This window comes from Pseudomonas sp. TE3910 (genome assembly GCF_056279025.1).
Genome location: NZ_JBWBQN010000001.1, coordinates 4,106,380 through 4,219,404, shown reverse-complemented (window position 1 = coordinate 4,219,404; position 113,025 = coordinate 4,106,380). Strand labels below are relative to the sequence as shown.

General features: G+C 60.3%; 100 protein-coding genes, 2 tRNA genes, 4 pseudogenes and 1 riboswitch (2 of these 107 cut by a window edge). Of the genes and pseudogenes, 48 read left to right on the top strand and 58 right to left on the bottom strand.

Annotation, left to right across the window (positions count from 1 at the left end; all coding sequences use genetic code 11):
- On the top strand, positions 1-2,884 hold the 3' portion of the coding sequence (locus ACZ9H3_RS19235) for a M10 family metallopeptidase C-terminal domain-containing protein (RefSeq protein WP_476222013.1). The gene continues 488 nt to the left of window position 1, outside the view; the window shows 2,884 of its 3,372 coding nt (coding positions 489-3,372); its start codon lies off the left edge, out of view; its stop codon occupies positions 2,882-2,884.
- A gap of 261 nt (positions 2,885-3,145) precedes the next feature.
- Here ACZ9H3_RS19235 and ACZ9H3_RS19230 read toward each other — a convergent pair whose 3' ends face one another.
- From ACZ9H3_RS19230 to peaA, 7 genes are all read right to left on the bottom strand, one after another.
- Positions 3,146-3,838, bottom strand: a complete 693-nt coding sequence (locus tag ACZ9H3_RS19230) for a sensor histidine kinase (protein ID WP_476222012.1) — start codon at positions 3,836-3,838, stop codon at positions 3,146-3,148.
- Complete coding sequence (locus ACZ9H3_RS19225) at positions 3,835-5,442, bottom strand: tetratricopeptide repeat-containing response regulator (protein ID WP_065759128.1); 1,608 nt, start codon at positions 5,440-5,442, stop codon at positions 3,835-3,837. Before ACZ9H3_RS19225 ends, ACZ9H3_RS19230 begins: the two co-directional genes overlap by 4 nt.
- Before the next feature lie 136 nt (positions 5,443-5,578).
- Complete coding sequence (locus ACZ9H3_RS19220) at positions 5,579-6,655, bottom strand: sensor domain-containing diguanylate cyclase (RefSeq protein WP_454242164.1); 1,077 nt, start codon at positions 6,653-6,655, stop codon at positions 5,579-5,581.
- A 162-nt stretch (positions 6,656-6,817) separates the two neighbouring features.
- The gene (peaD, locus tag ACZ9H3_RS19215) at positions 6,818-7,936 is read right to left on the bottom strand and encodes a quinohemoprotein amine dehydrogenase subunit beta (protein WP_476222010.1); all 1,119 of its coding nucleotides are present in this window, start codon (positions 7,934-7,936) and stop codon (positions 6,818-6,820) included.
- A 29-nt stretch (positions 7,937-7,965) separates the two neighbouring features.
- A complete protein-coding gene (gene qhpC, locus ACZ9H3_RS19210; RefSeq protein ID WP_065759130.1) occupies positions 7,966-8,289 on the bottom strand; it encodes a quinohemoprotein amine dehydrogenase subunit gamma in 324 nt (107 codons plus the stop codon).
- 1 nt (position 8,290) lies between these two features.
- Complete coding sequence (peaB, locus tag ACZ9H3_RS19205) at positions 8,291-9,721, bottom strand: quinohemoprotein amine dehydrogenase maturation protein (RefSeq protein ID WP_476222008.1); 1,431 nt, start codon at positions 9,719-9,721, stop codon at positions 8,291-8,293.
- A 78-nt stretch (positions 9,722-9,799) separates the two neighbouring features.
- A complete protein-coding gene (gene peaA / locus ACZ9H3_RS19200) occupies positions 9,800-11,377 on the bottom strand; it encodes a quinohemoprotein amine dehydrogenase subunit alpha (RefSeq protein WP_476222006.1) in 1,578 nt (525 codons plus the stop codon).
- Between the two features lie 482 nt (positions 11,378-11,859).
- On the opposite strand from peaA, the gene ACZ9H3_RS19195 reads away from it, so the two are divergent.
- Positions 11,860-13,485 (top strand): methyl-accepting chemotaxis protein, encoded by a 1,626-nt coding sequence (locus ACZ9H3_RS19195; protein WP_476222004.1) that lies wholly within the window; start codon positions 11,860-11,862, stop codon positions 13,483-13,485.
- A gap of 736 nt (positions 13,486-14,221) precedes the next feature.
- Here the strand turns inward: ACZ9H3_RS19195 and ACZ9H3_RS19190 are convergent.
- Positions 14,222-14,758: pseudogene (locus tag ACZ9H3_RS19190) on the bottom strand (S-type pyocin domain-containing protein); the annotation flags it as partial.
- Positions 14,759-14,980: 222 nt separating this feature from the next.
- On the opposite strand from ACZ9H3_RS19190, the gene ACZ9H3_RS19185 reads away from it, so the two are divergent.
- Entirely contained in the window at positions 14,981-16,474 is a 1,494-nt protein-coding gene (locus ACZ9H3_RS19185) for an aldehyde dehydrogenase family protein (protein ID WP_099773556.1), read from the top strand.
- Positions 16,475-16,477: 3 nt separating this feature from the next.
- Here ACZ9H3_RS19185 and qhpG read toward each other — a convergent pair whose 3' ends face one another.
- The 9 genes from qhpG to ACZ9H3_RS19140 form a co-directional block, all read right to left on the bottom strand.
- Positions 16,478-17,788 (bottom strand): flavin-dependent monooxygenase QhpG, encoded by a 1,311-nt coding sequence (gene qhpG / locus ACZ9H3_RS19180; RefSeq protein ID WP_476222002.1) that lies wholly within the window; start codon positions 17,786-17,788, stop codon positions 16,478-16,480.
- Positions 17,785-18,459 carry a subtilisin-like serine protease QhpE gene (qhpE, locus tag ACZ9H3_RS19175; protein WP_476222000.1) on the bottom strand — a complete coding sequence of 225 codons (675 nt, stop codon included), beginning with the start codon at positions 18,457-18,459 and terminating at the stop codon, positions 17,785-17,787. Before qhpE ends, qhpG begins: the two co-directional genes overlap by 4 nt.
- Positions 18,449-20,170 (bottom strand): ABC transporter ATP-binding protein, encoded by a 1,722-nt coding sequence (locus ACZ9H3_RS19170; RefSeq protein ID WP_065759137.1) that lies wholly within the window; start codon positions 20,168-20,170, stop codon positions 18,449-18,451. Before ACZ9H3_RS19170 ends, qhpE begins: the two co-directional genes overlap by 11 nt.
- Positions 20,167-22,074, bottom strand: coding sequence for a sigma-54-dependent Fis family transcriptional regulator (locus ACZ9H3_RS19165; protein ID WP_476221998.1), 1,908 nt, complete (start codon positions 22,072-22,074; stop codon positions 20,167-20,169). Before ACZ9H3_RS19165 ends, ACZ9H3_RS19170 begins: the two co-directional genes overlap by 4 nt.
- A gap of 123 nt (positions 22,075-22,197) precedes the next feature.
- Positions 22,198-24,918, bottom strand: coding sequence for a winged helix-turn-helix domain-containing protein (locus ACZ9H3_RS19160; RefSeq protein ID WP_476221996.1), 2,721 nt, complete (start codon positions 24,916-24,918; stop codon positions 22,198-22,200).
- A 236-nt stretch (positions 24,919-25,154) separates the two neighbouring features.
- Positions 25,155-26,519: a DUF1329 domain-containing protein gene (locus ACZ9H3_RS19155; RefSeq protein ID WP_476221994.1), complete on the bottom strand. Its 1,365-nt coding sequence runs from the start codon at positions 26,517-26,519 to the stop codon at positions 25,155-25,157.
- 27 nt (positions 26,520-26,546) lie between these two features.
- Entirely contained in the window at positions 26,547-28,439 is a 1,893-nt protein-coding gene (locus tag ACZ9H3_RS19150; RefSeq protein WP_476221992.1) for a DUF1302 domain-containing protein, read from the bottom strand.
- Between the two features lie 301 nt (positions 28,440-28,740).
- Entirely contained in the window at positions 28,741-30,423 is a 1,683-nt protein-coding gene (locus ACZ9H3_RS19145; protein ID WP_476221990.1) for a fatty acid--CoA ligase, read from the bottom strand.
- A gap of 136 nt (positions 30,424-30,559) precedes the next feature.
- Positions 30,560-31,189 carry a LysE family translocator gene (locus tag ACZ9H3_RS19140; RefSeq protein WP_065759143.1) on the bottom strand — a complete coding sequence of 210 codons (630 nt, stop codon included), beginning with the start codon at positions 31,187-31,189 and terminating at the stop codon, positions 30,560-30,562.
- A gap of 152 nt (positions 31,190-31,341) precedes the next feature.
- Here ACZ9H3_RS19140 and ACZ9H3_RS19135 point away from each other — a divergent pair, with 152 nt between their 5' ends.
- The 5 genes from ACZ9H3_RS19135 (at position 31,342) to ACZ9H3_RS19115 (ending at position 35,340) form a co-directional block, all read left to right on the top strand.
- Positions 31,342-31,917 (top strand): NAD(P)H-dependent oxidoreductase, encoded by a 576-nt coding sequence (locus ACZ9H3_RS19135; protein ID WP_102051851.1) that lies wholly within the window; start codon positions 31,342-31,344, stop codon positions 31,915-31,917.
- A gap of 68 nt (positions 31,918-31,985) precedes the next feature.
- Positions 31,986-32,387, top strand: coding sequence for a MerR family transcriptional regulator (locus tag ACZ9H3_RS19130; RefSeq protein WP_476221988.1), 402 nt, complete (start codon positions 31,986-31,988; stop codon positions 32,385-32,387).
- Between the two features lie 107 nt (positions 32,388-32,494).
- Entirely contained in the window at positions 32,495-33,460 is a 966-nt protein-coding gene (locus ACZ9H3_RS19125; protein ID WP_476221986.1) for a 2-hydroxyacid dehydrogenase, read from the top strand.
- 48 nt (positions 33,461-33,508) lie between these two features.
- The gene (locus tag ACZ9H3_RS19120) at positions 33,509-34,507 is read left to right on the top strand and encodes a methyltransferase (protein WP_476221984.1); all 999 of its coding nucleotides are present in this window, start codon (positions 33,509-33,511) and stop codon (positions 34,505-34,507) included.
- 37 nt (positions 34,508-34,544) lie between these two features.
- A riboswitch (yybP-ykoY riboswitch) is annotated at positions 34,545-34,665 on the top strand.
- 87 nt (positions 34,666-34,752) lie between these two features.
- A complete protein-coding gene (locus tag ACZ9H3_RS19115) occupies positions 34,753-35,340 on the top strand; it encodes a TMEM165/GDT1 family protein (protein WP_476221983.1) in 588 nt (195 codons plus the stop codon).
- A 78-nt stretch (positions 35,341-35,418) separates the two neighbouring features.
- Here ACZ9H3_RS19115 and ACZ9H3_RS19110 read toward each other — a convergent pair whose 3' ends face one another.
- On the bottom strand, positions 35,419-36,237 hold the full coding sequence (locus ACZ9H3_RS19110; protein ID WP_476221981.1) for a M48 family metallopeptidase: 819 nt from the start codon (positions 36,235-36,237) through the stop codon (positions 35,419-35,421).
- A gap of 154 nt (positions 36,238-36,391) precedes the next feature.
- On the opposite strand from ACZ9H3_RS19110, the pseudogene ACZ9H3_RS19105 reads away from it, so the two are divergent.
- Positions 36,392-37,678 (top strand): annotated as a pseudogene (locus ACZ9H3_RS19105) (methyl-accepting chemotaxis protein); the annotation flags it as partial.
- A gap of 12 nt (positions 37,679-37,690) precedes the next feature.
- Positions 37,691-38,533 (top strand): methyl-accepting chemotaxis protein, encoded by an 843-nt coding sequence (locus ACZ9H3_RS19100; RefSeq protein ID WP_371917185.1) that lies wholly within the window; start codon positions 37,691-37,693, stop codon positions 38,531-38,533.
- A gap of 54 nt (positions 38,534-38,587) precedes the next feature.
- Here ACZ9H3_RS19100 and ACZ9H3_RS19095 read toward each other — a convergent pair whose 3' ends face one another.
- The 3 genes from ACZ9H3_RS19095 to ACZ9H3_RS19085 are packed head-to-tail and all read right to left on the bottom strand — an operon-like array spanning position 38,588 to position 39,663.
- Entirely contained in the window at positions 38,588-39,208 is a 621-nt protein-coding gene (locus tag ACZ9H3_RS19095) for an SOS response-associated peptidase (protein WP_065759151.1), read from the bottom strand.
- A 12-nt stretch (positions 39,209-39,220) separates the two neighbouring features.
- Complete coding sequence (locus tag ACZ9H3_RS19090) at positions 39,221-39,481, bottom strand: putative signal transducing protein (protein ID WP_102051847.1); 261 nt, start codon at positions 39,479-39,481, stop codon at positions 39,221-39,223.
- Positions 39,481-39,663, bottom strand: coding sequence for a CPXCG motif-containing cysteine-rich protein (locus tag ACZ9H3_RS19085; RefSeq protein ID WP_065759153.1), 183 nt, complete (start codon positions 39,661-39,663; stop codon positions 39,481-39,483). The genes ACZ9H3_RS19090 and ACZ9H3_RS19085 overlap by 1 nt, the downstream gene beginning before the upstream one ends.
- A 122-nt stretch (positions 39,664-39,785) precedes the next feature.
- On the opposite strand from ACZ9H3_RS19085, the gene ACZ9H3_RS19080 reads away from it, so the two are divergent.
- Positions 39,786-40,952, top strand: coding sequence for a 1-acyl-sn-glycerol-3-phosphate acyltransferase (locus tag ACZ9H3_RS19080; protein ID WP_099773545.1), 1,167 nt, complete (start codon positions 39,786-39,788; stop codon positions 40,950-40,952).
- Between the two features lie 99 nt (positions 40,953-41,051).
- Here the strand turns inward: ACZ9H3_RS19080 and ACZ9H3_RS19075 are convergent, their stop codons facing one another.
- Positions 41,052-41,312: a hypothetical protein gene (locus ACZ9H3_RS19075; protein ID WP_065761027.1), complete on the bottom strand. Its 261-nt coding sequence runs from the start codon at positions 41,310-41,312 to the stop codon at positions 41,052-41,054.
- 161 nt (positions 41,313-41,473) lie between these two features.
- On the opposite strand from ACZ9H3_RS19075, the gene ACZ9H3_RS19070 reads away from it, so the two are divergent.
- Complete coding sequence (locus ACZ9H3_RS19070) at positions 41,474-41,680, top strand: hypothetical protein (RefSeq protein WP_065761026.1); 207 nt, start codon at positions 41,474-41,476, stop codon at positions 41,678-41,680.
- Positions 41,681-41,749: 69 nt separating this feature from the next.
- On the opposite strand, the gene ACZ9H3_RS19065 is transcribed toward ACZ9H3_RS19070, so the two are convergent.
- Complete coding sequence (locus tag ACZ9H3_RS19065) at positions 41,750-42,334, bottom strand: YajG family lipoprotein (protein ID WP_065761025.1); 585 nt, start codon at positions 42,332-42,334, stop codon at positions 41,750-41,752.
- A 172-nt stretch (positions 42,335-42,506) separates the two neighbouring features.
- Here ACZ9H3_RS19065 and ACZ9H3_RS19060 point away from each other — a divergent pair, with 172 nt between their 5' ends.
- Entirely contained in the window at positions 42,507-42,740 is a 234-nt protein-coding gene (locus ACZ9H3_RS19060; protein ID WP_099773544.1) for a hypothetical protein, read from the top strand.
- A 605-nt stretch (positions 42,741-43,345) separates the two neighbouring features.
- Positions 43,346-44,851: a malate dehydrogenase (quinone) gene (gene mqo, locus ACZ9H3_RS19055; protein ID WP_065761023.1), complete on the top strand. Its 1,506-nt coding sequence runs from the start codon at positions 43,346-43,348 to the stop codon at positions 44,849-44,851.
- A gap of 54 nt (positions 44,852-44,905) precedes the next feature.
- On the opposite strand, the gene ACZ9H3_RS19050 is transcribed toward mqo, so the two are convergent.
- The 3 genes from ACZ9H3_RS19050 to ACZ9H3_RS19040 all read right to left on the bottom strand — a co-directional run bounded on the left by ACZ9H3_RS19050 (position 44,906) and on the right by ACZ9H3_RS19040 (position 46,411).
- Positions 44,906-45,193 carry a PA4642 family protein gene (locus tag ACZ9H3_RS19050; RefSeq protein ID WP_102051843.1) on the bottom strand — a complete coding sequence of 96 codons (288 nt, stop codon included), beginning with the start codon at positions 45,191-45,193 and terminating at the stop codon, positions 44,906-44,908.
- Between the two features lie 69 nt (positions 45,194-45,262).
- Complete coding sequence (locus tag ACZ9H3_RS19045; protein ID WP_065761022.1) at positions 45,263-45,730, bottom strand: hypothetical protein; 468 nt, start codon at positions 45,728-45,730, stop codon at positions 45,263-45,265.
- A 123-nt stretch (positions 45,731-45,853) separates the two neighbouring features.
- Positions 45,854-46,411: a hypoxanthine-guanine phosphoribosyltransferase gene (locus ACZ9H3_RS19040; RefSeq protein ID WP_065761021.1), complete on the bottom strand. Its 558-nt coding sequence runs from the start codon at positions 46,409-46,411 to the stop codon at positions 45,854-45,856.
- A gap of 162 nt (positions 46,412-46,573) precedes the next feature.
- Between ACZ9H3_RS19040 and upp the strand changes: the two genes are divergently transcribed.
- Together upp and ACZ9H3_RS19030 are read left to right on the top strand one after the other, a co-directional pair.
- Entirely contained in the window at positions 46,574-47,212 is a 639-nt protein-coding gene (gene upp / locus ACZ9H3_RS19035; RefSeq protein ID WP_065761020.1) for a uracil phosphoribosyltransferase, read from the top strand.
- Between the two features lie 2 nt (positions 47,213-47,214).
- The gene (locus tag ACZ9H3_RS19030) at positions 47,215-48,489 is read left to right on the top strand and encodes a uracil-xanthine permease family protein (RefSeq protein WP_476221978.1); all 1,275 of its coding nucleotides are present in this window, start codon (positions 47,215-47,217) and stop codon (positions 48,487-48,489) included.
- 64 nt (positions 48,490-48,553) lie between these two features.
- On the opposite strand, the gene hemH is transcribed toward ACZ9H3_RS19030, so the two are convergent.
- Together hemH and ACZ9H3_RS19020 are read right to left on the bottom strand one after the other, a co-directional pair.
- Positions 48,554-49,567 (bottom strand): ferrochelatase, encoded by a 1,014-nt coding sequence (gene hemH, locus ACZ9H3_RS19025; RefSeq protein WP_409276750.1) that lies wholly within the window; start codon positions 49,565-49,567, stop codon positions 48,554-48,556.
- A gap of 13 nt (positions 49,568-49,580) precedes the next feature.
- On the bottom strand, positions 49,581-50,483 hold the full coding sequence (locus ACZ9H3_RS19020; RefSeq protein WP_454240704.1) for a TIGR01777 family oxidoreductase: 903 nt from the start codon (positions 50,481-50,483) through the stop codon (positions 49,581-49,583).
- Between the two features lie 187 nt (positions 50,484-50,670).
- Between ACZ9H3_RS19020 and ACZ9H3_RS19015 the strand changes: the two genes are divergently transcribed.
- The 4 genes from ACZ9H3_RS19015 (at position 50,671) to phrB (ending at position 55,062) form a co-directional block, all read left to right on the top strand.
- Entirely contained in the window at positions 50,671-51,657 is a 987-nt protein-coding gene (locus tag ACZ9H3_RS19015) for an NAD(P)/FAD-dependent oxidoreductase (protein WP_102051840.1), read from the top strand.
- Positions 51,658-51,759: 102 nt separating this feature from the next.
- On the top strand, positions 51,760-52,728 hold the full coding sequence (locus ACZ9H3_RS19010; RefSeq protein ID WP_099773540.1) for a YbgA family protein: 969 nt from the start codon (positions 51,760-51,762) through the stop codon (positions 52,726-52,728).
- Complete coding sequence (locus ACZ9H3_RS19005) at positions 52,718-53,605, top strand: MerR family transcriptional regulator (protein ID WP_099773539.1); 888 nt, start codon at positions 52,718-52,720, stop codon at positions 53,603-53,605. The genes ACZ9H3_RS19010 and ACZ9H3_RS19005 overlap by 11 nt, the downstream gene beginning before the upstream one ends.
- Before the next feature lie 29 nt (positions 53,606-53,634).
- On the top strand, positions 53,635-55,062 hold the full coding sequence (gene phrB, locus ACZ9H3_RS19000; RefSeq protein ID WP_476221975.1) for a deoxyribodipyrimidine photo-lyase: 1,428 nt from the start codon (positions 53,635-53,637) through the stop codon (positions 55,060-55,062).
- Positions 55,063-55,112: 50 nt separating this feature from the next.
- Here the strand turns inward: phrB and ACZ9H3_RS18995 are convergent, their stop codons facing one another.
- The 6 genes from ACZ9H3_RS18995 to hemA form a co-directional block, all read right to left on the bottom strand.
- Positions 55,113-55,631, bottom strand: a complete 519-nt coding sequence (locus ACZ9H3_RS18995) for an acyloxyacyl hydrolase (RefSeq protein ID WP_065761012.1) — start codon at positions 55,629-55,631, stop codon at positions 55,113-55,115.
- 115 nt (positions 55,632-55,746) lie between these two features.
- A complete protein-coding gene (murI, locus tag ACZ9H3_RS18990) occupies positions 55,747-56,544 on the bottom strand; it encodes a glutamate racemase (protein ID WP_476221973.1) in 798 nt (265 codons plus the stop codon).
- Positions 56,537-57,292, bottom strand: a complete 756-nt coding sequence (locus ACZ9H3_RS18985) for a molybdopterin-synthase adenylyltransferase MoeB (RefSeq protein WP_102051837.1) — start codon at positions 57,290-57,292, stop codon at positions 56,537-56,539. The genes murI and ACZ9H3_RS18985 overlap by 8 nt, the downstream gene beginning before the upstream one ends.
- A complete protein-coding gene (gene prmC / locus ACZ9H3_RS18980; RefSeq protein ID WP_476221971.1) occupies positions 57,286-58,116 on the bottom strand; it encodes a peptide chain release factor N(5)-glutamine methyltransferase in 831 nt (276 codons plus the stop codon). The genes ACZ9H3_RS18985 and prmC overlap by 7 nt, the downstream gene beginning before the upstream one ends.
- Positions 58,117-59,199 carry a peptide chain release factor 1 gene (gene prfA, locus ACZ9H3_RS18975; RefSeq protein ID WP_065761008.1) on the bottom strand — a complete coding sequence of 361 codons (1,083 nt, stop codon included), beginning with the start codon at positions 59,197-59,199 and terminating at the stop codon, positions 58,117-58,119.
- Complete coding sequence (gene hemA / locus ACZ9H3_RS18970; protein WP_065761007.1) at positions 59,196-60,473, bottom strand: glutamyl-tRNA reductase; 1,278 nt, start codon at positions 60,471-60,473, stop codon at positions 59,196-59,198. The genes prfA and hemA overlap by 4 nt, the downstream gene beginning before the upstream one ends.
- Before the next feature lie 189 nt (positions 60,474-60,662).
- On the opposite strand from hemA, the gene ACZ9H3_RS18965 reads away from it, so the two are divergent.
- The 8 genes and pseudogenes from ACZ9H3_RS18965 to ychF all read left to right on the top strand — a co-directional run bounded on the left by ACZ9H3_RS18965 (position 60,663) and on the right by ychF (position 67,485).
- On the top strand, positions 60,663-62,390 hold the full coding sequence (locus ACZ9H3_RS18965; RefSeq protein ID WP_454240696.1) for a tetratricopeptide repeat protein: 1,728 nt from the start codon (positions 60,663-60,665) through the stop codon (positions 62,388-62,390).
- 4 nt (positions 62,391-62,394) lie between these two features.
- Positions 62,395-63,012, top strand: coding sequence for a lipoprotein insertase outer membrane protein LolB (gene lolB, locus ACZ9H3_RS18960; protein ID WP_476221968.1), 618 nt, complete (start codon positions 62,395-62,397; stop codon positions 63,010-63,012).
- Position 63,013: 1 nt separating this feature from the next.
- Positions 63,014-63,865, top strand: a complete 852-nt coding sequence (gene ispE / locus ACZ9H3_RS18955; protein WP_330521926.1) for a 4-(cytidine 5'-diphospho)-2-C-methyl-D-erythritol kinase — start codon at positions 63,014-63,016, stop codon at positions 63,863-63,865.
- 34 nt (positions 63,866-63,899) lie between these two features.
- Positions 63,900-63,974: transfer RNA gene (locus ACZ9H3_RS18950), tRNA-Gln, on the top strand.
- Between the two features lie 47 nt (positions 63,975-64,021).
- On the top strand, positions 64,022-64,963 hold the full coding sequence (locus ACZ9H3_RS18945; RefSeq protein ID WP_099773531.1) for a ribose-phosphate pyrophosphokinase: 942 nt from the start codon (positions 64,022-64,024) through the stop codon (positions 64,961-64,963).
- A 139-nt stretch (positions 64,964-65,102) separates the two neighbouring features.
- Positions 65,103-65,699, top strand: coding sequence for a 50S ribosomal protein L25/general stress protein Ctc (locus ACZ9H3_RS18940; protein ID WP_330521925.1), 597 nt, complete (start codon positions 65,103-65,105; stop codon positions 65,697-65,699).
- A 78-nt stretch (positions 65,700-65,777) separates the two neighbouring features.
- Positions 65,778-66,362, top strand: coding sequence for an aminoacyl-tRNA hydrolase (gene pth / locus ACZ9H3_RS18935; protein ID WP_065761926.1), 585 nt, complete (start codon positions 65,778-65,780; stop codon positions 66,360-66,362).
- Positions 66,363-66,383: 21 nt separating this feature from the next.
- Positions 66,384-67,485, top strand: a pseudogene (ychF, locus tag ACZ9H3_RS18930) (redox-regulated ATPase YchF).
- A 156-nt stretch (positions 67,486-67,641) separates the two neighbouring features.
- Here the strand turns inward: ychF and ACZ9H3_RS18925 are convergent.
- Both ACZ9H3_RS18925 and ACZ9H3_RS18920 read right to left on the bottom strand, forming a co-directional pair.
- Entirely contained in the window at positions 67,642-68,796 is a 1,155-nt protein-coding gene (locus ACZ9H3_RS18925; protein ID WP_065760604.1) for an MFS transporter, read from the bottom strand.
- A gap of 122 nt (positions 68,797-68,918) precedes the next feature.
- Complete coding sequence (locus ACZ9H3_RS18920) at positions 68,919-69,062, bottom strand: hypothetical protein (RefSeq protein WP_189395562.1); 144 nt, start codon at positions 69,060-69,062, stop codon at positions 68,919-68,921.
- Between ACZ9H3_RS18920 and ACZ9H3_RS18915 the strand changes: the two genes are divergently transcribed.
- The gene (locus ACZ9H3_RS18915; protein WP_476221962.1) at positions 69,061-69,195 is read left to right on the top strand and encodes a hypothetical protein; all 135 of its coding nucleotides are present in this window, start codon (positions 69,061-69,063) and stop codon (positions 69,193-69,195) included. The two genes, ACZ9H3_RS18920 and ACZ9H3_RS18915, sit on opposite strands and share 2 nt — an antisense overlap.
- Here the strand turns inward: ACZ9H3_RS18915 and ACZ9H3_RS18910 are convergent.
- Complete coding sequence (locus tag ACZ9H3_RS18910) at positions 69,181-70,398, bottom strand: MFS transporter (protein ID WP_476221960.1); 1,218 nt, start codon at positions 70,396-70,398, stop codon at positions 69,181-69,183. The two genes, ACZ9H3_RS18915 and ACZ9H3_RS18910, sit on opposite strands and share 15 nt — an antisense overlap.
- Before the next feature lie 183 nt (positions 70,399-70,581).
- On the opposite strand from ACZ9H3_RS18910, the gene ACZ9H3_RS18905 reads away from it, so the two are divergent.
- Positions 70,582-70,658, top strand: a tRNA-Met gene (locus tag ACZ9H3_RS18905).
- Positions 70,659-70,810: 152 nt separating this feature from the next.
- Here the strand turns inward: ACZ9H3_RS18905 and ACZ9H3_RS18900 are convergent.
- A complete protein-coding gene (locus ACZ9H3_RS18900; protein ID WP_476221958.1) occupies positions 70,811-71,428 on the bottom strand; it encodes a LysE family translocator in 618 nt (205 codons plus the stop codon).
- 1,162 nt (positions 71,429-72,590) lie between these two features.
- Between ACZ9H3_RS18900 and ACZ9H3_RS18895 the strand changes: the two genes are divergently transcribed.
- Positions 72,591-73,469, top strand: coding sequence for a LysR substrate-binding domain-containing protein (locus tag ACZ9H3_RS18895; RefSeq protein ID WP_102051833.1), 879 nt, complete (start codon positions 72,591-72,593; stop codon positions 73,467-73,469).
- Here ACZ9H3_RS18895 and ACZ9H3_RS18890 read toward each other — a convergent pair.
- Positions 73,423-73,989 (bottom strand): D-Ala-D-Ala carboxypeptidase family metallohydrolase, encoded by a 567-nt coding sequence (locus ACZ9H3_RS18890; protein WP_476222798.1) that lies wholly within the window; start codon positions 73,987-73,989, stop codon positions 73,423-73,425. The genes ACZ9H3_RS18895 and ACZ9H3_RS18890 overlap by 47 nt on opposite strands.
- A 122-nt stretch (positions 73,990-74,111) precedes the next feature.
- Here ACZ9H3_RS18890 and ACZ9H3_RS18885 point away from each other — a divergent pair, with 122 nt between their 5' ends.
- Positions 74,112-75,269: a hypothetical protein gene (locus ACZ9H3_RS18885; protein WP_476221955.1), complete on the top strand. Its 1,158-nt coding sequence runs from the start codon at positions 74,112-74,114 to the stop codon at positions 75,267-75,269.
- Between the two features lie 48 nt (positions 75,270-75,317).
- Here ACZ9H3_RS18885 and can read toward each other — a convergent pair whose 3' ends face one another.
- From can to ACZ9H3_RS18870, 3 genes are all read right to left on the bottom strand, one after another.
- Complete coding sequence (can, locus tag ACZ9H3_RS18880; RefSeq protein WP_065760608.1) at positions 75,318-75,956, bottom strand: carbonate dehydratase; 639 nt, start codon at positions 75,954-75,956, stop codon at positions 75,318-75,320.
- A 76-nt stretch (positions 75,957-76,032) separates the two neighbouring features.
- The gene (gene rimI / locus ACZ9H3_RS18875; protein ID WP_099773507.1) at positions 76,033-76,485 is read right to left on the bottom strand and encodes a ribosomal protein S18-alanine N-acetyltransferase; all 453 of its coding nucleotides are present in this window, start codon (positions 76,483-76,485) and stop codon (positions 76,033-76,035) included.
- A complete protein-coding gene (locus tag ACZ9H3_RS18870) occupies positions 76,478-77,263 on the bottom strand; it encodes an energy transducer TonB (RefSeq protein ID WP_099773506.1) in 786 nt (261 codons plus the stop codon). Before ACZ9H3_RS18870 ends, rimI begins: the two co-directional genes overlap by 8 nt.
- A 176-nt stretch (positions 77,264-77,439) precedes the next feature.
- On the opposite strand from ACZ9H3_RS18870, the gene mksB reads away from it, so the two are divergent.
- The 3 genes from mksB to mksF are packed head-to-tail and all read left to right on the top strand — an operon-like array spanning position 77,440 to position 82,242.
- Positions 77,440-78,717, top strand: a complete 1,278-nt coding sequence (gene mksB / locus ACZ9H3_RS18865; protein ID WP_065760611.1) for an Mks condensin complex protein MksB — start codon at positions 77,440-77,442, stop codon at positions 78,715-78,717.
- Entirely contained in the window at positions 78,707-79,417 is a 711-nt protein-coding gene (mksE, locus tag ACZ9H3_RS18860) for an Mks condensin complex protein MksE (protein WP_065760612.1), read from the top strand. Before mksB ends, mksE begins: the two co-directional genes overlap by 11 nt.
- A complete protein-coding gene (gene mksF, locus ACZ9H3_RS18855; RefSeq protein ID WP_099773505.1) occupies positions 79,414-82,242 on the top strand; it encodes an Mks condensin complex protein MksF in 2,829 nt (942 codons plus the stop codon). The genes mksE and mksF overlap by 4 nt, the downstream gene beginning before the upstream one ends.
- Before the next feature lie 59 nt (positions 82,243-82,301).
- On the opposite strand, the gene ACZ9H3_RS18850 is transcribed toward mksF, so the two are convergent.
- The 5 genes from ACZ9H3_RS18850 to rplU form a co-directional block, all read right to left on the bottom strand.
- A complete protein-coding gene (locus ACZ9H3_RS18850) occupies positions 82,302-82,760 on the bottom strand; it encodes a CreA family protein (RefSeq protein WP_099773504.1) in 459 nt (152 codons plus the stop codon).
- A gap of 11 nt (positions 82,761-82,771) precedes the next feature.
- The gene (proB, locus tag ACZ9H3_RS18845; protein WP_330521913.1) at positions 82,772-83,890 is read right to left on the bottom strand and encodes a glutamate 5-kinase; all 1,119 of its coding nucleotides are present in this window, start codon (positions 83,888-83,890) and stop codon (positions 82,772-82,774) included.
- 182 nt (positions 83,891-84,072) lie between these two features.
- Positions 84,073-85,296: an Obg family GTPase CgtA gene (gene cgtA, locus ACZ9H3_RS18840; RefSeq protein ID WP_065760616.1), complete on the bottom strand. Its 1,224-nt coding sequence runs from the start codon at positions 85,294-85,296 to the stop codon at positions 84,073-84,075.
- Between the two features lie 193 nt (positions 85,297-85,489).
- Positions 85,490-85,747, bottom strand: a complete 258-nt coding sequence (gene rpmA / locus ACZ9H3_RS18835; RefSeq protein ID WP_065760617.1) for a 50S ribosomal protein L27 — start codon at positions 85,745-85,747, stop codon at positions 85,490-85,492.
- 34 nt (positions 85,748-85,781) lie between these two features.
- Positions 85,782-86,093, bottom strand: a complete 312-nt coding sequence (rplU, locus tag ACZ9H3_RS18830; RefSeq protein WP_065760618.1) for a 50S ribosomal protein L21 — start codon at positions 86,091-86,093, stop codon at positions 85,782-85,784.
- Between the two features lie 252 nt (positions 86,094-86,345).
- On the opposite strand from rplU, the gene ACZ9H3_RS18825 reads away from it, so the two are divergent.
- The 3 genes from ACZ9H3_RS18825 (at position 86,346) to ACZ9H3_RS18815 (ending at position 88,106) form a co-directional block, all read left to right on the top strand.
- On the top strand, positions 86,346-87,314 hold the full coding sequence (locus ACZ9H3_RS18825; RefSeq protein ID WP_065760619.1) for a polyprenyl synthetase family protein: 969 nt from the start codon (positions 86,346-86,348) through the stop codon (positions 87,312-87,314).
- Between the two features lie 97 nt (positions 87,315-87,411).
- Entirely contained in the window at positions 87,412-87,753 is a 342-nt protein-coding gene (locus ACZ9H3_RS18820) for a zinc ribbon domain-containing protein YjdM (protein WP_065760620.1), read from the top strand.
- A 122-nt stretch (positions 87,754-87,875) separates the two neighbouring features.
- On the top strand, positions 87,876-88,106 hold the full coding sequence (locus ACZ9H3_RS18815; RefSeq protein WP_476221947.1) for a PA4570 family protein: 231 nt from the start codon (positions 87,876-87,878) through the stop codon (positions 88,104-88,106).
- Between the two features lie 86 nt (positions 88,107-88,192).
- Here the strand turns inward: ACZ9H3_RS18815 and ACZ9H3_RS18810 are convergent, their stop codons facing one another.
- The 5 genes from ACZ9H3_RS18810 to ACZ9H3_RS18790 all read right to left on the bottom strand — a co-directional run bounded on the left by ACZ9H3_RS18810 (position 88,193) and on the right by ACZ9H3_RS18790 (position 92,878).
- Positions 88,193-88,810 (bottom strand): FKBP-type peptidyl-prolyl cis-trans isomerase, encoded by a 618-nt coding sequence (locus tag ACZ9H3_RS18810; RefSeq protein ID WP_065760622.1) that lies wholly within the window; start codon positions 88,808-88,810, stop codon positions 88,193-88,195.
- An 86-nt stretch (positions 88,811-88,896) separates the two neighbouring features.
- Positions 88,897-89,202, bottom strand: a complete 306-nt coding sequence (locus tag ACZ9H3_RS18805; RefSeq protein ID WP_065760623.1) for a DUF6482 family protein — start codon at positions 89,200-89,202, stop codon at positions 88,897-88,899.
- A gap of 137 nt (positions 89,203-89,339) precedes the next feature.
- Positions 89,340-89,828 carry a TIGR00645 family protein gene (locus tag ACZ9H3_RS18800; RefSeq protein ID WP_065760624.1) on the bottom strand — a complete coding sequence of 163 codons (489 nt, stop codon included), beginning with the start codon at positions 89,826-89,828 and terminating at the stop codon, positions 89,340-89,342.
- Between the two features lie 101 nt (positions 89,829-89,929).
- Positions 89,930-90,271, bottom strand: a complete 342-nt coding sequence (locus ACZ9H3_RS18795) for a PA4575 family protein (RefSeq protein WP_065760625.1) — start codon at positions 90,269-90,271, stop codon at positions 89,930-89,932.
- 168 nt (positions 90,272-90,439) lie between these two features.
- Positions 90,440-92,878 (bottom strand): Lon protease family protein, encoded by a 2,439-nt coding sequence (locus ACZ9H3_RS18790; protein ID WP_065760626.1) that lies wholly within the window; start codon positions 92,876-92,878, stop codon positions 90,440-90,442.
- A 274-nt stretch (positions 92,879-93,152) separates the two neighbouring features.
- On the opposite strand from ACZ9H3_RS18790, the gene ACZ9H3_RS18785 reads away from it, so the two are divergent.
- The 4 genes and pseudogenes from ACZ9H3_RS18785 to ACZ9H3_RS18770 all read left to right on the top strand — a co-directional run bounded on the left by ACZ9H3_RS18785 (position 93,153) and on the right by ACZ9H3_RS18770 (position 96,438).
- The gene (locus ACZ9H3_RS18785) at positions 93,153-93,641 is read left to right on the top strand and encodes a DUF3015 domain-containing protein (RefSeq protein ID WP_099773498.1); all 489 of its coding nucleotides are present in this window, start codon (positions 93,153-93,155) and stop codon (positions 93,639-93,641) included.
- Positions 93,642-93,716: 75 nt separating this feature from the next.
- Complete coding sequence (locus ACZ9H3_RS18780; protein ID WP_099773497.1) at positions 93,717-95,570, top strand: Lnb N-terminal periplasmic domain-containing protein; 1,854 nt, start codon at positions 93,717-93,719, stop codon at positions 95,568-95,570.
- An 83-nt stretch (positions 95,571-95,653) separates the two neighbouring features.
- Positions 95,654-95,866, top strand: a pseudogene (locus ACZ9H3_RS18775) (hypothetical protein); the annotation flags it as partial.
- A 74-nt stretch (positions 95,867-95,940) separates the two neighbouring features.
- Complete coding sequence (locus ACZ9H3_RS18770; protein WP_099773496.1) at positions 95,941-96,438, top strand: GreA/GreB family elongation factor; 498 nt, start codon at positions 95,941-95,943, stop codon at positions 96,436-96,438.
- Here the strand turns inward: ACZ9H3_RS18770 and gdhA are convergent.
- Both gdhA and ettA read right to left on the bottom strand, forming a co-directional pair.
- On the bottom strand, positions 96,435-97,772 hold the full coding sequence (gdhA, locus tag ACZ9H3_RS18765) for an NADP-specific glutamate dehydrogenase (RefSeq protein WP_330521912.1): 1,338 nt from the start codon (positions 97,770-97,772) through the stop codon (positions 96,435-96,437). The two genes, ACZ9H3_RS18770 and gdhA, sit on opposite strands and share 4 nt — an antisense overlap.
- A gap of 281 nt (positions 97,773-98,053) precedes the next feature.
- Complete coding sequence (gene ettA / locus ACZ9H3_RS18760) at positions 98,054-99,718, bottom strand: energy-dependent translational throttle protein EttA (RefSeq protein ID WP_065759270.1); 1,665 nt, start codon at positions 99,716-99,718, stop codon at positions 98,054-98,056.
- Between the two features lie 313 nt (positions 99,719-100,031).
- Here ettA and ACZ9H3_RS18755 point away from each other — a divergent pair, with 313 nt between their 5' ends.
- The 4 genes from ACZ9H3_RS18755 (at position 100,032) to ACZ9H3_RS18740 (ending at position 106,767) form a co-directional block, all read left to right on the top strand.
- Complete coding sequence (locus tag ACZ9H3_RS18755; RefSeq protein ID WP_099773494.1) at positions 100,032-103,871, top strand: sensor domain-containing protein; 3,840 nt, start codon at positions 100,032-100,034, stop codon at positions 103,869-103,871.
- 163 nt (positions 103,872-104,034) lie between these two features.
- Positions 104,035-105,288, top strand: a complete 1,254-nt coding sequence (gene glyA, locus ACZ9H3_RS18750) for a serine hydroxymethyltransferase (RefSeq protein ID WP_065759272.1) — start codon at positions 104,035-104,037, stop codon at positions 105,286-105,288.
- Positions 105,289-105,441: 153 nt separating this feature from the next.
- The gene (locus ACZ9H3_RS18745) at positions 105,442-106,014 is read left to right on the top strand and encodes a hypothetical protein (RefSeq protein WP_157767110.1); all 573 of its coding nucleotides are present in this window, start codon (positions 105,442-105,444) and stop codon (positions 106,012-106,014) included.
- Positions 106,015-106,173: 159 nt separating this feature from the next.
- The gene (locus ACZ9H3_RS18740) at positions 106,174-106,767 is read left to right on the top strand and encodes a hypothetical protein (RefSeq protein ID WP_476221940.1); all 594 of its coding nucleotides are present in this window, start codon (positions 106,174-106,176) and stop codon (positions 106,765-106,767) included.
- Positions 106,768-106,775: 8 nt separating this feature from the next.
- Here ACZ9H3_RS18740 and yjiA read toward each other — a convergent pair whose 3' ends face one another.
- From yjiA to ACZ9H3_RS18725, 3 genes are all read right to left on the bottom strand, one after another.
- On the bottom strand, positions 106,776-107,738 hold the full coding sequence (gene yjiA / locus ACZ9H3_RS18735) for a GTPase (RefSeq protein WP_099773491.1): 963 nt from the start codon (positions 107,736-107,738) through the stop codon (positions 106,776-106,778).
- Between the two features lie 86 nt (positions 107,739-107,824).
- The gene (locus tag ACZ9H3_RS18730) at positions 107,825-108,022 is read right to left on the bottom strand and encodes a YbdD/YjiX family protein (RefSeq protein WP_065759275.1); all 198 of its coding nucleotides are present in this window, start codon (positions 108,020-108,022) and stop codon (positions 107,825-107,827) included.
- An 18-nt stretch (positions 108,023-108,040) separates the two neighbouring features.
- Entirely contained in the window at positions 108,041-110,107 is a 2,067-nt protein-coding gene (locus tag ACZ9H3_RS18725; RefSeq protein ID WP_065759276.1) for a carbon starvation CstA family protein, read from the bottom strand.
- 185 nt (positions 110,108-110,292) lie between these two features.
- Here ACZ9H3_RS18725 and ACZ9H3_RS18720 point away from each other — a divergent pair, with 185 nt between their 5' ends.
- Together ACZ9H3_RS18720 and ACZ9H3_RS18715 are read left to right on the top strand one after the other, a co-directional pair.
- Positions 110,293-110,658 (top strand): PilZ domain-containing protein, encoded by a 366-nt coding sequence (locus tag ACZ9H3_RS18720; protein ID WP_102051825.1) that lies wholly within the window; start codon positions 110,293-110,295, stop codon positions 110,656-110,658.
- A 232-nt stretch (positions 110,659-110,890) separates the two neighbouring features.
- Entirely contained in the window at positions 110,891-112,417 is a 1,527-nt protein-coding gene (locus tag ACZ9H3_RS18715; protein ID WP_099773489.1) for a nucleobase:cation symporter-2 family protein, read from the top strand.
- Positions 112,418-112,505: 88 nt separating this feature from the next.
- Here the strand turns inward: ACZ9H3_RS18715 and radA are convergent, their stop codons facing one another.
- A protein-coding gene (gene radA / locus ACZ9H3_RS18710) for a DNA repair protein RadA (RefSeq protein WP_065759279.1) crosses the window boundary here: on the bottom strand, positions 112,506-113,025 show its final stretch. The gene runs 848 nt beyond the window's last position; the window shows 520 of its 1,368 coding nt (coding positions 849-1,368); the start codon falls outside the window, past its right edge; the stop codon is at positions 112,506-112,508.

Here is a 113,025-nt window from a genome sequence, read left to right as displayed (position 1 = left end):
ACACCCCTTCAGCACCAGTGCCTACAACTACACCGTACTGGCGCCAGAGCTCGATGATGTCCACTACACCCTGATGAGCTACAACAACGCCTATTCCTTTGAGCCCACCTCGCCCATGTTGCTGGACATCCTGGCGATCCAGAAGCTCTATGGCGCAAATACCCAATGGCAAACCGGTAACAACACCTACCAGTGGGGCGCCGACCAATCAGTCTTCGAAACCCTCTGGGATGCCGGCGGCATCGATACCCTTGACGCGAGCAACCAGAAAGCCTCGGTACGCCTCAATTTGAATGAAGGCCAATTCAGCAACATCGGCAAAGCCTTCTATGACCAGACGGACATGACAGCCATCAACAACGGGCTGGGTATCGCCTATGGCGCAAAAATCGAAAATGCCACGGGGTCGGCCTTTGGCGACACCCTGATTGGCAACGCCCTGAACAACGTGCTGGATGGTCGTGGCGGCAGCGACACAATGATCGGCGGTTCGGGAAACGACACCTATATTGTCGACAACGTCGGTGATATCGTCAGTGAAACCAGCACCCTGAGCAGTGAGATCGACACCGTTCTCTCCTCAGTCAGTTACGCTCTGAGCGCCAACATTGAAGTGCTGACGCTCACCGGTAAAGCCAACACCAACGGCACTGGCAACGCACTCAATAACCGCATCACCGGTAACGCCGGAGCGAACGTGCTGGACGGCGGTGCCGGGGTCGACACCCTGATCGGTGGCACCGGCAACGACACCTACGTGGTCGACAACAGCGCCGACATCATCATTGAAACCAGCACCTTGGCCAGCGAGATCGACACCGTTCGTGCCTCAGTGAGCTGGACCCTGGGCGCCAACCTGGAAAACCTTACCCTGACGGGCAGCGGTAACCTCAACGGCACCGGCAACACCCGCAACAACGTGCTGACCGGCAACAGTGCCAACAACACCCTGAACGGTGGCGCAGGCAATGACCAACTCAATGGCGGGGCGGGCAATGACCTACTCGAGGGTGGCCTGGGTGCCGATACCCTCAGTGGCGGCCTTGGCAATGACATCTATGTGATCGACAACATCGCCGACAAGGTCATCGAGGCCAGCAACGAAGGCCGCGACCTGGTCCGCAGCAGCATCAGCTACACCCTGGCCGCCAACGTCGAAGACGGCCTGCTGGTGGGCAGCGGCGCGCTCAAGCTGGTGGGCAACGCGCTGAACAACACCCTGACCGGCAACGGTGGCGCCAACGTGCTGGACGGCGCTGGCGGTGCCGATGTCCTCGACGGAGGCGCTGGCAACGACACCTACTACGTCGATAACCTCGCGGACACCATCATCGAACGAGGCGCCTCGCCAACCGAGATCGACAATGTCTTTTCAACAGTGAGCTGGACCTTGGGCGCCAACCTGGAGAACCTGACCCTCACCGGCCTGGCTGCGATCAACGGCACCGGCAACGCACTCAACAACCGCATCACCGGCAATGCCGGAGCAAACATCCTGGACGGCGGTGCCGGGATCGACACCCTGACCGGTGGCACCGGCAACGATACCTACGTGGTCGACAACCTGCGCGATGTCATCATCGAAAAAAGCACCTCTGCCAGTGAAATCGACACAGTTCGCACTTCAGTGAACTGGACCCTGGGCGCCAACCTGGAAAACCTCGTGCTCACCGGCAGCAGTAACCTCAGCGGTACCGGCAACACGCGCAACAACGTGCTGACCGGCAACGCAGGCGACAACCTGCTAAACGGCGGTGCAGGTGCCGATACCCTCAGCGGCGGCCTCGGCAATGACATCTATGTGGTCGACAACATCGCCGACACGGTCATTGAGGCCAGCGGCCAAGGCCGCGACCTGGTGCGCAGCAGCGTCAGCTACACCCTTGCCGCCAACGTTGAAGACGGCGCGCTGCTGGGTAGTGGCGCACTCAAGCTGACCGGCAACACACTGAACAACACCCTGACGGGCAACAGCGGCGCCAACCTGCTCAACGGCGCTGGCGGTACCGATACCCTCGACGGCGGTGCAGGTAACGACACCTATTACGTCGACAGCACCGACGACCTCATCATTGAACGAGGAACATCGCTCAAGGAAATCGACAGCGTCTTCTCTTCGGTCAATTGGACCTTGGGCGCCAACCTGGAAAACCTGACGCTCACCGGCAGTGCCAACCTGAACGGCGCCGGCAACACCCTCAACAACCGCATCACCGGCAACGCAGGTGACAACCTGCTGGACGGTGGCGCAGGTATCGACACCCTGATCGGTGGTACCGGCAACGACACTTATGTGGTCGACAACCTGCGCGACACCCTCGTTGAAACCAGCACCCTGCCCCGCGAGATCGATACCGTGCGCGCTTCGGTCAACTGGACCCTGGGTGCCAACCTGGAAAACCTGACCCTTACCGGCAGTGCCAACCTGAACGGCACCGGCAACGGACTCAACAACATGTTGATCGGCAACAGCGCCAACAACACCCTGAACGGTGGCGCAGGCAATGACCAACTCAATGGCGGGGCGGGCAACGACCTGCTGATCGGCAGCCTCGGCACCGACACACTCACTGGCGGCAGCGGCGCCGACCGGTTCGTCTTCAACCTGCTGAACGAGTTGGGCAAAGGCAACGCACGCGACGTCATCACCGACTTCAACAGCACCGAAGGCGACAAGATCGACCTGTCGAAGCTCGACGCCAACGTCCTCGCCAAAGGCATCAACACCTTCAGCTTCATTGGTGCCGATGCGTTCAGCGCCGCCGGGCAAGTGCGCTTTGTCGATCACATCCTCTACGGCAACGTCAACGCCACCCCGGACGCTGACTTCGAGATTCACCTGGTGGGCGTCAACAGCTTCAGTGCGCAGGATATGATTGGCTGATGACGGTAACTCGCAGGCAGTAAAAAACCTGGGCAATCTCAACGCCAAGCCGACTTGTTTCTTGAGGCAGGAATAAAATTGGAAGTGAGCATGGTGGCGCACCTACTGTGGGAGCACACCTTGGTGGCGATGGAACCCGCAGGGTTCCCTGCGTATGCAGTTCGTTCCAAAGCCGGTACAGAAGACCCAAAGTGCCAATATTCCAGCATTAAGCCATGCTACATGCTGGAGTATTAGCACAATGGCAACGATACAGCGCACTTACGGCAGGTAGAGCCTGAACACGCCGCCACCCAACGGCCCGCCGTTGCCGATTTCAATGCGCCCCTGCAGCCCATCGCGTTCATGCAGCGCAGCAATGCGGGCCGCGAAGTAGAGGCCCAGGCCGGTGCTGCCGCTGCTGGGGTTGATGCCCTGCACGTAGTCGCTCTGGCGTTCGAGCATCTGCAGGGGATAACCCGGGCCGTCATCGTTGACGCTCAGTAGCAGTTGGTCGTCTTCTTCGCTGACGGTTATAAGCAAGGCGTGGCCGGCGTAACGGATGGCGTTGTTGAGGATGTTGGACACCACCGATCCAATCAGCTCACGATCAAAGAAGCCCAGCGGGTTGACGGTGTCGATCCGGTAGCTGGCCAGCAGGTCGCGATGGCTCAGTACGTCCTGGTGAGCCGCCAGTTGCGCTTCGATGAAGTCGTCCAGCTCATGGTAGCCAGGGCACATCGGCAACTGGTTGACGCCCAGTTTGTACAGGCCCAGCAGTTGCACCAGCATGCCGTTGAGGTGGGCGAATTCGTGTTCCATGACGCCCAGGTCACTGCCGCCACGTTGCGTATCAGGCAAACGGGCCAGCCATTGGCTGTGGGTCTGCATGAGCATCGCCAGGGAGTTTTTCATGTCGTGTACGGTGGAGGCGATCACCGTGGAGAAGTCGAGCCCCTGCTTGTTTTCGCTCATCCACCAAATGCCCGTATGTGCAGTTTGCGATAGCGCTCGTAGCGCGCGTCACTTTCAGGAATACCGGCCACCCGGCTGAGGCAGGCGCGGCACTCTTCCAGTACGGCTGCGGTTGGCGTATCACCGGCCAGGCGCAGCAGTGCCTGGGTAGTGTTCAGGGCGATACTGATGTTCTTCGGCTGCAACACCAGTGCCCGACGGAACAGGTCCAGAGCGCCACCCAGGTTGCCGGCCTGGTAGCTGCGCACGCCTTGGCGGTTAAGGTCGACGGCTTCGTTGCCACCGCCCAGAATCGCCGGGTCATCGGTCAGGGTTGCGATGTTTTTCATCACCGCCGGGTCGTCGCCATACACCTCAACGCAGTTCTTCAAGATGCCGTTACTGGCCGCTTCCTGCCCTAGTTGTTGCAGTTGGGTCGCCACCAGCAAGGCGGCTTCGGCAGAGAAGAACTGGTCCATGCCCTCGATGCGAGCCATGGCCTGCTCGGTGAGCTTGGCGGCGGTCTCGGGGTCGCCCGCCTTGATCAGGCTGGTGGCTTTCATCAGGCGGGCGCGCACCTGCAGGCCCTGATCGTCGGTGTACTCCTTGGCCACTTCGCTCAAGGCCGAGTTGATCTCTACGCGCGTACGCGCATCCATGCCGCCGCCACCGTTCTTGCTGATCAAGGCCTGGGCCAGGCCCAGGTTGCTTTCAGGGTCTTTGAAACGCGAGTGCTGGCCCTGGCTGACCGCCTGACGGTAGGCGCGTGAAGCGCTGTCGAAGTCTTCGTTGCCCAGCGCCAGCTTGCCCAACAGCATCTGCCGACGCACTGCCAGTGGCGAAAGGCGCACCGCCTCTTCAAGCACGCTTTGAGCGCGCTTGGTTTCGCCGGTGGCCGTCAGTACGTCGGCCAGGCCGTCGTACAGGCCAGGCATCAGCGGGAAGGCCTTCAAGGCTTGCTCATAGATGCCCTGGGCCTGGCCGATCTGGCCACGTTTGAACAGTAATGCGCCAAGGGCGGCATAAGCCCAAGGCGTGGCACGGCTGCTGAGAATCGCCTTGAGGAATCGCTCAAGGTCTTCATAGCGGTTCAGGTCACGCAGGGCGTTGGCCCGGTAGCGCAGGCACAACGGCGCAAAACGCTGGTCCTGGCGGCAGAGGTTCTCGCACGCGGCCAGGACCTCGGCGGGTTTGCCACGGTCGAGCGCCTGCAGAATCGGCTTGAGCAAGGTTTTGCGCTGTACCAGCTTTTCCAGCCGCTGGGCCAGGCCGATCCGGTTGAACGGTTTGGTCAGGTAGGCATCAGGCTCATGTTCCAGAGCACTGAGCACCACTGCCTGGCTGCTCTCAGCCGTGACCATGATGAACACGCACTCATGGCTAATGAGCTTGTCGACCATCAGGTCTTCAAGGGTTTGCTGGCCGTTTTTCTTGCCATCGCCCAAGTGAAAGTCATGCAGGATAAAGTCATAGCGTTTCTGCGCACACATGCGCAGCGCCTGCTCGCCGCAGTCAGCAGTGTCGACGTCTCGCACGCCCAGTTCGCGCAACATGGAGCGCACGGAGCTGCGGAAGTCGGAGAAGTCATCGACGATAAGAAAACTTTTTTGGCTGTAAACCAACATCCAAGGAACCTGTCATGGGTAGTAAGGAGACACACGCACGCAACGATTACAACGACAGGCTCAGCCTTTCAGCCCACTACGGCGCGTAGCTGACAACCAACGACAGTGGGCTATCACGCAATACAACACCGCCCTGTCACACACCCAATTGGCTCCCCAGACGATATTGATTGTTCCCCGAGCGCTTGGCGTCATACATCGCCAGGTCTGCGGTGTGGATCAGGTTATCCATACTCGTGGCGTGGTCGGGAAATACCGCCACACCCAGGCTGGTGCCGATCACACACGTTTCACTGGCAATCTCCATCGGCATTGAAAGTGCCCGGATAATCATTTCGCAAAGCACATGGATTTCTTGTTGTATGTTCAGGTCGGACGACAAACCTTCGAGCACCAGCACGAACTCATCGCCCCCGATACGTGCCACTGTATCGGCCGTACGCACTAGATTCTTGAGGCGCTTGGCCGTGCTAATCAGGACCTGATCACCCGCCGCATGACCGTAGCTGTCGTTGATCGCCTTGAAGCCATTGAGGTCGAGAAAAATCAGCGCCACTCGGGTGCGCTGGATGCGTGCCTGCTCAAGTGCCGCCGACAGCCGCTGCTCAAGGACCAGGCGGTTGGCCAGGCCAGTCAGCGCATCCTGATGGGCCATGCTGTGCAGTTGGTTGGCCCAGGCTTTTTCTTCGGTGATGTCGCGTACCACGCCCATCATCTTGATGGCCTTGCCGTGGGCGTCCTTGATCACATTGCCGGTCTCGCGCAGCCAACGCACCGTACCATCGGGCCAGATCACCCGGTACTCCTCGTCATGGTTTTCGCCGGTTTCAATGCAGCGCAACTCGCCCGCCCTGACCTGCTGACGGTCGTCCGGGTGGACACTGTTGCAGAAGTGTTCATAACTGGGGGTGATCTCGCCCACCTGATAGCCGAACATGCCGTAGATGGCTTCAGACCAGTACAACTGCTCGGTGTCGACATCCCAGTCCCATGTGCCGATACGGGCAAAGTACTGGCTGCGTTTGAAACGCTCGATGTCATCAGGGAGGATGTCGCGCGCTTGGGCACATTGGCTGCAAACGCCCGGCGGCGAGCCCGCCAGTTGCGCCTGAAGCTCAGCCAGGCGAGCACTCAGGTCGCGCTCGCGGTGCAGCGCACGGCGCCACACTATCAGCAGCACCACGATGCCAAGGCACATCCAGAGAAGTAGCACGTTCAGGACTGCCGTCATGACAGCGGGGCACTCGATAATAAATGGCTAATCGCCATCTTAATCGAAGCAAGTTGTACACAAAAGCCTGCTAACCCGATGGTCCGTTTCGGTGAGGCGGGAACTGGCGAGCCTGATCGACTCGCCAGATCCACGCCGGTTCTACTAGCGGGTAAAGACCTGCGCCGTGGTGATTGCCATGTCACCCCCCGGCAACTTGATCTTGCCCAGTGGCTTCAGACTGTCGGCATCGAAAATCGCCACATCGTTGAAGGTACCAGCCAGGTAGATCTTGCTGCCAGCCTTGTTGAACGAGATGCAGTAGTAGGAGTGATCCAGGGTGGCTGCCTGGAGCATTTTCTTCTGCTTGATGTCGTACTTGGCCAAGCGGTTGAGCACGCCAAAGACCAGGTTAGGGTCCTTGGGCGACACCATGCCGCTGAAGTAGATCTCGGTCAGCGGGCCAAAGTCGACAGTCTTGGTCTTGCCGGTGGCCAGGTCGATGTTGAAGAAGCCGTAAACATAGTCAGCGGTTGCCGGGTCTTCCTTCTTGTCCTTGAACTTGGCGGCCGTGTAGAGCAGCGAGAAATCATGCCGGTAGGTCTGCTGGTTCCACACGTAGAGCACATCCGGGGCGCTGTACAGCGGGCGCTTCCAGTGCCGGCTCGGCACCAGCACGTCGAACTTGCCGGTCTGCACGTTGACCTTGTAGATGTCCGGCCCGGCGATGTACAGGCTGCCGTCGTCACCGGTCTGCATGATGGTCAGCTGGCGTGGCGCCGGGAAGCTGCGCACGGGCTTGGCACTCATGCCGGCATTGGTGGCGTAGACATCCAGGCGCGGCTGCTGCACTTCATAGCGATCGTTGAGCATCCGTGTCGGGTTGGCGACGGTGTACAACTCCTTGCCATCATGGCTGACAGTGAAGGAAAAAATTGAACGAGCCTTTTCCCCCGGCTGCTGGGTAATGCTGGCATGGAACACCTGTTTGCAGGTGTCCAGCTCGACCCCGTAGATGTCGGCGTAATGGTTGTTCAACACATAGGCAATTGTGCGGTCTGGCGACAGTTGCACGGTGCCCGGCCCAAAGGCGTCCGGCATCTGGCAGGTCTTGTAGAGGCTGTCGGTGGCCAGGTCGAGAATGTGCAGGTTGTTCGGGTAGTTGGTGGTGACCATGTACTCGTGGCCACGGTTGAGCGCCTTGCCCTCGTCGGCCAACAGTGGCCCGGAGCAGGCGCCAAGCACCAGAATGGCGGCCAGGCCGCGCGTTGCAGTCTGAAGCATGCGGGTATCCCTCTTGTTCGGCTGGGGGCTCATTTGTCTTCCGGGAACACGGTCCCCAGGTTGCGCCAATTGTCGTTGGAGGCCTGGGCGTCTTTGTTCCAGTCCGGGTAGGTGCTCATCATGTCCGGCACCTGGGCCGGCCACCAGCAAGGGTCAGAGCAACCATACAGGTCTGATTCCATCGGTTGGCACAGCGACGAAACGCCACCGAAGGCATCGATTTCCCAGCCCGGGTCCGTGGTCGAGGCACATCCGGCCACCGAGTTCATGGCCACAACCTCTTCAATGCGGTTCTCGTCGGCAGCCTGTTCGAGCTTGAGCGCTTTGTTATTGATCGGCTTGAGATGCTTCATGTCAGTGGACCTTGCGCGGAGTGATGTAGCGGCTGATGAAGGCCGGGTTCTCGGCCATGATCCGGCTGTAGACTTCGATGCCGAAGTCCACCCAGTCACGCATCAGTTCGCAGTAGTGATAGGTCGGGTGAGCGGGGTCGCCGTAACGGGCGTAGCTCTCGTGGTAGCAGCCGCCTGAGCACAGGTTGCGAATGCGGCAGCTGTCGCACCCGGTGTTGGTGCGGTCCAGGCGCTGCGAGAGAAAGTCGTTGAGCTCGACCTGCTTGACCCCGCTGTGGACGTTACCGAACGTTGGCAACGACGAGCCGGTGAAGCGATGACAGAGGTTCAACTCCCCCTTGTGATCGACCGCCAGCATCTTCAGCCCGGCCCCGCAAGGCAGCGCCTTCTTGTGCCCTTCATGAATGTCGGTGATCAACTGGTGCAGGTTGGAGAAACCGATGCTTCGGTGCTCCAGCGCTGCCTCCAGGTAACGCCGCCCGAGGGCTTTCATGTTGGCGAACACCTGTACCATCTCTTCGCTACTCAGGTTGTAATCGCTGATATCGCCAGAGGTCACCGGCGCAAAGCCGACCTCCGCAAAGCCCAGTTCGTTGAACAGGTGGTTCCAGATGGTTTCGACATCGGTGACGCCCCGGGTCAGGGTGACACGGGCGCCGACCGGGCGGCTGTCATAGCGCGACAGCAACATGTCGACCTTGCGCCGAACCACATCGTAGGTGCCCTGCCCACCGACCGTGATGCGATTACGATCGTGCACGGTCTTCGGCCCGTCGATACTCACCGACAAACCGAATCGGTGGGCATTGAGGTAGTCGACGATGTCTTCGGTGAGCAAGGTGGCATTAGTGGTCATGACGAACTCGACCCGCTTGCCCGCCTCACTGAAACGCCGCTCGCAGTAGTCGACCATGTACTCGATCAGCTTGCGGTTGCTCAGCGGCTCGCCGCCGAAGAACACCACGGTGTAGACCGACTCGTCCGGCGACTCCTTGAGCAGCATTTCCACCGAGGCCACGGCGGTCTCGACATCCATCCGCTTGCCTTGCGAAGGCTTGTCCAGGTCCTCTTTGTAGCAGTAGGTGCAGCTCAGGTTACAGCCGGTGTTGACGTTCAACACCACCGTGTTGATCGCCGTGCGCTCGACCCGCCTGGTCGCCACTTCGGGGGTCAACGGCGAACCGTCGCTGACCAGTTCCAGGGCGATCAGCTCGCGCAGGGTTTCATTGATTTGCTCGCCGCCAAAACGCGGGGCCAGGCGCTGCTGCAGCGTTTCGCTGGAACAGCCCTCACCACGCAGGACGTCGATGATTTCCCCGGTCAGCGCATCGCTGGCGAACAGCGAGCTGCTGGGGATATGGAACAACATGCGTGCGTCATCAACCTGCACTTCGTGCAGGTTGCGCTCCACCAGGTTCAAGGTAACGCCCATCGCAACCTCCTCAAGCGGGGCCGGGCATTGCCGGCCCCCTTTTCATTCCGCTGATATGGCTGGGGTAACAGGCCCGTATCAAGGAATCGGTGGATTGTTCCAGCGCTGAACAGTGACGATCAGATGCCCCTCACCCGTGTGGGCTTTGCCTGCATCGTCCACCGCCGCAATGACCTTGAGGTTGCCGGCGTTGTTGGTCGACATCTTGCGCGCCGGGTTTGGCCCGGCACCGCCTGGGGTGAACACACCCGCATCGGCCTGCATGCTGCCGGCAAACTTGACGTCTTCATCCTCGCGGGCACGGTCATCAAACGGCTCGACCTTCCATTGCGCCGGGAACACACCAATGCGGTAGGCCTTGCCGTCCGCGCTGCGGCCCCAGGCTTCGGCGTCGAAGCGGCCTTGAACCTTCGGTGTCGAACCACCGTTGTCACCGATACGGGCCACCGAGAACGCCGGCACTACCTTGACCTCGGCAATGTCGCGGTACACCGCCAATTGCTGGCCCTTGAGTGCACCGACAGTCACCTCGCGCAACCCGGCCGGAGCATCGGCCGCGGCCTTGAGCAGCACGCGCACACGTTGCGGGCTCTGCTCCAGCACCTTGACCACTTCGACCCCCTTGCCGAACGATGGCGTACCGTTCAGGCCGCTGCCGATCAGGCTGACTTCGGTTTCGCTGCCGGCCTTCAGGTAACCCGGCTGAACCGCCAGCAGTTGTGGGTGATCGTGCCGCGCGGCGATAAAGTCCAGGCCACGCTCATCGTGCGCGGTCTCAAACATCCGGCCCTTGAGCTGCGCGCCATTGGCAGCAAAAACCTGGCGCATTTTCACCCCGTCGATATCGACGTTACCGCGCCACTCATAACCACTGTAGAGAATGGCCGTACCCTGGCCCTTGAACGGGCTGCCATCGGCGTACTGGCCATCAACACTGAGGGTGAAATGATCGCCCTCGGCAGCGGTAACCTTCATCACCCCGTTAAGCTCGCCCTTGCCTGGCAGGTGGCCGCTGAACGTCCAGTCACCAGCCAGAGCCTGAGCCTTGGGCATCGATTTTTGCCAGTCGGCCCAGGCCTTGCTGTCGAGCGGGTAACGCTTGGCCAGCAATGGCACCATTTCCTTGCGGGCCAGGTCGAACCAGTCGCGGTCGCGAGACAGTGCCTGATACTCCAGCGACGGCCACTGGCCGAGGTGGAAGTTCACCAGGTGCTCCCACTCCTGCGCCGGGCGACGCTGCAAGGCCACCCGTGCCCCCGAGTGGCAACGGCCACACATCTGCTTGGTCTGGTCGTCGAACTGCTCGACGGTGTTCAGGCGACGCTCCAATGCATAACGCACACCGTCGGTTTCGCTGGGTGCCAGGCCTTGGTTGTCGGCCAGGTACTTGACCAGGGTGCGACGATCTTCATCGCTGATCTTCAGCTGGTGCATGGTCTGCATGCGCGCAATGCTCATCAGCCACCCCTCGGGGGTTTTGCGCTGATGGCTGATACGGCTAAAGGCATTCTCACCCTCAGGCGTATGGCAACCCATGCAGGTTTCCTTGAGGATGGCCTGGGCTTCGCGTGCCTGGCTGGTCTGGGGCTGCAAGGCAAGGCTTACCGCCAACGCCAGCAGGCCACCGGCACTGGCGAACCGGAATGTTCTCTTCATCGATGTCTGACCTCCCACGGGGCTTATTCTTATCGTTGTTTTTTAGTGGTCTCTTCCTGCCGGCCGGGATGGATCAGGCAATGCACAGGCTGAAGAGGTACTGTCAGTAGCGATACATATTGCATGCCAAGAACTCAAAACCCCGCTCCTACAGGGCTTCCAGCACTTTTACCGCTTGCGCTGCGTTTAATTTCGCGACAGCTGTAGCACTCTGAGACGGCGCGACAGAACGGCTTGCACTTTACCGTTCTGGCACAAAATGCCATCATTGAGCCACTTTCCATCAGGGCTCCCACGCCCTGCATGTCATAAAAAACCATCATAAGACAAGCACCTCTCGCGTGACTCGACGGTGCGTTGCATCACCCCTTGCCTGCACAACCTGACGACGCCGTGGTCTACCACCCTAAGAGCGCCGCATTGACGCTGGCCCGCGAATGGCTTCGCAGGTCGCGCTTGTTGCTGCCACAAGGAATACACAGATGCTCTTGAGAACGATGAAAATTTCCCGCCGCGCGGGCCTTGGCTTTGCCTTGATCGCGCTGATGGCGCTGCTGCTCGGAAGCTTCTCGCTGTTGGAAATGCGCCGCATGAACGAACAGTCGCGTGTGGTTGATCGCAACTGGCTGCCTTCGATTCTCGCCCTCAATGACACGGCTCTGAGCGTATCGCGCATACGGACAATCACCCTGCGCCTGCTGACCGTACGCACCGACGCGGACATGCGAAGCAACCTGGAACGTCTTTCTGAGCTCAAGCAACAGCTGCAAACTCAACAGCACAACTATGAGCAGCTCATTAGCCTGGACGAAGAAAAGGTCGCCTACGAAGGCTTCAAGCGCGCCAAGGCGCTGTACATGGCTGAGCAGGAAAAACTCAGCGCGCTGGCGCAGCAAGGGCATCAAGACCAAGCCATTGATGTTGCCAACGGCACCCTCTATGAGCATGCGGATGCCATGGTCAAGGCCTTGATCACACTGATCGACCTGAACAAACAAGGGGCTAAGCAGGCCTCGCTGGAAAGCGACACGGTATTCAGTAATGCCAATGAACTGGTCATGACCATGATGATTGTCGTCGTGCTATTGACGGTTGTACTTGCCATTGTCCTGACCCGCAGCATCGTGCGCCCGCTGAGCCAGGCCGTGAGCGTCGCCGAAGTGATCGCCAGTGGCGATCTGTGCAGCGAAGTGACCGTGGTCGGCAGCGACGAACCGGCACAACTGCTGCACGCACTCAAGCGCATGCAGGCCAGCCTGCGCACGACCATTCAGCGCATCGCCGACTCTTCCAGCCAACTGGCGTCGGCCGCAGAAGAGTTGCAAGCCGTCACCAATGACTCCACCAAAACCCTGCTCCAGCAGAGCAACGAAGTGGAACAGGCGGCAACGGCGGTCAACGAAATGACCACCGCGGTCGAGGAAGTGGCCCGCAATGCGGTCAGCACCTCCGAGGCCTCGGGCGAAACCGACCAGACCGCACGCCATGGTCGTCAGCAAGTGCAACAGACCGTAGATTCCATTGGCCTGCTGGCCGAAGACGTCACCCGTACCTGTGAACAGGTTGAACACCTCGCCAGTGATGTGCGCAACATCGGCCAGGTGCTTGAAGTGATTCGTGCGATTGCCGAGCAGACCAACCTGCTGGCCCTCAACGCCGCGATCGAAGCGGCGCGTGCAGGTGATGCGGGCCGTGGTTTTGCCGTGGTGGCCGATGAAGTGCGGGCACTGGCGCACCGCACTCAGCAGTCGACCCAGGAAATCGAGTCGATGATCGGCACCATCGAACAGGGTACCGAGGGCGCAGTCAGCGCCATGCGCAGCAGCAATGAACGGGCACACGCCACCCTGGATGCCGCACTGGCCTCAGGCCATGCGCTGGAACAGATTACCCAGGCCATTGCCGCCATCAACGAACGCAACCTGGTGATTGCCAGTGCCAGCGAGGAGCAGGCCCAAGTCGCCCGCGAGGTAGATCGCAACCTGATCAACATCCGCGACCTGTCGATGCAAACCTCGGCCGGCGCCAACCAGAGCAACGCCGCCAGCCAATCACTGGCACACCTGGCCGTGCAACTGAACGGGCTGGTGGCACAGTTCAAAGTCTGACCCTGCAGCAACGCCCTCTGCGCAGGGCGTTGTTTTCAGAGCTTCCCTGGAGGCGATGAAGGGGGGATTATTTCATTCCCGCCGAAAGCGCTCTCCAGGCAGGCTGGCTTGCGTTCCATGCTCATATCAGCCCATACCATCATGCGCCTACTTCCTTGAAAACCAGCGCTTGGATGGCGCTTTGCTGGGAATACATGCGGTTTGAAGCAGCGCGCTTACGAAAGCGACCCACCTCCCCCAATAGTTATCGATAAGAAACCCCTGGGTGGACGGAAAAAACAAAACATGGCCGTAGCGGGCGACGTTTAGTTGCACCATCCCCCAAACCATCGCCCCGACAAAGCACGCCCAAAACCATTGAGCGCTAAAGTTCTCACCCGAAAATCGCCTGCTGGTAGAACGCCAGAACAAAAAAAAGCGGCTAGAGAAACACATAAGTAAGCCGTGAATACAAACACTAGGCACCATCAATCAAACGTATATTTCCCTTCACGCATGAACGCCGGCTCTCTCCAGTTGGGCCCTCTGACAACTCCGGTCCCGCTATATTGGATAAAGCCGGCGTTGCACATGCTCTTGACGAGGCTCAATAGCCCCCAGCTATCTGTCACGTGAGCCCAGTTGGCTCTGTTATAAAGGCCATCAAGCTGAGGCAGTGAGATACCCAATTCGTTCTTAGTGAGAAACAGGATTACCTCTTCAGGCTCCTCATTTAGCACAATCGTTCTTATGACACTCATCGCTTTGCCCCTCCCATTTGCTTGTACTCTTTCTCCCTTTGCTTATCATCCGCATCTATAGCATCAGGTGAATAGAGTAATTCAAAAGCATCCTTGAGCTTGTAGTCTTCCAGCGTCGCGGAGTGAGTATTATTCCAAATGACACCCTCGTCATTCGGATCTACACCGTCAGCCACCCCTAATGCTCTGAATCGCTCCAGCTCTCTGAGTTCATGAGTATAAAAACGTTTGTCGACAGCCATAATTTCCAATTCACCCTGCAGGATCTTCTCCAAACGCTCAATCATGATGGCATTGGCGTCCGAATGGCTGAAACGTCCCGTATGCAATTTCACCAAGTCAATGCCCTCTTGCGTCACGGTAGCGCAGGTCCAATCCAAATCCAGAATTGGGCCTCCGGCTTTGGCGGGATTGAATAGTCGATTACTGTACTTTCCTCTCGTAGTTGCCCCTTTATAAGGACTATTGAAAACAACGTAAGTTGGCGGCAGGCCACTTTCAACCGGGAAGCAGTAAATACAACCCCTGAAGTCCGGCAATTAATTCTACAGCGGGCAAGCTCACCCCTGATTAGCGATCGTCTGAACCGTGATGTAGCTCGCGTCATAAAAGCAGTTGTCGCGTCTCAACACTGTCTCAGTTTGAGACGCCAGAACCCACCTCGAGCAGCCAAGCCCCCTGTTTTCAGGGGTTCTTGAGCTTGGCACAAGGGTTGCGAATACCCACGGCATTCACTCACAAGAACGAGGTTTGCCATGTCCGCCACTGCCCCCCTGCTGCCTGCCGTTGAGGCGTTTCTGCAGCGTGCTCCCCGTATGTTGATCGGTGCCGATTGGGTTGAAGCCACCGACGGTGCGCTGATGACGCTGCGCAACCCTGCCACTGGCGAACCGTTGTGCCAGGTGCCCAGCGCCACGCCAGCCGATGTCGAACGCGCCGTGCTCGCCGCCCGCAAGGCCTTTGACGACTCTGAGTGGAGCCGCACCCGCCCGCGCGAACGGCAGAACCTGTTGTGGCGCCTGGCTGACCTGCTGGAGCGGGACGCCGAGATCGTGGCCCAGCTCGAATGCCTGAACAACGGCAAGAGCGCCGCCGTGGCACGGGTGATGGACGTGCAGCTGTCCATCGACTTTCTGCGCTACATGGCCGGCTGGGCCACCAAGGTCGAAGGCAGCACGGTGGATGTGTCGATGCCGCTGATGCCCGCTGATCAGTTTCACGGTTTCATTCGCCGTGAAGCCGTCGGTGTCGTCGGCGCTATCGTGGCCTGGAACTTCCCGCTGCTGCTGGCCTGCTGGAAGCTCGGCCCGGCGCTGGCAACCGGGTGTACGGTGGTACTCAAGCCCGCCGATGAAACGCCGTTGAGCGCCCTCAAGCTGGCCGAACTGGCCCTCGAAGCCGGCTACCCGGCCGGGGTCTTCAACGTGGTCACCGGCACCGGCGTCGTCGCTGGCGATGCCCTGACCCGTAACCCACGGGTGGATAAGCTGACCTTCACCGGCTCGACCGCTGTCGGCCAGCAGATCGGCAAGATCGCCATGGACAACATGACCCGGGTCACCCTGGAGCTGGGCGGTAAATCACCCACCATCGTCATGGCCGATGCCGACCTTGCCAGCGCGGCGGCGGGTGCTGCCAGTGCGATTTTCTTCAATCAGGGGCAGGTCTGCTGCGCCGGTTCGCGGCTGTATGTGCAGCGCAAGCATTTTGACAATGTGGTCGCCGATATCGCCGGTATTGCCAACGCCATGAAGCTCGGCAACGGCCTGGACCCTAGCGTAGAGATGGGCCCGCTGATTTCCGCACGGCAGCAACAGCGGGTGTTCAACTACATCGAACAAGGCCGCAACAGCGGTGCCAGCATTGCCTGTGGTGGTGAACAGTTCGGCCCCGGCTACTTCGTCAAACCAACGGTCATCGTCGATGTCGATCAGCGTCACCCACTGGTGCAGGAAGAAATATTCGGCCCGGTGCTGGTGGCGATTCCATTCGATGACGAGGCCGACGCCCTGCGCATGGCCAACGACAGCCCTTATGGTCTGGGGGCAAGTATCTGGTCGAACGACCTGGCCGCCGTCCACCGGATGATCCCACGCATTCGCTCCGGCTCAGTCTGGGTCAACTGCCACAGCGCCCTCGACCCGGCGCTGCCGTTCGGTGGCTACAAGATGTCCGGTGTGGGCCGCGAGATGGGCGCAGCGGCCATCGAGCACTACACCGAGCTCAAGTCGGTGTTGATCAAGCTGTAAGCCTCAGGGGCGGTAGCCCTGACTAAGCAACCAGCTGCGGATCATCCGCGCCTGCTCAGGCTCCAGACCGGCCAGCACCTGCTCGGCCGGTTCGTGCTTCAGGCGCTTCACCAACGGCGCCACCGCCACGCCCTGTACATGCCAGATCCCCATTGGCTGATCAGGGCTCACCACCAGCTCCACTTCATCCACCCAGCCATCCCGAAGCACCGGGCCGGCCTGCACCTGCAAGGCAGCAAAGTCTGCCTCCTGGTGTGCGGGCGCCTGGTCGGGCCAGCAACTGCGAGCCTGCCAGAACGGCGCATCAGGCCATTGTTGCTCCTGAGCGTAGAAGTCTCGCCCATTACGGGCAAAGCGCCAGAACAGGTGCTCGACCCGTTGCTGGTGAAACTGCAACGCCAACGCCGCACGTTCAGGCCGTTGCAGCAGCGTGTTGATCACCGCTGGCGCCTGCAATGCCGACGACAGCGATTGAAAGATACCGTTGCCCGACAAGGGATCAACGGCCATCGCTGCATCGCCAACACGCAGCCATCCCTCAGCGCCGGTCTGCCGGCTGAGAATGGCTGTGCTGCTGCGGGCATGCAGGTGCAGGTCGTGTTCCTCGTCGGCACCGAAAAAGCGACAGGCCATTTCCGATTGCTGACGCCGTGCACGGCAGTAGTCCAGCAGCGCGGCCTTGTCCGGCAGTTGAGTGCTGGCAACGTCGAGGGTCAGTTGCCAGTAGCAACGGCCATCCGCTTGGCGTGCCATCCACGCCCAACCATCGGCAAAACTCTGCACCGCGCTGGCATTCGGGCCCGGTCGCCCTTGCCAGCGGTTCAACAGGCTCAGGGTTTCCGGCCCGCGCCAGGCCCTGCCCGACGACGCCTTGCTCGCCTGCGGTGCCTGTCGACCACGGGCCTCCACCAGAAAATCAGCAAACACGGGCGCCGCACCTTCAAGCGTGACGCCCATCTGACCAGCATCACGCTCGACACTCAGCACCCGCCCTTCGATCAGCGCTACCCCCGCCGCGTACAGATCATCGCGCAGGCCTTGATCAAAACGCGGTCGGTCGAGCAGGTATTCCAGGTTCTGTGCCGTGCGCTGCCCGTTCCACTGCACCTGCCGCTGCGAAGGCTCGCTGGCAGCGGCCAAGGCACGCAACAACCCCGCCCCACGCAGGCCTTCGAGTACACGCGGTGAAACGCCCTCAAGGGCCGCAAAACGGCGCCACTCACTGACCACGCACACGTCATGGCCGAGCCGCCGCAAGCCCAGAGCGACGGCAGCACCCGCCGGCCCGGCGCCAAGCACCAGTACCCGGCTCATGGTGCCAGCCGCCGTTCAGGGCCGTGATAGTGTGCCTGCTCATGCAGCCAGTCACGGATCCCTTGATTGCTGGCATCCGGGTGCTGCTGCAAGAATGCTGCGAGATGCCCGGTCAGAGCCGCACACCCCAGGCTAGCCCCGGACAGCCGCCCATCGGCACTGCGCACACAAGCCCCCACATCGGCCTGGGCGCTGCCCAGCCAGCTCCACTGCTGCGGCAGGCAACGGGCATCGCCGGTCACCCGCAACACCCCAGGGTAGGCCGCTGGGTAGACCGGTGCACCTTGCGCCGGGCTCGAAGCACACAGCAGGATGCCGGCCTCCACCGCCAAGGCGCAGGCCTGGCGCAGTACGGGGCGATCTTCGCGCAGCCCCAGGCTCAGGTTGATCACCCGCACCTGGCAGGCCAGCAGCCACTCAATGGCAGCGGCAACCTGCAAGGCACTGGTCACCCCACGGCCATCGAACACCTGCGCCACATACAAACGCGCCTCGCCAGCACGCTCAAGGATGGCCGCAGATACCGCGCTGCCATGGCCCAGTGCATCTGCTTCAGCTTCGTGTTCAAGCAAACCGGCGTGCGCCAAGGCAAACCGGCGGGCAGCCGCAGGCGGCTGCTCGCTGAGGTCATGGCCACTGTCGACTACGCCAATACGCACCTCAGGCTTCATGGCTCACGGCTCCAGTTGTGGATAACTGACCGTCAAACAATTCCAGGCGCAGATCGGCATCGGCCAGGGTCGAAGAACGGTGACTGATCAAAATCCGCGTACGCCCACGGAACAGCTGATCAATTGCGCCGATCACCTCACGCTCAGTCGCTTCATCGACCGCCGAGGTGGCTTCGTCCAGCACCAGAATCAGTGGGTCCTGCAGCAAGGCCCGGGCAATCGCGATGCGCTGCTTCTGCCCACCCGACAACTGCTGGCCGCGCTCGCCCAAGGGGCTGTCGAGGCCTTCGGGCAAGCTGGCGATCAGGCTGTCCAGTTGCGCCAGACGTGCAACCTCGGCAATGGCTTCACGACTGGCATCCGGCACGCTGTAGGCGAGGTTGTCGGCCAGGCTGCCGCGAAACAGCACAATGTCCTGGCTGACCACCGCGACCCGGCGGCGCAGCTCAAACAGATCCAACTCACGCAGGTCGCAGCCGCCCAGCACGATGCGCCCGGCCTGGGGATCGTAAAAACGCTGCAGCAGGTCGATCAGGGTCGATTTACCTGCGCCGGAAATACCACTCAATGCCACTTTGCAGCCTTGAGGAATCGACGCCTGTACCTCACGTAACAACGGCGGCCGACCGGGGTGGGCGAAACACACTCCCTCGAACTGCAAGTCAGACGTGCTCGGCATCGCACGGGGTGATGCCGGGTTGACCACGTTCGGCACCTCACCGCGAAGCTCCATCACCCGCCCAAGGCTGACGCTCATGCGCTGCATCGCCACGTACAGGCCGAGCAAGCTCTGAACAGGCCCCACGGCCATGCCCAGGTAGGTCGAAAAGGCAATCAGTGCACCCAGTTGCCAGGTACCCTGCACCACCCAATAGCCGCCCACCAGAAAGGCGCAGGCGCGCGACAGCGAAGTCAGGGTACCGGGTACGGCTTGGGTGAAGAACTCAGTGACCTGCAAACGCAGCAACTGCTGCATGTAACCCTGGCCGAGCCCGTCAAGGCGTCGCGCTTCACGCTGCTGCTGGCCAGCAGACTGAATGAACTTCATCGCTGGCAGGGTCTCGACCAGAAACGAAGATACATCCGCCGAACGCTCGCGCAACTGGCGCACCTCACGCTCGACCTTGCGCCGCATCCAGCGCAGCCAGAGCACGTCCAGCGGGATCAACACCAACGCCAGCAACGACAGCTTCCATGACAACGCCAGCAGCATGCCCAGCGCACAGACCAAGCCGATCACGCTGGACACAGCCGAGAACAGCGAGTCGACGGCAAAGCGCTGGATCTCGGCCACGTCACCGTCGAGCCGCGACATCAAGTCACCAATCCGCCGCTGGCCGTAGAAGGTCGGCGACAAGCCCTGAAGGTGACGATAGATTTCATCGCGCAGGGCAAACAGAATGCGCCCGGACAGCCGCGTGTGCAGGTAGCGGTTGAGCCCCGACAGCAGCGTGCCGAGGATACCGGCCACGACCATCACGCCGGCAATGGTGGCCAGGGCCGGGAAATTACGCGCCAGCAGGCCATCATCGATCAAGAGTTTGGTCAGCCACGGCTGCACCAGCACCAGCAGCGTGGCACACAAGGACAACCCCAACAGCCCGGCAATCGCCATGCGCTGTGGCCGAACGAAGCCGTACAACCAGCGCAGGGACTGCTGCAGGGCTTCGGGGTCCTTGTGATCGATCAAGCGGGCAAGCCAGCGCATCATGACTGCAACTGCTTGAACTTGCGGTAAAGCGTGGCACGGCTGATGCCCAGGTCCTGGGCGGCAGCCGACACATTGCCGTTATGGCGCTCCAGCGCCTGACGAATCAGGGTCAATTCGTTGTCCCGTATCCGTCCACTGGCCTGAGCCGCTTGGGTGCCCCGCAAGGTTTCGAGCAGGTTGTCCGGCAGGTGTTCAAGGCCCAGTTCAAGCTCGCCCTCCTCGCGCATGGCCAGCAAGGTGCGCACGGTCATTTCCAGTTGGCGGATGTTGCCCGGCCAGTGGTAACCGATGAACAGCGCCGACAATTCATCGGACAGGTACGCCCCTTTGCCGCCGAGCTTTTCCAACAGGCTGGCAACCAGCGCCATGAGGTCTTCCCGCTCACGCAGGGGCGGCAGTTGCACGCTGATACCATTGACGCGGTAGTACAGGTCTTCGCGGAAGTGGCCTTCTTCGACCTGACGCTTCAGATCACGGTGTGTGGCGCAGATCAACGCTATATCCAGGTCCTGTTCTTCGGCGGCCCCCAACGGCGCCACCTTGCGCTCCTGCAGCACCCGTAACAGGCGAGCCTGCAAGGCCAGTGGCATATCACCGATTTCGTCGAGGAACAGTGTGCCGCCATGGGCCTGTTGCAAGCGCCCGACCACACCGCCACGCCGGGAACCGGTAAAGGCGCCCTCACGGTAGCCAAACAGTTCGGACTCGATCAGGCCCTCGGGAATCGCCGCGCAGTTGACCGCAACAAAGGGTTTCGCTGCCCGCGGGCTGGCCAGGTGCAGCGCACGCGCCACCACTTCCTTACCGCTACCGGTCTCCCCCAACAACACCACCGGCAACTCACCGACCAGCCCTTGGCGGGCCATGCGCAGGGCGCGGGCGTAGCGGCTATTACCTGCACCCAGGCTTTGCAGATCAGGATGTTCCATGTTCGGGCGAGGACTGCGCCGGGGCATGACCGGCACGCTCACCGCACGCAGCGGCACTTGCAGGGTCTTGTAGAAAAATGCGCCCTTGGCGGTCTCGATGGCGTCGACGCGCCCCAATTGCAGGCGCGCCAACCATTGCTCCAAACGCATGCCCAGCAGGCTTTCACACTGTTGACCGACCAACTGGGGACGGGCCACACCCAGCAGTTGGCAGGCCTGATTACTGACGGCGAGGATCTGCCCGTCCAGCCCTAGGGCAACCAGCCCCTGCCAGGGCGAGTCGAGAAACTGTCGGCGGCTGTGAAATGCCAGTACCACCTGGTCCGGGTAGCTGGTGTTGAACAAACGGCCTTCAATCTGACTGACTGCCAGCGCCAGCAGCGCGGTGCGATCCTGCACCCTGCCCAGCGGCCCTTGGCGGGTCAGATCGAGGACACCCAGCAGGTCGCCCTGCGGGCAATGGATCGGCACCGAGGTGCAGGAAAAATCACTGAGCCGCTCCAGGTAGTGTTCGCCACAATCGATCTGCACCGTACGCGCCTCAACCAGTGCGGTACCCAGAGCGTTGGTGCCACGCGCCGATTCGCTCCAGCACGTGCCCGGCCTGATATCACCGAGGCCGGCATGCTTCAAGGCGTCAGCCTGGCCTTCGATGGTCAGGATGGTGGCGTCGGCGTTGGCCAGGATGATCACACTGTCCTTGCCCTGGCGCGCACGCAGGTAATCGATTTCGGCAGTGGCTGCATCCAGCAACACGCGGTTGCTGGCAAGCAGCAGGTCGAGGTTGGCCGACGAACTCAAGTCGAAGTCGTGACGACTGTTCAGCGGCACGCCATGGCCCAGGCTACGGCGCCAGGACGCATCGATTTCGGCACGCAGAATACCGTCGGGCAATTGCCCTTCCAGCGACAGCCGCTCCCGCGCAAGGCGAGCATCGAACGGCGGAACTTCAGTTGTTGTTTTTATTCTGTTCATGAGCTGCTCCGGATCGGATTGTCCGATTCAAGCAAGTCCCACGCCAAGGAAACGGCGAGGACACCACTCCTGCTCTTTTACGTTAACGTAAAGCTTGCTGCAATCACCAAGCATCGTTTATCGCTAGTTCAACAGGCCCAGCGCCTTGGCGCGCGCCACCGCCTGGGTGCGTCGCTCCACGCCAAGCTTGCTGTTGATATGGCTGGCGTGGGTTTTCACCGTGTGCAGGGAGATGAACAGGCGCTCGCTGATTTCCTGGTTCGAGCAACCCTGAGCGATCAGCTCCAGCACTGCCAGCTCCCGTGCACTCAGGGCCTCGCTGGGCGCCCCAGAGGTGTCGCTTTCAGGCGCCGGCAACATGGCCAGCAAACTGGTTCGAACCGGCCCGACAGGTTGCCCAAGCAGTTGCTCGCGCAGCCAGCCCGGTTGTTCGTTCAGCAATATCTGGAAAGGTTGCAGGGCACCGCCCTTCGCCGCGTCCAGGCTTTGCACCAGCAGGCTGCGGGCTTCGCTCTCGCGACAGCCGGCCAGCTTCAAGGCCACTAACTGACACAACGCCATGACACACAGCAGTTGCCCGCCGTTGGCCTGCCCCCGCTCATTCAAGGCCAGCAAGCGCTGCTCGGCCTGCTCGTTGCGCCCCTGTACGCGCTCCAGAAGCGCTTGCTGCAGCTCGATATGCAACGGCAACAGCGGGTGAAACTCTGGTGCAGCGGCAGCCAGTTTGCCGCCATAGGTCTGCCCCAGGCGCTGCAACCAGGCCTCAGCCAGGTCGATGCGCCCTTGCGCCAACCACAGCTCACATTTGACCAGGGTGATCATTGCCAGATAGAAAATCGGCGGCACGTCCCAGATATGCATCAGCCGTTCGGCTTCGGCGAGCTCGGCATACGCCTCGGTAAAGCGTCCTTCACGACCATCGAGCGTGGCGATCATGCAATGACCGATCAACACGCTGATGTCCCGACACGCCCGCGCCTCGACCACTCCCGCGCGCAAGCGGCTGCGACCCGCCTGGGGCTGCAGACGCGCGGCCAGCAGATACCCTTCGTACAGGGTCAAGCGGGCGCGCGCCGCGTACAGCCGCTGGGCCGAAAGCCCTTGCAGGCGCTGCAGCCCCTGGCGCACTTCATCCTGCGCCCGGAGTATTTCGCCACGGGCATGCAGCACGCGCGCCCGGTCGTAATGGGCCAAGGCCTCGAATAACGGGTTGCCCACCCGCTGGGCCAACTCCAGGGCCTCACGGTTCCAGCCACGCGCACGCCAGAAATCACCATCGGCAATCGCCAGATTGGACAAGGTCGACAAACACACCAGCCGCTGCCCATAGCGCTTCTGCGGCAGGCTGCGCAGGGCCTCGGTGCAGTAGGCCAAGGTGCGCGCGCGATCACCACGCCCGCGGGCGATCACCCCACTCAAGGCCAGCCACTGAGCCAGCATCGATTTTTGAGCCGTGGCGGACGGCGCCGGCAGAAAGCGGCTCAGGTGACTGGCCAACTCTTCGGCGGCATCCAGCTGGCAGGCCAGCCCCAGCGCCCAGCTGTACAGCACGATCAAACGTGGCGTACTGACCAGCAGGCTGTCGGGCAAGTCCATCTTCCAGCGCAGCAGCATGCCAACGTTCTGTTCGGCCAACAGTTGCTCTTCCGAGAGGTTCTGCACCAGGTTGGCGGCTACGTCCAGATGCCCGGCACGCAGCGCCTGCTCGACCGCCTCATCGAGCAATCCCTGGCTGTGGAACCAGCGACAGGCGCGCAGATGCAGGCTCGGCAGCGGCAAGCTGGTCGGCCGACTACGCAGCAGGTCGGAAAACAGGTGGTGGTAACGGAACCAACGACCGTTCTCGTCCAGCGGCACCAGGAACACCTGATGCGCCTGTAGAAAACGCAGAATGTCGGCGCTGTCATGGCTCTCGCGCAGGGCATCGCAGAGTTCACTGCAGAACCGCTCCTGACAGGCCGTATCGTAGAGGAACGCCTGGACCTCACTGGGCAGGCAGTCGATCACCTCTTCAAGCAGGTAATCACGAATCAACCCCTCCCCGCCATGCAGGGCTTGGGGCAAGGCGTTGTCGGCACCGGATTCGCTGGCTGCCAGCAGCCAGAATCGCAGGCCGGCGACCCAGCCGTCGCTGCGCTGGATCAGGTTGTCCAGGGCCTGACCGCGCAGGGCTGTAGGGTGCTGTACGAGCACCGCATGGGATTCATCCGGCGTCAGGCGCAGGTCTTGTTCGTTGAGCTCACACAACTGGCGTGACAGACGCAGGCGCGCCAGGTGCCAGTCAGGGCGCTGACGGCTGGTGACCAGGAGCACCAGCCCTGGCGGCAGATGGTTGAGAAAGAACTGCAGGCAACGGTCGAGCACCGGCCCCTGTACCAAGTGGTAATCGTCCAGCACCACCAACAGCGGGTTGTTGGGCTGCAAATGCCGGCTAAGGTCATCAAGCAGGCCGTCGAGCCATTCCTCGAAAGCGAATGGCTGATGCCGCTGGCGCATTTTCAACAAGCCCAAGGCCTGGGCGCCCAGTGCCGGGCAGTGATGCTGCAGCCCTTCAAGCAGGCGTTCAAGGAAACGCCCCGGGTCGCTGTCGCGTCGGTTCAGGCTCAACCACAGGCTTTGCCAGTGCGCTGGCAGGCCCTGACAGAACTCCACCGCAAGCGAGCTTTTACCGAAACCGGCAGGTGCGCTGACCAACAACAGGCGCCCGCCCAATCCGGCCTGCAAACGCTGGCACAGCCTCGGGCGCGGCACATGGGCGTCGGGCAATGGCGGACGATAGAAACGTCCCTCCAGGGCGCTGACGGCCAGGCTGGAAAATCCTTGCGTGCGGGACAGATCAGTCATGACCGGCTCGTTTTGGTTTGGATTGTCGGCAGAACGGATCAGGGCAGACTAACGGCTTACCCTGCACATTTGAAGACAATTGCCGCGTATTACCCAAAAAAGACTACAACAAAAAAAGTCAGCGCCACGCGTGCACCTCGCATCAGCTACCGACGGATTGCCAACCTGGCGACCGGCGCAAACAGAAACGCCCCGGCAAGCCGGGGCGTTCTGGGGATCACACGGAGGTTACAGCGTTAGCGCACACCGTCCTGGCGAAGCGCTGCAGGGGTGAAATCACTGGTGTTGGCCGTGAAGCCGAAGTCGTAGGCTTTCTTCTCTTCGTTCTTCATGCCCAGCGCCAGGTAACGACCGGACTGCAGGTCGTAGATCGTCTCGAGGGTGTACCACGGCACCTGAACGTTGTAGTAGTCCTGGGAATGCGCTTCCGCCACACGCCACAGCTGACCGCGACCGTCGTAGTGGTCGATCACTGCCGCCTGCCAGGTGTCTTCGTCAATGTAGAAATCACGTTTGGCATAGATATGACGCTGACCAGGCTTGAGGGTTGCCACCACATGCCAGACACGGCGCAACTCATAACGGGTCAGGTCCTGGTTGATGTGACCGGCCTTGAGGATGTCCGCGTACTTCAGGTTCGGCGAGTCGAGCTTGTAGCTGTTGGAGGCGATGTACATCTCCTTCTTGCCTTCAAGCTTCCAGTCGTAGCGATCCGGCGCGCCGTTGTACATGTCCAGGTTGTCGGAGGTACGCAAGCCATCCGCCGCCGTACCCGGGCCGTCATAGGACACTTGCGGGGCACGCCGGACACGACGCTGACCGGCGTTGTAGACCCACGCCAGGCGCGGTTCCTTGACCTGGTCGAGGGTTTCGTGAACCAGTAGCACACCACCGGCCAGACGCGCTGGCGCCGTCACTTTCTGCTTGAAGTAGAAGAGGATATTGCCCGGGTTGTTCGGGTCGTAATCCTTCATCTTGTCGCGGAAAACGAACTGGTCCTGGAAGTACACCAGGCTGTACGAACCGTTGGCCTGAGGGGTGGCCTGGGTCACCAGGCGGGTCACGCTGCCGCCGCGATAACGGGTGATGTGGTTCCAGATAACCTCGACGCCACTCTGTGGAATCGGGAACGGAATGGCTGTCTTGAAGTTCTCAAGGCCGTTACCGCCCTGCACCAGCTTGGTGGCGGTGGCGTTTTCCTTGATCGCCGCAAACACCTCGTCGGGAACAGTGGAACCACGGTGCGTCGGGTAGACCGGAATCGTGTAGGTGTCAGGGTAGCGCTTGAACATCGCAACCTGGCCCGGCGCCAACTTGTCTTTGTACTGGTCGACGTTCTGCGCCGTGATGGTGAACAGCGGCTTCTCGTTACCGTAAGGGTCGGCGAGGAACCCTTTGGCATCCACCGAACCGGCGGTTTTCGGCAACGGGCTCCAGGCCGGGATCGAACCATTGGCGTTAGGGCCCTTTTCAGCCCCCATCGGTGTCAGGCTCGTACCGAGCTTGGCGGCTTCGCTGGCGGGAACGGCTGCCATGACGCTGCTGGCCAGCAGGGTCAGGCCCAGCACACCGGCTTGCAGCAAACTCTTGGTTGTTTTCATAGTTGTGCTCTTCCTGAATCAGTGCGCTTAAAAGTTCACGCCGAAACTGAGGGCGATGAAGTCGCGGTCGTCCACCGTGGTGTACTTGCCATCAAAGAAGTTGGTGTACGACAGGCTGGTGGTGTAGGTGTTCTGGTACTCGGCATCCAGGCCCAGGCTGACGGCTTTACGGCCTTCCTCGAAGTTGCCGCCAGGGCCTGGGGAGTAACCGGAAACGTCATGGGACCAGGCGATGTTCGGCTTGAGGTTGACCCCGGCAAAGACGTCGTTGTAATCCCAGATGGCCCGTGCGCGGTAACCCCAGGAGGTGCTGGTGGTGAAACCGTCATCTTCGCAATTGCGGCTGAGGTTGGCAGTTGAGGCACCTGGGCCCGCACCGTTGATTGTGCCGGTGTTGAGAATTGCCGAGCAGGTATTCAGCCCACCAGTGGCCGGTAGCGGGCCTGGGCCGTAGACCGGGTCACGGCCATAACGCAGTTTGCTGGAGTCCTCCAGGCCACCCACATGGGTAACACCCAACTCACCGACAACAGTCAGGCGGCTGGCCCCCATGACCTGATCGAAGAAGTGGGTCAGGGTGGTCTGGAACTGGGTGACCTCCTTGCGACGGTAGCCGTGCTGATCCTCGCCCGGCACGCCAGCCAGCAGGGATGCGTTGCCATACGGGCCTGGGAGAGGTGGCACACCAGAGGGTCGCACAGCAGAGTACAGAATGTCGGTGGTATTGAGCTGCACTGGCGCGTTTGGCCGGTAGCTGATTTCACCACTCCAGGCCGTGCCGGTAGGCAAGGTAGTGGAGAAGCTCAGCCCGTAAAGGCGAATGTCCTCAGGGTACTCGACAAAGTAGCTGGAATTGCCCGCAACAATCAGCGGCGCCAAGCTTCCAGCCCCATTGGCGACCTGATACACCGAAGCGTTTGCAGCGGTAGCGCTGAAAATAGGCGCGCGGCTGTGGTAGTTCATGAAGTACGCGCCGAATTCGGTATCCAGCGGTTCGAACATGTAGCGGAACGCCACCCCGAACTGACCGCTGTCACGCGCATCGCGGTCGGCACTGCGGCGCACCAGCACACCTTCCTCGTTGATATCGACGCCTTGGGACGCGAGCAACGGCAGAGCAAAGCCCGGAACATTCCGGCTGCTGCTCAGCAGGCGCAGGTTGTTCGAGCAACCATCCGCGATGATGTCCGGCTGCGAGAAGAAGGTGCCGCAGTTGTCCACTACGGTCTGGTCCCACTCGATCTGGTAGAACGCTTCGGCAGACAGGTTGTCGGTCAGGCTCTGGGAAACATAGAACATGTTGACCGGGATCAGGCCCTCCTTCACCTCGGCGCCTGGCCGACGGAAAGCCGCCACATCAATCGGGTTGATCGAGTTGATGCCGTTACCGATAAAAGTACTCTCACCCCAGCTCACCACCTGCTTGCCCAGGCGTACCGAACCGGGTTGATCGGCGATGGAATAGTTGTGGTACACGAAGGCATCAAGAATCTGCCCGCCAGAAGACTGTGCGCCTTCCTTGCGGTTGGAGTCGCTGATGTCCTTGAACTCGCGGTGCTCATCCTTGAGTTCGAAGTCGTACCAGTACTTGCCGCGCACGAATACGCCGGTATCGCCGTACTTCAACTCCAGGTCATGGATGCCCTTGAAGATCTTCGAGAAGGTCTCACCGCGCTTGAAGTTCAGGTGGCCATCGTCAGAAGTCTGCGAAAGCCCCTTGCCGCCGTTGTTGACGCCGATCAGGTTCTCGTTCGGCTTGGCTGTCGACCAGCTAGCCCCAACGGACAGCGACGAATCGAACTGGCCTTCGATTTCACCGATGTTGAAACTGACGCCGAATGCAGGGCCAGCGAGCGTAGAAGCGAGGCTGACGGCCAAAGGCAGTTTTGCCCGACGCCAAAACAGATGTGCAGATGTCATCGACGCTACTCCATGTTCTTTATTTTTATGGCAGTGAGTCCTTCTAAAAACGGCGCAATGGAATGCATGCTCAATTGCACGTCCCCCCCGTTCCTAAAAATCCCCTGGGCCGACTATAGCCAGCAGGTACCAGGGCTTGATCCCTCTAAAGTGTGATTTGTTGTGTACCAGCAGGCAGGCATGGCCCTAATGGGCCTACCCCTGCCTGAGCGGCGCCAAGCATGGCTGAAAATTACCGTTTTACAAGTCGCGAGGTGTCTGGCTCGGGGTTCGCACCGCGACCGGCGCGAACCCCGGGGGCTCAGAGCGTGGAAAGAAAGGTGCTGTTACTGGCCTGCCATTGCATGACATCGAGGCGGATACGCTTCTTGTCGAGCTTGCCAACACTGGTCTTGGGAATTTCGGTAACAAGGGCGATCTGAGTGGGGATAGCCCACTTGTTGATATGGCCCAATTCCACGAACGGTTTCAGGTGCTCCTTGAGGCCCCTGGCGTCAATGCTGTGCCCCTCGCGCACCACCAACAATGCGAACGGCCGCTCCCCCCACTGCGGATCGGCGATACCGACCACCGCGACCTCACGCACCGCAGAATGACGACTGATCAGGTCTTCGAGCTCCAGGGACGACACCCACTCGCCGCCGGTCTTGATCACATCCTTGATCCGGTCGCGAATGTCGATCACGCCCATGCTGTCCAGTGTGGCCACGTCGCCGGTGTGCAACCAGCCGCCGTCCCAGAGCTCGGCGCCCTTCTGCGCCTCACGGAAATACCCCATGGTCAGCCAAGGGGCTCGCAGCACCAACTCGCCCTGGGACTCACCGTCAGCAGGCAGGAAGTTGCCGTCACTGTCGATGATCGCCGCCTCTACCAGGGGTACCGGTACACCGGCCTTGATCCGGTAAGTGATGCGCTCATCCTCGTTGCCCGCGAGCAACTCATCGTTCAAGTGAGCGCAGGAAACCAGCGGGCAGGTTTCCGACATGCCATAAGCCGCCGTGAGCTGGATACCGCGGGCCTTGGCCGCCTCATATAGCGCACGGTTCAGGGCGCTGCCGCCGATGATGATCTTCCAGCCGGCAAAGTCCTCGGCCTGCGCGCCCTTGGCGTTGAGCAGCATCTGCAGGATGGTCGGCACGCAATGGGAGAACGTGACCTTTTCCTTGCGCCACAGCTCCACCAGCAGCTCCGGGTCGTAACGCCCAGGGTAAACCTGCTTGATACCGAGCATGGTCGCCACATAAGGGATACCCCAGGCATGCACGTGAAACATCGGGGTGATCGGCATGTACACATCGTTGCTGCCGAGCAGGCGGACGCTGTCGATGCTGCCGGTCACAGCCGCTGCACCCAAGGTGTGCAGCACCAGTTGCCGGTGCGTGAAGTACACCCCTTTCGGGTTGCCGGTCGTGCCGGTGGTATAGAACGTCGTTGCCACCGAGTTTTCATCGAAATCCGGGAAGTCGTAACGCGGGCTGGCCGTAGCCAGCAGCTGTTCGTACTCACCGATCAGGTTTGGCAACTCGGCGTTTTTTGACTCGCCATCGGTCAACAGCAGCGTCTTTTCAACGGTGGTCAGGTGACCGGCAATCGCCTGATAAAGGCCGACAAAATCACTGTTGACCAGCACGAAACGGTCTTCGGCGTGATTCATCGTGTAGAGAATCTGTTCCGGCGACAGGCGCACATTGATGGTGTGCACCACCGCACCAATCATCGGAATGGCAAACATGCACTCCAGGTAACGGTGACTGTCCCAATCCATCACCGCCACCGTGTCGCCCGCCTTGACCCCAGCCTCGGTCAATACGTTGGCCAACCTTGCAATACGCTCATTCAGGGTGAGGTAGCTGTAGCGCAGTTGGTCGCGGTAAACGATCTCGCGGGTTTTCTCGTAGCGGCCGCCAGACATCAGCAAGCGCTTGATCAGCAACGGGTACTCATAAGCGCCCTCGGCAGGGGCAATGACGCGAGTCTGCAACATGAAGTGTCCCTTTTCTGAAGTGCATGGTCTGGGTCAAAACAGACCTTCACTTTAGAACGCCGCTGCGCCGTCCAAATCAGCCAAAGGAATGATTTGAACGACGCCGGAATCAGCGGCCTGCTGGCAACGGCATCGATCAATGCATCTCGGTAAACGCGATCTTGATACCCAGCGCCACCAGTACAGCCCCCATGGCACGGTCGAACCAGTGCCCCATGCGGGCAAAACCGGCACGCACCCGCTGTTGGCTGAACAACATCGCCACCAGGCAGAACCACAGGCCAGTGGCCAGTGCCAGGTACACACCATAACCTGCCTGTACCAGCAGGGGGGTATGCGGGTTGATGACGACCGTGAACAGCGACAGGAAGAACAAGGTGGCTTTCGGGTTCAGGCCGTTGGTCATGAAACCGGCGACAAAGGCACCGCGCGGGGTGCGCTCTACCGTTGCAGCCTGCACCTCATCGCTACCAGGCTTGGCGGGGCTGGCACGCAAGGCCTTGAAGCCGATGTACAAGAGGTACGCCGCCGCCAGCCACTTCAGCGCATTGAACAGCATGATCGATTGCGACACGATCAGCCCGATGCCCAGCAGCGAATAGCCTACATGCAGGAAGATCGCTGTTCCCACGCCAAATGCAGTCCAGGTACCCGCACGTCGACCATGGGTCACGCTTTCACGAACCACGACCGCGAAGTCCGGCCCGGGGCTGGCGACCGCCAGCAAGTGAATCAGGGCAACGGTGAGAAACTCAGCCCAATACATGGGGACTCCTTGTCACGGATTTAAGTAAGGTGCCTACCTTAGACCAGTCGATACCCCGAGCAACAGACACAGTTACCAACGATTTTTTGCTTGACTCTACCGTTAGGGGCAGACTTTACCCTCATCGACTTCATCCTGTAGTTGGAGTCACCATGAGCAAACGTATTCTGGTCGTTCTTGGCCACCCCTCATCCGACAGCTTTTGTGCCGCGCTGACCGACACCTATGTCAAAGCCGCCACCGAAGCAGGCCACGAGGTTCGCCTGCTGAACCTCCCGGCACTGGATTTCGATCCGGTCCTGCATGAGGGTTACAAGGAAATCCAGGCACTTGAGCCCGACCTGTTGGAGGCACAGAAGCAGATTCTCTGGGCGGATCACCTGACCTTCGTTTACCCGATCTGGTGGGGCGGCATTCCAGCCTTGCTCAAGGGCTTCTTCGACCGGGTCTTCCTGCCCGGGTTCGCCTTCAAATACCGCAGCGACTCCGCTTTTCCGGACAAGCTGCTCAAGGGACGAACGGCCCATCTGCTGGTGACGATGGACACGCCACCGTGGTATTACCGCTGGATCTACCGCATGCCCGGCCTGCACCAGATGCGCAAGACCACGTTGGCGTTCTGCGGCATCAAGCCGACCCGTACCCTGACGTTCGGGCCGATGCTTGGCTCGACACCGGCACAGCGCGAAACCTGGCTGGCCCAGACCAGAACCCTCGCCGGTCGCTAAGGCCTGCACGGCTGCGCCGGGGAGTTGGCATGTGCGTTGCCACTTTTCAAGGAACGAAGGGACTATCGATGTACATCGGCAAAGCAGCCCAGCTTTCAGGCACCACCGTCAAATGCATCCGCCACTATGAAAAGATCGGTTTGCTGCCCGAGCCCGTGCGCGAAGGCAAGTACCGGATCTACAGCCAGCAGAGTGTCGAACTGCTGTCGTTCATCAAATGCGCTCAGCAACTGGGCTTCAAGCTCAAGGAAATGCAGGCGATTTTCCAGGATTACCGTGGCGAGGAAATTCCCTGGGGCCTGGCCCAGCAGGCAATCGCCGACAAAAAGCACGAATTGCGCGCCCAGATCGACACGCTGCAAAGCCTGCATGATGGCCTGGTCGAATTTGAAGCCAGCGTTCAGGACGCCCGTGCGCAATGCAGCTTCGAGCTGAGCCGCTTGGAGCAGGCGCGACCCGCGATGAGCTGAAATACGAAAGCCCTACGTTTCCTGGGCGGCTGGGGAGCGCTAAGATCCTCAAGTAGCCACACTGCCCGTGTTTCCAAACCTCCTTGCCGACCTGGAATCCTTCCTCGATGAATACCCCTCACCGCGCTGTTTTCCTCGACCACAGCTCCCTCGATCTGGGCGACCTTGACCTCGGTACGCTGCGTGAAGGTTTCGCCGAGTTGCAGCTGTATCCTTCCAGCACAGCGGACCAGGTTGTTGAACGCCTGCAAGGAGCCACAGTGGCCATCAGCAACAAAGTCGTGCTGGATGCCGCCACACTGGCCGCCTGCCCGGACTTGAAGCTGATCCTGGTAGCCGCCACCGGCACCAATAATGTCGACCTGAATGCCGCCCGGGCCCAAGGCATTGTCGTCAGCAACTGCCAGGGCTATGGCACGCCCTCGGTGGCCCAGCACACGCTGGCCCTGTTGCTGGCCCTGGCCACACGCCTGACGGACTACCAGCAGGCTGTCGCCGCGGGTCGCTGGGCGCAGGCGAAACAGTTCTGCCTGCTGGATTTCCCGATTGTCGAACTGGAAGGCAAGACACTGGGCATGCTCGGGCATGGCGAATTGGGTGGCGCGGTGGCGCGCCTGGCCGAAGCCTTCGGTATGCGCGTGCTGTTTGGCCAACTGCCAGGACGCCCACCCCGTGAAGACCGCCTGCCGCTGGATGAACTGTTGCCACAGGTGCATGCTCTGACCCTGCACTGCCCACTCACTGACAACACCCGCAACCTGATCGGCGCCCGTGAACTGGCCTTGCTCAGGCCCGGTGCATTCGTGGTCAACACGGCCCGTGGCGGGCTGATCGACGAACAGGCGCTGGCCGATGCATTGCGCTCGGGTCATCTCGGTGGTGCTGCGACGGATGTGTTGAGCGTCGAGCCCCCCGTTAACGGCAACCCATTGCTGGCCACCGATGTCCCGCGCCTGATCGTCACGCCACACAGCGCCTGGGGTGCTCGCGAGGCGCGGCAGCGCATCGTCGAGCAGTTGCACGAAAACGCCCAGGCGTTTTTTGCCGGCCAGCCACGCCGGGTTGTCAGCTGACACCCAGGCTTCTGGTAAACTCCGTCCCTTTTTCAGGAGCCGCCGTCCATGGACCCGCGCAGTGAAGTGTTGCTTCGACAGGCCGACTTGTTTCAGGGTTCGCTGTTGCTGGCCGGCTTGCCCGCCGACGACCTGCTCGGCCAACTGCCCGCGGCCCATGGCTGGAGCTGGCATGCTGGCGATCAGGCTGCGCTGCAGGCGCGCTTCAGCGACCGCAGCCATTTTGGTGTAGAGGTCACGCCCCAGCCATTCGAGGCGGCGGTGCTGTTTCTGCCCAAGTCCCGTGAATTGGCCAGTTACCTGCTCAACGCGCTGGCCTCACGCCTGGCGGGCCGCGAGTTGTACCTGGTGGGGGAAAAACGCGGCGGCATCGAGGGCGCGGCCAAGCAACTGCAGGCCTTCGGAAAACCGCGCAAACTCGACAGTGCTCGCCATTGCCAACTGTGGCAGGTGACCGTCGATAACGTGCCTGAAGCGCCAAACCTGCACAGCCTGGCTCAACGTTTCGAGTTGCCGCTGGCCGAAGGCCCATTGACCGTGGTCAGCCTGCCGGGCGTGTTCAGCCATGGCCGGCTCGACCGCGGCAGCGCACTGCTGCTCGAACACCTGGAGCAGCTACCGGTCGGCCATGTGCTGGACTTCGGTTGCGGTGCCGGCGTGCTCGGCGCAGTGGTCAAACGCCGTTATCCACAAAGCCAGGTGACCCTGCTCGACGTGGATGCCTTCGCCGTCGAGAGCAGCCGCCTGACCCTGGCCGCCAACGGCCTGGAAGGTGAGGTCATCTGTGGTGACGGTATCGACGCCGCCCCCGACAATCTGGACCTGATCCTGAGCAATCCGCCGTTCCATACCGGGGTGCACACTCACTACCAGACATCGGAGAACCTGCTGCAAAAATCAGCCAAACACCTGAAAAAAGGTGGAGAGCTGCGTTTGGTCGCCAACAACTTCCTGCGCTATCAACCGCTGATCGAGGCTGCGCTGGGTAACTGCCAGTTGCGCATCGAAGCACAGGGCTTTCGGATCTACCAGGCAACCCGCAGTTAAAACAGCACTTGCCGAATCGGCCTGGCCTAGGCAGAATCCGCTCCGTCCTAGGGGAGTAGTCTCCCGCGAGCGCCCTGCTCGCCCGGTACGCGTCAACATACTTGGTCCACAGACCATGGCGCGTGCGACCCACGGCCCGCAAAGCGAGCCCAGGGTTTGACAAGACCTATGACACGCACACCTTACCCGGGGCGGGGAGGTCGTACGTGTCATAGCCGTGTCGACCCGCCCCCGTAGGAATCCTGATGCTGGAATCATTGCTAGTCCCAACCGCAATCGTCGCGCTCGCCGAAATTGGCGACAAGACCCAACTGCTCGCGCTCATCCTTGCGGCTCGCTTCCGCAAACCCTGGCCAATCATTGCCGGTATCATCGCCGCAACCCTGGCCAACCACGCCGCTGCGGGTGCGGTGGGTGCATGGGTCAGCAGTTTCTTCTCCGCCGTGACCTTGCACTGGATCCTCGCCGCCTGCTTTGCCGCCACAGCCCTGTGGACCCTGGTTCCAGACAAGATGGACGATGACGAAGGCAGCACGGTACGACGCTTCGGCCCGTTCCTGACCACGCTGATTGCATTCTTCATTGCCGAGATCGGTGACAAGACCCAAGTGGCCACCGTGATGCTGGCCGCCCAGTACCCTCACCTGATCCTGGTCATTCTAGGGACGACCCTGGGGATGCTGATTGCCAACGTGCCCGTGGTACTGGCAGGCAACTTTGCGGCCGAAAAACTGCCACTGACGCTGATCCGTCGCCTGGCAGCCGCAGCCTTCTTCGTGCTGGCCGCAGTAGCGGTGTACTCGGCGATGCAAGTCAGCGGCTGGATAAGCTGACACAAGCGCCTGTTATCGAGGATGGAGCCGCGCCTCAATCAGGAGGCGCGGTTTTCATTGCTTGCAAGGGGTATGGCGTTATCGCTTGGCTTGCTGGTAAAGCGGCATCACTTTCGGGATGGCCGCTTGCAGCGCAGCAATCCGGCTGCTGGAGGCCGGGTGAGTACTCATGAACTCAGGCTGCGATGCGCCACCCGACGCCTGGTTCATCTTGTTCCACAAGGTGATCGCGGCATTCGGGTTGTAACCGGCTCGCGCGGCCAGCTCCAGGCCAATCAGGTCAGCTTCGTTTTCATTGTCGCGGCTATTGGGCAGTGTCAGGCTGTACTGCACCACGGTATCGGCCAGCGCCATGCTGTCCTGGCCCAGGCCGAGCAATGCGCCGGCACCTTGTTTGGCCATTTCAATGCCATACGCCTTGGACATGGCTTCACGTCCATGTTCACGCAGGGCGTGAGCGATTTCATGGCCCATGACCGCAGCAATTTCATCGTCGCTGAGTTTCAGCTTGTCGATCAGACCGCTGTAGAAAATGATCTTGCCGCCAGGCCCGCAGTTGGCGTTGAGCTCGTCACTCTGGATCAGGTTGACTTCCCACTTCCACTGCGCAGCATCGGGACGGAACTGTGGTGCTTGGGCAATCAGGCGATCAGCGATGGCCTGAACGCGGCGCGCATTGCTGCTGGTCTTGTCGAGCACGCCTTGGTTCGACGCTTCGCCGAGGGTTTGCTGGTAAGACTGGGCGTACATCTGATTGACTTCATCGGTCGAGAGCATGCTGAACATGTACTGCTTGCGCTCGACACCGACCGCTCCGCCGCTGGTGGTATTGATTGCCTGGCAACCACTGAGCAGGACGCTGGCACTCAAGGCACCCATTACAAATAACTTACGCATGAAAACACTCCATTCAAACACGCTGCGTATCCTAGGCCGACTAGGATAACTACGCTATTGCCGTTCGCGAACATTTCACGAACGGCACTCATGCTTTTCACACTTCGGGCCGATAACGCGGTGCAGACGCCATTACGTGTGCTCGGAGCCCCTGATGAAGTTCAAGTCGATCCAGTTTTCCGTGGCAGCCCTTGCTGGCGCCATCGTGTTGAGCATCGTTGCTGCACTGGTGCTGTACGCCGTGTTTTCCGGCGCACGGACTCAGACGCTGGTACAGAGCCGCACCCAGCAGCAGTTCGAAACCGTCATTGAACAACGCCTGACGGCGCTGGCGAGCACTCAGGTCAGCCAGATTCAGCGCGGCCTCGAAGCGCCGCTGCTGATCGCCCGCAGCCTGGCGACCAGCAACGCCATGCTGGGCATGAAGGACGCTACGGGTAAGCCCTTGCTGAACATCGAGCGTGAACAACTGATCGCCATGGTCAAGCAGACCGTAGCAAGCAACCCACTGATCCTCGGTAGCTATCTCGGCTGGGAGCCCAACGCGCTGGACCACGACGATGCGCGCTTCGTCGGCACCTCGATCATCGGCATCGACAGCGCCACCGGACGCTTCCTGCCCTGGTGGTTCCGCAACGACGACGGTAGCCTGGGCGTGGATAAACTGGCCGATGTCGACGACCCGACACAACTAGCCACGGGCGTGCGCGCCAGCGAGTACTACCTGTGCTCGAAAGACTCGAAAAAGGCCTGTGTCATCGACCCTGCACCCTACAAGGTGGGTGACAAGGTGGTCATGCTTGCTTCGTTCATCGAGCCCATCATGGTAGACGGTCAGTTCCAGGGCATTGCGGGTGCCGACCTGTCGGTGAACTTCATTCAGGACATGCTCAAGGCCGCCGACAGCCAACTCTACAATGGCGCCGGTGAACTCGCGCTGGTGTCCAGCAACGGACGCCTGGTGGCCTACACCAAGGACGAAAGCAAGTTCGGCGAAAAAGCCAGCGATGTGCTTGGCGCCAATAAAGCTCAGGCATTGAATAGCCTGACCGGCGATAACCTGCGTTACGAGATTGACCGTAGCAACGGCCAGATCGAGCTGTTCTTGCCGTTTCGCATCGGCAATACCGACGCTCGCTGGACCCTGATGCTGCAATTGCCAATCAGCGCGGTGATGGCCGAGCTGGATAAGCTGCAGAGCGACTTGAGTGCACAACGGGCCACTGATATCACCGGAATGACCCTGGTCGGCCTGACTATCGCCGCACTCGGCCTGTTGGTGATCTGGCTGCTGGCCCACGGTATCGCACGACCCTTGCGGCAGATGGTGGCCATGCTCAACGACATCGCTCAGGGTGAAGGTGACCTGACCCGGCGACTGACCAGTGATCGCAGCGACGAACTCGGCGCCATTGCCAAAGGCTTCAACACCTTTCTGAGTAAACTGCAGGCAATGATCACTCAGGTGGTCAGCTCGGTACAGAAAGTCAGCGACTCCTCTGAACACACCGCCGATATCGCCATTCGCACCAACCAGGGTGTGCACAAGCAAATGGCCGAAATCGACCTGGTAGCCACGGCAGTACATGAAATGACCGCCACAGCGCAGGACGTGGCCCGTAACGCAACCCATGCAGCCCAAGCCGCCAGCAGCGCCGACCAGGCCGCCAACGAAGGCCTGCAGATCGTGCGCAGCACCTCCAACTCGATCAGTGCACTGGCCAATGAAATAGGCCGTGCGGTGGGGGTCGTGCAAAACCTGGCCCGCGACAGCGAGAACATCAACGCCATTCTGGTGGCGATCCGCGCCATCGCCGAGCAGACCAACCTGCTGGCCCTGAACGCAGCCATCGAAGCCGCCCGTGCGGGTGAGCAAGGTCGCGGCTTTGCGGTGGTCGCCGACGAAGTACGCAACCTGGCACAGAAAACCCAGAAGGCCACCGAAGAAATCCAGCAGATGATTCAGCAGTTGCAGCAAGGCACCCGCGATGTCGTCAAGGTCATGGAAGACAGCCAGGGCAAGACCGACGACAGCGTGCAACAGGCAGCCAAGGCAGCCGAAGCGCTGGAGAGCATCACCCAGGCCGTTTCGGTGATCAACGACATGAACAACCAGATCGCCAGCGCGGCGGAAGAACAAAGTGCGGTGGCCGAAGACATCAACCGCAACGTGATCAACATCGGCCAGGTGGCCAACGAGGTCGCCGGTGGTGCGGACGAGTCCAGCAACGCCAGCGCCGAACTGACCAAACTGGCTGAACAGCAGCGGCGGCTGATCAACCAGTTCAAGGTCTGAGCCTCAGACGACCAGGCACCTGCGCAGAGGGCCTGTGCTGCTTTAGCGCCGGCCTTACGCCGGCGTCAGGCACTCCGGCGCATTGAGCTTGGGGTCATTGACCAGGTTCGCCAGCACCCGTTCACGCAGTGCCGCGGCAGGGCTGGCCAGCAGGCTATGCAGCTCGGCCAGCGGCGTTTCGGGGTTCAGCCAGGCAGCCTGGCCAGCCTCGTCCAGAATGAGCGGCCGACGCTGGCTCATCGCAGCCTGGGTTACCACTGCCGTGCTCAGCCACACCTGCTCCTGCACCGGATAGGCTTCCCAGACAGCCGCAAAGAATAGCGAAGCCCCTTCCCCCGGCGTCAACCAGTAAGGCCGCTTGCGCACTGAACCGCGCCATTCGTAAAAGCCGTTGGCCGGCATCAGACAACGGCGCAAACGGAAGGCGTCGCGGAACATTGGCTGCTCTGCCAGGGTTTCGGCGCGCGCATGAGCCGGTGTGCGCGACAGGTCGGTCAGCCAGGCCGGCGTCAGCCCCCAACGCGCCCTGGCAAGCTCCAGGTTACCGTCGACACGGCGCTGTATCAGCACTGACGCACCGGGCGAAATGTTCCACTGCGCCTGCTGGTCGGCGGGAAAGCCAGGCAAGGCGGCAAAGGCCGAAGACCAGCGAAACAGGGCGTAACGTCCACACATGGGGCAGGCAACCTAGCAAATCAGAATACCGGGGAGGCTCTCCGGTTCGTCACCCGCGAGGGGTTGGGCAACATTGTACTCGGCGATCAGCCGACGTGCGCGCTCTGCCTGCTCGTCCGGCACCGTCAAACCCAGCAGCCCCTGCATGGGAAGCTCGCCGACACCGCCCAGCAGGTGGCGACCCGCAAGGTGCACGTCGATACCTTCGCTGACCAACATGCCAAAGAGCAATTCAGCCTCAAGCAGATTCTCCGGCTCATAGATCCGTTGCATCACTCGTCCTCGCGTTTTAGATCGAGCATCCACTCGCCATCGTGAACCTGCAGCATGAACACGATCGGTCGACAACATACGGGGCAGTCCTCGACATACTCCTGATCGCCGCCCGACAGATCGAGCACCGCTTCAAACTCCTCCCCACAGTAGGGACAATCATGGAACTCAGTCTCCAGCATCGCGGCCTCCAGCGTGACTTGTGCGTATAATCACCGGTCTGTTTACAAGCCCTTTGCGTGTCTGAGCCGTTTTTTTCAGACCCAGGCCTTACTATTACCCTAGCCGTTTCCAACAAGAGAGCATGATGGGCGAATTCGATGCCATCCGACCGTACAACGACGCTGAGGTCCCTGCCGTTCTGGCACGCCTGCTCAGCGACCCGGCTTTCCTCGATATCCTCACCCACTTTCGCTTCCCGCGCATGGCTGGCGCGTTCGGCTGGCTGCTCAAGCCCCTGATCGCCCGCCGCCTGCGCCATGAATTCGCCGGGGTTACCTGCGTATCAACCTTGCAGGACAAGGTCGAGTTCTACGTCGATCACACTATAGAACGGGCTACCGACGGCGTGACCTACACCGGCGTCGAGGGGCTCAAGTCCGGTACGGCCTACCTGTTTCTGGCCAATCACCGCGATATCGTGATGGACCCGGCCTTCGTCAACTACGCCGTGTACCATGCCGGCCTGCCAACCCCGCGCATCGCCATCGGTGACAACCTGCTGCAGAAGCCATTTGTCAGCGACATGATGCGCCTGAACAAGAGTTTCATCGTGCACCGTTCGTTGACCGGCCGCCGTGAGAAACTGGCGGCCTATCAACTGCTTTCGGCCTACATCAACCATTCGATCCGTACCGACGGCCAGTCGATCTGGATTGCCCAGGCCGAAGGCCGGGCGAAAGATGGCGATGATCGCACCGATTCGGCGATCCTCAAGATGTTCCACATGAGCCGCAAGGACGAGCCATTCGGTGAGGTGATTCGCTCGCTGAACCTGAGCCCGGTGTCGATCAGCTACGAATACGACCCCTGCGACCTGGCCAAGGCCCGCGAGCTGTACATTCGCGCCACCACCGGCAGCTACACCAAGGCACCAGGTGAAGATGACCTGAGCATTGCCCAGGGCATCACGGGCTACAAAGGCCGGGTGCACATCAACTTCGCCGCGCCGATCACCGAAGCTTACGAAGACACCAAGCAGTTGGCAGCGGCGATCGACCGGCAGATTCTCGGTGGTTATCGCCTGTTCCCGGCGCACTACTTGGCCTATGCCCAGTGGAGCGACGCCGACCCGAGCCTGCAGGTGCCAAAGGCCTCCGAGCTGTTCGCGGCAGATGAACTGGCCAAGGCGCAGGCCGAATGGCAGCGCCGACTGGACGCCTGCCCCGCCGAACATCGGCCGTATCTGGTGCTGCAGTACGCGACGCCGGTACGTAACCAGTACCGGGTAAAGGCGGGCTTGGCGCTTTAACCGCACGCCAACTGCAGGCGCCGGCACCGCCGGGCGCCTGCACAGGCCGTGCAGGCTCAGCCCTGATGCGTCAGGCGCCCCTGAGCGAGCACGGTTGAATCAGGCCCAGGTGCTGACCCAGGACAGCAGCAGCGCCATTGCCAGGAAGGCAAAGCCCAGCGCGTAATAGAAACGATTGACCCGCACAGTCGTCACATCGAGCACCGCCTCACCCGCAGGCCGCTCCGCCAGTGCGCGTGCCTCGCGACGTCGAGCACCATGCAACAAAAAGCTGCCCGGACAGGTCAGTAGCAACGCCAGCACGTTGATCAGCTTGGCGGGATGGGCGGCCATCAGCCCCCAGAGCATCTGCAGCGACATCGAAAACCTCATAAATGCGAAACGGGACAACCAGAGCCCGGCATTCTACCCAAGCCTTGGCTCGAGTCCTGCGCTTTGCGACAAACGACCGCCCCACTGTCATCCGATCGTCATGCAGCCAGGCCAGTCTATCGGCCGTTGAAAAGACACGGAGCTTCGTCATGCTGCACGCCGAAAACCAGGATCGCCTCTACCTGATCGCCCAGAGCGATGAACAGCAGGCGCTGATCGACGGCCTTGCGTTCAACGTTCAGGACCGTCAGTGGCTGGTGTACTGCGCGCTGGGCGGCCATGCGCATGAGCACCTGCCCGAAGTCGACAGCCAGACCGGTATCAGCATGCTGGACTTCTACGTCGAAGCGGCCTGACGCCTGCGGGTACAAAAAAGCCCGCTACCTGATACCCGGTAGCGGGCTTTTTGCTGAACACGCGTCGGGTTATTCGCCCAGGACCTGACCGACAGTCGGGTCTTTGAACAAACGGGTCAGCGCATCGCTGAGCACATCACTCACCAGTTGGGTATTGGTGTCCTGATTCGGCGCCATGCCGAAACGCTGGTCGAGGGATGCCCCATAGCGGCCACTGTATCGACGGTTGGCATTGGCGACATCAGCGCGGAAGGTAGCGCCAATGGTGGCCTCGGTGACATACAGGCCTTCTTTGGGCGACTGATACTTCAGCTCGACCAGCGTCACGGTCAACTGTGGCGCGTTATAGGCATTCGGCGAAGGGGTGAAGCCCAGCAAACGCACGGCAGCTTCGGCCTGAGCCTGCAATTTTGGCTGGATATCGTTACCGGAAACCGTGATTGCGCTGGTTTCAGGGTACAGACCACCCCGGGTGCCCAAGGTCTGCGAAGCACGACCATCAACCACGCGTACCACGACCGGTTGACCATGGCCAACCGGTGCAAGCTGGGCGGTGAGTTTCGGTTGCGGGCTGAGTTGTTGCGGGCTGTGGGCACAACCGACCAGGGTCAGACTGGTCACAGCGATCAAACCGAACAACAGACGGTGCAACATGCGCATCTCTCCAGGAATAGCAACAAAGGGCATCAGTATAACCAGCACCGACGGTAGCAGCCATCGGCTGGCCACTGGCGAATCAGACCGTGAGAACGGACAGCGGTTCGCTGTCAACACCCTGTCATCTGCTGGGGGTTATGCTTGATGCAGTCATAACAGGTACGCTGCCATGAATTCCCTCTGGGCCCTGCTGTTCAAACGCCAACCCCAACGCTACTTTGCCCGACTCGATGGCGCAGGGCTGTGCCAGGCTTTCAAACACTGCACCGACGCACCAATTGACGGCCACTGGGTGGAGATCAACGAAATTCGGCTACATTGGCTGAACCGCCCCTTGCCGACCAGTGCCAAAGTAATGGCCCGCTCAATGAGCTCCCGCCCTCAGCGAACACTCGCCGCCTGACGACAGGTTCAAGAAATGTCGCTAAAAAGGTCGTTTCTGCCGAAGACCTCGTTATAATCTCCCCCCGATTATAAGGACGTCTCCTGATCGGGCCTCGCAGCACCGCCAATACCAACTGTTGGCACCCTCCGCACCGCCCACAGAGAGCCTTCCACACAGGTCTTGCACCAGCCAGTGAGTCTGATTCATTCGACCCTTGCTCTGCACAGAACCTGCCGGGTCTGCCATCGCGCAGCCCATTTTGAGGTTCACGTCTCCAAAAGAGCGTGAAAAAACGGGTTTCACAACTTCACAAGAGTGTGGCGAGCAAAATGAACAGTCTGGCATGTGCAAAAGCACCAGCAGTGTCCCAACAAGCCCCAAACAGCTGGCAACAGCGCTCATCCAAGGTGGGCGACTGAGGCCGGTCCATAACGCACGACGGATACCTTGACCATAAGTCGAATTGCCGCACGGGTACTAAAATGCGTTCATAGGTAACGCAAAGCCCCGTTGGTGGTGTCCGCTGAAGTTGCAAAACCTGCGAAGAATCGGACATGGCGATCCTGGCTTACCCAGGGATCCCATGCTGTCAATTTGGTGCTGAAGATTTTGGAGACGCGTTAATGGCGCAGAACGAAGCAGTCGATGTGGTACTGGTAGGGGCAGGCATCATGAGTGCCACCTTGGCCGTACTGCTCAAGGAACTCGACCCGGCAGTCAAGCTGGAAGTCGTCGAGTTGATGGATTCGGGTGCCGCGGAAAGTTCCAACCCGTGGAACAACGCCGGTACCGGCCATGCCGGGCTGTGTGAACTGAACTACACGCCTCAAGCTGCCGACGGCAGCATTGATATCAAGAAGGCTGTACACATCAACACCCAGTTCGAGGTCTCCCGTCAGTTCTGGGCGTACCTGAGCAAAAAGGGTGCTTTCAACTCAACGCGGGCATTCATCAACCCGATTCCACACCTGAGCTATGTCGAGGGTGAGAAAGGCATTGCCTTCCTCAAGAAGCGCTATGAGCTGCTCAAGCAGCACCATGCGTTCGCCGACATGGAGTACACCGAAGACAAAGCGGTGATGAAGGAGTGGATGCCGCTGATGATGCCAGGCCGTCCGGCCGACCAGCGCATCGCCGCTACCCGCGTCGTCAAGGGTACCGACGTCAACTTCGGCGCCCTGACCAACAAGTTGCTCAAGCACCTGGCCAATGCACCCGATGCACAGGTCAAGTACAGCAAGAAGGTCACCGGCCTGCGTCGTAACGGCAGCGGCTGGACCGTCAGCATCAAGGACGTCAACAGCGGCAGCAGCCGTGAAGTTGATGCTCGCTTCGTCTTCCTTGGCGCCGGTGGCGCGGCCCTGCCGTTGCTGCAGATGTCGGGCATCGAAGAGAGCAAGGGCTTCGGCGGCTTCCCGGTCAGCGGCCAGTGGCTGCGTTGCGACAACCCGGAAATCGTCAAACAGCACCAGGCCAAGGTTTACAGCCAGGCGTCGGTCGGCGCGCCACCGATGTCGGTTCCGCACCTGGATACCCGTGTTGTCGACGGCAAGACGTCCCTGCTGTTCGGGCCGTATGCCGGCTTCACCACCAAGTTCCTCAAGCACGGCTCGTTCCTTGACCTGCCGCTGTCAGTACGCTTGGGTAACATTGGCCCAATGCTCGCCGTTGCCCGCGACAACATGGACCTGACCCGCTACCTGGTCAGCGAAGTGATGCAGTCGATGGAGCAACGCCTAGAGTCGCTGCGTCGCTTCTACCCAGAAGCCAAGGCGCAAGACTGGCGCCTGGAAGTGGCTGGGCAACGCGTGCAGATCATCAAGAAAGACCCGAAAAAAGGCGGCGTTCTGCAGTTCGGTACCGAACTGGTCGCAGCCAAAGACGGCTCCCTTGCTGCCCTGCTGGGCGCATCGCCAGGTGCTTCGGTAACCGTGTCGATCATGCTTGAACTGATCGAACGCTGCTTCCCTGAGCAAGCCAAAGGCGCCTGGGCGGCCAAGCTCAAGGAAATTTTCCCGGCACGGGAAAAGGTTCTGGCGGCCGATGCTGCGCTGTACCGCAAAATCAGCGCGTACAACGACGAGGCACTGCAACTGGCAGAGCCCAGCCCGACTCAGAACTACGCTTGATCTGCAGCCATAAAAAAACGCCCTTCGGGGCGTTTTTTTATGGGCCTGGCAAACTCAGCCGCGCGCTTTCTCGATGATCTCGATGTAGTCGGCAGCGTTACGCTGGTCCTTGATCAGCGTGGCAAAGGTATTGCCCTGCTCATCCTTGCCATCGAGATCCAGGCCGGCCTCAACAAAGAAACCGACAAAACGCTCGAAGTCGTCGACCCGCAGACCGCGATAAGCCTTGATCAGCTTGTGCAGCGACGGCGAAGTGGCATCGGCCGGCTCGAAATCGAGGAACAACTTGATCTGCGCGTCGCCGATCTCATCACCAATTACCTGTTTCTTGTCTTTACGCATTGCCGACTCCAGCTGAACCATCACGAACATTTCAGGGGTCGGCAGTTTACCCCCGGGCCACCTCGCGCCTCAACGCGTGCGTACGGTTCCCGTGTGCAGGTCCGCCCAGATGTGGCCGTTGGCATAGGTCAAAAATTGCACATACACCGTATCGTTGCGTAGCAAATCAAGAATGACCCGATACTGGGCAAGGGGGTAGTTGAGCGTCAGCGTGCGCGACTTGTCGTCAAACGCCGGTTTCTTCAAGCTTTTGCTTTCAGCATCGAAGCTGATCACGACCTGGCTGATGGTCGCCCCCTTGCTCAGCGGCTTGCCTTTCAAGCGCAACACCAGAGGCGATGTCACCGGGATCGGTTGCTGATTTGATTGGCGCTGATTGCCCACCACCACGGAATAGTCGGTGACCTGCATCAGTTGCTGAGACTCAGGCTTTTCCTGGCGCAGGGAAAGGTCATCAGGTGGCAAGAACTGGCTGTGCAATGGCGCAGCGGCGACAGGGAGGCTCAGTGCTAACAGGAGGGGGATAAACAGGCGCACGGCAGGCTCCTTCGCGGATGGCCTTGCAGTGTGGCGGATGCCCCCATCGTCGGCAAGGCTGGCACCTGCAACATGAGATGCTGCAAGGCGCCGACCTTGTCGGCAACAAGGGCGTTGCGGGCCTTACAGCCCTTTGACCGCGTAGATACCGGCTGCGTTGCGCCAGTAACCTTTGTAGTCCATGCCGTAACCGAAAATGTAACGGTCAATACAGCCCAGGCCGACATAGTCAGCCTTCAGGTCCGGACTGGCCTTGCGGTCGTGGTCTTTGTCGATCAGCACAGCGGTGTGCACAGTGCGCGCGCCGGCATGCTTGCAGAAGTCGATGATGGCGCTGAGGGTATGCCCTTCATCGAGGATGTCGTCGATGATCAGCACGTCGCGGTCAATGAACGAGACTTCCGGCTTGGCTTTCCAGAAAAGATCGCCGCCGCTGGTCTGGTTACGGTAGCGGGTGGCGTGCAGGTACGACGCCTCCAACGGGAAGTTCAGGTGTGTCAGCAACTTGCCAGCGAAAATCAGGCCGCCGTTCATGACACAGAACACGACTGGATTGCTATCGGCCAGGTCTGCGCAGATCTGCGTACCCACGCGGGCAATCGCTGCTTCGACTTCAGCTTCGGTGTACAGGCAGTCAGCCTCGCGCATGACTTGACGGATGTGCTCGAGATCAGCGGACATGGCGCTCTCCAGGGGCGGCAATTGAGAAAAGCGGGCAAAGGTACGCACCCACGGGCATCAGATCAAGCATTTCTGGACTAACGTCCTGATAACCTATAGGACACCTGAAGCGAATAGATTAATCTAGCGCGGTTTTTTTGCCCGCCCCCGGAGCCATTTCCTATGCCTACCCGTGAGATCCGCCATCCGCTGATCCGCCACAAGCTCGGCCTCATGCGCCGTGCCGATATCAGCACGAAGAATTTTCGCGAACTCGCCCAGGAAGTCGGCGCACTCCTGACCTACGAGGCGACCAAGGACCTGCCCCTGGAGAACTACGACATCGAAGGTTGGTGCGGTACTGTCCAGGTCGAAAAAATTGCCGGCAAGAAGATCACCGTCGTACCGATCCTGCGTGCCGGCATTGGCATGCTCGATGGCGTGCTCAGCCTGATCCCAGGCGCCAAGGTGAGCGCCGTTGGTGTTGCCCGCAACGAGGAAACCCTCGAAGCACACACCTACCTTGAAAAGCTCGTGCCGGAAATCGACGAGCGCCTGGCAATGATCATCGACCCGATGCTGGCCACTGGCGGCTCGATGGTTGCAACCATCGACCTGCTGAAAAAGGCTGGCTGCAAGGACATCCGCGCCATGGTCCTGGTCGCTGCCCCCGAAGGTATCGCAGCGGTCGAGAAGGCCCACCCCGACGTACAGATCTACACCGCGTCGATCGACCAACGCCTCAATGAAGACGGCTATATCATCCCAGGGCTGGGCGACGCCGGAGACAAGATCTTCGGTACCAAGCAGAAGGACGCCTGAGCATGCAGGATGAGTTCAACGACCCGCTTTGGCGTCAGGTCGTCTCCGGTGCGCAGATGCTCTTCGTCGCCTTTGGCGCGCTAGTGCTGATGCCTCTGATCACCGGCCTCGACCCGAACGTGGCACTGTTTACCGCGGGTCTCGGAACGCTGCTGTTCCAGGTGGTCACGGGGCGTCAGGTTCCGGTGTTCCTGGCCTCCAGTTTCGCCTTCATCACCCCGATCATCCTCGCCAAGGGCCAGTTCGGCCTGGCCGAAACCATGGGCGGGGTAATGGCTGCCGGCTTCGTCTATACCTTCCTCGGCCTGGCCGTGAAGATCAAGGGCACCGGTTTTATCGACCGCCTGCTGCCGCCGGTAGTGATTGGTCCGGTGATCATTTCGATCGGCCTGGCCATGGCGCCGATTGCCGCCAACATGGCAATGGGCAAGGCCGGTGACGGCACTGAGCTGATTCCCTACAGCACGGCGATGCTGATCTCCATGCCGGCGCTGCTGACCACCCTGATCGTCGCCGTGTTCGGCAAGGGCATCTTCCGCCTGGTACCGATCATCGCTGGCGTACTGGTGGGCTTCGCCCTCGCCTTCGTGTTTGGCGTGGTCGACACGGCCAAGATCGCGGCGGCCCCATGGCTGGCACTGCCGCACTTCACCGCACCTGCATTCAACTGGCAAGCCATTCTGTTCATCGTTCCGGTGGCCTTGGCTCCGGCGATCGAACATATCGGCGGGGTCATCGCCGTCGGTAGCGTGACCGGTCGCGACTACCTGAAAACGCCGGGCCTGCACCGCACCCTGCTCGGTGACGGCATCGCCACCACCACAGCCGGCCTGTTTGGCGGCCCGCCCAACACCACCTATGCCGAAGTCACCGGCGCGGTGATGCTGACCAAGAACTACAACCCGAAGATCATGACCTGGGCGGCAATTTTCGCCATTGGCCTGGCCTTCATCGGCAAGTTCGGCGCACTGCTGCAGAGCATCCCGGTACCGGTGATGGGTGGCATCCTCTGCCTGCTGTTCGGTTCGATTGCCGCGGTGGGGATGAACACCATGATCCGGCACAAGATCGATCTGAGCGAGGCCCGTAACCTGGTGATCGTTTCGGTGACACTGGTGTTTGGTATTGGCGGCGTATTGATTGGCAGCGGCACCGGCCCTGGCGACTGGGGCCTGAAAGGCATTGCCCTGTGCGCCGTGGTTGCCATCGGCCTGAACCTGTTGCTGCCTGGCAACGACAGCTGGAAGAACAAGGCACTGGACGATCAGCAGCCTTGAATACAGCGGGTGCTTGATCCTGCAGGAGCCAGCCGTGCTGGCCCCTGCAGCCACACCACCTGCTTTACGCCCTTTCGCAGAGCGTCTTGAGGGCCTGTACCCAATCCGGGTGATCATTCAGGCACGGCACCAGCACCAACTCCTCCCCTCCCGCCTCGATGAACTGCTCACGCCCACGGTCGCCGATCTCTTCCAGGGTCTCGATGCAGTCGGCGACGAACGCCGGGCACATTACCAGCAAGCGCTTGACCCCGGCTTTGGCCAACTCGTCCAGGCGCGCTTCGGTGTAGGGTTCGATCCACTTCGCCCGCCCCAACCGTGACTGGAATGATACCGACCATTTGCCCTCGGGCAGGCCCATGACCCGGGCAAAAGACTCGGCCGCGCGAATGCACTGTGCGCGATAGCACACGGCAAGTACTTGTGGCGATGCCGTGCGGCAGCAGTCGGCACCCTTGAAGCAATGGTTGCCGGTAGGATCAAGCTTGGTCAGGTGACGCTCGGGCAAGCCATGGAAACTCAGCAGCAAGTGATCGAAATCTTCCTGCAGGTAGGGCTTGGCACTGGCAACCAGTGCATCGATGTACTCTGGTTGATCGTAGAACGGCTGCAGCACTGCCAGTTCAAACGACAATTTCTGCTCGGCAATGACCTGCCGCGCCTGTTCGACCACCGTGGTGACAGTACTGTCGGCGAACTGAGGGTACAGCGGCGCCAGCGTGACCTTGCGCACCCCCTGAGCCGCCAGGCGCGCCAGTACGGTAGGCAAAGAAGGCTCGCCATAGCGCATGGCGATTTCCACCGGGCCGTGCGTCCATTGCTCGCTCATCGCCTGCTGCAGGCGGCGTGTCAGGACCACCAGTGGCGAGCCTTCGTCCCACCAGATCGAGGCATAGGCATGAGCCGACTGCTCTGGACGCTTGATCAGGATCAGCGAGACCAGCAACCGGCGAACCGGCCAAGGCAGGTCGATGACGTAAGGGTCCATCAGGAATTGATTGAGGTAACGGCGCACATCGGCGACATCGGTGGAAGCCGGCGAACCCAAGTTGACCAGCAGCAAAGCATGATCGGTCATGCAACGTCCTATTTCAGAGGCGACTGGACAATTCATCCAGGGCAGATTGCACATCATTGAATTGAAAAGTGAAGCCAGCTGCCAGCAAGCGCACGGGGCGCACACGCTGGCCACCCAGCAGCAGCGTCGACAACTCACCCAGCCCAAGCCTCAGCAACGGTGCCGGAAGGGGTAAAAAGGCTGGCCGATGCAGCGCCCGACCAAGCCGCTTGGCAAACTCTCGGTTACGCACAGGCTCTGGAGCGCAGGCATTATAGGGACCGCTGGCGTCGTTATGCTGCAAGAGAAAATCAATCAGGGCGATTTCGTCATTGATATGAATCCATGGCATCCACTGCCGCCCATCGCCAATAGGCCCACCCAGGCCGAGCTTGAATGGCAGTCGCAGGCGCGACAAAAAGCCGCCCTCACTGGCCAGCACCAGCCCGGTTCGCACCAGCACGACGCGAATACCCAAGGCCTCGGCCTGCTGCGCCGTTTCTTCCCAGGCAATGCACAACTGGCTGGCGAAATCCTCTTTGACCGGCCGTGAGGCCTCTGTCAATTCACGCTCACCACCATCACCATACCAACCCACAGCCGAACCGGAGATCAGCACGGAAGGCCGTTGCTGGCGCTGCTCAAGCCAGGCCAGCAATTGCTCGGTGAGGGTGATCCGACTACCCCAGAGCAGCGCGCGCCGCGCACTGCTCCAAGGTCGATCAGCGATGGGGGCCCCCGCCAGATTGACCACTGCATCCAGCGTTTGATCACCGAACGCCTCAAGTCGATCAATGCCTCGCACCCCGGCCCCACAGAGACGACCGACCTGCTCAGGTCGTCGACTCCACACCGTCAACTGATGCCCTTTTGCCAGCCAGTACTGGCAAAGCCGTTGGCCAATCAAACCAGTACCGCCGGTCAGCAATATATGCATGACTGTGTCCTCATGTGGCGCACGCTTGGTCTATTTTTAAGAACAAGGCACTTTTTTGACCGATCGCTCTCGGATAAACATAGGCGAACCTGGCTGTAACGCGCGGATCAATATTGTACATTGATCAGGCATTGTACAGGTTTGTCAGACAGCGTAGTCTGCGTATCAAAGGTTCAAAGAGGCCATCATGACCATACCTATCGCAATCATCGGCGCAGGCATCGCCGGCTTGTCCGCTGCCCAGGCACTACAAAAAGCCGGGCAGACCGTGCATCTGTTCGACAAAGGCCGAGGCAGCGGTGGGCGCATGGCCAGCAAACGCAGCGAAGCCGGGGCACTCGACCTCGGCGCACAGTATTTCACTGCCCGCGACCGACGCTTCCTTGCCCAGGTTCAGGAATGGCAGGCACACGGCTCGGTCGCAGAGTGGAAACCGCACCTCTACAACTACAAAGCGGGCCAACTCACCCCCTCGCCAGACGAGCAGGTTCGCTGGGTCGGTGTGCCACGCATGAGCGCGATTACCCGCGCCTTGCTCAAAGACTCGACGGTGAACTTCAACTGCCGGATCGCCGAAGTCTTTCGCGGCAAGCATTACTGGCACCTGCAGGACACCGAAGGCTGCAGCCATGGCCCGTTCAGCCGCGTCATCATTGCGGTGCCCGCCCCTCAGGCAACCCAGCTCCTGACGGCGGCACCCAAACTTGCCGCAACCGTCGCCAGCGTACAGATGGACCCCACCTGGGCCATTGCGCTGGGGTTTGAAAGCCCACTGGATACGCCCCTGCAGGGGTGCTTCATACAAGACAGCGCACTCGAATGGCTCGCGCGCAATCGCAGCAAGCCAGGACGCGACGAACACGTTGATACCTGGGTACTTCACGCCACAGCGAACTGGAGCAAACAGCACATCGACCTCGCCAAGGAGGCCGTGATCGAGCAGTTGCTCGGCAACTTCGCCGAGCTGATTGGCTGTGCCGTGCCTGCGCCGTGCTTCTCTCTCGCCCATCGCTGGCTGTATGCACGCCCTTCCAGCAACCATGAGTGGGGGGCGCTGGCTGACCCTGACCAGGGCCTGTATGCCTGCGGCGACTGGTGCCTGTCAGGTCGGGTTGAAGGGGCCTGGCTGAGTGGCCAGGAAGCCGCTCGGCGACTGCTTGAGCATCTGGACTGATTTTGCCAAAAAGCTGTACAAATCGTTTGACTTGTACAGCCTCCTATCTATGATGATCAAATCTGTACATAACATTTAATTTGTACAAGTTTTGGACTCGCCATGGATACTCACGAGCTGCCGCACAAACCCAAAATCGCCATCAGCGCTTGCCTGGTCGGCCAGGAAGTACGCTTCAATGCTGGCCATAAAGCCTCGAAGCTATGCAACGAGACACTGGCCAAGTACTTCGACTTCGTTCCGTTGTGCCCGGAAATGGCCATCGGCCTGGGCGTTCCGCGAGCCGCCATTCGATTGGTGGGCGATCCTCAGCAGCCTCGTGTTATCAACCCTCGCGAACCCGAGCTGGACCTCTCTGGCCCGCTTGGTGCCTACGGGCGGCAGATGGCCAATGAGCTTCAGGACATCTGCGGCTATATCTTCATGCAAAAGTCGCCGTCCTGTGGGCTTGAACGGGTCAAGGTGTATCAAGACAACGGCTACCCGGCCACAGAGGGTGGACGTGGTGCCTATGCCGCAGCGTTTTGTGCCGAACGACCTGATCTTCCTGTGGAGGAAGATGGCCGCCTGTGCGACCCGGCCTTGCGTGAGAACTTCATCACCCGCGTCTACGTGTACGCGGAGTGGCAAAAATACCTGGCGCAAGGCCTGAGCCGACATGCACTGATCAGCTTCCACGCCCGCTGCAAGTACCTGTTGATGGCAAACAACCCACAACAGTACAAAGTCCTGGGCAAGCTGCTGGGTAGCATGAGCCGCAGTGATGACGCCGAAGAAATTGGCCCGCGCTACTTCAGCCAACTGATGAAGGCACTGAGCCGCTGCGCCAATCGCGGCACCCATGGCAACGTACTGATGCACCTGAGTGGGTACCTGCGCGATTTCATTGAGGCCGCCGACAAAGAGGAAATTCGCCAGACGATCGATCAGTATCAAGCCGGAACGGTGCCACTGGTCGTCCCACTGACCCTGCTCAAGCACCACCTGCGTCGGCACCCTGACCCTTATCTGGAGCAGCAAATCTACCTGAAGCCACACCCTGAAACCCTTGGCCTGCGCAATGCCATCTGAGCCGCTGCCACTGCCGATCCGAGAGGTTGCACGCCTCACCGGCGTCAACCCGGTTACGCTTCGCGCCTGGGAACGACGCTATGGCCTGATTACCCCACAACGCACAGGCAAAGGCCATCGACTGTATAGCACCGAGCATGTGCAGCGCATTCAACAGATCGTCCAATGGCTCAACCGTGGTGTGTCTGTCGGCCAGATCAAGGCCCTGCTGGACAGCCGCCCGGTAGCCTCCCAGACAGATCAACACGGTGCCTGGCAGGCCATGCGCCAGGACATAACCGGCAGCATCGCTGCCTTGGCAGAACGCCGTCTGGACCAACAGTTCAATCAGGCGATCGCCTTGTACCCTGCGACCACGCTGTGCGAGCAACTGCTGCTCCCCCTGTTCGCCGAGCTGGAGCTGCGCTGGCAAAGCCAGTTTGGCGCACGCATGGAACAAGTGTTCTTCCACTGCTGGCTACGCAGCAAACTCGGAGCGCGCCTCTATCACAGCAACCGCCAACTCAATGGCCCGGCAGTACTGCTGATCAACGGCTCAGACCTGGTCTTCGATCCACGGTTGTGGCTATGCGCCTGGCTGCTCAGTAGTGCCGGGTACGCGGTAGAAGTATTCGACTGGCCACTGCCCCCTGCCGAGCTGGCGCTGACCCTCGAACGCATGCAACCCCAGGCGCTGTTACTGTGCCTGAACAGGGCGGTCGATATGCGTCAACTTGAGCGCAGCCTGAGTGCAATCCAGATACCTACCCTGCTGGACGGCAGCGCGATCAGCATCCATCAGGATGACCTCATGGCACTGGCGGTGAAAAACCCCCGGCTATGCCTGCTCGACACCCCGTTGGAGGTCGTGCAAGCGTTGCAAGACGCCTCACGATAACTCAACCCCTGCGATATCAAGGAACCCACATGCAACTCCTCTGGCTGCGTAGCGATCTTCGCGTGTCCGATAACACCGCTCTGGCCGCCGCTGCAGAGCGCGGCCCGACACTGGCCGTCTGGCTGGTCAGCCCAAGCCAGTGGCTGGCGCATGACGATGCGCCGTGCAAGGTCGACTTCTGGCTACGCAGCCTGCGAACCCTCAGCCAGTCACTGGCCGCATTGAACATTCCGCTACTGGTTCGTCAGGCAGAGCACTGGGACAACGCCCCCCAGGTTCTGCTACAGCTGTGCCGGGAGCACAATGTGCAGACACTGCACATGAATGAGGAATACGGGGTTCACGAACAGCGCCGAGACGATGCCGTACATAACCAGTTGAGCGACGCCGGAATCGAGGTGGTGAGCTATCTGGACCAGTTGCTGTTCAAACCCGGCAGCATATTGACCAGGACCGGCGGTTACTTTCAGGTGTTCAGTCAGTTTCGCAAAACCTGCTATGAACGCCTGCACCTGGCCCTGCCTCGGCTGATCGCAAGCCCCGCGCCGCAGCAACCCTTGGCAATTGCTAGCGACCCGATCCCTGAATCAGTACCGGGTTTCAACAACGTCCCGGAAACACTGCGCGCGCTCTGGCCAGCCGGCGAGCAAGAAGCTCAAAGGCGGCTGAACGCCTTTGTCGAGGACGCCATCGAGGACTATCAGGATCAGCGCGACCTTCCGGCGCTGCCTGGCACGAGCCAGTTGTCCCCCTACCTCGCTGCCGGGGTGATCTCCCCACGCCAGTGCCTGCACGCGGCGCTTTCACACAATCGAGGCGAGTTCGACAGTGGCAACAAAGGCGTTGTGACCTGGGTGAATGAACTGCTGTGGCGCGAGTTCTACAAACATATTCTGGTCGGGTATCCGCGGGTATCGCGACACCGCGCTTTCCGCCTGGAAACCGAAGCGGTGCCGTGGCGCAACGCGCCTGACGAGCTGGAGGCATGGCAGCAAGGGCGCACCGGCATTCCGATCATCGATGCGGCCATGCGCCAACTACTGGCCACCGGCTGGATGCATAACCGCCTGCGCATGGTCGTTGCGATGTTCCTGACCAAAAACCTGCTGATTGACTGGCGTGAAGGCGAACGCTTTTTCATGCGTCATCTGATCGACGGTGACCTGGCGGCAAATAACGGCGGCTGGCAATGGAGCGCATCAACCGGCACTGATGCCGTCCCTTATTTTCGGATCTTCAACCCGATCAGTCAGTCGCAACGCTTCGACAGTGAGGGACGTTTTATTCGGCATTGGTTGCCGGAACTGGCTGACCTGGACAACAAAACCATCCACGCCCCTCAGTCGGTGGGCGGGCTGTTTGCTGTTCGTCACTATCCTGGCCCGATAGTGGATCTGGGCAGCAGTCGACAGCGGGCCCTGAGTGCGTTCAAACACTTACCCCAAAAACCCGAATGAAGAGGCAGTTGAGCAGCGGCTAAGCCGCTGCTCGCGTAATCGCCAGGGAATCAGAGTGGCATGCGATAGTGCAGGGAGTAGCTTTCTACGCCGTCGTTGGGCGTTGTCAGGCCGGCGTTAGAGTAGTGGATGGCACGCACACCCAGTTCATGCCCTCCGGCGAAACGCAGGCCAAAGCCAATACGGTCTTCAAACTGGAACGACGAGCCGAGCCTGTTACTTTCCAGCTCGGTGCTGGAGAAGGCTGCGATACCAATACCCGCTTCGACATAAGGCTTGATGGACTCACCGGCAAACTCATAAACAAACACCGGTGCAAACGACAGGCTGTGGTTACTGGTGGTTTCATCGCCCTCCCAATAGGTGTAGGCGCCATCCCAATACCCCGTGACACGGCCGACACTGGTCTGCAACCAACTGGCATCCCAGTTGGATTGCAAACCAAAGCGATAGACCATGGTCGAGTCGCCGGTCTGCCCTACCGAGACCGATGCATCGGCGGCTTGTGCTGTAAATGATTGCCCCAGAATCACGGCTGCAGTTGCAGCCAAGCAAAGCAGTTTCTTCATGAGAAACGTCCTGTTCTTAATGCAGTTTTTAGTTTTTCTGTTTCATTCAACAACGTAGTAGAAAATTGCCATCAGTTGTCAGTTCCGCACCGCAAAAACGCTCTCCCCCAGCGTTTCACAAACCAAGACTGTGCACGTTCTCAGACTGACCCCACAACAATGGCAGGATTTTAAGCAGATGCGCTGGGCTGGCACTCGTCCAGAACTGCGCAGGTCGGGCTGGCCCCTGCGCCAATAACCCGCGTTCACCGAGCAAACGCTGCAATTGCCGAGCCACCGCTGCGCCAGTATCGATGATTGCTATGTCGGCCGGAACAAGCTCGGCGAGCAATGGCTTGAGGAAAGGATAATGCGTGCACCCCAGGATCAGCGTATCGCACCCGGCAGCCAACAGCGGTGTCACATAGCCCTGCAGCAACTGGCGCAACGAGGGGCTGTCTAGATCGCCGGCTTCAATGCATTCGACCAGGCCTGGGCAGGGTTGGGTGACAACCCGCACATCGTTGGCGAAGCGATCGAGCAACGCAGCAAACTTGGCGCTCTGTAGCGTACCCGTCGTTGCCAGCACCCCGACCACACCGCTGCGGGTTGCTGCCGCCGCGGGTTTGACCGCAGGCTCCATACCCACAATCGGCCAGTCGGGGTAACGTTCACGCAGGTCGGCCACCGCGGCGACTGTTGCAGTGTTACACGCCAACACCATCGCCTTGGCCCCTTGGGCACGGAAAAACTCGGCAACGATCTGGCAGCGTTGACGAATAAACGCAGGCGACTTCTCCCCATAGGGAATATGTCCGCAATCAGCGACATACAGCAATGACTCGCAGGGCAATAAACGCGCGATTTCGGCAAGCACCGACAACCCGCCGACGCCAGAATCGAAAACCCCGACGGGTGCTGCCGGATCACCCATGCCGATCACCGCAAACGGCACACCCCGGGTCGCGCTTCACTCGCAGCTCGCGAAAACGGCTGCCCAGCGCATCAATCAACAACAACCGCCCAATCAGCGGCTCACCGAAACCCGCCAGCATCTTCAAGGCTTCCAGTGCCTGCAAGCTGCCAACCAACCCAACCAGCGGGCCAATCACGCCCGCCTCGCTGCAGGTCAGCTCGGCGTCACTGCCATGCCCATACAGGCAGTGGTAGCAGGGGCTGTGTGGCTGTCGCGGGTCGAAGACCGACAATTGCCCCTCCAGGCGAATCGCGGCGCCACTGACCAGCGGCTTGCCCGCTGCCACGCACGCGCGATTGACTGCCTCACGGGTGCCGAAGTTGTCCGAGCAGTCGAGCACGAGGTCAACTGCGCGCACGGCCTCAGCCAACGAGTCTTCGTCAAGCGCCGTACGATGGGCCACCAGGGCAATCTCGGGGTTGATCGCCTGCAAGCGTGCCAGCGCAGAATCGACCTTGCTCATGCCGATCGATGGGGTGTCATGCATGACCTGACGCTGCAGGTTGGTCAGGTCGACCGTATCAAAGTCAGCCAGGTGCAGTTCACCAACACCCGCAGCAGCCAGATACAACGCGACCGGTGAGCCGAGGCCGCCGAGGCCGACTATCAGCGCCCGACTGCCCTTGAGCTTCAACTGACCGTCGATGTCGACCTGCGCCAGGAGGATCTGTCGGCTGTAGCGCAACAGCTCCTGATCGCTCAGCATAGGAGGCGCCCCAAGGTAATACGTTCATGACCGGCAAGGTCATCGCGGCTTTCGATCTGCTCGAAATCGTTCTGAGCCAGCAGCTCGCGTACCGCAGCGGCCTGATCGTAACCGTGTTCAAGCAACAACCAGCCGCCCGGCTCCAGGTGCTGCGGCGCCTGAGTGATGATCGCGCGCAGATCGTCCAGGCCATCTTCACCTGCAACCAGCGCACTGCTGGGCTCAAACCGCACATCACCGGCCACCAGATGCGGATCTGCAGCAGCGATGTAAGGCGGGTTGCTGATGATCAAGTGGAAACGCTCACCGTCCAGCGCGCTGAACCAGTGACTGTTGAGCACCCGGACGTTGTCCAGCTGCAGACGCTGGCGGTTGCGTTCAGCCAGGGCCACGGCCTCGATCACACGGTCGACGGCGGTCACCTGCCACTGTGGTCGCTCGCTGGCCAGTGCCAGCGCAATGGCCCCGGTTCCGGTACCAAGATCGAGTACACGAGCGGGCAGCGCTGGCAGCAGCTCAAGGGCCGCCTCTACCAGCAGCTCGGTTTCCGGACGCGGAATCAGTGTATGAGGCGCCACTTCCAGATCAAGTTTCCAGAACCCCTGCTGCCCCAGAATATACGCCACAGGCTCACCGGCACGGCGGCGCTGCAGGTAGTCGGCAAAGGTCTGGGCCGCCTCACTGGTGACGATCCGCTCTGGCCAGGTATGCAGGTAACTGCGCGACTTGCCGATGGCAGCCGCCAGCAACAACTCGATATCCAGACGCGCCGTCGGCGAATCCGGCAGCTCCGCACCGCGAAGCAGGCTGGCAATAATCGTCATTTACTCACCCAGTGCTGCCAGTTGGTCAGCCTGATACTCGGCCAGCAATGGTTCGATGACCGCATCGACCCCGCCCGCCAACACTTCATCAAGGGAATACAGGGTCAGGTTGATACGGTGATCGGTCACCCGGCCCTGTGGGTAGTTGTAGGTACGAATACGCTCGGAACGATCGCCCGAGCCGACCAGCAGCTTGCGCTCACTGGCAATGGCATTCTGTGCCGCGCTGGTCTGCATGTCATTGAGCTTGGCCGACAGCCAGGACATGGCGCGCGCCCGGTTCTTGTGCTGCGAACGCTCTTCCTGGCACTCCACCACGATGCCGGTCGGCAAGTGCGTGATACGAATCGCCGAATCGGTCTTGTTCACGTGCTGACCGCCCGCCCCGGAAGAGCGGTAAGTGTCGACCCGCAAATCAGCCGGGTTGATCTCGATTGCCACCTGCTCGTCAGGCTCGGGCAATACCGCGACGGTACACGCCGAGGTATGAATGCGCCCTTGGGATTCGGTTTCCGGTACCCGCTGCACGCGGTGCGCACCCGACTCGAATTTCAGCTTGCCGTAGACGTTATCGCCTTCGACCCGCGCAATGATTTCCTTGTAGCCGCCGTGCTCGCCCTCGTTCTCCGAGAGGATCTCCAAACGCCAGCCACGTCGCTCGGCATAACGCGAGTACATGCGGAACAGATCGCCGGAAAAAATCGCCGCCTCGTCCCCGCCCGTACCCGCGCGGATCTCCAGGAACACGTTGCGCCCATCGTTCGGGTCCTTGGGCAGCAGCATGCGTTGCAACTGGCTTTCCAGTGCGAGCAACTGCTCCTTGGATTCGCGCACCTCTTCCACAGCCATTTCCCGCATATCCGGGTCACTGTCCTTGAGCAGCGCCTGAGCCCCCTCAAGCGCGTCCTGAACCTTGCGCCACTGCGCATAGGCAGCCGCGACGGGCTCAACTTCGGCGTACTCCTTGGAATAGGCACGGAAGCGGGTCTGATCGGAAATGACTTCAGCATCACCCAACAGGGCAGTCAGTTCCTCGAAGCGGTCCTGGAGGGTATCCAGTTTATTGAGCAGCGACGCTTTCATTGCGGGGGTTTATCCGTCGAGCCCTCGTTGAGGGCAAAGAGTTCCTGGGCCATGGCCAGCGCATCGAGGCGGCCTTCGGCAGAGAGCTTTTTCAACTGCACACTCGGCGCATGCAGCAACTTGTTGGTCAAGCCACGGGCCAACTGCGCCAAGACCTCCTCGGCATTGGCACCGTTGGCCAGCAGGCGCTGGGCCTTTTGCAATTCCTCGTCGCGCAGCCGCTCACCTTGCTGGCGGTAGGCCTTGAGCACATCCACCGCCGCCAACTCACGCAGGCGCAGCATGAAGTCTTCGGCACCGACCGAGACCAGCTCCTCGGCCGCCTGGGCGGCGCCCTGACGGCTCTTGAGGTTCTCGGCGACAACGTCGTGCAGGTCATCGACGGTGTACAGGTAAACGTCGTCCAACTCACCGACTTCTGGTTCGATATCCCGAGGTACGGCGATATCCACCATGAAAATCGGCTTGTGCTTACGCAATTTCAATGCGCTTTCTACCGCGCCCTTGCCAAGAATCGGCAACTGGCTGGCGGTGGAACTGATCACGATATCGCTGTGCACCAGTTCATGGGGAATGTCTGCCAGCAACACCGCATGGGCACCGAACTGTTCGGCCAGCGTGCTCGCACGCTCCAGGGTTCGGTTAGCCACCACAATGCGCCGCACCCCCTGCTCATGCAGGTGACGGGCCACCAGGGTAATGGTTTCACCAGCCCCGATCAGCAGCGCCTGGCTACGCCCCAGGTCACTGAAGATCTGCTTGGCCAGGCTCACAGCGGCAAACGCCACTGACACCGGGTTTTCGCCGATGGCCGTGTCGGTGCGCACCTGCTTGGCAGCACTGAACGTGGCCTGGAACAAACGCCCCAGCAAGGGGCCAATGGTCCCGGCCTCGCGCGCCACGGCATACGCCGATTTCATCTGGCCCAGGATCTGCGGCTCGCCCAGCACCAGCGAGTCGAGCCCGGAGGCAACCCGCATCATGTGCCGCACGGCATCGTGATCTTCATGGACATAGGCACTGGCACGCAGCTCTTCGAGGCTGAGCTGGTGATATTCGGCCAACCAGCGCAATACGCTGTCGGCCGCCAGGTGGTCCTGTTCGATGTAAAGTTCGCTGCGGTTGCAGGTCGAGAGGATCGCGGCTTCGCGGCTGGCGGTGAGTCGACAGAGCTGCTGCAAGGCTTCGACCAGCTGCTCGGGCGTAAACGCCACGCGCTCGCGTACGTCTACCGAGGCAGTCTTATGGTTGATACCGAGTGCAAGAAAGGCCATTCAAGGTCGCTGATTATGACGTGAAGCCGATAATTGTCCTACTTCGCAGGTTAGAGAACAACCACCGCTCACTATTGTCTCTATAGTCAGTACCTAAGTCTGTACTTCCAGAGGCCATCACTTATGGGTTTGCCCTAGCGCTTGTGTCATGATGATCCGACCGCAGGTTAGTCGCCCAAAATCCCCACTATGAATAGATCCTCCGCGTTGTTCCTTGCCTTTGCCTTGCTTCAGGGCTGCCAGACCCTGGCTCCGGATTCCCCGGATGCCAAGGCGCCTGCCGCCGAGACTGCACCTCCTGAACAGGTCAAGCCCACGGTCTACGGATCCTTCAGCCAGGACACCGTCTATAGCCTGTTGACCGCCGAATTGGCAGGCCAGCGCAATCGCTTCGATATCGCGTTGGACAACTATGTTGCCCAAGCCATCAAAACCCAGGACGCCGGTATCTCAGAACGTGCCTTCCGCATCGCCGAGTACCTCGGTGCCGACCAGGCTGCGCTGGACACGGCGCTGATCTGGGCAAAGAACGCACCAGAAAGCCTCGATGCGCAACGCGCCGCTGCAATACAGCTGGCGCGGGCCGGGCGCTATGACGACTCCATGAACTACATGGAGAAGGTCCTGCAGGGCCAGGGTGACACGCACTTCGATTTCCTGGCGCTGTCAGCCGCCGAAACCGATCAGGAAACCCGTGATGGTCTGCAGAAAAGTTTCGACCGCCTGCTGCTGAAGTACCCGGACAATAGTCAGCTGGTGTTTGGCAAGGCCCTGCTGCTACAACAGGATGGCAATGCGAACGCCGCACTGGAACTGCTCGAAAAACACCCGCCAGAGGCCGGCGAAATCGCTCCGGTACTGCTGCAGGCACGCCTGCTGCAAAGCCTCGATCGCGGCAAGGAAGCACTGCCACTGCTGCAAAAGACCATTCGCAAGTACCCCGACGACAAGCGCCTGCGCCTGACCTATGCGCGCATGCTGGTCGAACAGGACCGGGTCGAGGATGCCAAGGTCGAGTTTGCCAGCCTGCTACAGCAATACCCGGACGATGACGAGCTGCGCTACTCACTGGCACTGGTCAGCCTGGAGGCCAAGGCCTGGAACGAAGCCGAAAGCTACCTGCAAGAGCTGATTGCCCGCGGTAGCCGGGTCGATTCGGCACACCTGAACCTGGGTCGCCTGCATGAAGAGCGTAATGACCCGGAAGGCGCATTGATCGAGTACGCCCAGGTTGGCCCCGGCAATGATTACCTGCCAGCACAACTGCGCCAGGCCGACATTCTCATCGCCAACGGTCGAGCCACCGAAGCCTCGCGGCGCCTGGCCGCAGCGCGTGAAGCCCAACCGGACTACGCTATCCAGTTGTACCTGATCGAAGCCGAAACCCTTGGCAACAACAACAAGGACGCCCAGGCCCTGCAGGTGCTGCAACAGGCCATCAAACTGTACCCCGACGACCTGAACCTGCTTTACACCCGCGCCATGCTTGCGGAAAAGCGCGACGACCTGGCCCAGATGGAAAAGGACCTGCGCAGCATCATCAGCCGCGAGCCGGAAAATGCCATGGCCCTCAACGCCCTGGGCTACACACTGGCCGACCGCACGACACGCTATGCCGAAGCCAAAGGCCTGATCGAAAAAGCCCACCAGATCAACCCGGAAGACCCCGCCGTGCTCGACAGCCTCGGCTGGGTCAACTACCGCCTGGGCAACCTCGACGAAGCTGAACGCCTGCTGCGCCAGGCCCTGGAACGCTTCCCCGACCATGAAGTCGCCGCCCACCTGGGCGAAGTGCTCTGGGCCAACGGCAAACGCCGCGAAGCGCGCCATGTCTGGGCCAAAGCCTTAGAAGACCAACCTGACAGCCCTATCCTGCGCAAAACCCTCCTGCGCCTGACCGGATCCGAGACTCTGTAAGCCTATGTTCCTGCGCCACTGCATTACCTTCAGCCTGATCGCCCTGCTCGCCGGCTGCGCCGGCTTCGGCTCCCGCGAAGCCCTTCAGGGCCAGGGCAGCCCACAATTGTGGCGCGAGCACAAACAACAGTTGAGCACCCTCGACGGCTGGCAGATCAAAGGCAAGGTGGGCATCCGCGCACCGAAAGACTCCGGTAGCGGCACCTTGTTCTGGCTGCAACGCCAGGATTATTACGATATTCGCTTGTCTGGCCCGCTGGGCCGGGGCGCCGCCCGCCTGACCGGTCATCCGGGCCAGGTCGTACTGGAAGTCGCCAACCAGGGACGCTTCGAGGCCCAGAGCCCGGAGACCTTGCTGGAGGAGCAATTGGGCTGGCAACTGCCAGTGTCGCATCTGGTCTGGTGGGTACGCGGCTTGCCCGCACCTGGCAGCAAGAGCCGCCTGACCCTGAGCGGTGACAGCCGCCTGGCCAGCCTCGACCAGGATGGCTGGAACGTCGAGTACCTGAGCTACATCCAGCAGAACGGTTACTGGCTGCCGGAACGCCTCAAGCTGCACGGCCAGAACCTGGACGTAACCCTGGTGGTCAAGGACTGGCAGCCACGCCAGCTGGGACACTGACATGCACGCGACCACCCTGACACTGCCGGCACCGGCCAAACTGAATCTGATGCTGCACATTCTGGGACGCCGCCCCGATGGCTATCACGAACTGCAGACCCTGTTTCAATTTCTCGACTACGGCGATGAGTTGTCTTTTGCCCTGCGAGAAGACGGCGAAATACGCCTGCACACCGAAATCGACAACGTTCCTCACGACAGCAACCTGATCGTGAAAGCTGCGCGAAAACTGCAGACACTTTCAGGCTGCAGCAAGGGCGTTGATATCTGGTTGAAAAAAATTCTACCCATGGGCGGCGGCATCGGTGGCGGCAGCTCAGATGCCGCAACCACTCTGCTCGGCCTCAACCATCTCTGGCAATTGGGCTGGAGTGAGGACCAACTGGCCGAACTGGGCCTGACCCTGGGCGCCGACGTCCCGGTTTTCGTCCGCGGTCACGCGGCATTCGCCGAAGGCGTGGGCGAAAAGCTCACCCCGGTAGATCCTGAGGAACCCTGGTATGTCGTGCTCGTCCCGCAAGTATTTGTAAGTACAGCGGAAATTTTTTCACATCCATTGTTGACACGTGATTCAGCGCCCATTAAGATGCGCCCCGTTCCCAAGGGAAACAGTCGAAATGACTGCCAACCGGTAGTAGAGCAGAGTTACCCAGAAGTACGTAACTCACTGAATTTGCTAAGCAAGTTCACTGAAGCTAGGCTTACCGGAACTGGAAGTTGTGTGTTTGGGGCCTTCCCAAGCAAAGCTGAAGCTGATAAAGTTTTGGCCCTTCTTACAGAGACCCAAACAGGGTTTGTAGCAAAGGGAAGCAACGTTTCGATGTTGCATCGCGCACTACAGAGTCTGCTCTAGGAATCGAGTGTTAGGCACTCGCAGCAACAGATACAGGGGCGTCGCCAAGCGGTAAGGCAGCAGGTTTTGATCCTGCCATGCGTTGGTTCGAATCCAGCCGCCCCTGCCATTTTCCTTATACTCATCCAGGTTACCCTCAGCCTTCAGGTACTGCGCGTGTCCAAGATGATGGTCTTTACGGGGAACGCCAACCCCGATCTGGCTCGGCGTGTCGTACGTCAGCTGCATATCCCACTGGGTGATGTTTCTGTCGGTAAGTTCTCCGACGGCGAAATCAGCACTGAGATTAATGAAAACGTCCGCGGTAAAGACGTATTTATCATTCAGCCGACTTGTGCGCCAACCAACGATAATCTGATGGAATTGGTAGTGATGGCTGACGCCTTCCGCCGTTCATCTGCCTCCCGAATCACCGCCGTGATTCCTTACTTCGGTTACGCCCGCCAAGATCGCCGTCCGCGTTCGGCGCGTGTTGCAATCAGCGCCAAAGTCGTTGCTGATATGCTCACCGTCGTTGGTATCGACCGTGTTCTCACTGTCGACCTGCACGCTGACCAGATCCAGGGTTTCTTCGATATTCCAGTAGATAACATCTACGGCTCCCCCGTTCTGGTGGATGACATCGAAGACCAGCGTTTCGAAAATCTGATGATTGTCTCCCCAGACATCGGTGGCGTCGTGCGTGCACGTGCTGTTGCCAAGTCGCTGGGCGTCGATCTCGGCATTATCGATAAACGCCGCGAGAAGGCCAACCACTCCGAAGTGATGCATATCATCGGTGATGTTGAGGGTCGTACTTGTATTCTGGTCGACGACATGGTCGATACCGCTGGCACCCTGTGCCACGCGGCCAAGGCCCTGAAAGAGCACGGCGCTGCCAAGGTTTACGCCTACTGCACGCACCCTGTTCTGTCGGGTCGGGCGATCGAGAATATCGAGAAATCCGTGCTGGACGAGCTGGTGGTGACCAACACCATCCCGCTGTCCGCCGCAGCTCAAGCCTGTGACCGTATCCGTCAACTGGATATCGCACCGGTCGTCGCAGAAGCGGTTCGCCGCATCAGCAACGAAGAATCGATCAGCGCGATGTTCCGCTAAGGGCCCTGCCCTTTTCGAGATCACGTTGACGTAAAGCGCCCCGCCCCAACACTGGTTGTTGGGGCGGGGCTTTTTTGCCAACCCCGCTTTGGCGCTGGTCGCAAACGCCAAATCGGAGAGGCTATTTTGGAGATACAAAATGACTGATTTCATCCTGAACGCCGAAGCGCGTAACGACCTGGGGAAAGGTGCGAGCCGCCGCCTGCGTCGTCTCGCCAGCCAAGTTCCTGCTGTTGTATACGGTGGCGACACTGCCCCTGTATCGGTCAGCATCCTGGCTAAAGAAATCGCCAAGCTGTTCGAAAACGAAGCTGCTTTCAGCCACGTTATCGAACTGAATGTCGACGGCGCCAAGCAGAACGTTGTTGTTAAAGCTCTGCAACGTCACCCATCGAAAGGCATCATCCTGCACGCCGACTTCGTTCGCGTTGTTGCTGGCCAGAAACTGACTGCCAAGGTTCCAGTTCACTTCGTAAACGAAGAAGCTGCAATCAAGAAAGGCGGCGAGATCTCCCACGTAGTGGCTGAAATCGAAGTTTCTTGCGAAGCCAAAGACCTGCCTGAGTTCATCACCGTTGACCTGGCTAACGCCGAAGTCGGCACCATCGTTCACCTGTCGGACCTGAAAGCTCCGAAAGGCGTCGAGTTCGTCGCACTGGCTCACGGCAACGACCTGGCAGTAGCCAACGTTCACGCTCCGCGTGTTGCGCCTGAAGCTGAAGGCGCTGCCGAGTAATTTTACTCAGCACGCCGGTGTTGCCCGGGCCACGCAGCCGTAACGCGTGGCCCACAACTCCAAGGAAGAGCCCCTGACGTGACCGCCATTCAACTGATCGTCGGCCTGGGAAACCCCGGCCCCGAATACGAACAGACCCGGCATAACGCAGGGGCTCTTTTCGTAGAACGCATCGCCAGCGCCCAGCGCGTCAACCTGACCGCTGACCGCAAGTATTTCGGCCTGACAGCCAAGTTCAGCTATCAGGGCAAAGACGTTCGTCTGCTGATACCCACCACGTACATGAACCGCAGCGGCCAAGCCGTCGCGGCACTGGCCGGTTTTTTCCGTATACCGCCAGAAGCCATCCTGGTGGCCCACGACGAACTCGACCTGCCTCCCGGCGTCGCCAAGCTCAAGCTCGGTGGCGGCCACGGCGGGCACAACGGCCTGCGCGACATCATCGCGCAGCTCGGCAATCAGAATAACTTTCACCGTCTGCGGCTTGGCATCGGCCACCCGGGTGACAGCAGCAAGGTGTCCGGTTTTGTCCTGGGCAAGGCGCCACGCGCCGAGCAGGAAAAACTGGATGCCAGTATCGATTTTGCCCTCGGCGTGCTGCCGGACATCCTCGCCGGCGATTGGACGCGTGCGATGAGAGAGCTGCACAGCCAGAAGGCCTGACTCCACGAAGAGGGATTCACCATGGGATTCAATTGCGGCATCGTCGGCCTGCCCAACGTCGGCAAATCCACCCTGTTCAACGCCTTGACCAAATCCGGTATCGCGGCAGAGAACTTCCCCTTCTGCACCATCGAGCCGAACAGCGGCATCGTACCGATGCCCGATGCACGCCTGGACGCCCTGGCTGCCATCGTCAAGCCTGAGCGGGTGCTGCCCACCACCATGGAATTCGTCGATATCGCAGGCCTTGTAGCCGGCGCCTCGAAAGGTGAAGGCCTGGGCAACAAGTTCCTCGCCAACATCCGCGAGACCGATGCCATCGCCCACGTGGTGCGCTGCTTCGAAGACGATAACGTGATTCACGTCTCCAACAGTGTCGACCCCAAGCGCGACATCGAAATCATCGACCTGGAACTGATCTTCGCCGACCTCGACAGCTGCGAGAAACAACTGCAGAAAGTCGCGCGTAACGCCAAAGGCGGTGACAAGGACGCCCTGGCCCAGAAAGCCATTCTGGAAAAGCTCATCCCGCACTTCTACCGAAGGCAAGCCTGCGCGCAGCCTGATGAAGCACATGGCGGATGACGAGAAAGCCCTGATCCGTGGCTTCCACCTGCTGACCAGCAAACCGGTCATGTACATCGCCAACGTGGCCGAAGACGGCTTCGAGAACAACCCGCACCTGGACGTGGTCAAGGCCATTGCCGAAGAAGAAGGCGCGATCGTGGTGCCGGTGTGCAACAAGATCGAAGCGGAAATCGCCGAACTGGACGACGGTGAAGAGAAGGACATGTTCCTTGAATCCCTCGGCCTGGAAGAGCCTGGCCTGAACCGTGTGATCCGCGCGGGCTACGCCCTGCTCAACCTGCAGACCTACTTCACCGCTGGCGTGAAGGAAGTACGCGCCTGGACCGTTCGCGTTGGCGCCACCGGCCCACAGGCTGCCGGCGTGATCCACACCGACTTCGAGAAAGGCTTCATCCGTGCCGAAGTGATCTCCTACGATGACTTCATCAAGTACAACGGCGAAGCCGGCGCGAAAGAAGCCGGTAAATGGCGCCTGGAAGGCAAGGACTACATCGTCAAAGATGGCGATGTGATGCACTTCCGCTTTAACGTCTAAGCCCGCACCACCCGATAAAACCGCGCCCTGGCGCGGTTTTATCGTTTATGGCGACTCAGTTCTGACCAATCGCGATCCCCCTGTGGGAGCGCGCTTGCCCGCGATCAAGACGAGATGCATCAGGCAGGCTGCGATGCAGTGTTCGCGGGCAAGCCTCTACCGCTCAGCGGCCAAACGCGCGGCACGGTTAGAGCCGCGGGCAAAGCACACAAACAGCCCTGCAACCGCCGCCAGGGCCATTGGCAGCCCATGGGGCGCCATGTCCATGGCCACACCACTGATCAGCGGCCCAATCAGGCTGCCAACGCCCCACAACAAGCCAACACTGGCATTGGCCGTAATCAGATCCTGCCCTTTGAATTGTTGCCCGATCAGCACCAGGGCGAGCGTATAGACGCCACCTGCAACCGCCCCCAACACGACAAGCATCGGCCAGAGCAGCCACGGTAGTTGCAACAGCCAAGGCAATGCCACGCCAATCAGCATCGCTACGACGCCACAGACCAGATGCACCATCGTGCGCTCGCAGCGGTCGGCCAACCAACCCAAGGGCAGTTGGAACACCATGTCGCCGGTCAGGATCACGGTGACCATCAACGCCGCAACGCCCAGGGCGAAGCCATGGCTGGAGGCATAGACAGGCAACAGCGAGAGGATCACCGCATCGAAGAAGGAAAAGAACAGCACGCCCATGCACAGGGCCGGTGCCACCTGGAAAAAGCCCGCCAGGGAAAAGCTCTTCTCGCCCTCCTCGCCATGCTCGACGTAGTCATCAGGCACCGTCCAGACAATGCAGGCCAGGGCCAGCAGGTAGCACAGGCTCACCACGATCGTTACCCACGGGCTTTGCGCGCCGAACAGCGCCAGCATGGTCGGCCCTGCCATCTGGAAACCGGTGAACGCCGTGGCGTACAACGCCATGACTTTGCCACGATTGTGCTCTTCACTCAGCTCATTGACCCAGGACTCGCCGAGAATGATCGCAATGCCCATACCGATCCCCAGCATCAGGCGTAACAGGCACAGCAGGTAGATCGAGGAGAACGCCACCTCGATCAGTGCGACGCTGAGGGCGCACATGCCGAAACTCAACAGGTAGATGGTACGGCGCGTCAGGTGCCGACAGCAGGCGTCGACCATAAACGCCGAGAGCATCATGCCCGCCGCGGGAATCGCCGACACAATGCCGATCTTGAGGGTACCGGCTCCGGCCTCGAACAGCCGCAGGGACACCAAGGGCAACGTCGCCCCCAGGCTCAGGCCAACAACAGAAACCGCGAACAAAAGGCCCGCCAGAAAACGCTTGTCCATCTTGACTCCAAACCCACTGATGCAGGAATAGCGATATCCCTGCACTCACACATGCAGACCACAAAGGCGTGTGTTCAATACGGACAAGCACGCGTGGCAACACCACGCCCGCGTCCGTCCTGTCAGTTCGGGCAGGCGGGCGGAGAGAAGGTAAAGGCGAACAGGACGCTACGCCGACGCTTGAGCACCGTATCGCTCGGCCAGTCACGCCTTACGGCCTGCATGACAGGCTGTATCAACGTGTAAGGGCGGGTGAAGCGGCTCATGGTTCGGCTACTGGAGAAAATGAAGGGCGGCACTCTAGGGGAAGCCTGCGCCGCCCGTCAATCGTTACGCCTGAGCAATAGCACCAAGGTCGGTAACGATTGGCAGCGCAGCCAGACCTCACTGCTTGCCTGAGGACGGCAGCAGGATCGCCAGCAGGCCGAACAGCGGCAGGTACGAGCAGAGGCTGTAGACGTACTCGATCCCATGGCTATCGGCCAGGTAGCCCAGCAGTGCCGCGCCGATACCGCCAAAGCCGAACATCAGGCCGAAGAAAATCCCGGCGATCATCCCGACATTACCCGGCACCAGCTCCTGGGCGTAAACCACGATGGCCGAAAAGGCCGAGGCCAGGATGAAGCCGATGATCATGCTGAGCACACTGGTCCAGAACAGATCGACATAAGGCAGCAGCAGGGTGAACGGTGCCACCCCGAGGATCGAAAACCAGATCACGGCCTTGCGCCCGATCCGGTCCCCAATCGGCCCACCGAAAAAGGTACCCGCCGCAACCGCACCGAGGAACAGGAACAGGTACAACTGCGAACTGGCGACCGAGAGGTCGAATTTTTCGATCAGGTAGAACGTGAAGTAGCTGGTGAAGCTGGACATATAGAAGTACTTGGAGAACACCAACAGCCCCAACACCACAAGGGCGCCGATGACCCGCTGACGGGAAAGGCCATGGCTCGCACGCTGACCCTGCTTGGCTTTGAACAGGTTCAGGTGCTCGCGGTACCAGCGGCTCAGCGCGTAGGTCACCAGCAAGGCAAATACCGCAAACAGACCGAACCAGGCCACATTGCCCTGCCCGAAGGGAATCACAATCGCCGCAGCCAACAACGGGCCAAACGCCGAACCTGCGTTACCCCCCACCTGGAAGGTCGACTGCGCCAACCCATAGCGGCCACCCGACGCCAGGCGGGCAATACGTGACGTCTCGGGGTGGAACGTCGAGGAGCCAATACCAATCAGCGCCGAGGCCAGCAGGATCATCGAGAAACTGCCGACAAACGCCAGCATCACAATACCGACCAGCGTACACAGCGTGCCCAGCGGCAACAGGTTGGGCATGGGTTTGCGGTCGGTGTAAAAGCCCACCCAAGGCTGCAGCAACGAGGCCGTGATCTGGAATGTCAGGGTAATCAAGCCGATCTGAGCAAAGCTCAGCCCATAATTAGCCTTGAGTAGCGGGTAGATCGACGGAAGCACGGCCTGGATCAGATCGTTGATCAAGTGCGCCAATGCGCAGGCGGCGATAATTCGCATAACCAGCGGGCTGCTTTGGGCGTTTGCCAAGGTAGAAGGCGAACTGGACTGGGCACTGCTCAAGGCCATGGGAATGCGTTCCATCCGGATAATTGGGATCCAATTATCCGGAATCCTTTAAGCAGAGCACCATGTTTTTCGTGTAATACAGGCGTAACAGGCCGAAATGCCTAAGCAATTGATCATGCGCGAATTTTTTTTAGAAACAGGTGTTGACAGATATCCGTTTCAGGCTAATAATGCGCGCCACTTGGCTACATAGCTCAGTTGGTTAGAGCATAGCATTCATAATGCTGGGGTCCGGGGTTCAAGTCCCTGTGTAGCCACCAAGTACTAAAAAGGGCTTACCGCAAGGTAAGCCCTTTTTTCTTGCCCGCAAAAAAGTACCAACCTCATCCCCGACAGCGCATAACACGCTGGCACCCCATCGATACCTTCTCAAGCCAACATCAAGCACCGAACAAGGCTAGCTTGCTCCACGCTAGCGAACACTGGCAAAGACCACCGCTACCCCAAGGCCAATCAAAGCCATGCCAATCACCTTGTCCACCAGCCCCTGACGATCGAGCATCGTGCGCCGCAGGGCATCGTTGGAAAAAAAGACGGCCACCAGGCTGAACCACACCCAATGGGCGAAGGACATGAAGAAGCCATAGCCAAAGTCAGTCGCCAACGAGCTGTCAGGCTGTACCACCTGGGTATAGGCACTGACCACAAAGAGCATGGTCTTGGGGTTCAGGGCGTTGGTCAGAAAGCCCGAGCGCAATGCAGCGAACACGCCCAGACGACTGGCGCCGTCATCATCCCCCAGCGCGATGCGTTGAGTGTTGGTGAAGGATTTATAACCCAGATAAATCAAGTAGCCCGCACCCAACGCCTTCATCGCCAGAAACAGCAGCGGTGATTGGCTGATGATCAACGCGATTCCCAGCACGGTGTACAACACATGCACCTGCACTCCGCAGGCAATCCCCAACGCCGCCATGAGACCAGCCCTGCGACCGAAGGCGTAGCTACTACGCGTGACCATGGCAAAGTCCGCACCGGGGCTGATCACCGCCAGAACGGTGAACAGGGCAACAGCAATCAATTCATTCACGTAAAGCGCCTCGATCAGCTAGTAAAATGCACAGATGCGCTCTGCTCAGGCGGCTAGCACCGACGCCATCGCAATGGATCCTTGTAGGAGCCGGGCTTGCCCGCGATGCAGGCGCCACGAACTCAAGGGCACCCCACCGACGCCATCGCAGGCAAGCCTGCTCCAACAAAGACCGAGCAGCCTGTAAGGAGCCGGGCTTACCCGCGATGCAGGCGCCACGAACTCAAGGGCACCCCACCGACGCCATCGCAGGCAAGCCTGCTCCAACAAAGACCGAGCAGCCTGTAGGAGCCGGGCTTGCCCGCGATGCAGGCACCACGAACTCAAGGGCACCCCACCGACGCCATCTCAGGCAAGCCTGCTCCAACAAAGACCGAGCAGCCTGTAGGAGCCGAGCTTGCCCGCGATGCAGTCGCCGCGAACGATGCAGTCGCCGCGAACTCAAGGGCACCCCACCGACGCCATCGCAGGCAAGCCTGCTCCAACAAAGACCGAGCAGCCTGTAGGAGCCGGGCTTACCCGCGATGCAGGCGCCACGAACTCAAGGGCACCCCACCGACGCCATCGCAGGCAAGCCTGCTCCAACAAAGACCGAGCAGCCTGTAGGAGCCGAGCTTGCCCGCGATGCAGGCGCCACGAACTCAAGGGCACCCCACCGACGCCATCTCAGGCAAGCCTGCTCCAACAAAGACCGAGCAGCCTGTAGGAGCCAAGCTTGCCCGCGATGCAGTCGCCGCGAACTCAAGGGCACCCCACCGACGCCATCGCAGGCAAGCCTGCTCCAACAAAGACCGAGCAGCCTGTAGGGAGCCGGGCTTACCCGCGATGCAGGCGCCACGAACTCAAGGGCACCCCACCGACGCCATCTCAGGCAAGCCTGCTCCAACAAAGACCGAGCAGCCTGTAGGAGCCGAGCTTGCCCGCGATGCAGTCGCCACGAACTCAAGGGCACCCCACCGACGCCATCGCAGGCAAGCCTGCTCCAACAAAGACCGAGCAGCCTGTAGGAGCCGGGCTTGCCCGCGATGCCGGCGCCGCGCACCCATTAAGCATGCCCCCCCTCCGCAGAACATCTGTTCTGTACGGTGCTTATTATCGAAAGCTTCGTTGTGGCTAAAAAGCGATTTATAGTGCGACAAATCCGCTAGTTTTCCTCACAGATATGAAGCTGCCCGCCCTCTCCGCCTTCCGCTATTTCGACGTCGCGGCGCAAACCGAAAGCTTCGTTCGCGCCGCCGAACTGCTGCACGTCACCCATGGTGCCGTCAGCCGGCAGGTGCGCTTGCTGGAGGAGTCCCTCGGGGTGCAGTTGTTTGAGCGACGCAACCGGGCGATTTTCCTCACGGCCGCCGGACGCGCCCTGCATGGCACCACCCAGTCGCTGTTCGAGCAGTTGGAAGGTGCGGTCTATCGCCTGCAACAACAGGCGCGGGAAAACGTTCTGGTGCTCTCCTGCGAGCCGACTATCGCCATGAAATGGCTGATTCCGCGCCTGCCGGAATTCCATGCCGAGCACCCAGACATCCACATCCATCTGGTGGCGGCCGGCGGCCCGGTGGATTTTATCGGCAGCGGTATTGACCTTGCGCTGCGCCGCGATGACTTCCCATGGAGCAAAGGCCTGGACGCCGTTAAGGTCTGTGACGAATACGTAGGCCCGGTGTGCAACAACGCCCTGGCCACACAGGGACTAGTCGGGCAACGACTGCTGCATACAGGCTCACGACCCAATGCCTGGAACACCTGGTTACGCCTGAGCAAGCAGTCAGCCCAGGACTGCAGCCGAGCCGACTATGAGCATTTCTACCTGTGCATCCAGGCAGCAGTGGCTGGCCTGGGCCTGGCAATGGCCTCGTTCCTGATGGTGCAGGACGAAATCGCGGCCGGGCAACTGCAGGCGCCTCAGGGCTTTATCAAGGACGGCTCAGCGTATTACCTGCTCTGCCCCCAGCCCATTGCCGAGCACGCTACATACCGACGCTTCGCTGACTGGATCACGGCGCAGTCGCAAGCCGCTGGCAATACGATGAACCTGAGCTGAAATCCCCACCCCAGGTCCGATAGCCGGCCGTATCGATGTGAATCCGCCCCGTAGGGTAGCGCCCCAATCCCATGTTCCAGGCAGCACCTTGGGTTTGCCAGAAACGGCACAACGACGCGGGATCAGTACCACGGGGCAGCAACAGGTCAACCGCAAAGGCGCGGGTGTGTGCACTGCCAACAGCGCCACCGGCACACGCATTGAGCGTGGGATTACGGTACGCCGAGACGACCTCGTAGCGGCGCAGGACGTGCTGATCATCCAGGGCCTTGAGCAGTTGCAGGGTCGAGCGTACGGCGGGCCATTGCCCCACAGGCGGTACCGCGAATGGCTCGGCAGCGCACAGCCGCCAGTCGCTGGCTGAGCGCAGCAACTCATGTATTGGAACCCTGCCATAGAGTCGCGCCTCGACCAGCATGCCACGGAACACTCGCGTCTCATGGTCGCCAGCCCAGAGGGCGAACATGCGCACGTCGCGCTCGTCGGCATACGCCCCAAACGTACCGAGCCACAGGCCCATCACTGGCAGCGCCACCTTGCGCCGTATCACCCGCATAAACGCTCCACTTCCCAAGCCCACAGAAATGCCTACAGTATGGCCTGACTAGCAAAAGGAGAGAGGCCACTGGCATGGAGTCAACTATGCGCAAAACCACTTTATTAACCCTGACGCTTGGGCTGTCTGCCTTGGCCCTGAGCACGACACCACAGGCCGATACCAGGGTCACCCTGGGTGATCAGCAACGGGTCAGCAGGTTGTTTGCCTACCCCAACAACTGCAGCGCTATCTGCTTCCGGGACTGGACGCTGGAACAGACCGTCGAGCACTACCTGAAGCAAAGCGTAGCGCGAGACGGCTACACCCAAGCGACGGTCCGGGTGGGGCGCGACAATGGCACCCTGTATGCCGATATTACAGACGTCCCCAGCACCTACGGCGAACCGCTGACGCGCCTGCTCGACAATGGCGAACTCGCCTACCAGGGCGCCAGCCAGCTCAACCGCGACGGCAAGTGGGCCTACAACTGGCTGCTGTTCCTGCCACTGGGCATGGCCCTGGAAAATCGCCGCAGCATCGAGTTGCTGCACTTTCCGCCAGACTATTCGCTGACCCAGGCGCAAGATTACCTGCGCTCGAACACCACTGACCGCTGGGCGTACCTGTTGAGTGTCAACGGTGTACCTGTGGATAACACGCCGGCCTTCCAGACCATCGTCGACATTGCCCCGATTGCCGCCCCTGCCTCTGCCGGCAAAGCGCTTGAGGGTGTCTACGGGTACTTCAACGACTACCAGACGAGCATGGTCAAGGCGGTTACCCGCAACGCCAATGGGGATTCACTGCCGATGGTGGCATTTGGTTCACCGGTACGTACCTGGGTGGAGCAAACCTATGGCCAACGCGTCAACGTACTGGGGCTGGTGAACATCAGCCCGACGACAGGGCAACGCGTGCCGGTACTGGGCTCAAACCACCCCAGCGCCATTTGGTACACCGCAGACAAAGCCAACCACGCAGGCGATCAGGACCAGGCAGACGCGGCGGGTTTGAAGATGATGGGCCAGGACCTCAGCGCCGCCTGCTGGCAGGCCGGCATGGGCAGCAACCCCAAGGCCGATGCCGAGGCCACGCTGAATGCCTGCACGCAAAAATGGCAGGTCACCGCGAAGACGCAGACCTGTGAGCTGTTCTACCGTTCAATTCGGGAAATGACCCCGGAGCAGGCCGCAGCCAAATGCAACACCGATGCGGTAAGGCGCAGCTTGCAAACGCTGCAACAGCCTCTGGAAGAGATCTGATCGCTCAAGCCTCATTGCCGGCCAACGCCGACAATGAGGCTACAGGGCTCAGTCCTGTGGGCGCAGGCGATACTGCGGCGGCAACTGCTCAAAGCCGCTGATGGTGGTGTTGAGGCTCTTCCAGCGGCCATCCTTGATGCCGTAGATGCAGCCATGCACCGACAGGCTCTGCCCACGATGCCAGGCGTTTTGAACGATGCTGGTATGAGCAACGTTAGCCACCTGCTGAATCACGTTCAGCTCACACAGGCGGTCGACCTGCTCTTCCTCGGTGGCCAACTGCGAAAGCGCCACGCGGTTCTCGTAGTAAAGGTCACGGATCGAACGCAGCCAGCCGTCGATCAGGCCCAACTGGCGATCCTGCATCGAGGCCCGCACACCGCCACAGCCATAGTGGCCGGTGACCAGAATATGTTTGACCTTGAGTACGTCTACTGCGTACTGGATCACCGACAGGCAGTTCAGGTCGGTGTGCAGCACCACGTTGGCGACATTACGGTGAACAAACAGATCGCCCGGCAGCATGCCGACGATTTCGTTGGCCGGCACCCGCGCATCAGAGCAGCCGATCCACAGGAATTCAGGCGTTTGCTGGCGTGCCAGCTTGGCGAAAAACTCCGGATCTTCCTGTTTGATTGCATCAGCCCAGCGGGCGTTGTTATCAATCAGTTCTTGTAGGTCGTGCATGTTCAAGCCTCATAGATGATCCGCAGTCTCTGACAGGCGCCACGCCGAACAGGTCACGCGCAGCATGGAACTGCCTTCAGTCGATCAACGTGCAGGCCATCACCAGCGCATCCTCGCGACCACCAGCAATGGGGTAATAATCTCGACGCCGACCCACTTCGTTGAAGCCGTAGCGCTCGTACAACCGGTAGGCAGACTGGTTGCTGGCGCGCACCTCGAGGAAACACTCCCGACCGTTGAGCTCGTAGGCACGTTTCATCAGGTGTTCGAGCAAGCGCAGGCCCAGGCCGCGCCCCTGACTCTCCGGCTTGACGGTGATGTTGAGCAGGTGCGCCTCATCGATGATCACGTTGATCACCCCGTGCCCAACCTGTTGCCCACCCTCGAACATCAACCAGATTTCATAGGATTTTAGCCCGTCGAGGAAAATCCCTCGGGTCCAGGGGTGGCTGAAGGCGGCATATTCGATCTTCAGTACGGCATCCAGGTCCGCCTCGGTCATCCGACGAAAACTGATTGTGTCACTCATCGCTTGGTTTCCAGCGCGCCATCAGCCGACGCATGGCTTTCCAGACGTCCGCCTTGCGTTGCGGCTCGTCCATCAACACTTCAAGGCCCGGCAAGGCCCAGGCATGCCCCAGGCCCTCGACCGGTAATTCACGGTAAAAGGCCTGCTCGTCGGCCTCCCCGGCAAAGCGCACGGCAGGCAGACCAACCAGCCACAGGCAGGCGCACGGAGCGTCTTCCAGGCGGGCCTGGATAAAGCCCTGCACGAAGTCACGGGCCGCCTCCGGCCCCTGGTCAAGGTTGCCACGCACCAACAGTGGCCAGCGCACGGGCTCACCGATGATCTGCGGGCTGTCTGGCAAGCCTGCAGCACGCAACATGTCCTTGAGCAGCAAGTAGGACGGATCGCGACTCTGGAACGGTTCGCCAGTGGCCAACTCGACCAACACCAGGCAACGCCCTGCACGTAGCAATTGCAAGGCGAAACGCGGCGGCGGAACGACAGCCGCCTTGACCGGCGCTACCGCCTCCTCGGCCTCTTCCAGCGGCTTGCTGGCAGCTCGCGGGGTGGTGCTGGGGCGCGGGATCTCGATTTTCTGCCGCTCAACCGGCTTGCTCACCGGCACAACGACGGGGGCGGTCTGTTGCACGGGCGAATGTGCAACCTCCTCCACCAGCGGCTCCAACGGCAGCAAGAGTTCAGGGCGCGACGGCGCAGCGAACGGCAGTTCGGCACGCGGCAGCCAAGGCACTACTTGCATGGCATTGAGGTAAGCGCGGCGGCGGGACTCGGTGAGCAAAGGTCGGCCATCTGTGGATAAGTCAGGGCCCACATTCTACCGCCCTTCGCTGCCCGGCGCCGCAGTTGATCGGCAGAAATCCGCCCGAGAATACCCACAAGCGATCAAGGGGTGAATCGACAACCGCATGATGCAGTACAATCGGCGCTTTTATTTGGCAGCGAGTCGACCCGCCAATGATCGAACCCAAACGCGTCCTGCGCGCCCTAGCCGAACACTGGGCCTTGCTCGAGCCGTTGTGCGAGCGCTTCGACCAGGGCACCCTGAGCCTGGCAGAACTGCGCCTGCAACTGGCGACCCAGCAGCTGGAAAGCACGCCGCAAGACATCACCAACCTGCTCGATGTGTGGATTCGCCTGGATATTCTGGTGCCCGTGGCCAAAAGCCCGAACCGTTTTGAACTGAATGCCCAGATCCACGATTTCCTCGCCTACCTGCGCCGCGAGCACCGCCTTGGCCTGTGCCTGGAAATCGAAGCCTACCTGCGCCACCTCGAGCGTCTGGCCGGGCACATCCAGGACGCCTTCGACATTCGCGACGGCAATGACCTCGCACGCCAACTGCGCCTGCTCGACATGCGGGTGCGTGACGTTCTGAAAAAGCTCGACAACGACGAACAGGCACTGGTGGCCGTGGCCGAACGGGCCAAGACCAGCGACCGGCAGATTCCCCTGCGCCAGCGTTACGCTGAAGTTCTCGCGACCTGGGACGAGTACGTCGAGCCGATGATCCAACTGGTCAACGCCGACGGCGCCTTCGAGCAGGGTGTACGCAAGGTCGAGACCGTGCTGTTGCGCCTGCTTGGCGAACAGGCACGCCTGGGCCAACTGGTCGACGACGACATGCTGCTGCGCACCCATGCCCGCATCCTGGAAATGCAAACCAGCGCGCAACTGACACTGCGTCATGCCCGCGAACTGCTGCTGCCCCTGCGTGAAGAAGCGCGCCGACACAACGCCGTGACCCGAGGCGCGGCACTGGCCCTGTCGGTGATCCGCCGCAAAGGCCTGGACGCCGTACCACACGCGGCAATGCCCCTGTTCACCCGGCCGCAGAGCACTTTCCTCGGCAGCGCCAGCCAGGTGGAAGCCTATGTCTATGCCTTGGCCCGCTTCGAGCCCAAGCCGGCGCAGTTCCCCAAGGCGCACAAGAACCAGAAGGGCGAACCGCCGCGCGCACCGCGCACGGTCAAGGAAATGCTCGAACGCTGTACCGACGCCCTGCCAATGCCAGACCTGATGACCTGGCTGCTGGAGCAGGAGCCCGAAGGCGCCACCGACGAATTGCTGTACTGGTTCTCGCGCCTGTCGCGGGAAAAGCGCTTTACCCGCGAACGCCTTGAGCGCCGTGACTACCACACCCGCGAGCACCAGGTCAGCCTGCGCTCATTCGCCCTGACGTCCAGCCGCGAAACGCCGCTGGAGCCTACTGCGAGCACCTCACATGCATCTTGATCTTTCCGAACTGTCCCAGCTCGCGCCGATCTTCCGCGAGCTGTTCAAAGGCTTCCACATCAGCCGCCGCGACCCAGAGCTTTACGCTCAACTGTCGAACTTTCAGGACCAGTACCGCGGCCTGTTCAGGGCCTTGGGGTTCGAGCTGGTCTGCGATACCCGTGGTTTCTACTACTTCGTCCCCGAGCAAGCCGCCGCGCAAGTAAACAAGACCGCCCAACGCCTCTCGCTGTTCACCTTCATTTTGGTAGAGCACCTGGCCGACCAGGGGCGAGACCCGATCGCCGTGCTGGATGGCGGCAGCCTGGGCCGTGATGAGCTGCCGTCGCTGCTGGAGAAATACCGCGACCTGTTCATCCAGGCTGAAGTCCAGACACCAGAGGAACTGGAAGAAAAGATCATGCGGCGCATGACCCAACTCGGGTTTGCCAGCGAAGAGAATGGTATCTACCGCTTCCTGCCGCCGATGCACCGTTTCCTCGACGTGTGCCTGTCGGTCCAGCAGGACCGCGACCTGGCCGCCAGCCTGCACAGCGCGTTGCCACTGCCAACGCCCGTGCTGGTCGACGAAGACAGCGACGAGAAACTGCTCAAGACTGACGACCCGCTTGATCTGGGCCCGTTCGACGATCTGGACGAAACCGAAGAAGAGGCCCTGGCCCGCGCCATCGCCGAAGAGCAACAGGAGATTGATGCATGAGCCAGGAACGCTACGGCATCCGCCGCTTTGCACTGCTCAACACTGCCGGCTACAGCCTCGGTCTGTTCCCGCTGGAGCACCCGCTGTCGGTCTACGGCGCCAACAACCTGGGCAAGAGTGCGTCGATCAACGCCCTGCAGTTCCCGATCCTGGCACGCATGTCGGACATGAGCTTCGGCAAGTACAGCCTGGAGCAGTCGCGGCGTTTCTACTTCGCCAGCGACACCAGCTACATCCTCTGTGAAGTCTCATTGCCCCACGGCCCGCACGTGATCGGCGTGGTCGGACGGGGCCCGGGTGGCGGTTTCGGTCACCAGTTCTTCGCCTATGCCGGCGAGCTGGACCTGGCTCACTACCAGAAGAACGACACCTGCCTGCGCCAGAAAGAGCTCTTCAGCAACCTCGAGCGCAATGGCCTGAAGGCTTACGAACTCAAGCCTGACGAGCTGCGTCGACTGCTGGTCGGCGGGCACACGTCGGTGCCGCTGGACTTGACCCTGATTCCCTTGCGCTCCACCAGTGAACAGAGCCTGAAGACCTTCCGCGCACTGTTCATCAACCTGCTGCACATGCGCGAAATCACTGCGGCCAAACTCAAGCAACTGTTCCTCGATGCCTTCGAGCACAGCCTGCGCTCGGGCAGCGTCGACTATATCGCGGCCTGTGAAGAAGCCTTCCGCGACGTACGCCGCATGGAGCAGGACTACAACGCCCTGGTCTCAGCCGGCCCACTGGTCGAGGCCTTGGCCAACGGCGTAACCCAGCGTGACATTCTGCGCGGCAAACTGCACCGCCTGTCTCCCCTGCTCGACTCGCTGCTGGGTACCTGGCAGGACTACGCGATGGCCCGCAAGGAAGAACTGGTCATCCAGTCTGAACACTACCGCAACGAGCAGGACGCCCTGCAGAACAATCAACGCGGTGGTACCCAGGAACTGATGCGTCTGGAGCGCGAAATCACCGGCATCCAGCGCTGGCTGGGCGAGTTGTCAGTGCTCAAGCACCGCTTTGCCCTGATCGATGACGTCAAGGTCCTGGAACAGCAACTGTTGGCAGCCAAGGACGCCCACGATGAACTGGCCGGCGCCCTCGCCCAGTCACGGCAGTTCAGTGCCGAAGACCTTGAAGAACGCCTGCGCGACCTGGAAAAACGACTGAAGTCGGTCAAGCAGCAACTCGACCACGCCGACAACAACAGCTATGCCCGCCTGCGCGAAGAGTTCTCGCAACAGGACGTCGAGCGCCTGATGCGTCTGTTCAACGGCGCCCTGTTCAGCCTGCCCCTGGGCGAACGTGGCATCGAACTGGACGACAGCGAACTGTGGGTCAAATCCCTGGAAGCGGTACTTGAACGCTTCAAGGGCGAGCGCTTTGAAGTGCCGGGCCTGTCTATCGACCTGTCGCATATTGAACCCCCTGCGCTGCAGGCACTGGCCGACCGCGCGGCCCTGCGCGACCAGAAAGAGCGCCTGGAAAAAGAGCTCAAACAGCTCAAGACGCAACAGGCCGTCGCTGCCGACCGCGCTGCCAGCAAGACCCAGACCGAAGCCCTGTACCAACAGGTACTGGACGCTCAAAAAGCCCTGGAAGACTACCGCCGCGCGCAGACACTGAGCGCCGAAGAAGGCGAAAAACTCGAGCAGCTCGCGCAACTGGAGGCGGCTCAGGACGAACTCAAGCGCTCCAGCGACGCCTTCACCGAACGCGTCCAGCAGTTGTCGGCCAAGCTGCAACTGGTCGGCCGGCAGATCGCTGACATGGAAGCCAAGCAACGCACCCTTGACGATGCCCTGCGGCGCCGCCAACTGCTGCCGGCTGACCTGCCATTCGGCACCCCGTTCATGGAGCCGGTGGACGACTCGATGGACAACCTGCTGCCGCTGCTCAACGACTACCAGGACAGCTGGCAGGGCTTGCTGCGCTGCGATGGCCAGATCGAAGCGCTGTACGCCCAGGTACGCCTCAAGGGCGTGGCCAAGTTCGACAGCGAAGACGACATGGAGCGCCGCCTGCAACTGCTGATCAACGCCTACGCCCACCGCCAGGACGAAGCCCTGACCCTGGGCAAGGCCCGCCGCGCCGCAGTCACCGACATCGCCCGAACCCTGCGCAACATCCGCAGCGACTACGACAGCCTTGAACACCAGCTGGCGTTGTTCAACCGCGAGATCAACAAGCGCCAGGTATCGAACCTGCAGAGCTTCCGCATTGTTCTGGCACCGAACAAGGAAGCGCTCAAGCACATCGATCAGATTATCCACAGCGCCGGTCAATATGAGGAAGGCGAGACGCTGTCGGTGTTTGACCTGAGCCAGAGTGCCGAGCAGGACAACAAGAACGAGGAAGCCAAGGAGTACCTGGCACGCCTGGTGGCCGCCAACCACAACCAATTGGGCCTCAAGGACCTGTTCGAGCTGGCGTTCGAGATTACCAAGGTCGGTGGTCAGCCAGTGATCCATACCGACATCGACGGCGCCGCCTCCAACGGCACCACCATGACCATCAAGGCACTGACCAACATGTACTTGTTGCTGCACTTGATGGACCGTGACCTGGCGGGTCGCGTACGCCTGCCGTACTACCTGGACGAGGCCGCCGACATCGACGAGCGCAACCAGGCGGCGCTGCTGGAGACCAGCCTGCAACTGGGCTTTGTGCCGATTCTGGCCAGCGTCAAGCCGCAAGTCTCAGCCAAGGTGGCCATTGACCTGGAAGGTGGCAGCGGGCCGAACGGGATCTACATCGATGAAGCGGACTGGAAATTCATCAGCCGCCACGAAGAGGTCAAGGCGGTAGCACACGAAGAGGACGCGGTTTCAGCGTAGTGGCGCCATCGCAGGCATCCGTGGAAACACGGCTTGCCTGCGATGAATTCAACGCCGTATTACTGAGCCCACGGCAAGATCGGAATTGCAGTCACCGCATTCTGCGGGCTGCCTTCGATGATCCGGTCACTGTAGACCAGGTACACCAGGGTGTTGCGCTTCTTGTCCAGGAAGCGCACGACCTGCATGGTCTTGAACACCAAGGAGGTGCGCTCCTTGAACACCTCCTCACCATCCTTGAGCTCTTCCTTGAAGCGAATCGGCCCGACCTGACGGCAGGCAATGGACGCCTCGGCACGGTCTTCAGCCAAACCCAGCCCGCCTTTCAGGCCACCGGTCTTGGCGCGCGACAAGTAGCAGGTCACCCCTTCCACCTTCGGGTCGTCGAACGCTTCGACCACGATGCGGTCATTCGGCCCGACAAATTTGAACACCGTCGACACCTGGCCGATTTCCTCGGCCGAGGCCAACAATGGCAGGGCCAGCAAAGCCCCCAGCAATCCTTTGATCAAACGCACACGGTTCTCCCTCATACCAGAATCAGATTGTCGCGATGGACCAGCTCCGGCTCAGCGCTGTAACCCAGCAGGCTTTCAATGGCCTCGGAGGACTGGCCGATGATTTTCTGCGCTTCCAGCGCACTGTAGTTAGCCAGGCCTCGGGCGATCTCCTGGCCGTCCGGACCGACGCAGACCACCATCTCGCCGCGGCGGAAGCTGCCTTGCACACCTTTGACGCCAACCGGCAACAGGCTCTTGTGCCCTTCGCGCAGCGCCTGGACGGCACCGGCATCAAGGGTCAACGTACCACGGGTTTGCAGGTGACCGGCCAGCCACTGCTTGCGTGCCGCCAGCATGCCACGCTCAGGCGACAGCAGGGTACCCAGGCGCTCACCCGCCTTGAGACGGTCCAGCACGCGCTCCAGGCGCCCGCCGACGATGATCGTGTGTGCCCCGGAGCGGGCCGCCAGACGCGCAGCACGCAGCTTGGTCTGCATACCGCCACGGCCCAGCGCACCACCCGTACCACCCGCCACGGCATCCAGGCTCGGATCATCGGCACGGGCTTCGTAGATCAACTCGGCATCGGGGTTGGTGCGCGGGTCGGCATTGAACATGCCATCGCGGTCGGTGAGGATCACCAGCAGGTCAGCCTCGACCAGATTCGCCACCAGCGCCGCCAGGGTGTCGTTATCACCGAAACGGATCTCGTCGGTGACCACCGTATCGTTTTCGTTGATGACCGGTACAACCCCCAGCTCTACCAGCGTGCGCAGGGTGCTGCGGGCGTTCAGGTAACGCTTGCGGTCAGACAGGTCATCATGGGTCAGAAGGATCTGCGCAGTGTGCCGGCCGTGTTCAGCGAAGCTCGACTCCCACGCCTGCACCAGGCCCATCTGGCCGATGGCAGCGGCTGCTTGCAGCTCGTTCATGGCACTCGGTCGCTTGGTCCAGCCCAGGCGGCTCATACCCGCGGCCACGGCCCCGGACGACACCAGCACCAACTCGACACCCGCTTCATGCAACGCCACCATCTGCTCGACCCAGACACCCATGGCCGCGCGATCCAGGCCTTTGCCATCTGCCGTCAGCAGGGCACTGCCGATTTTCACGACCCAGCGCTGGGCACCCGTCACCTTGCTCCGCATCTTCTTCCAACCTATGCCGATCTGTGGATTCTAAAAAACAGCGCTTGCTACGCCTTGTAGGAGCCGGCCTTGCCGGCGATGCAGCCTAACAGGTACCACGCTGATGCAATCACGGGCAAAGCCTGCACCTACAGACAGCAAAACGCCGCTTAAAAAAGCGGCGTTTAGTGTACTGCAACGGATCAGTCGCGCACGTAAATGATTTCTGGACCGTCTTCGTCCTCTTCATCCCAATCGTCGTCGTCATCGTCACCGATGTCATGCACGCTCTTCACGCCGCTACGGCGCAGAGCACGTGCGTCGTCCAGCGCCTGAAGCTGGGCACGGGCCTCGTCTTCAATACGCTGATCGAGATCCGCCAGCTCTTCGGCATACGCCGGGTCGTTGGCCAGGCGATCAGCACGGTCTTCCAGATAGCGCATGATGTCGCGGCTAAGCTGCTCGGTGCCCTGCTTGGAGATTGCCGAGATCACGTACACCGGGCCTTCCCACTGCAGACGCTCAACCACTTCCTTGACGCGCTCGTCGCGCTCGTCGTCCATCAGCATGTCGGTCTTGTTCAGCACCAGCCAGCGATCGCGCTCAGCCAGCGACGGGCTGAAGCGGGTCAGCTCGTTGACAATGACCTCGGCAGCATCGGCACTGTTGCTCTCGTCCAGCGGCGCCAGGTCGACGAGGTGCAGCAGGAGGCGAGTACGCGCCAAGTGCTTGAGGAAGCGGATACCCAGGCCAGCACCCTCGGAAGCGCCTTCGATCAGGCCGGGAATGTCGGCGATGACGAAGCTCTTCCAGCGGTCGACACTGACCACGCCCAGGTTCGGCACCAGGGTGGTGAACGGGTAATCGGCGACCTTCGGCTTGGCAGCCGATACCGAGCGAATGAACGTACTCTTGCCTGCGTTAGGCAGGCCCAGCAGGCCGACGTCGGCCAGCACTTTCATTTCCAGCTTCAGGTCACGCTGCTCGCCCGGCTTGCCCGGCGTAGTCTGACGCGGGGCACGGTTGGTACTGGACTTGAAGCGCGTGTTGCCCAGGCCGTGCCAGCCGCCCTGGACCACCATCAGCTTCTGCCCTGGCTTGACCAGGTCGCCGATGACTTCCTGGGTGCTGGCGTCAATCACGGTAGTACCGACCGGTACACGCAGGATCAGGTCGTCGCCCTTCTTGCCGGTGCAGTCGGTGCTGCCGCCATTGGAGCCGCGCTGGGCCTCGAAATGGCGGGTATAGCGATAGTCGACCAAGGTATTGAGGTTCTCGTCGGCAACCATGAACACCGAGCCGCCGTCACCACCGTCACCGCCGTTGGGACCGCCGTTCTCGATGAACTTCTCACGGCGAAAGCTCATGCAACCATTGCCACCGTCACCGGCTTTGACCCGGATCGACACTTCATCAACAAACTTCATAAAAACCGCCTCTCGTCGTCTCGACGAGTTGAATGACACAAAGACATAAGGCTCTTGCAAAAATGAGCGCGGCGGCCCCGTCAACGACCGTAGAATCCAGCGCCGGCAGCCCATACAAACAGTTTTGCAAGAGACTCACCCCACAAACGAAAAAGCCCCGTCGCGAGACAGGGCTTTTCCAGCGACATCGCTATTAGGCAGCGACAACGCTTACGTAACGACGACCGAACTCGCCTTTTTTCTCGAACTTGATCACGCCTTCGATTTTAGCGAACAGGGTGTGATCTTTGCCCATGCCAACGCCGTAACCAGCGTGGAATTGGGTGCCGCGCTGGCGAACGATGATGTTGCCGGCCTTGATGACCTGGCCGCCATACATCTTCACGCCAAGGCGTTTGGCTTCTGAGTCGCGACCGTTACGGGTACTACCACCAGCTTTTTTGTGTGCCATGAGTTCAACTCTCCAATAAGGGGATTAGGCTGAATTAAGCCTGAATACCGGTGATTTTGATCTCGGTGAACCACTGGCGGTGGCCCATACGCTTCATGTGGTGCTTACGACGACGGAACTTGATGATGCGCACTTTGTCGTGACGACCTTGGGAGATCACTTCAGCGACTACTTTAGCGCCAGCGACGACTGGTGCGCCGATGTTTACGTCATCGCCATTGGCGACCAACAGAACGCGATCGAAGGTTACGGATTCGCCGGTAGCGACTTCCAGTTTTTCGATCTTCAGGTATTCACCTTCGGCGACTTTGTACTGCTTACCGCCGGTAACAATTACTGCGTACATGGTATTTCTCCGATAATCCTGCTCACCCAGCTCTTTATAGGTAAGAGTATTGGCTGGCATGGCTGCATAAGGCTGGAACGGCCCTGTGCAATTGCGTAAGGCAGGTGCTGCCCAGGAAGTTCAGGGTGCGCGATTGTACGCAAGCCCCGCGGCGCTTGCAAGTACCGCCCCCGGCCCACCGGCACCGCGCCTTGACAGGTCGGGACCTGCAACCTAGCATGCCGCGCAACCTTTATGGAGCACCTGTGGCCGATGCAACCCCAAGCTTTCTACCGTGCGGTAGCGGACGACTTCAGCGCCGTTGACGAGATTATCAAGAAGCAGCTGACTTCACGTGTGCCGCTGGTCTCGAAAATCGGTGACTACATCACGTCGGCTGGCGGCAAGCGCCTGCGCCCGCTGCTGGTGCTGCTGTGCGGCAAGGCACTGGGCCGCGATGGCGACCAACTGCGCCTGCTCGCCGCCACCATCGAGTTCCTGCACACCGCGACCCTGCTGCATGACGATGTCGTCGACATGTCCGGCATGCGCCGTGGCCGTTCCACCGCCAACGCCCTGTGGGGCAACGCGCCCAGCGTACTGGTCGGCGACTTCCTCTACTCGCGCTCGTTCGAAATGATGGTAGAGCTGGGGTCGATGCCGGTCATGCAGATTCTCTCCAAGGCGACCCGCGTGATCGCCGAAGGCGAAGTACTGCAGCTGTCCAAGATCCGCGACGCCAGCACGACCGAAGACGTCTACATGGAGGTCATCCGCGGCAAGACGGCAATGCTGTTCGAGGCCTCGACGCACAGCGCCGCAGCCCTGGCTGAAGCCAGTGACGCTCAGCGTGAAGCCCTGCGTACCTTCGGTGACCACCTGGGCGTAGCCTTCCAGCTGGTCGACGACCTGCTCGACTACAAGGGCGATGCGCAAACCCTGGGCAAGAACGTCGGTGACGACCTGGCCGAAGGCAAACCAACCCTGCCGCTGATCTACACCATGCGCGAAGGCACTGCCGAGCAGGCTGCCCTGGTTCGTCAGGCCATCCAGAAGGGCGGTATCGAGGATCTGGAGAGCATCCGCGCAGCCGTCGAGGCTGCCGGCGCACTGGACTACACTGCGCAACTGGCCCGCGACTATGTCGCTCGCGCCATTGCCTGCCTGGAAGTGCTGCCTGCCAGCGAGTACCGTGACGCGCTGGTTGAACTCAGCGAATTCGCCGTCGCCCGCACCCACTGATCCCTCCCCGGCCCATCTTCGGATGGGCCCGCTTGCCCTCTGAGCGACAAAACCTTATACAATGTGGGTTTTTGCACGCACCCCCAGAGGAACCTTAGTGAGCACTTTGCCTCCCTGCCCAAAATGCAACTCCGAATACACCTACGAAGACGGCGCCATGCTGATCTGCCCCGAGTGCGCCCACGAGTGGTCCGCCAGCGGTGAGGCCGAAGCAGGCAACGACGAGGCAGTGAAAAAGGACTCGGTGGGCAACGTCCTGCAAGACGGCGACACCGTTACCGTGATCAAGGACCTCAAGGTCAAGGGTTCGTCCCTGGTGGTCAAGGTCGGTACCAAGGTCAAGAACATCCGCCTGTGTGACGGCGACCATGACATCGACTGCAAGATCGACGGCATCGGCGCGATGAAACTCAAGTCCGAGTTCGTCCGTAAAGTCTGACCCGCACCTGGATTCGGGGCCGTGCAACGGCCTCGGATCGACCTTCTGGCAGCAACTGCCAATCACTTCTTGCTATTTTGCTAATAAGAATTATTCTCATTGAAACCTCAAGGAGAATAGTCATGACCTATCTGATCGACGCCTGGCTGGAACGCCCTCACCCTTGCCTGCGCATCCTGCACCGGGAAACCGGCGCGGTCTGTGCCGTGCTCGAAGAAGACGCACTGCATGAGCTACACGCCCAAGGTGATCTGGACTTGAATGGTCTGAATTCAAACGAGCCGAATGTGCTCAAGGAACTGGTGCGCAACCTGTTTCTGTTTTCTTACGCACGGGCGTTGCGCCCGCTGTAATCGCCAGCAACGCTGGCTCCCGCACGGTTGCGCAGAAGCCGGCATTGCCGCTGCCGGAGAGCCGAGCCCCCCAGCAACGCCAGGGCTTACAAAACGTCGAGCAGCTCGACGTCGAAGACCAGTACGCTGTGCGGCGGGATGCTGCCAACACCCTGAGCGCCGTAGGCCAGCTCGCTCGGTACGTACAGGCGCCATTTGCTACCAGCGTTCATCAGTTGCAGGGCTTCGGTCCAGCCAGCGATCACGCCGCTAACAGGGAACTCTGCTGGCTGACCGCGCTCGTAGGAGCTGTCGAAGACAGTGCCGTCGATCAGGGTGCCGTGGTAGTGGGTACGGACGCTGTCATCGCGAGTCGGCTTAGCACCTTCACCAGCGGTCAGTACTTCAAACTGCAGGCCCGAAGCCAGGGTAGTGATACCTTCACGCTTGGCGTTTTCAGCCAGGAAGGCCTTGCCTTCGCCAGCCGCAGCTTCAGCCTTGGCAGCCGCTTGCGCTTGCATGATGTCGCGGATGACCTTGAAGCTGGCCGACAGCGCTTCTTCGCTGACACGGCTGGCCTGGCCATTGAACGCGTCGGTCAGACCGGCCAGGATCGCTTCCAGGTTGACGCCTGGTGGTGGGTTGTCACGCAGTTGACCACCCAGCTGACGGCCGATGCCGTAGCTGACGCGCGTTTCGTCGGTAGACAGGTTGATTTCGGACATTGGCTTGCTCCGCTACAGGGCGCACGAAGACCGCGCCCTTCATGAAAAGGGCGAGCAGCCTAGCACACTGCGGCGCAGCAGTTCAGCTACCAGGCCGAACGCCGGGAAATCGGCACTTTCAGATCCTCTTCCGCCGTGCTGCTCATGCCGCACATTTCGTCCTGCACCGACCAATGCACCAGGTTCAGCGGCAGGTCTGGCAACCCCTGCAACTGCCCGCGCGCCTCTTCCACAGAGTGCACGCGCAAGCGCTGGCCTCGTGTATCAGACAACGGGTGGGCGCGCCCATGTACGCGTGCCTCAAGCAGGTAATCCCCCCCTTCGATAGCGATCAGGTTGAGCTCCTCGACATGACCAGCCCTGGCCTCGGTATTCAGATCGTGCAGGTTCATTGCAGCACCTCACTACTGGGACATACGAGCGACTGTTCATTCTTCGTACAGGGATGAACAAAGTACAAGCCAGAAACGCAACCGCCCGTCCGTTTTGTAACGGACGGGCGGTTTCAAGCGCACCGAGCAAGACGCAATCAGTGCTTGGTCAATTTATCCAGGTAACCCATTGCGAACGCAGACACCACAAAGGTCATGTGGATGATCACATACCACATCAGGTACTGCGTCTCGATGTTCCGCGCGTCCATGAAAACCCGCAACAGGTGGATCGAGGAGATCGCCACGATCGAGGCCGCCACCTTCATCTTCAGTGAGGTGGAGTCCATCTTGCCCAGCCAACTGAGCTTTTCCTTGTCGTCATCGATGTTCAGTTGCGAGACAAAGTTCTCATAGCCGGAGAACATCACCATGACCAGCAGGCCACCCACCAGGGACATGTCGATCAACGAAAGGATCACCAGGATCAGGTCGGCTTCAGCCATGGAAAACACGTTGGGCAATACGTGGAAGATTTCCTGGAAAAATTTCAGTGCCAGCGCCAGCAGCCCCAAGGACAAACCAAAGTAGATGGGCGCGAGCAGCCAGCGAGAGGCATACATCGTGTTTTCGATAAAACGTTCCATTAAAAAACTCATCGGTGGCGAGAAAACGGGCACAAGTATACCAGCCACGAATGACAGAAAAAGCCCGCGTCAGGTTGCCGCAAGGCAACCGGGGGCAGCCCTCAGGTCTCTGGATGGAACTGGAAATCACCCACGTGATGCACCCGTTCGCCGTTGATCCGTCTGAGCTGTGCCTGCAGGTGAATGCACCAGATCTGTGGCCCATCCGCAACTTGATACCCATGCAAGGTCAGGCTATCGACGATGGCATTGAGTACTGACTCTGCGACGTAAGGACCGTGGAACGGCCCCTGAGCCTTGATCGCGGAAGGTTGCTCGCCAGCCATGCCGGCGGCGAAAAGCAGCGTCCACATACCATTGTCACCGGCCAGCGGACGAATGCTGCATTCAATGCGGGTGACCAGACCCAGGCATTGACGAGTAAGGCTGAGGCTGCGCGGCATGGCGACGATCCTCGGAGAAACCCTGTTCAGCTCCCATCGGAAGCTGTCTCTATCCTGTACCTACGACTGTCCATGATCTGAAGAATAGAAGAAAACCGACAGCGACAAGCGGTAGCACAGCAGCGGGCGCCGAATGGTCATACCGACCCTGGCGCCCACCCTCCCACGTCAGGACGACTTGACCTCGACCAACGCCTGTTCAGCGTGCTCTTTCTCCGCCTCCTTGAGCTCCTCGTCGCTGATCATCTCGGCAATTTCCCGCAGCCGCTCGACCACCCTGGCATTGACGCTACCTTCGGGGAACTGACCTTCGGCATCGGGCGTACCGGCGGGTTCGCCCACCAGCAGGCTCAATGCCTCATCGGCCTGGCTGACCGCGTAGATGTGGAACTGCCCCGCGCGCACGGCCTGCAGTACCCGCTCATCGAGCATCAGTGTCGTGACGTTGGCACGCGGAATGATTGCCCCCTGTTCACCGGTCAGGCCACGGGCTTCGCAGAGCCGGAAGAAGCCCTCGATTTTCTCGTTGACCCCGCCGACAGCCTGCACCTCACCGAACTGGTTGATGGAACCGGTAATAGCGAAACACTGCTTGAGCGGGGTTCTCGACAACGCCGAAATCAGGGTACAGGCCTCACCGAGGGAGGCGCTGTCGCCGTCGACGTAACCGTAGGACTGCTCCAGCGCAATACTTGCGGAAATGGCCAACGGGAATTCCTGGGCATAACGACTGCCCAGGTAACCGGTCAGGATCATTACCCCCTTGGAGTGAATCGGCTGGCCCAGATTGACCTCGCGCTCGATGTCGACGATGCCGCTTCCACCCGGGTAAACCGTGGCGGAAATCCGCGCCGGCACACCGAACGCCGAATCACCCACTTCAAGCACTGTCAGGCCGTTGCACTTGCCCACGGCCGCACCTTCGGTGTCGATCAGGATGATCCCGGCAAGCATGTCGTCGAGAATTCGCGCCGAAACCCTGCCAGTACGCGTGGCCTTGGCCCTGAGCGCCCGCTCGATATGGCCGCAGTCGGTCATTTCATCGTTGGCCAGGTGGCGAATGAAGTCCGCCTCGCTGACCAGTTGGAACAGGTCACCGATTCGCGCCGACAAACGCCCTTGATGCTCGGCCAAACGCGCACTGTAGGTTGCCAGGCGTGCGACCGCATCGGCAGTCAACGGCGCCATGCCTTCCTCGCTGGTACGGGTTTTGAGCAACTGCGCGAATTGTTCCAGGCTCTCGTCGACCATTGGAATGTCTTCGTCGAAATCCACCAGCACCCGGAACATTTCCTGGAAGTCCGGATCATGGTCCTGCAGGGCGTAGTAAAGCTGGCGGGCCCCAATGATGACGACCTTGACCTGCAGCGGAATCATCTGTGGTGTGAGGCTGACGGTGGCGACGCGCCCCAGCTCGCCCAACGGTGACTCCATTTTCAGTTTGCGCGATTGCAAGGCACGCTTGAGCGCATCCCAGACAAAGGGTTCGCCCAGCATTTTCTCGGCTTCAAGAATCAGGAAGCCACCATTTGCACGGTGCAGCGCGCCGGGGCGCAGTTGCCGATAGCTGGTGTAGAGCGCCCCTTGATCGGTGCTGTATTCGATACGGCCAAACAGGTTGTCGTAAGTCGGGTGCGGCTCAAACACCACCGGCGCACCGCCACTGACCGGATGCCCAACCACCAGGCTTGGCGCATATTGCTCTTCCAGCATCTTGCGGGCCACCGCGTCGCTTTTGCTGTCGTCGACCAGTTGTTCGACCACCGTGCGCAACAAGTTGACCTGCATGGCTTGCAGGTAGGCGCAGACGGCGGCGTTCTCCGCGTACTTTTCCGAGAGCGGCGACAACAGCGGCTGCAAGGCCAGGGTAATGGTTTCTTCGTTGAGCTGACGCAACTGGTTGCTCGACTCGCGCTTCCACTGCGGCAAGCTGGCCAGCTCTTCGTTCAGACGCTCTTCCAGTGCGGCAATGTCCTCGTGGAAACGCTCACGCTCGGCTTCAGGCAACTGCGCAAACTCGGCCTCATCCAGCGCCTTGCCGTCACTCATCGGGGTGAAGGCAACGTTACTGCTGTCACGATACAGGGCAACGTCCTTTTCCAGGGACGCCCGCTCGATGACATCCAGGGCACGGTCATAGCGCTGATTGAAACCGCGGTCGATGGCGCTTTTTTTCTGCTGGAACGAGGGGTGCTCGAACACCGCCGGGAAGGTTGCCAGCAGGTTGTCGATCAAGCCGCCAATATCAGCGATGAACGCACCGGCGCTGCCAGGCGGCAACTCCAGTGCCTTGGCTTCGCGCGGGTCATCGAAGTTGTTGACGTAGACCCAGTCCGAGGGGGTATGCAGGCGCTTGCCTTCGGCTTTCAGGTAGCGCTTGACGAATGAGAAGCGCCCGGTGCCGGGCTCACCCATGACAAAAACGTTGTACCCAGGACGCGGCATGGCGACACCAAACTGCAAGGCTTCGACGGCACGTTCCTGGCCAAGCACACCGCGAAAGGGCTCCAGATCATTGGTGGTGGTAAAAGCGAACTGTTCAGCGGAAAACGGCCGGGTCAAGGCTTCTGGCGCAAGACGCAGGCTCGCAGCAACAGGATCGGGCATCGGGCTTCCTTACTTCGGCGGGGCAGATGAAGCATTCTGGCGCCGGGAACCTGCGGCTTGCAAGGCTCTTCAACGCTTTCTGCAACAGGGCGAAACCTGCGCTGCACGTGCGCCGCCAGCAATCTTTCGCAATTAACCAGCGAACTGTTAGATCGTGCCTAAACTGAAGGCTGCGCGGCTGGGTAAATAACCGACCCGCGCTGGCTACTGGTCTCACCGATATGCCAGATAACCCTGACCTTTGGTTTGTACTTCTTAGAAAGAGAACAATGCTATGAAACGGATTCTTCTGGGTACTCTGTTCGCCGCCGCATCCCTGAACGCCATGGCCCAGGCGCCTGGCGGCCCGGATTGCGGCTGGGGCAACCTGCTGTTCGAGGGCCAGCGCGGTACACCGGCCCACTTCCTTGCATCGACCACCAATGGCACCTCCGGTAACGCAACGTTCGGCATGACGTCCGGCACTAACGGCTGCGCGACCAATGCCGCGCTGACGTATGGCGGCAAGTCGTGGTTCGCCATGAATGGCATGATGAACGAACTGTCTGAAGACATGGCCAAAGGCCAAGGTGAAGCACTGACCACGTACGCCGTCGTTCTCGGCGTAGCGCCCGAAGACCGCGCGCACTTCGCCGCCGTCACCCACCAACATTTCCAGGAGATCTTCAAGACTGCAGACATCACCGCTGAAGATGTCCACACCAATACCCTGGCAGTTTTGAAAAGCGACCCACGCCTGGCCAAATACGCGACCCAGGCTTAAGCTCGGCCTACCCGCCCCTGATGGGGCGGGTTGTTCTTCGCCTCTATCGGCATCATTCAGACGTAGTTGCCCGACATGCTCAAACGCCTTGCCTACCTGGCGCTCTGTGCCTGCGCCCCGTTGCATGCAGCTCCCGTTTTCGACGACAACCGCCTGAACCAGTTGGCCAATGATCGCTACTGGATCGCTTTGGGTCACTACGAAACCGCCAAGCTTGGTGGCTGGCGAAGTTATGTCGACGACCAACGTTTCTTTCTCGCCAAAGACGGAGGGCATCACCCTGATCTGGAGTTGAAGGCCACGCTCCAGGCGCTCTATGCACCAGCAAGCCTGGGTGACAAGCATGCGCAGTGCGTGTTCCCGGCACGCACCCGCTGGCTGCGCGAACAACTGCAGTTGAATGACCTGCCCGCACCGGACTGCAAGGAATACCCTCAGTGGTTCAAGGATGTTTCGCCACACAGTGCGGTGATGATCTTCCCGGCAGCCTACTTGAACAGCCCCTCATCGATGTTCGGCCATACCCTGCTGCGTATCGATCAGGCCGATGTGCAAAAGAACGACACGGCGTTACTGAGTTACGCGATCAACTTTGGCGCCTACATAGAAGGCAACGACAACAGCATCCTTTATGCCTGGAAAGGCCTGATGGGCGGCTATCCGGGCCTGTTTGCACTGGTGCCCTATCAGGAAAAGCTTTCGGAATACCGCAGCCTGGAAAACCGCGACCTGTGGGAGTACCGCTTGAACCTGACCCCGGAAGAAACCGGGCGCATGGTCGAGCACGTGTGGGAACTCAAACAGATTCGCTTCGACTACTTTTTCTTTGACGAAAACTGCTCTTACCGTTTGCTCGAGTTGCTACAGGTGGCTCGCCCAAGCCTGGACCTGACCTCGCAGTTCCCGCTCACGGCCATTCCTACCGACACCGTCAAGGCCGTCAAGCAATCGGGGCTGGTGGAGCGTATCGACTATCGGCCTTCGCGCGAACGTGAATTGCTGGAGCGCGCAGCGCCACTGGATGCCGAGGAGCAGCGCCAGGTGCTGGCCGTCAGTGCCGATACCGCACAACTGCAAAGCCCGGCGTTCAGCGCACTGCCACGTGACCGCCAGGCCTTGGTGCAAGACGCCGCCTACCGCCTGGAACGCTACCGTGCCAATGGCCAGGAGCGTGATCCGGCGCGCGCCAAACGCAGCTTTGAACTGCTGCGAGCGATCAACCGCAACCCTCCACCTGAGCTCGATATAAAGCGGCCAGGGCTGCCCGAAGATGGCCATCAGTCGCGCACCTGGCAGTTAGGGGTGGGCACACGAGAAGACCGTGCGTTCGCCGAGTATGGCCTGCGCATGGCTTACCACGACCTCAACGACAATATGTATGGCTTCCCGCTGGGGGCGCAAATCGAAATCCTCCAGCTGAAACTACGCCAGTACGAAAACAACCAGTGGCAACTGCAACGCCTGGACCTGGCGACCATTCGCTCGCTGACCCCGCGCAACGCCCTGTTGCAACCTTGGTCATGGCAAGTCGCAGGTGGCCTGGAGCGGGTGCTTGGCAGGGAGGGTGACGAAACCCTGGTCAGTCATGTAAATGGCGGCGCTGGCGGCACTTGGGCGCTGAGCGACGAAATGCTCGGCTTTGCCCTTGGAACCGTAAGGGTCGAGCACAACGCCGACTTCGCCGGCTTCATTGCGCCAGCAGCGGGCTTCAACACCGGCCTTTTGTGGCGTAACGGGCTGGGCAACCTGAGCCTGGAGGCCAAGGGCGATTACTTTACCAATGGCGAAGTGCGCCGCAGCCTGAGCCTGAACCAGCAGTGGGAGCTGTCGAACAACCTCGGCCTGCGCCTGAGCGCAAAACGCGATTTCAGCGCGTTCACCACAGCGCAGAACGAGGTGATGCTTGAGCTCAAGTGGTACAACTACTGATTAGCCGCAGTGTACTGGCCCCTGTGTACGGATCTTTGTGTACTGGCCTTTTCGGCGATTGCCAATGGCACTCGGGAGACGACCGTGACGGTTGTCAGGCCGCAGCGTTAATAGCTGGCGACTTTCGCAAAGATGTACCACGCTACCTGCACAACCGCCAATATGAGGCCGGCTGGGACAATGGCTTTCGCCAGTGCCAGGCCATGCAGGAGCATCAGGACCTGCAAGACTACCGTGCCCGCCATTGGGACGATCACGAAGAACAATGGCAGCAGGAGAAAGACCGCGATGCGGCGACGCAAACAGGTCGCAAACGGGTCAGCCAGAGTGCGCACGTCTGTCAGCAGGGTCTCCTGAGAAGGAGCCGTTCATGAGTCGTGCATTCGTCAATGAAGATCAAGCCGGTGACCAGGCTGATCAGCCCGTTGAACGTCAGATCAGCGAGCAACCCAACTACGTCACCGCCCGAGGTCTTACCTTGCTGCATGAGCGTGTCGCCGAATTGAACACGCTGCGCAGTGAACTGCTCGCCCAAGGTGAGCAGGCAGACAAGCAGCGGCTCGTGGAGACCGAGCGTGACCTGCGCTATTTCAATGCCAAGGTGCAGAGTGCGCTGGTGGTTGCGCCAGCGGCATCACGGGACAAGGTGCAGATTGGCAGCCACGTGACCTTTGCCGATGAAAGCGGTCAGCAGCATCAGGTTCAACTGGTCGGAGAAGATCAGGCCTATGCCGCAAGCGGCCTGATCAACTGGGGTTCACCCCTGGGCCGGGCGCTGCTGGGCGCCAAGCCAGGGGACGAAGTGGTGTGGCGACGACCGGCGGGTGATCAGTCGATCGAGATCATCGCCATCGAACCGGAGGCTTAAACGACGCCTTGAGCCAGCATCGCATCGGCAACTTTGACGAAGCCGGCAATGTTGGCGCCTTTGACGTAGTTGATTCGACCGTTTTCCTCACCGTAATGCACGCAGGCGTGGTGGATCGACTGCATGATGTTGTGCAGCTTGCTGTCCACTTCGCCAGCAGTCCACAACAGGCGCATGGCGTTCTGCGACATCTCCAGCCCGCTCACGGCCACGCCACCGGCGTTGGACGCCTTGCCCGGAGCGAAGAGGATGCCGGCCTCAAGGAAGATATCCACTGCCTCCAGGGTGGTCGGCATGTTTGCACCTTCGGCCACACAGAGGCAGCCATTGCTCAGCAAGGTGCGGGCATCGTCAGCGTCCAGTTCGTTCTGGGTGGCGCACGGCAGGGCGATGTCACACGGCAGGCTCCAGGGACGCTGACCGGCACGGAACTCCAGGCCAAAGTGCCCGCCCATCTCACTGAGGCGGCCACGCTTGACGTTCTTCAGCGCCATCAACGCGTCCCATTGCTCATCATTCAGGCCCGCTTCGCAATACAGGGTACCTTCGGAATCGGACAAGGAGATCACCTTGCCACCCAGGTCCATGACCTTGCGCGCGGCGTACTGGGCCACGTTGCCGGAACCGGAGATGGCAACACGGCGACCGTCAATGCGCAGGTTCTGACGCTTGAGCATCTCTTCGGCAAAGTAAACGCAACCGTAACCGGTCGCCTCAGGGCGGATCAGGCTGCCGCCGTAGGTCATGCCCTTGCCGGTCAGCACGGAGGTGAACTGGTTCGCCAGGCGCTTGTATTGGCCGAACATGAAGCCGATTTCCCGTGCGCCGACGCCGATATCACCGGCCGGTACGTCAAGGTCGGCACCAATGTGGCGGTACAGCTCGCTCATGAACGCCTGGCAGAAGCGCATCACTTCAGCGTCGCTCTTGCCTTTGGGGTCAAAGTCAGAGCCGCCCTTGCCGCCGCCCATGGGCAGCGAGGTCAGGGAGTTCTTGAAGACCTGTTCAAAGGCCAGGAACTTCAGCACGCCAAGGTTGACCGACGGGTGGAAACGCAAGCCACCCTTGTAAGGGCCAATGGCACTGCTCATCTGGATGCGATAACCGCGGTTGACCTGGACCTTGCCCTGATCGTCGACCCACGACACGCGGAACAGGATCGCGCGCTCAGGCTCGACCATACGCTCAAGAATACCGGCCTGCAGGTAGTGCGGATTGGCTTCCAGGAAGGGCCAGAGGCTGCGCAGTACCTCTTCCACCGCCTGATGGAATTCAGGCTGGGCTGGGTCACGTTTTTTCAGGCGTGCGAGGAAGTCTTCGACGGATTCGATCATGGGAAGGTCTCGGCAGATGATTAGCTTGTAAGAATTTTTCCCGGGACTTTATCAAGTCAAGGCGCACTGCGACAGTGCAAAATGTCGTTTTTTTGAAATTAAATGGTGCATTTATGTAAATGTATACACACATTCAAGCGCGTCTTCAGCCAGGCTGTTTTGCCTGGGCCAGCGCATGCTTAGCCTTAGAGAGCCTGCCTTTCAGGCAACAGGTACGCCACATTTTTCGGCAAAAAAAAACGGAGCCCGAAGGCCCCGTTCCAGTGCAAAACCGCGAGCGGTTATGCCAGTTTTTTGTGCCGTACCCGGTGCGGCTGGGCAGCAGCTTCGCCAAGACGCTTCTTGCGGTCGGCTTCGTACTCGGTGTAGTTACCCTCGAAGAATACCGCCTGGGAATCGTCCTCGTAGGCCAGGATGTGGGTGGCCACGCGGTCCAGGAACCAGCGATCGTGAGAGATCACGATAGCGGCGCCCGGGAAGTCCAGCAGGGCTTCTTCCAGCGAACGCAGGGTTTCCACGTCCAGGTCGTTGGACGGTTCGTCGAGCAGCAGGACGTTGGCGCCTTCCTTCAGGGTCAGGGCCAGGTGCAGACGGCCACGCTCACCACCGGAGAGGTCCTTGACGAACTTCTGCTGGTCGCCGCCCTTGAAGTTGAAGCGACCCACGTAGGTACGCGAAGGGATTTCGTAGTTACCGATACGGATCTGGTCGGAACCATCGGAGATCTGCTGGAACACGGTCTTGTTGCCGTCCAGGTCTTCGCGGCTCTGATCGACACAGGCCAGTTGCACGGTTTCACCGATCTCGATGGTGCCCGAGTCTGGTGTTTCCTTGCCCATCAGCATGCGGAACAGGGTCGATTTACCGGCACCGTTACCACCGATCACACCGACAATGGCGCCTTTAGGCATGCTGAACGACAGGTTGTCGATCAGTACACGGTCGCCATAACCCTTGGTGACGTTCTTGAACTCGATGACCTTGTCGCCCAGGCGCGGGCCAGCCGGGATATAGATCTCGTTGGTTTCGCTGCGTTTCTGGAATTCCTGCGATTGCATTTCTTCGAAGCGCTGCAGACGAGCCTTGGATTTCGACTGGCGTGCCTTGGCGCCTTTGCGCACCCACTCCAGTTCTTCCTTCATGGCCTTTTCATGGGCCGACTGCTGCTTGGATTCCTGGGCCAGACGATCCGACTTGGCTTCCAGCCAGCCCGAATAGTTGCCTTCGTACGGAATACCGGCGCCACGGTCGAGTTCGAGGATCCAGCCGGCGACGTTGTCGAGGAAGTAACGGTCGTGGGTAATCGCTACCACAGTACCCGGGAAGTCGTGCAGGAAGTGCTCGAGCCAGGCGACAGAGTCGGCATCCAGGTGGTTGGTCGGTTCGTCGAGCAGGAGCATGTCCGGTGCCGACAGCAGCAGGCGGCAGAGTGCTACACGACGCTTTTCACCACCCGACAGGTGTTCGACCTTGGCGTCCCAGGCAGGCAGGCGCAGGGCATCGGCCGCCACTTCCAGCTGACGCTCCAGGTTGTGACCATCGCTGGCCTGCAGAATCGCCTCAAGCTTGGCCTGTTCAGCGGCCAGCTTGTCGAAGTCGGCGTCAGGATCGGCATACGCCGCATAGACTTCGTCCAGGCGAGCCTGGGCATCCTTGATCACGCTGACCGCTTCTTCGACCACTTCACGCACGGTTTTGGTTGGGTCGAGCTGTGGTTCCTGCGGCAGGTAACCGACATTCAGCTCCGGCATTGGCCGTGCTTCACCGTCGAACTCGGTATCAACACCCGCCATGATTTTCAACAGGGTGGATTTACCCGAACCGTTGAGGCCGAGCACGCCGATCTTGGCGCCGGGGAAAAACGACAGGGAGATGTTCTTCAAGATTTCCCGCTTCGGCGGAACAACTTTGCTCAGCCGATGCATGGTGTAGACGTATTGAGCCAAAACGTTGAGCTCCTGTAAGCAAGTAAATTCAAGGGGCCAATTGTATGACGTAAAAAAGTAAAAGCGACTATTAACTTGGCCAACCGACAACCGTCAGGCCCAAGCTCTGGCCCAGGCAGGCCTGGGCCGCCGACATAGCACTTTGTCGGGATCTGCGAACAGGACTGGCACTTCGCCACAACTCAAGGCATGCTAAGCGCCCTTCGGGCGTCCAGCTTATGAGTACGCATCGGCCTGCACGGCTGAGCGTGAGGGTGCGCACCCAATAAGCAGCTCAAACCTGCCACAGCCAGCCATACCGCAGGATCAACGTTTGACCAATCTTACTCAGCCGTCCTCCCTGCGTACCGCACCCTCCAGCTCGGGTTCATTGTTGCGCGGTTCGTTGAAAGGGGTGTTGGCCATCCTGGTATTGCTGCTGCTCGGCCTGTTGTTCTGGCTATTGATTGATCAGTACCACCATACCCTTGCCGATGAGCGCCAACACAGCCTGGATTCCAGCAACGAGTTGGCCGATCACCTGAGCCTGAACATGGCCCTCAAGGCTCAGACCGCACTCAATCAGGTCCAACCCTATCCGCTGCCCCCGGACGACCGCGCGCTACCGAAGGTGGTGGCCAATCTGCAGCGCGCACTGCCCTCACTGCGCAGCATCGCCTGGTTCGACAGCCAGGCACGCCCGTTGCGCGACAGCCTCGGCGAATCGCCTGACCAGCATGCTATTGAAGAATTGATACGGCTGAGCAATGGCCACCCGTACTACTTCAGCAACAACAGTGACAACAGTTACATCTACCTGCTGCTACGCCAATCAGATCGGCCGACCAGCGGTTACTGGCTGCTGCGCCTGAGCCCTGAGTATTACAGCGCGCTGGCCGAACACCTGGACAACCCCACCCGCCCCTTGTGGCTGCTGGAAAACAGCCGAACGGCTGAAATCATCAATCAACATCGCTCACCTGAAACGCCACGACCAGCCAACGCCGAGCCACTGCAGAGCGTACTGCTGACATTCCTCGATAACAGCGACTGGCAACTGCGCGGCCTCTACGATGCCGAATTGAGTCGTCAGCAACTGTTGCCTGCTCTGATCAGTAAATGCCTGCTTGGCCTGATCTGCGCCCTGCTGCCGCTGCTGGCATTGGCCAGCATGCGCAAGCGCCAACGCGCACTGCAAGAAGGACGCCGACGCTACCAGGATATTTTTGAAGGGACAGGGGTCGCCCTTTGTGTGCTGGACTTGTCCGGCCTGATCAATACGCTTGAACGACTGCGCCTTCGTGGCCAAGACCAGCTTGAGCACCGCCTGCTGCTTGACCGGTCCCTGCGCAACACGTTGCTGCAGGAGTTGAAAGTCACCGAGGTCAATCAAGTCGCCCTGCAACTGCTGGGGGTTGAATGCCGCAACGGTGCCTGGCAACGCCTGATTGCTGGCGATACACGCAACGAAGGGATTGGCCTGCAACTGGTCGAAGCCGTCCTGAACAATCAACATCAGCTTGAGCTGGAGGTTCGCCTCAGTGGTGCCGATGACCAGGAGCTGCACCTGTGGCTGACGGTGCGTTTCCCCGAGCAACGCGCTGACTATCAAGCGGTAACCCTCAGCATCAGCGATATTACCAGCCGCAAGCAGGTCGAGCTGTCGCTGCTGGAGCGTGAAAGTTTCTGGTCGAACGTGGTCCGTACCGTACCGGATCAACTCTACGTGCAGGACGTGCAAAACCAACGGATGATCTTCAGCAATCGGCACCTGGGCCAGACCCTGGGTTACTCCCGTACCGAACTGGAGACGATGGGCGAGCGATTCTGGGAAATCCTTCTGCACCCTGAAGACGCCACACTCTACAACCGGATGCGTCAGCAACAGCGCGAGAGTGGCTACCTGGAACAACTGCACTGCCAGCTACGTTTCCGTCACCGTGACCAGGGTTGGCGTCGTTATGATATTCGCGAAGAGGTCCTGACCCGCGACAACGATGGCAACGTCACCCGCATCATTGGCGTGGCCAAAGACGTTACCGAGCAGATAGAGGCCAGCGAATCGCTGCGTGACAGCGAACAGCGTTACCGCATGCTTGCCGAAAGTATCAGCGACGTCATCTTCTCCACCGACAGCATGCTGAAACCCAACTATGTCAGCCCCTCGGTACACGCGGTATTGGGCTACGAGGTCGACTGGATTTTCGAGAACGGCTGGCAATCGACCATTGCCAACCCGGCACAGTTGACCGGCATCTACAGCCTGATCGAACGCCTCAACCGTGCCCTGCACGCTCCAGAACAACTGGAGCAATTGCGTACCCAGCTTCCCACTCAGTTGTTCCTGTTCGACTGCCTGCGCGCCGATGGTCGCAAGATCCCGATCGAACTGCGCCTGGTACTGGTCTGGGATGAGCACAATCGGTTCGAGGGCATACTCGGCGTCGGCCGTGACATCAGCCAGCAGCGCCGCGCTGAAAAAGACCTGCGCATGGCTGCGACAGTGTTTGAGCACTCGACTTCGGCCATCCTGATCACCGACCCGGCGGGCTATATCGTCCAGTCCAACGAAGCCTTCAGCCGCGTCAGCGGCTACAGCGCAGCAGAGGTGCTCGACCAACTGCCAAATATGCTGACGGTCGACGAACAGCAGGAAGCGCACCTGCGCTACGTGGTCAAACAGTTGCACATCCGCGGCACCTGGGAAGGTGAAGTCTGGCTTAAACGTCGCACCGGCGAGCATTACCCGGCCTGGGTCGGCATTACCGCTGTGCTCGACGACGAAGGCGACCTGGCCAGCTATGTGTGTTTCTTTACCGACATCAGCGAGCGCAAGGCCAGCGAACAACGCATTCACCGTCTGGCCTACTACGACGCCCTGACGCACCTGCCGAACCGCACGCTGTTCCAGGACCGCCTGCACACCGCACTGCAGCAAGCTGATCGTCAAAAGGCCTGGGTGGTGCTGATGTTCCTCGACCTGGACCGTTTCAAGCCGATCAATGACTCCCTTGGCCACGCGGCCGGCGACCGTATGCTCAAGGACATGGCCGAACGCCTGCTCGACTGTGTCGACACTGACGACACCGTTGCGCGCATGGGCGGCGACGAATTCACGCTGCTGCTGCAACCACGCGCAACCCGCGAGATGGCGCTGAACCGCGCCATCAATGTGGCCGAACAGATCCTCAACAGCCTGGTTCGTCCCTTTGTGCTGGAAAACCGCGAGTTCTTCGTCACCGCCAGTATCGGTATTGCCCTGAGCCCTCAGGATGGCAGCGAACTCAGCCAACTGATGAAAAACGCCGACACCGCGATGTACCACGCCAAGGAGCGCGGCAAGAACAACTTCCAGTTCTACCAGGCGGATATGAACGCCAGTGCGCTGGAGCGCCTGGAGCTGGAAAGCGACCTGCGCCATGCACTGGAGCAGAACGAGTTCATCCTGTACTACCAACCGCAGTTCAGCGGCGACGGCAAACGCCTGACCGGCGCCGAAGCGCTCCTGCGCTGGCGCCACCCAACCCGTGGCCTGGTACCGCCGGGCGACTTTATTCCGGTGATTGAGGAGTTGGGGCTGGTGGTCGATGTCGGTGACTGGGTACTGCGTGAAGCCAGTCGTCAGCTCAAAGAGTGGCACCAGGCCAAGGTACGGGTACCGAAAGTTTCGGTGAACATTTCTGCGAGACAGTTTTCCGATGGGCAACTGGGTACCCGCATCGCCACGATCCTCAACGAAACCGGCGTTCCACCGGCGTGCCTGGAACTGGAGCTGACCGAAAGTATCTTGATGCGCGAGGTCAACGAGGCCATGCAGATACTCGCCAGCCTGAAAAACCTCGGCCTGAGCATTGCGGTCGATGACTTCGGTACCGGCTATTCGTCACTGAACTACCTCAAGCAGTTCCCGATCGACGTGCTGAAGATCGACCGCACCTTCGTCGATGGCCTGCCCGAAGGCGAGCAGGATGGCCAGATCGCCCGTGCGATCATCGCCATGGCCCACAGCCTGAACCTGGCAGTAATCGCCGAGGGTGTGGAAACCCATGAACAGCTGGAGTTCCTCCGAGAACACGGTTGTGATGAGGTTCAGGGCTACCTGTTCGGTCGGCCAATGCCGGCCCACCAGTTTGAAGCCCAGTTCAGCAACGAAACGCTGTTCATGTTCCAGTAACCCTGCGCATCCCCCCCTTGTACAGGCTCGGGGATGGCGCCGGGCAACACAAACAGCGGCAAATGAGCCCCACTTGTCTGCGACATGATGCCCTTTCATATGCCAGACAAAAGCCGATGAGGTAGAATGCCTCCCTTTTCCAGCCCGATCCTTGAGGACCGCCATGTTCAGCCGTGATTTGACCATTGCCAAGTACGACGCCGATCTCTTTGCCGCCATGGAGCAAGAAGCTCAGCGCCAGGAAGAGCACATCGAGCTGATCGCCTCGGAAAACTACACCAGCCCGGCCGTGATGGAAGCCCAGGGTTCGGTTCTGACCAACAAGTACGCTGAAGGTTACCCAGGCAAGCGTTACTACGGTGGTTGCGAGTACGTCGACGTGGTCGAGCAACTGGCCATCGACCGCGCCAAGCAGCTGTTCGGCGCAGACTACGCCAACGTTCAGCCACACGCAGGTTCGCAAGCCAACAGCGCCGTTTACCTGGCCCTGCTGCAAGCTGGCGACACCATCCTGGGCATGAGCCTGGCACACGGTGGTCACCTGACCCACGGTGCCAGCGTCAGCGCTTCGGGCAAGCTGTACAACGCCATTCAGTACGGTATCGATGCCAACGGCCTGATCGACTACGACGAAGTCGAGCGTCTGGCCCTGGAACACAAGCCGAAGATGATCGTTGCCGGCTTCTCCGCCTACTCGCAAGTGCTGGACTTCCCGCGCTTCCGTGAAATCGCCGACAAGGTCGGTGCCTACCTGTTCGTCGACATGGCTCACGTTGCCGGTCTGGTTGCCGCTGGCGTTTACCCGAACCCGGTTCCGTTCGCTGACGTGGTCACTACCACTACCCACAAGACCCTGCGTGGCCCACGTGGCGGCCTGATCCTCGCTCGCAAGAACGAAGAGATCGAGAAGAAGCTGAACTCGGCCGTATTCCCGGGTGCCCAAGGCGGCCCGCTGGAGCACGTGATTGCCGCCAAGGCCATCTGCTTCAAGGAAGCGCTGCAGCCGGAGTTCAAGGCTTACCAGCAACAAGTGGTGAAAAACGCCCAGGCCATGGCCAGCGTCTTCATCGAGCGCGGTTTCGACGTCGTTTCCGGTGGCACTCAGAACCACCTGTTCCTGCTCTCGCTGATCAAGCAGGAAATCTCGGGTAAAGACGCTGACGCTGCACTGGGCAAAGCCTTCATCACCGTCAACAAGAACTCGGTACCAAACGATCCACGCTCCCCGTTCGTCACCTCCGGTCTGCGCTTCGGTACCCCGGCTGTGACCACTCGCGGCTTCAAAGAGGCTGAGTGCAAGGAACTGGCTGGCTGGATCTGCGACATCCTGGACGACCTGAACAACGAAGCGGTGATCGACGCCGTTCGTGAGAAGGTCAAGGCTATCTGCGCCAAGCTGCCGGTATACGGCGCTTGATCTCAGTTCGCTGAATGAAGAGCCCGGCCTTGAGCCGGGCTTTTTTTCGCCTGCGTAATTAATTAACGCAGCGGGCAACCGCCTTGCCATTAGGTTCAGCGAATACGAAGGCCCATGCGCCTTTGTCACTCAATGAACTACAAGGCGAACACCATGCCCACCCATCGACAGAACTCGTTCCTCGCCCACCTGCGTACTCAGGCATACCCCATTCATTGCCTTGATGTCCTGCGGGGAACTCCGGCAGAAGTCATCGCCCCGTTCGGCGGCGAAGGCTTGTTGGCCGGGGCGTTGCAACCCCGAAGTGACGCCCATTTGCTAGGCCATCAACCACCTGCCAACGGCAACACAGTGGAGCCCTTGACCCTGTACTTCAGGCATACCCCAGAAGGTTACTACCTGTATGTCCGCTCACTTGGCCCGTATTTTGGCCGAGGCATCAGTACCGATGAGAATGGCAACATTGGCGCCTTTGTCATCGCTGAACGGGAGCCCATCCCCTTCAAGCTGATCCATCCACAACGCGGCGAAACGTCACTTGAGCATATAAAACGTGATCGTGTTGGCATGTTTTTGCAGCGTGCAGGTAAAGGATTCGTGCATCGGAGCAGCCGACATGACGCTGAGCCTACCTACCTCAACACTGCGGGAGGGAGCCCACTGGGTTTCATTCTGGATATCCAGGAGCGCAATGCACCCTGGCTGAGCTACCCGGATGAGTTCTGAGGATAGAACCGCAATGCCCCACGGTACGACCATCAGGGCATTGTTCCTCCTGCCCTCACCAGCGTTGGGAAATTACCTTGGTTCTCGCCCCTCTGGATGCACGTCATACCGGCGAAAGGCCCAAGACGGGAGCTAAATCTGATCAGGAGATCACCTGCTATGCCTACCGATAAACAACTTTCCTTTACCGCTTACATGCTGATAAACGGCCACAGCCTCATCGCTCTGGACGAAGCCACCGACCGTCCCGTTATCGTGCCTCACCCTGCACGACCTGAAGGGCTGGAAGTCTCGCAGGCCCTGGGTGCACTCGGCGGTACCGACGAAGACTGGGAGCAAGACCGCAACGACGGCCTGATAAACTTTCATGTGGTGAGCGATGTCTCGCCCACGGAGTTCTATTTCCGACACAGCGAAGGACTGTATCGACTCTACGTGCGCAGCGGCAAATACCTGAACCACGGCGTATTCATGACCGCCGAAGGCGTACCTCAGGCGTGCCCGATTGATGGCGTTGATCCTTGCGCCTGGCAGTTACGCCATGCCCACAACAACCAAGCGGTCGACCTCTCGAACCTGCCTACCGATTTCGCCATGATCAACCTTGAAGAAGCGGCTACCGGGGCGAGCATGAGCATGACGCTCATCGGTCAAGGTAACGGCGGCTACCTGACCGCTGGTTATGCACCGTCGGGCACCCAATTGCGCTTGAACATTCTTGCCCGCGACGTCGATTGGTTGAGCGCCAGTTAACAAGCAGCCTACAGCTGCTCGAACGCTGAGCGAATCTGTTCTTCAGGCAAATCGTCGCCGATGAACACCACGACGCTCTCCCGCGTCTGGTCCTGCTCCCAGGCGCGGTCCCAGTCGAAACCATACAACTTCAAGACACCCTGGAACACCAGCCGGCGTGGCTCGCCTTCAATATTGAGCACCCCTTTGTAACGCAACAGCTGTCGGCCATGGTCTTCGAGCAGACGATTCATGAAGTCGCTGAGCCGGTCGATGTTCAGGGGCTTCTCGGTACGCAGTACCATGCTGCTTATGCGGTCACCGCTATTGCCTTGTGCAACCGGGCGCAAGCTCAGACCACCACCCAGGTCGGCATTGAGATTGAAGCCGCGCACATCAAGCAACTCGGACAGGTCGATCTTGCCGTGCTCTACCACATGAATCGGCGCACGACGATTGATCCGTCCAAGACGCTCGCTCAAGGCCTGGAACTGGGCGGCATCGACCAGATCGGTTTTGCTCACCAGCAGGCGATCGGCAAAACCGACCTGGGCCTGGGCAATGGTCTGGGTCAGGTGGAGGTCGGCATGCGCCGCATCGACCAAGGTGATAATGCCATCAAGGATGTAGCGCTCACGCAGTTCTTCGTCGATGAAGAAGGTTTGTGCCACGGGTGCGGGGTCGGCAAGGCCGGTGCATTCGATCACTAAACGGTCGAAGGCGATCTCGCCACTGTCCAGGCGCTCCAGCAAAAGGAACAGGGCCTTGGTCAGGTCGGTATGGATGCTGCAGCAAACACAACCATTGGCCAGGGTCATGACCTGCACCGGTTCGTCACCCAGCAGCTCCGTGTCGATACCTGCATCGCTGAATTCGTTTTCGATCACGGCGATCTTCAGGCCGTGCTCGGCCTTGAGCAGGTGGCGCAACAAGGTGGTCTTGCCTGCACCGAGAAAACCACTGAGCACGGTAACGGGGATTGGAGGTAGCACGCGCAAAATCTCCTGAACGCTAAAAATGACTGTGGGAGCGCGGCGTACCGTGCTCCCACAGGTTTATTACAGGCCGTCAGCCAAGGTTAACAGCACTTGGGCCCACCCTTCCCCCCGTAACGCGCCTCCTGACGTTCCCTGAAGAACGCCTCGTAGCTCATCACCGGCTTGTCCGGGTGTTTGGTTTGCATATGCTCGACGTAAGTGTCGTAGTCGGGCATACCGACCATCAGGCGGGCTGCCTGCCCCAGGTACTTACCCAGTCGACCAAGGTCGTTGAACATGACTGCATTCCTCAGTGTTTACGCGTCCGGCACAGGGTGGAACGGGGTTTCCTTATCACTACGCTCTTTCTTGCCAAGGGCGGCAATACCGACCTTCAGTGCGAAGAACAGGATACTGAACACCACGAACAGGAACAGGCCGGTCAACGCCGCGTTGGTGTAGGCGTTGAAGATAACGTGTTGCATCTGGTTGATGTCCTTGGCCGGTGCCAGTACCTGACCGGCATCCAGTGCCGCGCTGTACTTGTCGGCCAGCGCCAGGAAACCGACCGCCGGGCTCGGATCGAACAGCTTGATGAAGCCCGCGGTGGTGGTGCAGATCAGCAGCCAGACAGCAGGCAACAGGGTGACCCAGATGTAGCGCTGGCGCTTCATCTTGATCAACACCACAGTACCCAGCATCAGCGCAATGCCCGCCAGCATCTGGTTGGAGATACCGAACAGCGGCCACAAGGTGTTGATCCCGCCCAACGGATCGATCACGCCCTGGTACAGCAGATACCCCCACATGGCCACACAACCGGCTGTTGCCAGCAGGTTGGCAGTCCACGACTCAGTGCGTTTGAGCGCCGGAATGAAGGAGCCCAACAGATCCTGCAACATGAAGCGTCCGGCACGGGTACCCGCATCTACCGCCGTGAGAATGAACAGCGCCTCAAACAGGATCGCGAAGTGGTACCAGAAGGCCATGGTGTTCTCACCCGGCAGCACCTGGTGCAGGATCTGCGCGATACCGACCGCCAGGGTCGGGGCACCGCCCGCACGGGCCAGGATGGTGTGCTCACCGATGTCCTTGGCTACGCCCTCAAGCACATCTGGCGTGATGGCAAAGCCCCAGTTGCTGACCGTCTGCGCCACCGCGACCACATCGCTACCGACTACGGCAGGCGGGCTGTTCATGGCGAAGTAGACACCCGGTTCGATCACCGAAGCAGCGACCATGGCCATGATGGCTACGAACGACTCCATCAGCATGCCGCCGTAACCGATGTAGCGGGCGTTGGTTTCGTTGTCGAGCAGCTTCGGCGTGGTGCCCGAGGAGATCAGGGCGTGGAAGCCCGATACCGCACCACACGCGATGGTGATAAACAGGAACGGGAACAGGGTGCCTTTCCAGACAGGGCCAGTACCGTCGGTGAACTGGGTCAGTGCAGGCATTTTCAGTTCAGGCGCGATGACCAGAATACCGATCGCCAGGCCTACGATGGTGCCGATCTTGAGGAAGGTCGAGAGGTAGTCACGGGGCGCCAGCACCAGCCACACAGGCAGTACGGCAGCCACAAAGCCGTAACCCACCAACAGCCAGGTGATTTGTACGCCGGTGAAGGTGAAGACCTTGGACCAGGTCGGATCGGCAGCAACCTGCCCGCCCAGCCAGATCGACAGCAACAGCAGGACAACACCCATCAGCGAGATTTCGCCAATACGCCCCGGGCGGATGTAGCGCATGTAAACGCCCATGAACATCGCGATCGGGATGGTCGCCATCACCGTGAACATGCCCCATGGGCTCTCGGCCAGGGCCTTGACCACGATGAGCGCCAACACCGCGAGGATGATGATCATGATCAGGAAGCAGCCGAACAGGGCAATGGTGCCCGGAATCCGGCCCATCTCTTCACGGACCATGTCGCCCAGCGAACGGCCGTTGCGACGGGTGGACAGGAACAGCACCATAAAGTCCTGAACCGCACCTGCCAGCACCACACCGGCAATCAGCCAGAGCGTGCCGGGCAGATAGCCCATCTGCGCAGCCAGAACCGGTCCGACCAGCGGCCCTGCGCCAGCAATCGCGGCAAAGTGGTGGCCGAACAGGATGTGCTTGTTGGTCGGGACATAGTCCAGACCATCGTTATTGAGTACCGCCGGTGTAGCCCGACGTGGATCGAGCTGCATCACCTTGGTGGCGATGAACAGGCTGTAGTAACGGTAGGCAACCAGGTAGATAGCCACCGCCGCGACTACAATCCACAAGGCATTGATGGCTTCACCGCGACGCAGGGCAACCACACCCAACGCACAGGCTCCGATGATTGCCAGCGCTAGCCACGGCAAGTGGCGCAGCAGGCTATTATTGTTGTTCATGATTAGCTTCCAGCTAGTGGATTGAAAGACTGCCCGACGAGTCTAGGGCCAGTCATCGCACATTGCCATACCTGCTACGATCTAGAGCCTCCAGAGCAGGAAACTCATGGCTCTGTTATGCACCTAACACGCGTACCTGACAAGCACTGGACTATAGTTGAGTGCGAACCCCGGAGGGCTTGGCCATGAGCGACCATCACGAACGTCGGCTTTTCAAACGTGTTCCCTTCGATGCCCGCACCGAGCTGGTGCAAGGTGATCAACGATGGCCCGTCAAACTGCTGGATCTGTCGCTCAAGGGGTTGTTGATCGAATGCCCCGAGGGCTGGCAGGGCGACCCTATCCAGGGTTTCGATGCCTCCATACACCTCAACGACCACGACGAAGTGAAGATGCACGTGGAGTTGCGTCACGAGGAGGGCAACCAGATGGGTTTCGTTTGCCAGTTCATTGATCTGGACTCCATTTCGCACCTGCGGCGACTGATCGAACTGAACCTGGCCAACCCGGAAGAACTTGAGCGCGAACTGCGGCAACTGATCGAAGCGTAGGAACGTTTAGCCAACTACCCAATCCCCACCAGAGCCTTTAGCGATCGCTAAAAGGCTCCGTTGGCGCGCCTGCCAAACGCCCTGCATACCATTAATGAGAAAATATGGCACACCGATTGCGTGCAACAGATCCGCTCGGGCTATCTAAAAATTGTATACAATTCTTCTGGTAATGATTGCCACTTGTTGTCTACAGTAGGCCCACAACAATAAAACAGAGACCCTGCTCCTCATGAATACGTCCTCCGCTAGCACGTCTTCAGCGCAACGTCCCGAAGACGAAAACCTAGGCCTCGGCGCCAACCTGGCTTACGGCCTGCAACACGTATTGACCATGTACGGCGGTATCGTTGCGGTTCCCTTGATTCTCGGCCAGGCCGCGGGACTGGGGCCGGCTGATATCGGTTTGTTGATTGCGGCCTCATTGTTCGCAGGTGGTCTTGCAACACTGCTACAAACCCTCGGCTTACCGTTCTTTGGCTGCCAGTTGCCATTGGTACAGGGCGTTTCATTCGCAGGCGTGGCAACCATGGGCGCCATTCTCAGCAGTGAAGGCGGTGGAGGTCTGCCTGGCGTGTTGGGTGCGGTCATGGCCGCATCGCTGATAGGCTTCCTGATCACGCCCGTCTTCTCACGCATTACCAAGTTCTTCCCGCCGTTGGTCACCGGTATCGTCATCACCACCATCGGCCTGACACTGATGCCCGTGGCGGCGCGCTGGGTCATGGGGGGCAACAGCAAATCGCCAGAGTTTGGCAGCATGGCCAACATCGGCCTGGCGGCCCTGACCTTCGCCATCGTGCTGGTACTCAGCAAACTCGGTAGCGCAGCGATCTCTCGCCTGTCGATCCTGCTGGCCATGGTCATCGGCACACTGATTGCCTGGTCATTGGGCATGGCGGATTTCTCCAAGGTCCTGGACGGCCCGCTGGTGGCCTTTCCTGAACCGTTCCATTTCGGTATGCCGACCTTTCACATCGCCGCCATTCTGTCGATGTGCATCGTGATCATGGTGACCTTGGTAGAAACCTCGGCGGATATTCTCGCGGTTGGCGAAATCATCGACACCAAGGTTGACTCCAAGCGTTTGGGCAATGGCCTGCGCGCCGACATGGCGTCGAGCATCCTTGCCCCCATCTTCGGCTCCTTCACCCAGAGCGCCTTCGCCCAGAACGTTGGCCTGGTGGCTGTGACGGGCGTCAAGAGCCGCTACGTAGTGGCAACCGGCGGGGTGATTCTGGTGGTGCTGGGGCTTCTGCCAATCATGGGGCGCATCATTGCCGCCGTACCAACCTCAGTACTGGGCGGTGCCGGTATCGTATTGTTCGGCACCGTTGCTGCCAGCGGTATTCGCACGCTGTCGAAAGTGGACTACCGCAACAACATGAACCTGATCATCGTCGCCGCCTCGCTGGGCTTCGGCATGATCCCAATCGCTGCACCGACCTTCTATGACCATTTCCCAAGCTGGTTTGAAACCATCTTCCACTCCGGCATCAGCTCGGCGGCGATCATGGCGATTCTTCTGAACCTGACGTTCAACCACTTCACGACTGGCAACTCGGACCAGCAGTCGGTGTTTGCTGCCGCTTACGAGCGCACGATCAATTACTCGGACATTTCCGCCCTGCGCGACGGTGATTACTTCGAGGACGGCAAACTGTTCGATGCCGACGGCAAGGAGATTCCGGTCATTAGCGAACACGACCACGGCCATGGCGCACCGTCAGAACGACGAACCGCTGCGGCTGAACACTGATGCACTGATGCACTGATGCACTGATGCACTGAGCAGCATAAGGGCCGACGAGGAATCGTCGGCCCTTTTCATTTGCAGGCCTGATGCGTCACTCGAACAACGCATCCAGCGCCTGCTCAAGGCGCGTGACCGCAATAACCTGCAAGCCTGCAGGGGCTTCCTTTGGTGCATTACCCTTGGGAACAATGGCGCGCTTGAAGCCATGCTTGGCGGCTTCCTTGAGGCGTTCCTGCCCACTGGGAACCGGGCGGACTTCGCCCGACAGGCCAATCTCACCGAACACCAGCAGGTCCTGGGACAAGGGGCGATTGCGCAGGCTCGACATCACCGCCGCCAACAGTGCGAGGTCGGAGGCGGTTTCCAGCACTTTCACACCACCGACTACGTTGAGGAACACGTCCTGGTCATGGGTCGGGATGCCACCATGGCGGTGCAGCACCGCCAGGAGCATTGCCAGCCGGTTCTGATCCAGACCAAGCGTCACTCGCCGAGGATTCGCCAGGTGGCTGTCGTCAACCAGCGCCTGAACTTCCACCAGCATCGGCCGAGTTCCCTCCCAGGTGGCCATGACTACGCTGCCGGGAACCTCCTCCTGGGCACGGGTGAGG

What these genes read in the sequence shown, in the direction of transcription:
- ACZ9H3_RS19230 (WP_476222012.1), bottom strand. Translation starts at nt 3,838, where the DNA reads ATGAGCGAAAACAAGCAGGGGCTCGACTTCTCCACGGTGATCGCCTCC.
- ACZ9H3_RS19225 (WP_065759128.1), bottom strand. Translation starts at nt 5,442, where the DNA reads ATGTTGGTTTACAGCCAAAAAAGTTTTCTTATCGTCGATGACTTCTCC.
- peaD (WP_476222010.1), bottom strand. Translation starts at nt 7,936, where the DNA reads ATGCTTCAGACTGCAACGCGCGGCCTGGCCGCCATTCTGGTGCTTGGC.
- qhpC (WP_065759130.1), bottom strand. Translation starts at nt 8,289, where the DNA reads ATGAAGCATCTCAAGCCGATCAATAACAAAGCGCTCAAGCTCGAACAG.
- peaB (WP_476222008.1), bottom strand. Translation starts at nt 9,721, where the DNA reads ATGGGCGTTACCTTGAACCTGGTGGAGCGCAACCTGCACGAAGTGCAG.
- peaA (WP_476222006.1), bottom strand. Translation starts at nt 11,377, where the DNA reads ATGAAGAGAACATTCCGGTTCGCCAGTGCCGGTGGCCTGCTGGCGTTG.
- ACZ9H3_RS19195 (WP_476222004.1), top strand. Translation starts at nt 11,860, where the DNA reads ATGCTCTTGAGAACGATGAAAATTTCCCGCCGCGCGGGCCTTGGCTTT.
- ACZ9H3_RS19185 (WP_099773556.1), top strand. Translation starts at nt 14,981, where the DNA reads ATGTCCGCCACTGCCCCCCTGCTGCCTGCCGTTGAGGCGTTTCTGCAG.
- qhpG (WP_476222002.1), bottom strand. Translation starts at nt 17,788, where the DNA reads ATGAGCCGGGTACTGGTGCTTGGCGCCGGGCCGGCGGGTGCTGCCGTC.
- qhpE (WP_476222000.1), bottom strand. Translation starts at nt 18,459, where the DNA reads ATGAAGCCTGAGGTGCGTATTGGCGTAGTCGACAGTGGCCATGACCTC.
- ACZ9H3_RS19170 (WP_065759137.1), bottom strand. Translation starts at nt 20,170, where the DNA reads ATGATGCGCTGGCTTGCCCGCTTGATCGATCACAAGGACCCCGAAGCC.
- ACZ9H3_RS19165 (WP_476221998.1), bottom strand. Translation starts at nt 22,074, where the DNA reads ATGAACAGAATAAAAACAACAACTGAAGTTCCGCCGTTCGATGCTCGC.
- ACZ9H3_RS19160 (WP_476221996.1), bottom strand. Translation starts at nt 24,918, where the DNA reads ATGACTGATCTGTCCCGCACGCAAGGATTTTCCAGCCTGGCCGTCAGC.
- ACZ9H3_RS19155 (WP_476221994.1), bottom strand. Translation starts at nt 26,519, where the DNA reads ATGAAAACAACCAAGAGTTTGCTGCAAGCCGGTGTGCTGGGCCTGACC.
- ACZ9H3_RS19150 (WP_476221992.1), bottom strand. Translation starts at nt 28,439, where the DNA reads ATGACATCTGCACATCTGTTTTGGCGTCGGGCAAAACTGCCTTTGGCC.
- ACZ9H3_RS19145 (WP_476221990.1), bottom strand. Translation starts at nt 30,423, where the DNA reads ATGTTGCAGACTCGCGTCATTGCCCCTGCCGAGGGCGCTTATGAGTAC.
- ACZ9H3_RS19140 (WP_065759143.1), bottom strand. Translation starts at nt 31,189, where the DNA reads ATGTATTGGGCTGAGTTTCTCACCGTTGCCCTGATTCACTTGCTGGCG.
- ACZ9H3_RS19135 (WP_102051851.1), top strand. Translation starts at nt 31,342, where the DNA reads ATGAGCAAACGTATTCTGGTCGTTCTTGGCCACCCCTCATCCGACAGC.
- ACZ9H3_RS19130 (WP_476221988.1), top strand. Translation starts at nt 31,986, where the DNA reads ATGTACATCGGCAAAGCAGCCCAGCTTTCAGGCACCACCGTCAAATGC.
- ACZ9H3_RS19125 (WP_476221986.1), top strand. Translation starts at nt 32,495, where the DNA reads ATGAATACCCCTCACCGCGCTGTTTTCCTCGACCACAGCTCCCTCGAT.
- ACZ9H3_RS19120 (WP_476221984.1), top strand. Translation starts at nt 33,509, where the DNA reads ATGGACCCGCGCAGTGAAGTGTTGCTTCGACAGGCCGACTTGTTTCAG.
- ACZ9H3_RS19115 (WP_476221983.1), top strand. Translation starts at nt 34,753, where the DNA reads ATGCTGGAATCATTGCTAGTCCCAACCGCAATCGTCGCGCTCGCCGAA.
- ACZ9H3_RS19110 (WP_476221981.1), bottom strand. Translation starts at nt 36,237, where the DNA reads ATGCGTAAGTTATTTGTAATGGGTGCCTTGAGTGCCAGCGTCCTGCTC.
- ACZ9H3_RS19100 (WP_371917185.1), top strand. Translation starts at nt 37,691, where the DNA reads ATGATCACTCAGGTGGTCAGCTCGGTACAGAAAGTCAGCGACTCCTCT.
- ACZ9H3_RS19095 (WP_065759151.1), bottom strand. Translation starts at nt 39,208, where the DNA reads ATGTGTGGACGTTACGCCCTGTTTCGCTGGTCTTCGGCCTTTGCCGCC.
- ACZ9H3_RS19090 (WP_102051847.1), bottom strand. Translation starts at nt 39,481, where the DNA reads ATGCAACGGATCTATGAGCCGGAGAATCTGCTTGAGGCTGAATTGCTC.
- ACZ9H3_RS19085 (WP_065759153.1), bottom strand. Translation starts at nt 39,663, where the DNA reads ATGCTGGAGACTGAGTTCCATGATTGTCCCTACTGTGGGGAGGAGTTT.
- ACZ9H3_RS19080 (WP_099773545.1), top strand. Translation starts at nt 39,786, where the DNA reads ATGATGGGCGAATTCGATGCCATCCGACCGTACAACGACGCTGAGGTC.
- ACZ9H3_RS19075 (WP_065761027.1), bottom strand. Translation starts at nt 41,312, where the DNA reads ATGTCGCTGCAGATGCTCTGGGGGCTGATGGCCGCCCATCCCGCCAAG.
- ACZ9H3_RS19070 (WP_065761026.1), top strand. Translation starts at nt 41,474, where the DNA reads ATGCTGCACGCCGAAAACCAGGATCGCCTCTACCTGATCGCCCAGAGC.
- ACZ9H3_RS19065 (WP_065761025.1), bottom strand. Translation starts at nt 42,334, where the DNA reads ATGTTGCACCGTCTGTTGTTCGGTTTGATCGCTGTGACCAGTCTGACC.
- ACZ9H3_RS19060 (WP_099773544.1), top strand. Translation starts at nt 42,507, where the DNA reads ATGAATTCCCTCTGGGCCCTGCTGTTCAAACGCCAACCCCAACGCTAC.
- mqo (WP_065761023.1), top strand. Translation starts at nt 43,346, where the DNA reads ATGGCGCAGAACGAAGCAGTCGATGTGGTACTGGTAGGGGCAGGCATC.
- ACZ9H3_RS19050 (WP_102051843.1), bottom strand. Translation starts at nt 45,193, where the DNA reads ATGCGTAAAGACAAGAAACAGGTAATTGGTGATGAGATCGGCGACGCG.
- ACZ9H3_RS19040 (WP_065761021.1), bottom strand. Translation starts at nt 46,411, where the DNA reads ATGTCCGCTGATCTCGAGCACATCCGTCAAGTCATGCGCGAGGCTGAC.
- upp (WP_065761020.1), top strand. Translation starts at nt 46,574, where the DNA reads ATGCCTACCCGTGAGATCCGCCATCCGCTGATCCGCCACAAGCTCGGC.
- ACZ9H3_RS19030 (WP_476221978.1), top strand. Translation starts at nt 47,215, where the DNA reads ATGCAGGATGAGTTCAACGACCCGCTTTGGCGTCAGGTCGTCTCCGGT.
- hemH (WP_409276750.1), bottom strand. Translation starts at nt 49,567, where the DNA reads ATGACCGATCATGCTTTGCTGCTGGTCAACTTGGGTTCGCCGGCTTCC.
- ACZ9H3_RS19020 (WP_454240704.1), bottom strand. Translation starts at nt 50,483, where the DNA reads ATGCATATATTGCTGACCGGCGGTACTGGTTTGATTGGCCAACGGCTT.
- ACZ9H3_RS19015 (WP_102051840.1), top strand. Translation starts at nt 50,671, where the DNA reads ATGACCATACCTATCGCAATCATCGGCGCAGGCATCGCCGGCTTGTCC.
- ACZ9H3_RS19010 (WP_099773540.1), top strand. Translation starts at nt 51,760, where the DNA reads ATGGATACTCACGAGCTGCCGCACAAACCCAAAATCGCCATCAGCGCT.
- ACZ9H3_RS19005 (WP_099773539.1), top strand. Translation starts at nt 52,718, where the DNA reads ATGCCATCTGAGCCGCTGCCACTGCCGATCCGAGAGGTTGCACGCCTC.
- phrB (WP_476221975.1), top strand. Translation starts at nt 53,635, where the DNA reads ATGCAACTCCTCTGGCTGCGTAGCGATCTTCGCGTGTCCGATAACACC.
- ACZ9H3_RS18995 (WP_065761012.1), bottom strand. Translation starts at nt 55,631, where the DNA reads ATGAAGAAACTGCTTTGCTTGGCTGCAACTGCAGCCGTGATTCTGGGG.
- murI (WP_476221973.1), bottom strand. Translation starts at nt 56,544, where the DNA reads ATGGGTGATCCGGCAGCACCCGTCGGGGTTTTCGATTCTGGCGTCGGC.
- ACZ9H3_RS18985 (WP_102051837.1), bottom strand. Translation starts at nt 57,292, where the DNA reads ATGCTGAGCGATCAGGAGCTGTTGCGCTACAGCCGACAGATCCTCCTG.
- prmC (WP_476221971.1), bottom strand. Translation starts at nt 58,116, where the DNA reads ATGACGATTATTGCCAGCCTGCTTCGCGGTGCGGAGCTGCCGGATTCG.
- prfA (WP_065761008.1), bottom strand. Translation starts at nt 59,199, where the DNA reads ATGAAAGCGTCGCTGCTCAATAAACTGGATACCCTCCAGGACCGCTTC.
- hemA (WP_065761007.1), bottom strand. Translation starts at nt 60,473, where the DNA reads ATGGCCTTTCTTGCACTCGGTATCAACCATAAGACTGCCTCGGTAGAC.
- ACZ9H3_RS18965 (WP_454240696.1), top strand. Translation starts at nt 60,663, where the DNA reads ATGAATAGATCCTCCGCGTTGTTCCTTGCCTTTGCCTTGCTTCAGGGC.
- lolB (WP_476221968.1), top strand. Translation starts at nt 62,395, where the DNA reads ATGTTCCTGCGCCACTGCATTACCTTCAGCCTGATCGCCCTGCTCGCC.
- ispE (WP_330521926.1), top strand. Translation starts at nt 63,014, where the DNA reads ATGCACGCGACCACCCTGACACTGCCGGCACCGGCCAAACTGAATCTG.
- ACZ9H3_RS18940 (WP_330521925.1), top strand. Translation starts at nt 65,103, where the DNA reads ATGACTGATTTCATCCTGAACGCCGAAGCGCGTAACGACCTGGGGAAA.
- ACZ9H3_RS18925 (WP_065760604.1), bottom strand. Translation starts at nt 68,796, where the DNA reads ATGGACAAGCGTTTTCTGGCGGGCCTTTTGTTCGCGGTTTCTGTTGTT.
- ACZ9H3_RS18915 (WP_476221962.1), top strand. Translation starts at nt 69,061, where the DNA reads ATGGTTCGGCTACTGGAGAAAATGAAGGGCGGCACTCTAGGGGAAGCC.
- ACZ9H3_RS18920 (WP_189395562.1), bottom strand. Translation starts at nt 69,062, where the DNA reads ATGAGCCGCTTCACCCGCCCTTACACGTTGATACAGCCTGTCATGCAG.
- ACZ9H3_RS18910 (WP_476221960.1), bottom strand. Translation starts at nt 70,398, where the DNA reads ATGGCCTTGAGCAGTGCCCAGTCCAGTTCGCCTTCTACCTTGGCAAAC.
- ACZ9H3_RS18895 (WP_102051833.1), top strand. Translation starts at nt 72,591, where the DNA reads ATGAAGCTGCCCGCCCTCTCCGCCTTCCGCTATTTCGACGTCGCGGCG.
- ACZ9H3_RS18890 (WP_476222798.1), bottom strand. Translation starts at nt 73,989, where the DNA reads ATGGGCCTGTGGCTCGGTACGTTTGGGGCGTATGCCGACGAGCGCGAC.
- ACZ9H3_RS18885 (WP_476221955.1), top strand. Translation starts at nt 74,112, where the DNA reads ATGCGCAAAACCACTTTATTAACCCTGACGCTTGGGCTGTCTGCCTTG.
- can (WP_065760608.1), bottom strand. Translation starts at nt 75,956, where the DNA reads ATGCACGACCTACAAGAACTGATTGATAACAACGCCCGCTGGGCTGAT.
- rimI (WP_099773507.1), bottom strand. Translation starts at nt 76,485, where the DNA reads ATGAGTGACACAATCAGTTTTCGTCGGATGACCGAGGCGGACCTGGAT.
- mksB (WP_065760611.1), top strand. Translation starts at nt 77,440, where the DNA reads ATGATCGAACCCAAACGCGTCCTGCGCGCCCTAGCCGAACACTGGGCC.
- mksE (WP_065760612.1), top strand. Translation starts at nt 78,707, where the DNA reads ATGCATCTTGATCTTTCCGAACTGTCCCAGCTCGCGCCGATCTTCCGC.
- mksF (WP_099773505.1), top strand. Translation starts at nt 79,414, where the DNA reads ATGAGCCAGGAACGCTACGGCATCCGCCGCTTTGCACTGCTCAACACT.
- proB (WP_330521913.1), bottom strand. Translation starts at nt 83,890, where the DNA reads ATGCGGAGCAAGGTGACGGGTGCCCAGCGCTGGGTCGTGAAAATCGGC.
- cgtA (WP_065760616.1), bottom strand. Translation starts at nt 85,296, where the DNA reads ATGAAGTTTGTTGATGAAGTGTCGATCCGGGTCAAAGCCGGTGACGGT.
- rpmA (WP_065760617.1), bottom strand. Translation starts at nt 85,747, where the DNA reads ATGGCACACAAAAAAGCTGGTGGTAGTACCCGTAACGGTCGCGACTCA.
- rplU (WP_065760618.1), bottom strand. Translation starts at nt 86,093, where the DNA reads ATGTACGCAGTAATTGTTACCGGCGGTAAGCAGTACAAAGTCGCCGAA.
- ACZ9H3_RS18825 (WP_065760619.1), top strand. Translation starts at nt 86,346, where the DNA reads ATGCAACCCCAAGCTTTCTACCGTGCGGTAGCGGACGACTTCAGCGCC.
- ACZ9H3_RS18815 (WP_476221947.1), top strand. Translation starts at nt 87,876, where the DNA reads ATGACCTATCTGATCGACGCCTGGCTGGAACGCCCTCACCCTTGCCTG.
- ACZ9H3_RS18810 (WP_065760622.1), bottom strand. Translation starts at nt 88,810, where the DNA reads ATGTCCGAAATCAACCTGTCTACCGACGAAACGCGCGTCAGCTACGGC.
- ACZ9H3_RS18805 (WP_065760623.1), bottom strand. Translation starts at nt 89,202, where the DNA reads ATGAACCTGCACGATCTGAATACCGAGGCCAGGGCTGGTCATGTCGAG.
- ACZ9H3_RS18800 (WP_065760624.1), bottom strand. Translation starts at nt 89,828, where the DNA reads ATGGAACGTTTTATCGAAAACACGATGTATGCCTCTCGCTGGCTGCTC.
- ACZ9H3_RS18795 (WP_065760625.1), bottom strand. Translation starts at nt 90,271, where the DNA reads ATGCCGCGCAGCCTCAGCCTTACTCGTCAATGCCTGGGTCTGGTCACC.
- ACZ9H3_RS18790 (WP_065760626.1), bottom strand. Translation starts at nt 92,878, where the DNA reads ATGCCCGATCCTGTTGCTGCGAGCCTGCGTCTTGCGCCAGAAGCCTTG.
- ACZ9H3_RS18785 (WP_099773498.1), top strand. Translation starts at nt 93,153, where the DNA reads ATGAAACGGATTCTTCTGGGTACTCTGTTCGCCGCCGCATCCCTGAAC.
- ACZ9H3_RS18780 (WP_099773497.1), top strand. Translation starts at nt 93,717, where the DNA reads ATGCTCAAACGCCTTGCCTACCTGGCGCTCTGTGCCTGCGCCCCGTTG.
- ACZ9H3_RS18770 (WP_099773496.1), top strand. Translation starts at nt 95,941, where the DNA reads ATGAGTCGTGCATTCGTCAATGAAGATCAAGCCGGTGACCAGGCTGAT.
- gdhA (WP_330521912.1), bottom strand. Translation starts at nt 97,772, where the DNA reads ATGATCGAATCCGTCGAAGACTTCCTCGCACGCCTGAAAAAACGTGAC.
- glyA (WP_065759272.1), top strand. Translation starts at nt 104,035, where the DNA reads ATGTTCAGCCGTGATTTGACCATTGCCAAGTACGACGCCGATCTCTTT.
- ACZ9H3_RS18745 (WP_157767110.1), top strand. Translation starts at nt 105,442, where the DNA reads ATGCCCACCCATCGACAGAACTCGTTCCTCGCCCACCTGCGTACTCAG.
- ACZ9H3_RS18740 (WP_476221940.1), top strand. Translation starts at nt 106,174, where the DNA reads ATGCCTACCGATAAACAACTTTCCTTTACCGCTTACATGCTGATAAAC.
- ACZ9H3_RS18730 (WP_065759275.1), bottom strand. Translation starts at nt 108,022, where the DNA reads ATGTTCAACGACCTTGGTCGACTGGGTAAGTACCTGGGGCAGGCAGCC.
- ACZ9H3_RS18725 (WP_065759276.1), bottom strand. Translation starts at nt 110,107, where the DNA reads ATGAACAACAATAATAGCCTGCTGCGCCACTTGCCGTGGCTAGCGCTG.
- ACZ9H3_RS18720 (WP_102051825.1), top strand. Translation starts at nt 110,293, where the DNA reads ATGAGCGACCATCACGAACGTCGGCTTTTCAAACGTGTTCCCTTCGAT.
- ACZ9H3_RS18715 (WP_099773489.1), top strand. Translation starts at nt 110,891, where the DNA reads ATGAATACGTCCTCCGCTAGCACGTCTTCAGCGCAACGTCCCGAAGAC.